This window comes from Pseudomonas sp. LAMO17WK12:I5 (assembly GCF_900215165.1).
GTDB lineage: Bacteria > Pseudomonadota > Gammaproteobacteria > Pseudomonadales > Pseudomonadaceae > Aquipseudomonas > Aquipseudomonas putida_A.
The window spans coordinates 225,703-339,853 of the sequence record NZ_OBDS01000001.1 but is presented as its reverse complement, the minus strand read 5'-3'; the positions used below and the strand labels follow the sequence as shown (position 1 = coordinate 339,853).

99 protein-coding genes (2 of these 99 running past the window's edge) are annotated in these 114,151 nt (G+C 60.6%); 42 read left to right on the top strand and 57 right to left on the bottom strand.

Annotation, left to right across the window (positions count from 1 at the left end; genetic code table 11):
- Window positions 1-626, top strand: the 3' portion of a protein-coding gene (locus tag CRO59_RS01530) for a carbon-nitrogen hydrolase family protein (protein WP_097086085.1). Its footprint begins 196 nt before the window's first position; only the last 626 of its 822 coding nucleotides appear in the window; its start codon lies beyond the left edge, outside the window; the stop codon is at window positions 624-626.
- 207 nt (window positions 627-833) lie between these two features.
- Entirely contained in the window at window positions 834-2,159 is a 1,326-nt protein-coding gene (locus CRO59_RS01525) for an APC family permease (protein ID WP_097086084.1), read from the top strand.
- 6 nt (window positions 2,160-2,165) lie between these two features.
- Here the strand turns inward: CRO59_RS01525 and CRO59_RS01520 are convergent, their stop codons facing one another.
- From CRO59_RS01520 to CRO59_RS01500, 5 genes are read right to left on the bottom strand one after another with little or no spacing between them, the layout of a single operon-like run.
- On the bottom strand, window positions 2,166-3,569 hold the full coding sequence (locus CRO59_RS01520; RefSeq protein ID WP_097086081.1) for an ATP-binding protein: 1,404 nt from the start codon (window positions 3,567-3,569) through the stop codon (window positions 2,166-2,168).
- Window positions 3,566-5,380 carry a DAHL domain-containing protein gene (locus tag CRO59_RS01515; RefSeq protein ID WP_096795588.1) on the bottom strand — a complete coding sequence of 605 codons (1,815 nt, stop codon included), beginning with the start codon at window positions 5,378-5,380 and terminating at the stop codon, window positions 3,566-3,568. The genes CRO59_RS01520 and CRO59_RS01515 overlap by 4 nt, the downstream gene beginning before the upstream one ends.
- Entirely contained in the window at window positions 5,377-6,330 is a 954-nt protein-coding gene (locus CRO59_RS01510) for a cytochrome-c peroxidase (protein WP_097086079.1), read from the bottom strand. Before CRO59_RS01510 ends, CRO59_RS01515 begins: the two co-directional genes overlap by 4 nt.
- 40 nt (window positions 6,331-6,370) lie before the next feature.
- The gene (locus CRO59_RS01505; RefSeq protein ID WP_097086077.1) at window positions 6,371-8,245 is read right to left on the bottom strand and encodes a bifunctional diguanylate cyclase/phosphodiesterase; all 1,875 of its coding nucleotides are present in this window, start codon (window positions 8,243-8,245) and stop codon (window positions 6,371-6,373) included.
- On the bottom strand, window positions 8,242-10,506 hold the full coding sequence (locus CRO59_RS01500; protein WP_097086075.1) for an EAL domain-containing protein: 2,265 nt from the start codon (window positions 10,504-10,506) through the stop codon (window positions 8,242-8,244). Before CRO59_RS01500 ends, CRO59_RS01505 begins: the two co-directional genes overlap by 4 nt.
- Before the next feature lie 241 nt (window positions 10,507-10,747).
- On the opposite strand from CRO59_RS01500, the gene CRO59_RS01495 reads away from it, so the two are divergent.
- The 4 genes from CRO59_RS01495 (at window position 10,748) to CRO59_RS01480 (ending at window position 13,773) form a co-directional block, all read left to right on the top strand.
- Entirely contained in the window at window positions 10,748-12,109 is a 1,362-nt protein-coding gene (locus CRO59_RS01495; RefSeq protein WP_096795592.1) for an HD domain-containing phosphohydrolase, read from the top strand.
- Window positions 12,110-12,176: 67 nt separating this feature from the next.
- Complete coding sequence (locus CRO59_RS01490; RefSeq protein WP_097086072.1) at window positions 12,177-12,611, top strand: NUDIX domain-containing protein; 435 nt, start codon at window positions 12,177-12,179, stop codon at window positions 12,609-12,611.
- A gap of 23 nt (window positions 12,612-12,634) precedes the next feature.
- On the top strand, window positions 12,635-13,273 hold the full coding sequence (locus tag CRO59_RS01485) for a LysE family translocator (protein ID WP_096795594.1): 639 nt from the start codon (window positions 12,635-12,637) through the stop codon (window positions 13,271-13,273).
- Between the two features lie 2 nt (window positions 13,274-13,275).
- Complete coding sequence (locus CRO59_RS01480; protein ID WP_097086070.1) at window positions 13,276-13,773, top strand: GNAT family N-acetyltransferase; 498 nt, start codon at window positions 13,276-13,278, stop codon at window positions 13,771-13,773.
- A gap of 217 nt (window positions 13,774-13,990) precedes the next feature.
- Here CRO59_RS01480 and metR read toward each other — a convergent pair whose 3' ends face one another.
- Together metR and CRO59_RS01470 are read right to left on the bottom strand one after the other, a co-directional pair.
- On the bottom strand, window positions 13,991-14,908 hold the full coding sequence (gene metR, locus CRO59_RS01475) for a transcriptional regulator MetR (protein WP_007968856.1): 918 nt from the start codon (window positions 14,906-14,908) through the stop codon (window positions 13,991-13,993).
- 118 nt (window positions 14,909-15,026) lie between these two features.
- A complete protein-coding gene (locus CRO59_RS01470; RefSeq protein WP_097086068.1) occupies window positions 15,027-20,189 on the bottom strand; it encodes a dermonecrotic toxin domain-containing protein in 5,163 nt (1,720 codons plus the stop codon).
- Between the two features lie 257 nt (window positions 20,190-20,446).
- Here CRO59_RS01470 and CRO59_RS01465 point away from each other — a divergent pair, with 257 nt between their 5' ends.
- A complete protein-coding gene (locus CRO59_RS01465; RefSeq protein WP_097086066.1) occupies window positions 20,447-21,481 on the top strand; it encodes an alpha/beta fold hydrolase in 1,035 nt (344 codons plus the stop codon).
- Between the two features lie 177 nt (window positions 21,482-21,658).
- On the opposite strand, the gene CRO59_RS01460 is transcribed toward CRO59_RS01465, so the two are convergent.
- From CRO59_RS01460 to CRO59_RS01410, 11 genes are all read right to left on the bottom strand, one after another.
- A complete protein-coding gene (locus CRO59_RS01460) occupies window positions 21,659-21,988 on the bottom strand; it encodes a GlpM family protein (RefSeq protein ID WP_177408932.1) in 330 nt (109 codons plus the stop codon).
- A gap of 8 nt (window positions 21,989-21,996) precedes the next feature.
- On the bottom strand, window positions 21,997-23,325 hold the full coding sequence (locus CRO59_RS01455) for a sigma-54 dependent transcriptional regulator (RefSeq protein ID WP_097086062.1): 1,329 nt from the start codon (window positions 23,323-23,325) through the stop codon (window positions 21,997-21,999).
- A complete protein-coding gene (locus CRO59_RS01450) occupies window positions 23,322-25,223 on the bottom strand; it encodes a sensor histidine kinase (RefSeq protein WP_097086060.1) in 1,902 nt (633 codons plus the stop codon). Before CRO59_RS01450 ends, CRO59_RS01455 begins: the two co-directional genes overlap by 4 nt.
- A gap of 167 nt (window positions 25,224-25,390) precedes the next feature.
- Window positions 25,391-26,125: an amino acid ABC transporter ATP-binding protein gene (locus CRO59_RS01445; protein ID WP_007963947.1), complete on the bottom strand. Its 735-nt coding sequence runs from the start codon at window positions 26,123-26,125 to the stop codon at window positions 25,391-25,393.
- Entirely contained in the window at window positions 26,122-26,793 is a 672-nt protein-coding gene (locus CRO59_RS01440; protein ID WP_007963949.1) for an amino acid ABC transporter permease, read from the bottom strand. Before CRO59_RS01440 ends, CRO59_RS01445 begins: the two co-directional genes overlap by 4 nt.
- On the bottom strand, window positions 26,793-27,539 hold the full coding sequence (locus CRO59_RS01435; protein WP_027612077.1) for an amino acid ABC transporter permease: 747 nt from the start codon (window positions 27,537-27,539) through the stop codon (window positions 26,793-26,795). The genes CRO59_RS01440 and CRO59_RS01435 overlap by 1 nt, the downstream gene beginning before the upstream one ends.
- Window positions 27,540-27,729: 190 nt before the next feature.
- Complete coding sequence (locus CRO59_RS01430) at window positions 27,730-28,656, bottom strand: glutamate/aspartate ABC transporter substrate-binding protein (RefSeq protein WP_027612076.1); 927 nt, start codon at window positions 28,654-28,656, stop codon at window positions 27,730-27,732.
- Between the two features lie 493 nt (window positions 28,657-29,149).
- On the bottom strand, window positions 29,150-30,685 hold the full coding sequence (gene glpD / locus CRO59_RS01425; protein WP_097086058.1) for a glycerol-3-phosphate dehydrogenase: 1,536 nt from the start codon (window positions 30,683-30,685) through the stop codon (window positions 29,150-29,152).
- A gap of 323 nt (window positions 30,686-31,008) precedes the next feature.
- Complete coding sequence (locus tag CRO59_RS01420; RefSeq protein WP_007916700.1) at window positions 31,009-31,764, bottom strand: DeoR/GlpR family transcriptional regulator; 756 nt, start codon at window positions 31,762-31,764, stop codon at window positions 31,009-31,011.
- A gap of 95 nt (window positions 31,765-31,859) precedes the next feature.
- Complete coding sequence (gene glpK, locus CRO59_RS01415; protein WP_097086056.1) at window positions 31,860-33,362, bottom strand: glycerol kinase GlpK; 1,503 nt, start codon at window positions 33,360-33,362, stop codon at window positions 31,860-31,862.
- A gap of 78 nt (window positions 33,363-33,440) precedes the next feature.
- Window positions 33,441-34,292 carry an MIP/aquaporin family protein gene (locus CRO59_RS01410; RefSeq protein ID WP_027612073.1) on the bottom strand — a complete coding sequence of 284 codons (852 nt, stop codon included), beginning with the start codon at window positions 34,290-34,292 and terminating at the stop codon, window positions 33,441-33,443.
- Window positions 34,293-34,654: 362 nt separating this feature from the next.
- Between CRO59_RS01410 and ybaK the strand changes: the two genes are divergently transcribed.
- Together ybaK and CRO59_RS01400 are read left to right on the top strand one after the other, a co-directional pair.
- Entirely contained in the window at window positions 34,655-35,125 is a 471-nt protein-coding gene (gene ybaK / locus CRO59_RS01405; RefSeq protein WP_097086054.1) for a Cys-tRNA(Pro) deacylase, read from the top strand.
- Window positions 35,126-35,220: 95 nt separating this feature from the next.
- Entirely contained in the window at window positions 35,221-36,003 is a 783-nt protein-coding gene (locus CRO59_RS01400; RefSeq protein ID WP_027612072.1) for a PhzF family phenazine biosynthesis protein, read from the top strand.
- 121 nt (window positions 36,004-36,124) lie between these two features.
- Here the strand turns inward: CRO59_RS01400 and CRO59_RS01395 are convergent, their stop codons facing one another.
- Window positions 36,125-37,234, bottom strand: a complete 1,110-nt coding sequence (locus tag CRO59_RS01395; protein ID WP_027612071.1) for an ABC transporter ATP-binding protein — start codon at window positions 37,232-37,234, stop codon at window positions 36,125-36,127.
- Window positions 37,231-38,151, bottom strand: a complete 921-nt coding sequence (gene argF / locus CRO59_RS01390) for an ornithine carbamoyltransferase (protein WP_095136949.1) — start codon at window positions 38,149-38,151, stop codon at window positions 37,231-37,233. Before argF ends, CRO59_RS01395 begins: the two co-directional genes overlap by 4 nt.
- Before the next feature lie 403 nt (window positions 38,152-38,554).
- On the opposite strand from argF, the gene CRO59_RS01385 reads away from it, so the two are divergent.
- The 3 genes from CRO59_RS01385 (at window position 38,555) to grxD (ending at window position 41,524) form a co-directional block, all read left to right on the top strand.
- Window positions 38,555-38,845, top strand: a complete 291-nt coding sequence (locus tag CRO59_RS01385) for a hypothetical protein (RefSeq protein ID WP_027612069.1) — start codon at window positions 38,555-38,557, stop codon at window positions 38,843-38,845.
- Window positions 38,846-38,979: 134 nt separating this feature from the next.
- Window positions 38,980-41,085, top strand: a complete 2,106-nt coding sequence (locus CRO59_RS01380; protein WP_097086052.1) for a molybdopterin oxidoreductase family protein — start codon at window positions 38,980-38,982, stop codon at window positions 41,083-41,085.
- A gap of 97 nt (window positions 41,086-41,182) precedes the next feature.
- Window positions 41,183-41,524, top strand: a complete 342-nt coding sequence (gene grxD / locus CRO59_RS01375; protein WP_003227729.1) for a Grx4 family monothiol glutaredoxin — start codon at window positions 41,183-41,185, stop codon at window positions 41,522-41,524.
- A gap of 132 nt (window positions 41,525-41,656) precedes the next feature.
- Here the strand turns inward: grxD and bfr are convergent, their stop codons facing one another.
- Window positions 41,657-42,130, bottom strand: a complete 474-nt coding sequence (gene bfr / locus CRO59_RS01370; protein WP_007963971.1) for a bacterioferritin — start codon at window positions 42,128-42,130, stop codon at window positions 41,657-41,659.
- Window positions 42,131-42,331: 201 nt separating this feature from the next.
- Window positions 42,332-42,550 (bottom strand): bacterioferritin-associated ferredoxin, encoded by a 219-nt coding sequence (locus CRO59_RS01365; RefSeq protein ID WP_003227725.1) that lies wholly within the window; start codon window positions 42,548-42,550, stop codon window positions 42,332-42,334.
- A gap of 313 nt (window positions 42,551-42,863) precedes the next feature.
- Here CRO59_RS01365 and CRO59_RS01360 point away from each other — a divergent pair, with 313 nt between their 5' ends.
- Entirely contained in the window at window positions 42,864-43,466 is a 603-nt protein-coding gene (locus CRO59_RS01360) for a peroxiredoxin (protein ID WP_007963972.1), read from the top strand.
- A 75-nt stretch (window positions 43,467-43,541) separates the two neighbouring features.
- On the opposite strand, the gene rnt is transcribed toward CRO59_RS01360, so the two are convergent.
- Both rnt and pyrC read right to left on the bottom strand, forming a co-directional pair.
- Window positions 43,542-44,219 (bottom strand): ribonuclease T, encoded by a 678-nt coding sequence (gene rnt, locus CRO59_RS01355; protein ID WP_097086050.1) that lies wholly within the window; start codon window positions 44,217-44,219, stop codon window positions 43,542-43,544.
- Window positions 44,216-45,262 (bottom strand): dihydroorotase, encoded by a 1,047-nt coding sequence (gene pyrC, locus CRO59_RS01350; protein WP_097086048.1) that lies wholly within the window; start codon window positions 45,260-45,262, stop codon window positions 44,216-44,218. The genes rnt and pyrC overlap by 4 nt, the downstream gene beginning before the upstream one ends.
- A 160-nt stretch (window positions 45,263-45,422) precedes the next feature.
- Here pyrC and CRO59_RS01345 point away from each other — a divergent pair, with 160 nt between their 5' ends.
- Window positions 45,423-46,331: an OmpA family protein gene (locus CRO59_RS01345; RefSeq protein ID WP_096795143.1), complete on the top strand. Its 909-nt coding sequence runs from the start codon at window positions 45,423-45,425 to the stop codon at window positions 46,329-46,331.
- A gap of 129 nt (window positions 46,332-46,460) precedes the next feature.
- On the top strand, window positions 46,461-47,678 hold the full coding sequence (locus CRO59_RS01340) for an argininosuccinate synthase (RefSeq protein ID WP_027612065.1): 1,218 nt from the start codon (window positions 46,461-46,463) through the stop codon (window positions 47,676-47,678).
- A gap of 150 nt (window positions 47,679-47,828) precedes the next feature.
- On the opposite strand, the gene CRO59_RS01335 is transcribed toward CRO59_RS01340, so the two are convergent.
- The gene (locus tag CRO59_RS01335; RefSeq protein WP_097086046.1) at window positions 47,829-48,533 is read right to left on the bottom strand and encodes a hypothetical protein; all 705 of its coding nucleotides are present in this window, start codon (window positions 48,531-48,533) and stop codon (window positions 47,829-47,831) included.
- Between the two features lie 505 nt (window positions 48,534-49,038).
- Here CRO59_RS01335 and CRO59_RS01330 point away from each other — a divergent pair.
- Window positions 49,039-49,665, top strand: coding sequence for a response regulator transcription factor (locus CRO59_RS01330; RefSeq protein ID WP_003227711.1), 627 nt, complete (start codon window positions 49,039-49,041; stop codon window positions 49,663-49,665).
- 87 nt (window positions 49,666-49,752) lie between these two features.
- On the opposite strand, the gene CRO59_RS01325 is transcribed toward CRO59_RS01330, so the two are convergent.
- From CRO59_RS01325 to metG, 8 genes are all read right to left on the bottom strand, one after another.
- Complete coding sequence (locus CRO59_RS01325) at window positions 49,753-49,932, bottom strand: PA3496 family putative envelope integrity protein (RefSeq protein WP_027612063.1); 180 nt, start codon at window positions 49,930-49,932, stop codon at window positions 49,753-49,755.
- Window positions 49,933-50,039: 107 nt separating this feature from the next.
- Window positions 50,040-50,678 (bottom strand): endonuclease III, encoded by a 639-nt coding sequence (gene nth, locus CRO59_RS01320; protein ID WP_003227707.1) that lies wholly within the window; start codon window positions 50,676-50,678, stop codon window positions 50,040-50,042.
- Window positions 50,675-51,256 carry an Rnf-Nqr domain containing protein gene (locus tag CRO59_RS01315; protein ID WP_097086044.1) on the bottom strand — a complete coding sequence of 194 codons (582 nt, stop codon included), beginning with the start codon at window positions 51,254-51,256 and terminating at the stop codon, window positions 50,675-50,677. The genes nth and CRO59_RS01315 overlap by 4 nt, the downstream gene beginning before the upstream one ends.
- On the bottom strand, window positions 51,253-51,858 hold the full coding sequence (locus CRO59_RS01310; RefSeq protein ID WP_097086042.1) for an RnfABCDGE type electron transport complex subunit G: 606 nt from the start codon (window positions 51,856-51,858) through the stop codon (window positions 51,253-51,255). The genes CRO59_RS01315 and CRO59_RS01310 overlap by 4 nt, the downstream gene beginning before the upstream one ends.
- Entirely contained in the window at window positions 51,855-52,838 is a 984-nt protein-coding gene (locus CRO59_RS01305; RefSeq protein WP_097086040.1) for an RnfABCDGE type electron transport complex subunit D, read from the bottom strand. The genes CRO59_RS01310 and CRO59_RS01305 overlap by 4 nt, the downstream gene beginning before the upstream one ends.
- Window positions 52,825-54,039 (bottom strand): electron transport complex subunit RsxB, encoded by a 1,215-nt coding sequence (gene rsxB, locus CRO59_RS01300; RefSeq protein ID WP_097086038.1) that lies wholly within the window; start codon window positions 54,037-54,039, stop codon window positions 52,825-52,827. The genes CRO59_RS01305 and rsxB overlap by 14 nt, the downstream gene beginning before the upstream one ends.
- Window positions 54,036-54,605, bottom strand: a complete 570-nt coding sequence (locus CRO59_RS01295; protein ID WP_097086036.1) for an Rnf-Nqr domain containing protein — start codon at window positions 54,603-54,605, stop codon at window positions 54,036-54,038. Before CRO59_RS01295 ends, rsxB begins: the two co-directional genes overlap by 4 nt.
- 132 nt (window positions 54,606-54,737) lie before the next feature.
- Window positions 54,738-56,789, bottom strand: coding sequence for a methionine--tRNA ligase (gene metG, locus CRO59_RS01290; protein WP_097086035.1), 2,052 nt, complete (start codon window positions 56,787-56,789; stop codon window positions 54,738-54,740).
- 321 nt (window positions 56,790-57,110) lie between these two features.
- On the opposite strand from metG, the gene apbC reads away from it, so the two are divergent.
- Window positions 57,111-58,205 carry an iron-sulfur cluster carrier protein ApbC gene (gene apbC / locus CRO59_RS01285; RefSeq protein WP_027612056.1) on the top strand — a complete coding sequence of 365 codons (1,095 nt, stop codon included), beginning with the start codon at window positions 57,111-57,113 and terminating at the stop codon, window positions 58,203-58,205.
- Window positions 58,206-58,333: 128 nt separating this feature from the next.
- Here apbC and CRO59_RS01280 read toward each other — a convergent pair whose 3' ends face one another.
- A complete protein-coding gene (locus tag CRO59_RS01280; protein WP_016773416.1) occupies window positions 58,334-59,092 on the bottom strand; it encodes an SDR family oxidoreductase in 759 nt (252 codons plus the stop codon).
- Between the two features lie 164 nt (window positions 59,093-59,256).
- Between CRO59_RS01280 and CRO59_RS01275 the strand changes: the two genes are divergently transcribed.
- The 4 genes from CRO59_RS01275 (at window position 59,257) to groL (ending at window position 62,780) form a co-directional block, all read left to right on the top strand.
- Entirely contained in the window at window positions 59,257-59,988 is a 732-nt protein-coding gene (locus CRO59_RS01275) for a HugZ family protein (protein ID WP_097086033.1), read from the top strand.
- A 65-nt stretch (window positions 59,989-60,053) separates the two neighbouring features.
- A complete protein-coding gene (locus CRO59_RS01270; protein ID WP_096795133.1) occupies window positions 60,054-60,530 on the top strand; it encodes an FxsA family protein in 477 nt (158 codons plus the stop codon).
- A 258-nt stretch (window positions 60,531-60,788) separates the two neighbouring features.
- Complete coding sequence (locus tag CRO59_RS01265; RefSeq protein WP_007916610.1) at window positions 60,789-61,082, top strand: co-chaperone GroES; 294 nt, start codon at window positions 60,789-60,791, stop codon at window positions 61,080-61,082.
- Between the two features lie 51 nt (window positions 61,083-61,133).
- Entirely contained in the window at window positions 61,134-62,780 is a 1,647-nt protein-coding gene (gene groL / locus CRO59_RS01260; protein ID WP_007964008.1) for a chaperonin GroEL, read from the top strand.
- Between the two features lie 258 nt (window positions 62,781-63,038).
- Here the strand turns inward: groL and CRO59_RS01255 are convergent, their stop codons facing one another.
- Window positions 63,039-64,988, bottom strand: coding sequence for an LTA synthase family protein (locus tag CRO59_RS01255; RefSeq protein WP_097086032.1), 1,950 nt, complete (start codon window positions 64,986-64,988; stop codon window positions 63,039-63,041).
- Between the two features lie 203 nt (window positions 64,989-65,191).
- Between CRO59_RS01255 and colR the strand changes: the two genes are divergently transcribed.
- From colR to CRO59_RS01230, 5 genes are all read left to right on the top strand, one after another.
- Window positions 65,192-65,875: a two-component system response regulator ColR gene (gene colR, locus CRO59_RS01250; RefSeq protein WP_041068401.1), complete on the top strand. Its 684-nt coding sequence runs from the start codon at window positions 65,192-65,194 to the stop codon at window positions 65,873-65,875.
- The gene (locus CRO59_RS01245) at window positions 65,865-67,139 is read left to right on the top strand and encodes a HAMP domain-containing sensor histidine kinase (RefSeq protein WP_097086030.1); all 1,275 of its coding nucleotides are present in this window, start codon (window positions 65,865-65,867) and stop codon (window positions 67,137-67,139) included. Before colR ends, CRO59_RS01245 begins: the two co-directional genes overlap by 11 nt.
- A gap of 304 nt (window positions 67,140-67,443) precedes the next feature.
- Window positions 67,444-68,112, top strand: a complete 669-nt coding sequence (locus tag CRO59_RS01240) for a class I SAM-dependent methyltransferase (protein WP_027612050.1) — start codon at window positions 67,444-67,446, stop codon at window positions 68,110-68,112.
- A 4-nt stretch (window positions 68,113-68,116) separates the two neighbouring features.
- On the top strand, window positions 68,117-68,830 hold the full coding sequence (locus tag CRO59_RS01235) for a lipopolysaccharide kinase InaA family protein (RefSeq protein ID WP_027612049.1): 714 nt from the start codon (window positions 68,117-68,119) through the stop codon (window positions 68,828-68,830).
- Between the two features lie 2 nt (window positions 68,831-68,832).
- Window positions 68,833-69,060 (top strand): hypothetical protein, encoded by a 228-nt coding sequence (locus CRO59_RS01230; protein ID WP_025111684.1) that lies wholly within the window; start codon window positions 68,833-68,835, stop codon window positions 69,058-69,060.
- Window positions 69,061-69,291: 231 nt separating this feature from the next.
- On the opposite strand, the gene CRO59_RS01225 is transcribed toward CRO59_RS01230, so the two are convergent.
- The 10 genes from CRO59_RS01225 to CRO59_RS01180 all read right to left on the bottom strand — a co-directional run bounded on the left by CRO59_RS01225 (window position 69,292) and on the right by CRO59_RS01180 (window position 83,352).
- Window positions 69,292-72,318, bottom strand: a complete 3,027-nt coding sequence (locus CRO59_RS01225) for a multidrug efflux RND transporter permease subunit (RefSeq protein WP_097086029.1) — start codon at window positions 72,316-72,318, stop codon at window positions 69,292-69,294.
- 13 nt (window positions 72,319-72,331) lie between these two features.
- Window positions 72,332-73,480, bottom strand: coding sequence for an efflux RND transporter periplasmic adaptor subunit (locus CRO59_RS01220; protein WP_097086027.1), 1,149 nt, complete (start codon window positions 73,478-73,480; stop codon window positions 72,332-72,334).
- Between the two features lie 283 nt (window positions 73,481-73,763).
- Window positions 73,764-74,864, bottom strand: a complete 1,101-nt coding sequence (locus tag CRO59_RS01215) for a DUF1513 domain-containing protein (RefSeq protein ID WP_097086025.1) — start codon at window positions 74,862-74,864, stop codon at window positions 73,764-73,766.
- A gap of 14 nt (window positions 74,865-74,878) precedes the next feature.
- A complete protein-coding gene (locus CRO59_RS01210) occupies window positions 74,879-75,943 on the bottom strand; it encodes an imelysin family protein (RefSeq protein ID WP_027612470.1) in 1,065 nt (354 codons plus the stop codon).
- A gap of 26 nt (window positions 75,944-75,969) precedes the next feature.
- Complete coding sequence (locus tag CRO59_RS01205; RefSeq protein WP_097086023.1) at window positions 75,970-77,397, bottom strand: di-heme oxidoredictase family protein; 1,428 nt, start codon at window positions 77,395-77,397, stop codon at window positions 75,970-75,972.
- Window positions 77,398-77,714: 317 nt separating this feature from the next.
- Window positions 77,715-79,058, bottom strand: coding sequence for an imelysin family protein (locus CRO59_RS01200; RefSeq protein WP_027612472.1), 1,344 nt, complete (start codon window positions 79,056-79,058; stop codon window positions 77,715-77,717).
- Between the two features lie 139 nt (window positions 79,059-79,197).
- Window positions 79,198-81,249: a bifunctional diguanylate cyclase/phosphodiesterase gene (locus tag CRO59_RS01195; RefSeq protein WP_096795124.1), complete on the bottom strand. Its 2,052-nt coding sequence runs from the start codon at window positions 81,247-81,249 to the stop codon at window positions 79,198-79,200.
- 320 nt (window positions 81,250-81,569) lie between these two features.
- Complete coding sequence (locus CRO59_RS01190; RefSeq protein WP_003227660.1) at window positions 81,570-82,166, bottom strand: superoxide dismutase; 597 nt, start codon at window positions 82,164-82,166, stop codon at window positions 81,570-81,572.
- A 176-nt stretch (window positions 82,167-82,342) separates the two neighbouring features.
- On the bottom strand, window positions 82,343-82,945 hold the full coding sequence (locus CRO59_RS01185; RefSeq protein ID WP_027612476.1) for a LysE/ArgO family amino acid transporter: 603 nt from the start codon (window positions 82,943-82,945) through the stop codon (window positions 82,343-82,345).
- A 5-nt stretch (window positions 82,946-82,950) separates the two neighbouring features.
- Complete coding sequence (locus CRO59_RS01180; protein WP_097086020.1) at window positions 82,951-83,352, bottom strand: ACT domain-containing protein; 402 nt, start codon at window positions 83,350-83,352, stop codon at window positions 82,951-82,953.
- A gap of 96 nt (window positions 83,353-83,448) precedes the next feature.
- On the opposite strand from CRO59_RS01180, the gene CRO59_RS01175 reads away from it, so the two are divergent.
- From CRO59_RS01175 to CRO59_RS01160, 4 genes are all read left to right on the top strand, one after another.
- On the top strand, window positions 83,449-84,342 hold the full coding sequence (locus tag CRO59_RS01175) for a LysR family transcriptional regulator ArgP (RefSeq protein WP_095136979.1): 894 nt from the start codon (window positions 83,449-83,451) through the stop codon (window positions 84,340-84,342).
- A gap of 53 nt (window positions 84,343-84,395) precedes the next feature.
- Window positions 84,396-85,388, top strand: coding sequence for an NAD(P)-dependent oxidoreductase (locus CRO59_RS01170; RefSeq protein WP_027612479.1), 993 nt, complete (start codon window positions 84,396-84,398; stop codon window positions 85,386-85,388).
- A 116-nt stretch (window positions 85,389-85,504) separates the two neighbouring features.
- Window positions 85,505-86,359, top strand: coding sequence for an ATPase (locus CRO59_RS01165; protein WP_097086018.1), 855 nt, complete (start codon window positions 85,505-85,507; stop codon window positions 86,357-86,359).
- Between the two features lie 230 nt (window positions 86,360-86,589).
- Complete coding sequence (locus CRO59_RS01160) at window positions 86,590-87,438, top strand: cache domain-containing protein (protein WP_097086016.1); 849 nt, start codon at window positions 86,590-86,592, stop codon at window positions 87,436-87,438.
- Window positions 87,439-87,563: 125 nt separating this feature from the next.
- Here CRO59_RS01160 and CRO59_RS01155 read toward each other — a convergent pair whose 3' ends face one another.
- Both CRO59_RS01155 and pobA read right to left on the bottom strand, forming a co-directional pair.
- Window positions 87,564-89,081 carry an MDR family MFS transporter gene (locus CRO59_RS01155; protein WP_097086014.1) on the bottom strand — a complete coding sequence of 506 codons (1,518 nt, stop codon included), beginning with the start codon at window positions 89,079-89,081 and terminating at the stop codon, window positions 87,564-87,566.
- Between the two features lie 79 nt (window positions 89,082-89,160).
- Window positions 89,161-90,354: a 4-hydroxybenzoate 3-monooxygenase gene (gene pobA, locus CRO59_RS01150; protein WP_097086012.1), complete on the bottom strand. Its 1,194-nt coding sequence runs from the start codon at window positions 90,352-90,354 to the stop codon at window positions 89,161-89,163.
- Window positions 90,355-90,531: 177 nt separating this feature from the next.
- Here pobA and CRO59_RS01145 point away from each other — a divergent pair, with 177 nt between their 5' ends.
- Window positions 90,532-91,416, top strand: a complete 885-nt coding sequence (locus CRO59_RS01145) for a helix-turn-helix domain-containing protein (RefSeq protein WP_097086010.1) — start codon at window positions 90,532-90,534, stop codon at window positions 91,414-91,416.
- 136 nt (window positions 91,417-91,552) lie between these two features.
- On the opposite strand, the gene CRO59_RS28715 is transcribed toward CRO59_RS01145, so the two are convergent.
- Complete coding sequence (locus CRO59_RS28715) at window positions 91,553-91,729, bottom strand: hypothetical protein (protein WP_007964044.1); 177 nt, start codon at window positions 91,727-91,729, stop codon at window positions 91,553-91,555.
- Window positions 91,730-91,929: 200 nt separating this feature from the next.
- Window positions 91,930-92,835 (bottom strand): LysR family transcriptional regulator, encoded by a 906-nt coding sequence (locus CRO59_RS01140; RefSeq protein ID WP_218274154.1) that lies wholly within the window; start codon window positions 92,833-92,835, stop codon window positions 91,930-91,932.
- Window positions 92,836-92,949: 114 nt separating this feature from the next.
- On the opposite strand from CRO59_RS01140, the gene CRO59_RS01135 reads away from it, so the two are divergent.
- The gene (locus CRO59_RS01135) at window positions 92,950-93,828 is read left to right on the top strand and encodes an MBL fold metallo-hydrolase (protein ID WP_097086008.1); all 879 of its coding nucleotides are present in this window, start codon (window positions 92,950-92,952) and stop codon (window positions 93,826-93,828) included.
- 45 nt (window positions 93,829-93,873) lie between these two features.
- Window positions 93,874-94,488 carry an NAD(P)-dependent oxidoreductase gene (locus CRO59_RS01130; RefSeq protein ID WP_097086006.1) on the top strand — a complete coding sequence of 205 codons (615 nt, stop codon included), beginning with the start codon at window positions 93,874-93,876 and terminating at the stop codon, window positions 94,486-94,488.
- A gap of 123 nt (window positions 94,489-94,611) precedes the next feature.
- Here CRO59_RS01130 and CRO59_RS01125 read toward each other — a convergent pair whose 3' ends face one another.
- A complete protein-coding gene (locus CRO59_RS01125) occupies window positions 94,612-95,493 on the bottom strand; it encodes a LysR substrate-binding domain-containing protein (protein ID WP_097086004.1) in 882 nt (293 codons plus the stop codon).
- 226 nt (window positions 95,494-95,719) lie between these two features.
- On the opposite strand from CRO59_RS01125, the gene CRO59_RS01120 reads away from it, so the two are divergent.
- The 6 genes from CRO59_RS01120 to CRO59_RS01095 all read left to right on the top strand — a co-directional run bounded on the left by CRO59_RS01120 (window position 95,720) and on the right by CRO59_RS01095 (window position 103,192).
- A complete protein-coding gene (locus CRO59_RS01120) occupies window positions 95,720-97,357 on the top strand; it encodes a 5-guanidino-2-oxopentanoate decarboxylase (RefSeq protein ID WP_097086003.1) in 1,638 nt (545 codons plus the stop codon).
- Entirely contained in the window at window positions 97,354-98,805 is a 1,452-nt protein-coding gene (locus CRO59_RS01115) for an aldehyde dehydrogenase family protein (protein ID WP_097086001.1), read from the top strand. Before CRO59_RS01120 ends, CRO59_RS01115 begins: the two co-directional genes overlap by 4 nt.
- A 217-nt stretch (window positions 98,806-99,022) precedes the next feature.
- Complete coding sequence (locus tag CRO59_RS01110; RefSeq protein ID WP_027612490.1) at window positions 99,023-100,126, top strand: ABC transporter substrate-binding protein; 1,104 nt, start codon at window positions 99,023-99,025, stop codon at window positions 100,124-100,126.
- Between the two features lie 243 nt (window positions 100,127-100,369).
- Window positions 100,370-101,278, top strand: a complete 909-nt coding sequence (locus tag CRO59_RS01105) for an ABC transporter permease (protein WP_025111659.1) — start codon at window positions 100,370-100,372, stop codon at window positions 101,276-101,278.
- Entirely contained in the window at window positions 101,275-102,123 is an 849-nt protein-coding gene (locus CRO59_RS01100) for an ABC transporter permease (RefSeq protein WP_097085999.1), read from the top strand. The genes CRO59_RS01105 and CRO59_RS01100 overlap by 4 nt, the downstream gene beginning before the upstream one ends.
- Before the next feature lie 13 nt (window positions 102,124-102,136).
- Window positions 102,137-103,192 (top strand): ABC transporter ATP-binding protein, encoded by a 1,056-nt coding sequence (locus CRO59_RS01095; protein WP_097085997.1) that lies wholly within the window; start codon window positions 102,137-102,139, stop codon window positions 103,190-103,192.
- A gap of 126 nt (window positions 103,193-103,318) precedes the next feature.
- Here CRO59_RS01095 and CRO59_RS01090 read toward each other — a convergent pair whose 3' ends face one another.
- Window positions 103,319-104,248 (bottom strand): AraC family transcriptional regulator, encoded by a 930-nt coding sequence (locus tag CRO59_RS01090; RefSeq protein WP_027612494.1) that lies wholly within the window; start codon window positions 104,246-104,248, stop codon window positions 103,319-103,321.
- A 430-nt stretch (window positions 104,249-104,678) separates the two neighbouring features.
- On the opposite strand from CRO59_RS01090, the gene CRO59_RS01085 reads away from it, so the two are divergent.
- Together CRO59_RS01085 and CRO59_RS01080 are read left to right on the top strand one after the other, a co-directional pair.
- Window positions 104,679-105,032 carry an antibiotic biosynthesis monooxygenase family protein gene (locus CRO59_RS01085; RefSeq protein ID WP_027612495.1) on the top strand — a complete coding sequence of 118 codons (354 nt, stop codon included), beginning with the start codon at window positions 104,679-104,681 and terminating at the stop codon, window positions 105,030-105,032.
- A gap of 43 nt (window positions 105,033-105,075) precedes the next feature.
- Window positions 105,076-105,318, top strand: coding sequence for a hypothetical protein (locus tag CRO59_RS01080; protein WP_007965872.1), 243 nt, complete (start codon window positions 105,076-105,078; stop codon window positions 105,316-105,318).
- Between the two features lie 6 nt (window positions 105,319-105,324).
- On the opposite strand, the gene CRO59_RS01075 is transcribed toward CRO59_RS01080, so the two are convergent.
- Complete coding sequence (locus tag CRO59_RS01075) at window positions 105,325-105,954, bottom strand: flavin reductase family protein (protein ID WP_027612497.1); 630 nt, start codon at window positions 105,952-105,954, stop codon at window positions 105,325-105,327.
- A 259-nt stretch (window positions 105,955-106,213) separates the two neighbouring features.
- Entirely contained in the window at window positions 106,214-106,546 is a 333-nt protein-coding gene (locus CRO59_RS01070) for a hypothetical protein (RefSeq protein ID WP_097093071.1), read from the bottom strand.
- Between the two features lie 343 nt (window positions 106,547-106,889).
- Here CRO59_RS01070 and CRO59_RS01065 point away from each other — a divergent pair, with 343 nt between their 5' ends.
- Window positions 106,890-107,645 carry a membrane protein gene (locus CRO59_RS01065; RefSeq protein WP_027612499.1) on the top strand — a complete coding sequence of 252 codons (756 nt, stop codon included), beginning with the start codon at window positions 106,890-106,892 and terminating at the stop codon, window positions 107,643-107,645.
- A gap of 131 nt (window positions 107,646-107,776) precedes the next feature.
- On the opposite strand, the gene CRO59_RS01060 is transcribed toward CRO59_RS01065, so the two are convergent.
- The 4 genes from CRO59_RS01060 to CRO59_RS01045 form a co-directional block, all read right to left on the bottom strand.
- Window positions 107,777-109,096, bottom strand: a complete 1,320-nt coding sequence (locus tag CRO59_RS01060; RefSeq protein ID WP_007965880.1) for an MFS transporter — start codon at window positions 109,094-109,096, stop codon at window positions 107,777-107,779.
- 322 nt (window positions 109,097-109,418) lie between these two features.
- Window positions 109,419-110,750 carry a sigma-54 dependent transcriptional regulator gene (locus CRO59_RS01055; protein ID WP_095136996.1) on the bottom strand — a complete coding sequence of 444 codons (1,332 nt, stop codon included), beginning with the start codon at window positions 110,748-110,750 and terminating at the stop codon, window positions 109,419-109,421.
- On the bottom strand, window positions 110,750-112,510 hold the full coding sequence (locus CRO59_RS01050; protein WP_097085993.1) for an ATP-binding protein: 1,761 nt from the start codon (window positions 112,508-112,510) through the stop codon (window positions 110,750-110,752). Before CRO59_RS01050 ends, CRO59_RS01055 begins: the two co-directional genes overlap by 1 nt.
- A gap of 83 nt (window positions 112,511-112,593) precedes the next feature.
- A protein-coding gene (locus CRO59_RS01045; protein WP_097085991.1) for an RHS repeat-associated core domain-containing protein crosses the window boundary here: on the bottom strand, window positions 112,594-114,151 show its 3' portion. Its footprint extends 1,124 nt past the window's final position; the window shows 1,558 of its 2,682 coding nt (coding positions 1,125-2,682); its start codon lies off the right edge, out of view; it ends in the stop codon at window positions 112,594-112,596.

The window sequence follows — 114,151 nt, the reverse complement described above, 5'->3', positions numbered from 1 at the left end:
CGGTGCTGGCCGCCGCCCGCGAGCGCAACGTCGCCGTGGTGATCGGCATGGCCGAAAGCGACAACGGGCGCTTCTACAACACCACGCTGCTGATCACCCCGGAAGGCATCGCGCTCAAATATCGCAAGACCCACCTCTGGGCTTCGGATCGCGGCGTGTTCGAGCCCGGCGACCGCTATGCCACCTGCGAGTGGAACGGCGTGCGCGTCGGCCTGCTGATCTGCTACGACATCGAGTTTCCCGAATCCGCCCGCGCACTGGCGCAACTGGGTGCCGAATTGCTGATCGTGACCAACGGCAACATGGACCCGTACGCCCCGACTCACCGTACCGCGATCATGGCCCGCGCCCAGGAAAACCAGGCGTTTGCGCTGATGGTCAACCGCGTCGAGGCCGGGGATGACGGTTTGATGTTTGCCGGCGGCAGTGCGCTGGTGGATCCGTTGGGGGAATTGCTGTTCGAAGCGGGGCGGGAAGAGGGGCAGTTCAGCGTCGAGCTGGATTTCGACCGGTTGGTGATTGCGCGCAAGGATTACCGCTACCTGGATGATCAGCGTTTGAAACTGCCGGGGGAGGTGGTGGAGCACGCTTCTGGATTGCGTGAGTTGCTGATTCCTGCGCGCTGATCCGGGTTCTGTGTCGGTCGGGCTGACGCCTTCGCGAGCAAGCCCGCTCCCACAGGGGAATGCGGTCACTGTGGGAGCGGGCTTGCTCGCGAAGAGGCCAGTCCAGACAACACACCTGCTTGATCCAAAAAACAACAAAGCCACACCCGAAATATTCGCCGAACTCGGCTCTGCCATAAATCCAATAACATTCGGAGTAAGTCGCCCATGGCTCGTTTGCAACGCACCCTTTCATTAGGGTCGGTGGTGCTGTTCGGCATCGCCTACATGACGCCGATCATTGTCCTCGGCACTTTCGGCATCCTCGCGCAATCCACCGCCGGCATGGTCCCGGCCGCGTATCTGGCGGCACTGGTGGCGATGTTCTTCACCGCCATGAGCTACGGGCGCATGGCCGCCGCGTTCCCGGTCGCCGGTTCCGCTTACAGCTACGTGCGCAAGGCGATCAGCCCCAAGCTCGGCTTCATCGCCGGTTGGGCGGTGCTGCTCGATTACCTGTTTTTGCCGATGGCGATCTGGCTGATCGGCGCGGCGTACCTCGCTTCGGCCTTCCCGTCGATCCCGCAGTGGATCTGGGTACTGGCGTTCATCGGCATCACCAGCGCGATCAACATCATCGGTCTGAAACTGGCCAACGGCATCAACGCCTTGCTGATGCTGGTGCAATTTCTGGTGCTGATCGCTTTCGTCGCGTTGTGCGTGCACTACGTCGGCGGCGATGCGCGCACGCCGTTGTGGTCGATCAAACCGTTCTTCAATGGCGACATGCAGATGCCGCTGATCATGAGTGGCGCGGCTATCGCCTGTTATTCGTTCCTCGGTTTCGACGCGGTCAGCACGCTGACCGAAGAGACCCGCGACCCACGCCGCACCATTCCACGGGCGATCATGTTGATCACGCTGATCGGCGGGCTGATCTTCGTCGGGGTGTCGTACTTTGTGCAGATCGCCCACCCGTCATTCCAGTTCGACAGCGTCGATTCGGCGGCCTATGAAATTGCGCGCAACATCGGCGGCGATCTGTTCGTCTCGATCTTCCTCATTGGCTTGATCGTCGGCCAGTTCGCCTCGGGGTTGTCGGCCCAGGCCAGCGGTTCGCGTCTGCTGTTTGCGATGGGCCGCGACGGCGTGTTGCCCAAGTCGTTTTTCGGCACCTTGCATGCGCGCTTCGGCACACCGGTCAACAGCATCCTGCTGTGTGCAGTGGTGGCGTTGCTGGCGCTGAAACTCGACGTGACCACGTCCACTTCGTTCATCAACTTCGGCGCGTTCCTGGCGTTCAGTCTGGTCAACCTGTCGGTGATCTTTCATTACTGGATCGGCGGCGAGAAAAAGGGCCCGCGTGAGCTGGTGCTGTTTCTGCTCTTCCCGTTCATCGGGTTGGTGGCGGACTTGTGGCTGATGGTCAGCCTGGATCACCTGGCGGTGTATCTGGGCCTGAGCTGGCTGGCGATTGGCGTGGTGTATCTGGCGGTGCTCACGGGCGGCTTTCGTCGTCAGCCGCCGGAGATGGATTTTCAGGAAGCGACCTGAGACACCTCAGGCTGCGGGTCGGCTCTGGCGCATCGGTAACTCGACGCGAAAGGTTGTGCCCACGCCTGGTTCGCTGCGGACCGAAATGTCGCCACCGTGTTTTTTCACGATGCCGTAGGACAGGGACAGGCCCAGCCCGGTGCCCTGACCGACCGGTTTGGTGGTGAAAAACGGATCGAAGATTTTCTGCAGGATGTCCGGCGCGATTCCCGCGCCGGTATCCGCGACTTCCACCCAGGCCGTGTCCTGCTGCTGCCCGGTACGCAAAGTAATGGTGCCGCGCTCGGGCCCCATGGCCTGCGCCGCGTTGACCACCAGGTTCATGATCACCTGATTGATTTGCGAGGGCAGGCACTCGATGTCCGGCAACGGTTGATATTCCTTGATCACATCGGCCTTGTACTTGAGTTCGCTGGCGACGATGTTCAGCGTCGAGTCGATGCCTTGTTGCAGATTGGCCCACTGCCATTGCTGATGGGTATCGACCCGGGAGAAATCCTTCAGATCCTTGACGATCTGTCCGACCCGGCCAATGCCTTCCTTGGATTCGCGGATCAACACCGGAATGTCTTCGAGCAGAAAATCCAGATCGGCGTCTTTGCGCAGTTGTTCAAGTCGGGCCACGGATTCGCTGTCCGGCGTGGGGCCCAGCGTCTGCCAGGCATCGAGTACGCTCAACAATTGGTTGAAGTAGCCGTCGAGGGTGCCGAGGTTGGAGGAGATGAAGCCGATCGGGTTATTGATTTCATGGGCCACGCCGGCCGCCATTTGCCCCAATGAAGCAAGCTTTTCCGACTGCACCAACTGACTTTCCAGTTGCTTGCGTTCATCTATTTCGCGCTGCAGTTCTTCGCTGGCCTGCTTGAACTGCGCGGTACGCTGGTCGACCAGATGTTCCAGATGATGCATCTGCAACGAGGCGCGTTCGGTCATCTGCCATTTGGTCAGCAGGGTGTTGGCCATCTGCTGCACTTCGATGTTGTCGAACGGCTTTTTCAGGATCAGCAATCGGTCATGCGCTTGCAGACGTTCGAGCAGTTCATCCCAGGAATAATCCGAGTAGGCGGTACACACCACCACCTGCAACTGCGGATCCTGCTGCCACAGGTGTTCGATGGTTTTCGCGCCGTCCCAGCCGTCGGGCATGCGCATGTCGACGAAGGCCAGCGCGTAAGGGCGTTGTTCCTGCAAGGCCTGCATCAGTTTGCCCAGACCTTCCTCGCCGCCGTAGGCCGAGTCCAGCTCGAACGGCGGACGTTCGGCGCGAATCTGAGCGCCAAACAGTGCTGCTTCCATCTCATCCAGCTCCACTGACTGTGCTGCCGGTGGCGCGAGGATCTTGCGGAAGTCTTCATGAATCGACGGCATGTCATCGATCAGCAGAATGCGGCGGTTCGACAGCTCGCTCATGCGTTCTCCGTGACGCTGATCAGGGGGATCTGCAAGGTGAACAGCGCGCCTTTGCCCGGTCCGTCGCTGTGCGCGGTGAGGTGCCCGTTCATCTCGATGGCCGCCAGCGCGCAGCTGTGCAGACCGAAGCCGTGACCTTCCTTGCGGGTGGTGAAACCGTGGGCAAAGATCCGCGTCATGTTTTCCGGCGCGATGCCTTCGCCGTCGTCCCTGACGCTGATTTCGAGGAAGTTGTCATCGACGATTCTTACCGCCAGGGTCATGGTGCGGGGGCGGTTGCTGAGGTCAGACATGGCGTATTTGGCATTGCTGATGAGGTTGATCAGGATCAGCAGCAAACGGTGTTTGTCGCCCATCACCTGCGGCACCTCGGCGTACTCCTTGACCACCGTGACGTGATGCCGGGTCAGGGCCCCGGCGTTCATGCGCAACGCATCTTCGAGCAGCTCGTTGATAAACAGCGGCTCGGTCATGCTGTTGGCGCCGGCGTAGGATTGCTGGGTGGCGACGATGTCCTTGATGTGATCGACGCTTTTGTTCATCTGGTTCAATTCGTCGATCATTTCCTGCTGTTCCTGGGCGATGGCTCCGACCAACTGGTTGAGATAACCGGGGAGCAATTTGCCCTTGGCGTCTTCGCTGAGAAAGGCGCCGAGGTCGTGCGGGTGCTCGTTGATCAGCTGCATCGCCTTGCCCAGGCCCTGGGTCTTGCTGCTGCGCAGCTTGCGCGCGATCAGATCGCTGGAAATGTTCACGCTGTTGAGCACGTTGCCGACGTTGTGCAGCACGTTGGTGGCGATTTCCGCCATGCCGGCCTGACGTGCAGCGTCGAGCAGCTCGCTCTGGGCGTTCTTGAGTTCCCGGGTGCGCTCCTCGACGCGTTGCTCCAGTGCATCGTTGGCGGTTTGCAGGGCCGTATTGACCCGATTGATCTCGGCGAAACTGCCGATCAGGCGGATGGCCAGCCACACCAGCGACAACATCAGCAGCACCGAGAACAGCAGCAGATAGAAGTGGTATTGGCGGTCGACCTGATCGACGCGCTGTTGATCGCGATCGAGCATGGTGGTGAGGGTGTCCAGGCGCTCGGCCACGGGAATGTTTTCGATGCTTTCGAGCAACTGATTGACCAGTGGCTGCTCGCGAGCGATCAGGCTGATGTGATTGCTCATGATCTTGATCGGGGCTTCAAACGCCGGCGGAAGGCGTTGGGCGTTGACCTTCAGTTTGTTCAGGCCGACCTCGATGTCGGCGGCCCTGTCGTCGGAGGTGACCTGGGCGAATTCCAAGGCGCTGAGCAGCAGGTCATAGGTGTCGGTGGTGATGTTCTGCAGCTGTAATTTATCCAGGTCCGCCAGGTTGGCGAGCTGCTCTTGGATGTCGTCTTCGGCGGTGGGCAAAAACGCCAGGGAATTGCGCAGCAGCGCGTTGTGCGATTTGAACTGTTCGACCAGACGGGTTTTCTCCTGCATCGCCTGCAGAAAACCCTCGTGAGCTTCGTTCCATTGCGCCGAGTCGCTGCGACCATGCCCGGATTCGATTGCGTCGAAGCGCGCCCACAGCCGGTTCATCTCGTTCATCGGTGACACCAACGGATCGTAGTTGTGGGTCAGTGCCACCCTGGCCTTGAGGATCTCGTTTTCCCACAGTGAGTTCTGCTGTTTGATCTGCCGGATCAGATCCCGCGACTCGGTGTACGTCATGGTCTGGTCGGAGCTGGACTTGAAGTACAGAAACAGCAGGATCGAGGCCAGTGCCAGGGCGACCAGGGTCAGCAACAGCAGGCTGCGTCGCCGCGAGATGTTGATCATGGTTTGTCTTCCCGTTGGCCGGTCAGGGTTGTCAGAAACAGCATGATCAGCCGTTTGTCCTCTTCGCTGGGCATGCGCCCCAACTGATACTGGAACATCACATCCACGGCCCGTTCGAGGGTGGGCGCCGAGCCGTCGTGGAAATACGGTGCGGTGATCGCGACATTGCGCAGGCTCGGCACCTTGAACACCGCCCGGTCGACTTCGTCGCCGGTCACGTTGAAACGACCCTGATCGGCCACGGTCGGGTTGCCGCGATCGGCAATGTAATCACCGAACACGCCGAATTTCTGGAACATGTTGCCGCCGATGTTCACCCCCTGATGGCAGGCGATACAGCCGTACTCCTTGAAGCGCTGATAACCGTATTTTTCGTCCAGCGTGAGGATGTCGGTATTGCCCAGCAGGTACTGATCGAAGCGTGAGTTGGGGGGCAGCAAGGTACGTTCGAAACTGGCCAGCGCCTGCTGGATGTTGGTCTTGGTCACGCCGTCCGGGTAGGTGGCGGCGAAATCGCGGCGGTAATCGGCGTCGTTGGCGATCCGCTCGACGACCGTGCTCCAGTCGCTGCCCATTTCATGGGGGCTGGTGATGACGACATTGCTCTGTTCTTCCAGCGTCTCGACGCGGCCGTCCCAGAACTGGCGGAAATTGAGGCTGGCGTTGAACACGGTCGGTGTGTTGACCGCCACCGGTTTGCCGTCGAACCCCAGCGAGAGCGCCCGGCTGTCGGCACCGTTCTTGTTCAGTTGGTGGCAACTGGCACAGGACAGTGTGTTGTTGATCGACAAGCGTGGCTCGTGGAATAACCGACGTCCCAGTTCCACGCGCCGGGCGTCCTGCTGTGGCACGGCGGGCAACGGTTTGAGCGGCTCGTCCAGCGGGTCGGCACCGGCCCCGGCGCAGAGTCCGCACAGCAGCAGCGTCATGGCGGGACGGAACAGGTTCATCGGCAATCGTCTCCTTGACTCAAGGCCGGTATCGAGGCGTTCATCGCGCCGTCCACGGTGGCGGGGCTGCGCTGGCCAGCCAGTGCGCAAAGTCGTCAGCCGGTAATGCCTTGCTGAAAAAGTAGCCCTGACCTTCTTCGCAGTCGTGGGCCTTGAGGAACGCCAGTTGCTCGGCGGTTTCGATGCCTTCGGCGATGACGTTGAGCCCCAAACTCTTGCCCAGGCTAATGATGGCGCTGACCAGTGCCGCATCATTGCTGTCATTGCACAGGCCGCGAATGAACGACTGGTCGATCTTCAGCACATCAATCGGAAACCGGCGCAGGTAACTCAGGCTGGAATAGCCGGTGCCGAAGTCATCGATGGCCAGGCGGGTGCCCAGCGCCTTCAAACGATTGAGCGCTGCCATCGTTGTTTCGACGTTCTGCATCAGCACACCTTCGGTGATCTCGATCTCCAGCCAGTCAGGGGCCAGGCCTGTCTGCTCAAGCACGCGTTCGACGCCCGTAACGAAGTCACGCTGGCGAAAATCGATGGGCGACATGTTCACCGACATGCGGATCGGCGGCAGACCGGCTGTTTGCCAGGCGCGGGTCTGGCGACAGGCTTCGCCCAGTACCCATTTGCTCAGGGGAACGATCAGCCCCGTGTCTTCGGCCACTGGAATGAACTGCGCCGGGTAGATCCAGCCGTGTCCCGGTTTCTGCCAGCGTATCAGCGCTTCGGCGCCGACCACGGTGCCGCTGCGCAGGTCGATTTTCGGCTGATAGTGCAGGACAAACTCGTGCTCGTGCAGAGCGCGGCGAATGCCCGACTCGATGCTGTGCTGCTCGCGGGCGTGCTGGTTCATGGCTTCGATGAAGAAGCCAACGCTGTCAGGGCCGTGTTCCTTGACGTTGCGCATCGCCGTCTCGGCTTTCTTGATCAGCTCGATGGCTTCGAGGCCGTCATCGGGGTACACGCTGATGCCGACGCTGGCGGTGACGCTGACGTCATGCCCGGCTATCGTCTGCGGCAGACGAATGGCAGCCAGCAGTTTTTCCGCGACGCCGTGGGTTTGCTGGGGATGGTTGATGTCGCCGAGGATCACCACGAACTCGTCCGAGCCATAGCGAAACACCGAGTCGGAATCACGCACGCATGACAGCAGTTGGCGGGCGGTGCGTTTGAGCATTTCATCGCCCGCCGGATGGCCCAGCGCATTGTTGATGCGCTTGAAGCGATCCAGGCCGAGAAACATCACCACCAGTTGCTTGTCATGGCGCCGGCAGACAGCCATGGCCTGGCTCAGGCGATCACCCAGCAGGGTGCTGTTGGGCAGCTCCGTGAGGCTGTCGTATTGCAACAGATGCGAGACCTTGAGCAATTCGTGAACCCGCGCCTCGATGGTCTGCTCAAGGCTGAGCATCTTCAGCGCCGCGTCCTGCGCCAGTTGCCATTTCCAGGTCAGGGCGTTGGCCATCTGACGGATTTCCAGACTGTCGAACGGCTTTTTCAGGATCAGCAACTGGTCGCCGAATTCCAGCCGTTCGGCCATCGCCTCCCAGCTGTAGTCGCTGTACGCGGTGCACAGGGCAACCTGCAGATTTGGATCGACACGCCATAGCTGTTCGATGGTTTCCAGGCCATCCCAGCCCGGTGGCATGCGCATGTCGATGAAGGCGAGGGCATACGGACTGCCATGGCTCAGCGCCTGTTTGACCAGGGCCAGGGCTTCCTGGCCCTGATAGGCGGAGTCGAGCTGGAAGGTCAGGTGCGGCGATTGGCGGGTACCGAACAGCGTCTGTTCCAACTGATGCAAGTCGACGTCGTCCTGCGCCTGCGGGGCCAGAATCTTGCGAAAGTCTTCATGAATCGCTGGCGTGTCATCGATGATCAGGATGCGCCGGTTGGTCTGGGGGAAGGCCGTTTTCATGCCTCATCCTCCTTGGGGGAGGGCGCCGCGCGGGGCACGTCCCGGAGCAACCGGCCCGCCTGTTCGGCGCTGACCGCTTCGCTGAAATACAACCCCTGTGCGCTGGGCAGCGGTGCTTCGGCACGGGGAACATCAGGTCGATTCAGGGGTGTCTGGCCTTCTGCGATGATGCCGATGTCCAGATCCCGGGCGAAATTGACGATCGCTCGCAGGGCGTTGGCTCCGGCCGCATCCTGGGACGCGCTGGCGATAAAGCCCTGGGCCAGTTTGAGGTGATTGACCCGGTAGGTTTTCAGGTAATCGAACGAGGAATATTCGGTGCCGAAATCATCGATGGCAATCGCCACGCCCAGCTCACGCAGGCGCGGCAATGCATCGTTGTGGGTCCACTTGGTCTGGGCCAGCGTGGCTTCGGTGACATCGAATCGCAGGTCCCAGGGGGCGAGTTCCCAGCGTGCGGTGGTGCGCAGAACGTCGTAGATCAGTTCGGGGCCACTTTTGAGCTGTGCCAGGGAAATCTTGATCGCCATCACTGGCGGGGCGACTCCGTCATTTCGCCACAGGTGCATCTGGTGGCAGGCGTGATTCAGTACCCAGCGTCCGAGCGGAATGATCGCGCCGGTTTTCTCCGCTATCGGTACGAAAGCGGAGGCCGGCAGCAGGCCGAGGCGCGGATGTTGCCAGAGGATTTGCGCCTCCATGCCCAGAATCCTGCCGCTGTGCAGGTCAATCTCCGGTGCGTAATGCAGCAACAGTTGATTGCCCTGAAGGGCGCTGGTCAATTCGTCGACCAGGGTCATGCGTTCGGCCACTTCCCGCGAGATGTCCTCGGAGTGGAAGTGATACTGGTTGCGCCCCATTTCCTTGGCGCGGTACAGCGCCATGTCGGCCTGCCCGAGCAGGCTGTCGGCGTCGAGGCTGAGCCCGCTGTAACTGCTGATGCCGATGCTCACCGAAATGTGCAGCGCATTGCCGGCCAGGTTGTAGGGCGCCAGCAGCGTGTCGCGGATATTGGCTGCCATGGCGGCTGATTGGGTCGGATCGCTGACGTCCAGTTGCAGGATCGCGAACTCATCGCCGCCCAGACGCGCCACCACGTCGCTTTCGCGCACGCCTGATTTGATGCGGCGGGCGACTTCCTGCAGCAGCAGATCGCCCACCGGGTGGCCCAAGGTGTCGTTGATCCGCTTGAAGTGGTCAAGATCCAGGTAAAACACCGCAAACGGCGCAGCGCCCCGACGCGCGGCGGCGAAGGCCTGATGCAGGCGTTCGATCAGCGTGGCGCGATTGGCCAGGCCTGTCAGGCCGTCGGAGCGGGCCAGCAACGCCAGTTTTTCCTCGGCCACGCGGCGCTCGGTGATGTCGAGGATGATGCCTTCGACTTCCAGCAGACGGCCGTCATCATCGCGCACCGGGATATAGCGGTTTTCCACCCAGCGCCAGGTGCCCTGGCCGGTGCGCATCCGGAACTCGATCGAAGCGCCTGACGCATGCCGGTCCAGCACCCGGGCCATGGCGGCATCGACGCTGGCCTGATCGTCCGGGTGAATCAGTTCCTGCGCCCAGTTGGGCGAGCGCAGCAGGTCAGCGGCGACATGGCCGTAGCGGGTGATGTTGTGGGAGATGTACATCAGGGCAAACGACGGATCGCCGCGCAGCCGGTACAGGATGGTCGGGCTGTTCTGCACAATCATGTTGGCGTCGGACAGCTCGCGGGTGCGCTCCTGAACCGCCTGTTCCAGCTGGTTCATTTTCAGCTCGGCGTCTTCGGTCATCTGCCATTTGACCGTGAGCGCGCTGGCCATCTGCCGGATCTCGATCGCGTCGAACGGCTTTTTCAGAATCAGCAAGCGGTCATTCAGTGCCAGACGTTGGTCGATGTCTTCCCAGGAATAGTCGGAATACGCCGTGCACAGCGCGACTTGCAGCTTGGGGTCGACTTGCCACAGCCGTTCGATGGTCTCCAGGCCATCCCAGCCTGGCGGCATGCGCATGTCGATGAACGCCATGGCGTAGGGGCGGTTTTCAGCCAGCGCGGCTTCGAGTTTTTCCAGCGCTTCGCGGCCCTGAAAGGCCGAGTCCAGCTCGAAATGCTGGGACGGTGTCGCGGACGGGGTGCCAAACAACAGATTCTCGGTTTCGCCCAGGCCGTCGTCAGCGGGGACGAGCGGGCAGAGAATCTTGGCGAAATCGCCATGAATCGACGGGCTGTCGTCGACGATGAGCACTCGGCGATTGATCTGCGCTGCTGGCTGGTTCATGCCGCGCCGCCCATGAGGCCGCTGGCGGGTGTCATCCGGGGCATCCTTTTCCCTCGCAACTTGTCGGTTCGACCGATGGAGTATTGCGCCGTGTTCAGCATAGTCGTCCCGGCGCGTCGCCGTGGCCTGTGAGCGAAGATTTGCGTGAATGCAGTCAAAAATCATCTAGCCTTGGACTCAGGCGCGGGCCAGTGAGGCGGTCGGTCGATGTGTCGTCAACCCTGTTTCTTGAGGCCAAGCCATGGAAGAGCAATCCGCCCCTTTGCCGGTACATCGACCCAAGGTGTTGCTGGTCGATGACGAGGAATCGATCCTCAACAGCCTGCGTCGTCTGCTGCGGGGGCAGCCCTATGACGTCCTGTTGGCGACCAGCGGTGCCCAGGCGCTGGAGATGCTGGAGCAACAGCCAGTGGACCTGGTGATGAGCGATGCGCGCATGCCGAACATGGATGGCGCCTCGTTACTGGCGCATGTCCGTCAACGCTATCCGGCGACCGTGCGCATCATGCTCACCGGTTATGCCGACCCGTCGGCAATCATCAAGGCGATCAACGACGGGCAGATTCACCGCTACATCAGCAAACCGTGGAATGACGAGGAGTTGCTGCTGATCCTGCGCCAAGCCCTCGAACATCAGCATTCCGAGCAGGAGCGCCTACGTCTGGAGCGCTTGACCCAGGTGCAGAACGACCAGCTCAAGCTGCTCAACAGCACCCTGGAAAAGCACGTCGCGGCGCGCACTGCCGAACTGCAGCAGACCGCCGACATGCTTGACCTGGCCTACGAAGAACTCAAACACAGCTATGTCACCGGCACCGAAGTGTTCTCGCTGCTGGCCAATTTGCGTCTGCCGCCTGCCAAGCAGACCAATCGGCAGATCATCGAACTGGTGCGCAGCTACTGCAAACAGCACGGTCTGGACGAGGCCACCAGCCGTGATCTGACCATGGCCGCCGCGCTGTACAACATTGGCAAACTGAGCTGGACCGACGGCATGATGACCACGCCTTCGGACTTGCTGCGCCATACCGATCGCGAGCGTTATCGCAGCTATCCGAAGCAGAGCGAATCGCTGTTGATGACGCTTGACCCGATGAAGGACGCGGCCCGTCTGATCCTGCATCACCAGGAGCGCTGGGACGGCAGCGGTTTTCCTGACCGGCTCAAGGGCGAGGCGATTCCGTTGGGGTCGCGGTTGCTGAAACTGGCAGTGGATTTCGTCGAGTTGCAACGCGGCCTGATCCTCGAACGGCATTTGAACAGCGACGAAGCCCTGCTCTACCTGCGGCAGTACGCCGGGCGTTTGTATGATCCCGAGCTGGTCGAAGATTTCATTCAGGTGTGCGCGGCATTTCTGGGCGACGTCACCCTCGCCGACCCGTCGGTCAAGGTGCTGACCACCCGGGACCTGGCGGCAGGGATGATTCTGGCGCGTAATCTCAATGCCGATAACGGCATGCTGCTGCTCAACGCCGGCAAGGTGCTCAGCGCACTGCTGGTGGAAAAGCTGATTGCCTTCGAAGCCATGGAGGGCGGCAAATACAAGATATTCGTCAAGCTGCCCGAGGAGGATGAAACCGCGCTCAAGGCTCAGGGGGAGTGACCTGTGAGGTGACTGAATCAGGCCGGGCATGGGATCCTTGCGGTTTTTCCAGGCCGGTGGCTGACCCATGACCTCTGCATCCGTTGTCGCTCCAAACCTCATCCGTATCGCCGCGGCGCTGTTGCTCAACGCCGAAGGCCAGACTCTGCTGGTGCGCAAGCGCGGCACCACGGCGTTCATGCAACCGGGCGGCAAGATCGAAGCCCATGAGTTGCCGGTGCACGCACTGGCCCGCGAGCTGGAAGAAGAGCTGGGCCTGCAGATCGACCCGGCGCAGGCCTGCTTCCTTGGCCAGTTCTCGGCACCGGCCGCCAATGAGCCGGGGTTTGTGGTGCAAGCGGAGATTTTTCAGTTGACCATCGTCGCCGATGTGACGCCCGCTGCCGAAATCGAGGAAGTGCTCTGGATTGATCCCGCCACTGATCCTGCTGTGGTTCTGGCGCCATTGACACGCGACCTGATCCTGCCGTTTTATCGCAGCTCACTGACGGCGCTCGCCTGATCATTCACGCAAAGGACATTGCCATGATCCCGCTTCAAGACCTGCTGATCTTCGCCGCCGCCGCGCTGTTGATGGTACTGACGCCGGGGCCGAACATGATCTACCTGATCTCGCGTTCGATCTGTCAGGGACGCAAGGCCGGAGTCACCTCGTTGCTCGGTGTGGTCGCGGGATTTTTCGTGCACATGTTTGCCGCGGCCGCTGGCTTGACCGCGGTGTTTCTGGCGGTGCCGCTGGCTTATGAAGTGCTGAAGTGGGCCGGTGCGCTGTATCTGCTGTGGCTGGCCTGGCAAGCGGTCAGACCCGGTGCGCGTTCGCCGTTCGAAGCGCAGCAACTGCCGGCGGATTCGTCGCGCAAACTGATCACCATGGGCTTTCTTACCAGCGCCCTGAACCCGAAAATCGCCGTGTTTTACCTCTCGGTGTTTCCGCAATTCATCAGCCCCGAACACGGTTCTGTGTTCACCCAGAGCATCATTCTTGGCCTGACCCAGATCAGCGTCAGTTTCAGCGTCAATCTGCTGATCGCGCTGTTCGCGGCGGGCATTGCGTCGTGGTTCGTGCGCAATCCGACATGGCTGGCGCTGCAGCGTTACTTCATGGGATTTGTACTCGCCGGTCTGGCGGTGCGTCTGATGCTTGAACAACGCAGGACGGCCTGAACATGTGGATCGAACGCCTCGACGCCAGTCATGCCCTGGCTTACCGCGAGCTGATGCTCGAAGCCTACGACCGCCATCCGCAGGCCTTCACCTCCAGCGTGCGCGAGCGCGCGGTGATGCCGCTGAGCTGGTGGGAAGCGCGGCTGACCAGCAAGCTCGACGTGGTGCTCGGTGCGTTCGAGGAAGGCACACTGGCCGGCATCGTCGGCCTGGCATTCGAGCCGCGAGAAAAGGCCCGCCATAAGTCGACCCTGTTCGGCATGTACGTCTCAGCCGATTTTCGTCAGCACGGTTTGGGCCATGCATTGGTGCAGGCCGCCATCGCCGAAGCACACACCCATCCGGCACTGAAACTCATCCAACTGACCGTCACCGCCGGCAACGACGCCGCGTTCAAGCTGTACCAGCGCTGCGGCTTCATCCAGTTCGGACTGGAGCCGCTGGCGGTACGGGTCGGCGAAGACTACTTCGACAAGATTCACATGTGGCGACAACTCTGATCGTCCCCCTAAGTGAGAGGTTTTTGTGGCGAGGGGATTTATCCCCGATGGGCGGCGAAGCAGCCCCAAATCCTACAAACGCGGGCTATCTGAAACACCGAGTGCACAGGTCTCAGGGCTGCTGCGCAGCCCATCGGGGATAAATCCCCTCACCACAATGAATCTTTTTGTCTCGCAAATGTTCTCGGTTTACCGTCAGTCATGAGGCACCTTGGTGTCAACGAACCGCGCTAACCCCATCCAGCGTCGAGAATGATGTGTCCTTGGCGGTCAGCAGGAAATCGCGCATGTACGGTGCATCCAGCATGTCCGCACGGATCGCGGCGTACAGTGTGGCGAACAGGCCTTTTTCGCCCAGGCGCTTGGCTTTTACATAGCCGCGCGAGCTGTATTCGTGCAGCGCCCAGTGCGGCATGCCGCAGACGCCACGGCCGCTGGCGACCAGTTGCATCATCATCACCGACAGCTCCGAAGTGCGCACTTGCGCCGGTTCGATGTCGGCCGGTTCGAGGAAGCGGGTGAAGATGTCCAGCCGGTCGCGTTCCACCGGGTAGGTGATCAGCGTTTCAGTCAGCAGGTCCTCGGGAACGATGTACGGTTTGCTCGCCAGTGGATGCTGGTTCGCCACTGCGAGCATCGCTTCGTAAGTGAACAGCGGCACGTAGGTGATGCCGGCGATGTCCAGCGGATCGGAAGTCACCACCAGATCCAAGTCACCGCGGGCCAGCGCCGGCAGCGGGGCGAAGGCGAAGCCCGAGGCGAGGTCGAGTTCGACTTCCGGCCAGGCGTCACGGAACTGATCGATGGTCGGCATCAGCCACTGGAAACAGCTGTGGCATTCGATCGCCATGTGCAGGCGCCCGGCGGTGCCACCGGCCAGGCGACTGATGTCGCGTTCGGCAGCGCGCAGCAGCGGCAGGGTCGCGTCGGCCAGTTGCAGCAGGCGCAAGCCGGCGCTGGTGAAACGCACCGGTTTGGTCTTGCGCACGAACAACGGCATGCCCAGGCGTTCCTCCAGTTCCTTGAACTGGTGCGACAGCGCCGATTGGGTCAGGTGCAGACGGTCGGCGGCATCGACCAGGCTGTCGGCCTCGCGCAGGGCATGCAGGGTTTTCAGATGACGGATTTCAAGCACTGCTGGCCCCATGAGGAAAATTTGTGATCAGGACGAAAGCGGTGAGTTTGTCTCATGTTGACGACCCTGTCGACCGCTCAAGCAGCGGGGCACAGCCAGTACCCCGCTGCTTTTTGCCTTAGAGATCTGCGAAATGCCGAATGCCCAGCGGTTTGCCGATATCGCCACGCCAGATCGCTTCGACCTGCGCACCGCCTGCGGCCTGGGCCTGCTGCCATTGCAGGCCAAGATTGCGTTGTTCCGGTAATTTCAGATGGGCTTTGACGAAGTCGGCGAACGGCACCTTGTCCGAGGTGTAGTGAAAGTGCGCATACCACAGCGTGCGTGGCGGCGTGCTGGTGAGGTCGCGCACTTGGTATTCCTGAAGGAAATCCTTGCGCCCGTCAGCGCGTTTGCCCAGTGCCCGCAATGAACCTTCGCGGCGGATATCCACCACTTGCTGTTGCAGCAAATAGTCCAGATAGCCTTCGGTGGGTGTCTTGCTGCGCAGTGATTGATCGATGCGCAGCGTGCGGCCGGTGCGCCGCAGTTCAGCGGCCGTGTCGCGCAGTTGCCGCACCACTGGTTCAACCGGTGACAATTGCTCGATGGTCTGTGCGCGGGTGCTCAGCTCGGTCGCTTCGCTGACGAGCATGTGTTCCAGATCCACCGGCAGCATGTCCTGGGGAGCGTAGGCCTGAACCCGGTTGCTGTAGGCCGTAACCGCCGCGAGACGTTTTCGCGCCTCGGCCAGCAACGGCTGAACATCGGTAGGCAGTGGTGCAGCGGCTTGCGCGGGTTGGGCTGGCAGATGGTATTTACCGCTGGAGCGCTGTAGCCAGGTTTCGCGGAAACCGTCGATGCCTTCGACGGTGAAGCGTTTTTCCCGGGTGCCGGGGTCAATGCTTTCGGTACCGATCAGCAACTGGTTGTCCTCGGTTTCGAACAGTTGCCTGCCGCCGGGCTCCTTCGGTTTGATCGGCGGGCGCTGTTTGATCGAGTGCCGCGCGTGTTCTTCAACCTTGCTCAGGCCATCGAGGAATGGCCCGACCTGTTCCAGATCCAGATGCTGCGCATAACCCAGTGTCCAGGCGTTGAGCTGACGACGGAAACCGGCATAGATCTGCAGGCAATCCTCGATCACCTGTTTGCGCTGAACCAGACTGGCGCTGACCTCTGGCAGGTGATGCTGGGTCAGGAGCGCGCGCCCGACTTTTCCCCTCGCTTCCTTCATTTGCGTGTGGAAGTACATCCAGTACAAATCATCGACCGCTTCGTATCGGGTAATGGTCTCCAACAGATGTGCGGTTCTCAGGTAATAGTGAGTGCGTTCGCCGTAATTGCGGTTGAGGGCTGTGATGTCGGCTTCTATCTTGGCTCTCTGGGTGGGGTTGATGTGAGTCTTCCACAGGTTGGCCTGTTCAATGGTCGCGTGCAGGTGATCGAACTCCTTGAGAAAAGCCTTGCGAATCAGCTTGCGTCGGCCCATCAGGTGCACATGCGCTGCCGTGTGGTGGTAAGGCGTGGCGTCCGATTCGGCGACCAGAGCATCGATCTGGTTCAGGTATTCGAGCAGTCGGTCGCGGGCGATGGTCGCGCGTTCTACCGTCCGGTCTACCACCAGTAATGCACTGCCGCTCTTTAGCTCCTTGAGCTGTTGGCGTTTGTTGCCGTGGCTCAGAGGCAGCAGTTCGTCCGAGTTCTGAAAAAGCTGGATGGCCCTGTCGATGTCGTTGACACAGGCCGTGTCGACCTCCGCCTGCAGCGGCTTGCGCTGGGCGAACTCAAGACTCTGATGCTTTTTCAGCAACTGGTTGGAGGTATCTATCTGGGCCTTCAGGCGTCTTCTATAGGCCTCGACGGTATTGGTCAGGGTCAATTGCCTGCGCAGTTGCCGATCGGTCCACCAGCGCGGCAACCACTGGCGAATTGGCGCGGGCCAGAGCGGGTCCATGCCGTCGGCCAGATGTCCGAGCACCGCGCCGCCGCCGGCACCGCCACCGTCCATAACGGTGCCGTACACCGCGTAATGGGTGTTCCACTGGCCGTTTTCGTCGAGGGCGATCGGTTGTTTGTAGCTGCGCATCCGTGAGCCATAAAGCCTCCAGCCACGCGGCGCATCGCTGAGCTGAACCCGATAGATACGGCCCTGACGAACGATGAAGTCGCCATCGGCGTGGCGGTAGACGTTGCGATAGACACCGTGGGTGGCCGGGTGCAGGCCGGCGAGGGAGATTTCGAATTCGTACTCGTAACCCTTGAAACGCTCGAGCGTCTGCCTGGTCCATTGCCAGGACGTCGACATCGCGGCGGATCTGCCCAGTGCCGCGCGTTGCCGCTGGCGGCTGGCCAGACGTGCGGCTGCGGGGGCCGAGACGGTTCCGGGAAGCACATCCATTGCCGCGTCGATCAGCGACAGCAGCACCGCTTCCACCTCCGACAGACCATGTCCGAGCTCGCCGCGCAAGAACGCCGCGACCGCCAGATTGGCACTGTTCCAGGCGTCATACAGGGCCACGGCCGCGCCCACGAACGGCAACATGCCGATAGCCATTTTCAGATAGTTGAACAACGCCCCGGACTTCAGTGCACAGCGTTCGAGATACAACGCATCGTTGGAACGTGAACTGCTGCGATGGGCCTCCAGCAACCGGCCCATGTGCACGTTCAATAAATGAATGGCCAACGATGTGGTCGCCGGCCAGGCCATCCCGACGCCGATCAGCGCATCGAAATTGCGCAGTTGGGCCTGGTTGATCCGGCTGACATGGCTGGCAAAATCGCCGCTCACGGCGCGTCCGGCCAGGTAGCTGACCATTTTGCTGTCCACACAACGCCTGAACAGATCGACCCGCGCCTGTTCCAGCGTTTCGTATTGACGCAGGAGGATCGCGTCGGGGCTGTCGGGCAGGTACAGCAGCGTCAGGCCACTGGTTTGCTCGACAATCAATGTGACACCCGCGAGCGTGCTCGGTCCTTGATGCGCGGTGTCCTCTCCTCCGACGGTCAGGTGCACCGGCAGCAGCGCGATGCGTTGTCCATTCACGGCATACGCCTGAGGTGTATTCGCCTCGATGGCGACTTTCAGCACGGCATGGCCTGCATTGTCGATGTGCCGTTGCAGCAGCGCGAACTCACCTTGCAACCTGAGCATCAGCCGCCACGGTTCGCTCAGGCATTCACGGCGCCAGGCCTGCTGAAACGCCGGTTCTCCCGGCGCGCCGAAAAATGCCTGACGAATCAGTTCTTCGTAACGTCCGGGCAGATCCAGCTCTGTTACCAGATTGCGCAAATAGGCCGGGGTGATCCCGGCTTCCAGGCGCTGTCGATCAGTGGGGTTCTCGGCGCGGATCCTGGCCCGCATGAAGGACAGGCGCCACTGCACCTCCTGATCGATGTTTTCCTGTGCCAGTTGTTCAAGGGTGAGGTCGCCGCGCTTGTCGCTCGCGGTCAGGATATTGCGTTGCGGTGTGCCAGGCGCGGCGCCTTCCATCACGGTTTTTTGCCAGAAGGTCGAGTCGGGCAGGTCGAGGCTCACGCTCACGCTTTGTTTGAGCGCGAAGTCTGCGCGCAAGCGGGCGTCGATGCGTTGTTCGGCGAAGGCCTGACGCGGCGGTAATTCCCGTTCGAGCAACGCATGAGCGCGTTGCATGGCGCCGAGGTACTGGCTGATCAGCGTTTTGATCCGTGCACGTGGCGCGTCATCCAGCTTTTCAAACCATGCAGGCAGGTTGCCGGCCAGCGCCGCGCTGCGATCTTGCGCCTGACGTTCGGTAAATGCCCGTTCGCGGGCCTGCGCGACCGCTACGGTCAAGCGTTGCAGGTGTTGTTCGCGCAGCTTTTCCATCTCGGCCCGGCGTTGGTCGGCACGGCCGGGCAGCGGGTTGTCGCGCAGGATCTGCGCGGCCTGCTGTTCGCATTGATAGAGCTGTTGATCGAGGGACCAGGCCAGAGGGTCCCCCGTGAGCGGCGTCAGGTGCAGGGTCAGCCCGCCGTCGTTCGGCGAATGTTTGAACAGATCCTGTGCCAGCGCTGTACGTGAAGTAAAACGTTGCAGCCCGCCGAACTCGCCCGGCCAGTAAAGCAGCAGGCTGTCGCTCGAGTCAGGCTCCAGTGCGGCGGTCGTCGCTATGATCAGTACGCCATGCAGCTCCTCGACGGCGGTCATGTTCTGATCTGCCGCCGCCAGCGATAGGCGGGCGATAACCCCGTCCGCTGTCGGCAGATGGCGCCCCGGTGCGTCCAGCATCGCGATGATTCGCCGATGCTCCTCGACGGTCAGCTGATCCAGCGCCCTTTGCAGTTCGACCTCGGCGCGCAGCCCTGCGATACGGGCCTGAAGCAGGGCGTGGTGATGAGCATTCGTGGCATGACGCAGCTCGAGCATTTTCAGCGGATCGCGACTCTCAAGCAGTGCTGAAGCGGCAGCGTGGCTGGCTTGCCGGGCTTCACTCAGTGCGTCGAAATGCTGCGCCAGTTGTTGGCGTTGCGGGTTGTTCAGCTCTGCTGCAGCGGCGTCGCCGAGCAAGCGCTCGAGGGCCCGCTGCTCAACATCAAGCGCCCGACTGCGCTGGTTGAAGGGAATGTCCGGACTCAGCAGACCGAACAGCGCGACGTCATCGGAGGCAGGCAACGCGTCGATCGCAAGTTCGGACGGTGCGCCGATCAGCTCGTGGAAGTCACTCGTCGACGCTGAACCCGTGAACAGCATTTGCAGGTTGAGGCGCAGCGGATCCTGACCGAGCACCGGCTCGACCAGTGTCACCGCCTCCAGCCGTGAGTATTGCCCGCTCTGCCGGCAATGACTGATCAGCCAGTCCTGCAGATCGGCGTGTTGCCGGAACAGCTGCAGTGCCGGGTCGTGCGAGGGCAGATACAGTAAATGTCGCGTCGGGTCGAGACGAATCAGCAGCGCACCGGGCAACGTGATCTGGCTGTCATCGCGGCGTGCGAGTCGTGGCTGGCGGATGGCAACGTCGCTGTGTGTGGTCTGCGGGTCAACGCTTGTCAGCAGCCTCTGCAGGGGCGCGGCCTGTAGCGTTCCTTGTGCATGGGCATTCAGGCAGCTCGCCTCGAAGTGCTGGCGATAGATAAGCAGCGCCTGATCCCGACGCGAAAACGGCGTACCGGTTGCGCGCTGATCCCAATCGTCGCGCGCGGCTTGCGCCATCAACGCCCGCCACTGCCGATGACAATCGCGCAAACACGCGCTGGACTGCTGGTGGAGGTTCTGATCGAGATTTTTCGGCAACGGATGGGGCAGGCCGAAATCGACCGTGGCGGGGGGGGGGAGGTCGAACATGATGAAAGGATTCCAATGGCTTGAAAGACCGGGCTGAGCCGGATTTCAAGCCATTAGAGGTCAGACGTCGGAGGCGGGTGTGGTACTGGGGTATCGCTTTGCGCTGGTCTGTTTGCAGAGTGTGTCCGCCTGCTCAACGGCCTGCACAAATGACCGCTCGGCAATCTTCATCAAACTGTCACGCAACTGTGGCAGCGCGCTTGAACAAACTTCATCAGACTCGCGCTCTACTGGGGTTCTGCGTTTCGGTGTTTTTCATGAGCAAGGGATTTTTTTCACTCGCGGCCGTTTTGGTCGCGTTTTTATTCGGTACGTCAGCGTTCGCGGCGGCGCGTTGCGATGTGAATGTGCCGACCGCACATGTCGATCTGCAACAAGTGAGCATTGCCTACCAGAGCATCGGCCGTGCCTCGGATCCGGCGCTGTTGCTGGTCATGGGCCTGGGTGGTCAGTTGATCCATTGGCCGGACGAAGTGGTGGTTGCGCTGTGTCAGCAGGGTTTTCGGGTGATCCGCTACGACAACCGCGATGTCGGCCTGTCGACCTGGCGGCAGGCCCCGGTCGAGGCCAACCTGACCTTTGAAGTGCTGCGCTACAAACTCGGCTTGCCGGTGTCGGCGCCCTATTCGCTGACGGACATGGCCGACGATGCGCTGGGCTTGATGGACGCGTTGCACATCGACCAGTTTCACGTACTGGGCGCGAGCATGGGCGGAATGATCGCCCAGCATCTGGCGGCGATGGCACCGCAGCGGGTAGAGAGTCTGACGCTGATCATGACCAGTTCCGGCGCCGAAGGTTTGCCGGCACCGAGTGCGGCGCTGGTGCAACTGCTGGCGCGGCGTGGTGCGCCGAATCGCGAGGTGGCGCTGGAGCAGCAGGCCGATCTGCTGGCGGCGCTCGGTAGCCCGGCGGTCACCGATGACCGGCAAGCGTTGCTGCATCAGGCGGCGGTAGCCTACGACCGGGCGTTCAACCCTGAAGGTGTGAAACGGCAGATCATGGCGATACTTGCCGAGCCGAGCCGGGTGGCCTTGCTCAATCAACTGCGGGTGCCGACCCTGGTGGTGCACGGCACGGCCGATCCGCTGTTGCCGGTGATGCACGGCGTGCATCTGGCGGCGCACATTCGTGGCAGTCAGTTGAAGCTGATTCCGGGGCTGGCTCATCGCTTTCAGGAGGCGTTCAAGGCGCCATTGCTGGCGGCGGTTTTGCCGTATTTGCAAGAGCACCGTGAAGACACCTCGCACTGGGCGCAGATCGAGCCGGTGGCAAGCGGCAACCTGCTGTAGCTGAGGTTTTGGCGGTGTTGATTCGGGCCTCTTCGCGAGCAAGCCCGCTCCCACAAGGGGAGCGCATTTCAAATGTGGGAGCGGGCTTGCTCGCGAAGGGGCCATCACTGTCACTCAATGAGTAGGCAGGTGTATCCGGGGCGAGCCGGCAGATCCTGAGTGAAGCCAAGGCTGTGATCAGCTGTGCAGGCGCACCCAGACCGTGACCAGCACGGTCGCCGCGATCAGCCACGCGACCACCGCCACCGCCAGTGAAGCCTCCAGGCGCATGCGGTCCACCAGCACGTACAGCGTCGTCAGATAGATAAAGTACGGAATGATCGACCACATGCCGAACACAATCGTCGCCTTCAGATCGTCGATCGAACGACCTTTGCCGACGATGTAGTGGGCGATCAGGGCGAAGGTCGGAAACAGCGGCACCAGTCCGGCGATGTAGTAGTTTTTGGTCTTCGACAGCGCGGCGAGGATCACCACCACCGCCGCGCCGAGTGCCGCTTTGAGTATCAGATCCATCAGTGGCTCAACCCGTACTTTTTCACTTTGTCGAACAGCGTGGTCTTGGCCATGCCCAGTTCTTGACTGGCCTGGGTCAGGTTGCCGCCACTGCGTTGCAAGGCGTCATTGAGCAGGTTGCGCTCGAAGGCTTCCACCGCTTCGGCGAACGCCAGCCCCTGACCGCCGCTGCTGGCGCCGGACTTCTTGAACGCCGGCAGGCCGAGGGCAAAGCGCTCGGCGACGTTACGCAGCTCACGCACATTGCCCGGCCAGTCGTGGCTCATCAGGTTCGACAGGGTATGGTTGTCCAGCTCGGGCAATATCCGGTCGAAACGCAGCGCCGACTGCTGGGTGAAGTGTTCGAACAGTTGCAGGATATCTTCACGGCGCTCGCGCAGCGGCGGCAGCTCCAGCGTCACCACGTTGAGGCGGTAGTACAAGTCGCTGCGAAACTCGCCGGCCTTGCTCGCTTCGTCGAGGTCGGATTTGGTTGCGGCAATCACCCGGCAATCCACCGCCACGCTCTGGTTCGAGCCGAGGCGTTCGAGGGTGCGTTCCTGCAACACCCGCAGCAGTTTGATCTGCAGGGGCAGGGGCATGCTTTCCACTTCGTCGAGGAACAGCGTGCCGCCGTCGGCGTGTTCGATCTTGCCGATGCGCCGTTTGCCGGCGCCGGTGAAGGCGTTGGCCTCGTGGCCGAAGATCTCGCTTTCGAAGAGGTTTTCCGGCAGGCCGCCGCAGTTCAGCGCGACGAACTGCTTGGCATGCCGACGACTGAAGTCGTGCAGGCAACGGGCGACCAGTTCCTTGCCGGTGCCGGTCTCGCCTTCGATCAATACGTTGGCCGAGGTGTCGGCGACGTTGGCGATCAGCTCGCGCAAGTTCTGCATGGCTGGCGAGCGCCCGATGATCCGGCCTTCGAGGGAATCGCGTTCGGCCAGTTGCCGACGCAGCGAAGACACTTCCCGAGCCAGGCTGCGTTGCTCCAGCGCGCGACGAGCGACGTCCACCAGGCGCTCCGGCGAGAACGGTTTCTCCATGAAATCGTAGGCGCCTTTCTGCATCGCGCCGACGGCCATGGAGATATCGCCATGACCGGTGATCAGCACCACCGGCAAACTGCGGTCGCGCGCCTTGAGGCGGGTCAGCAGTTCCAGGCCATCGATGCCGGGCAGGCGAATGTCGCTGATGACGATCCCGGCAAAGTTGTCGCCGACCCGCTCCAGCGCTTCTTCGGCACTGCCGACGCCGATGCAGGGAATGTCTTCCAGGGTCAGCGCCTGCTGGCAGCCGAGCAGCACATGGGGGTCGTCTTCGACGATCAGCACACTAAGGTCGTGGTTCATATTGGCTCGGCAGGAGTAGGGCTTACCAACGGTAAACTGAGGACGAAGGTGGTGCCACCGCTGACCGGGTGTTCGACACCCAGGTGTCCGCCGGTGGCGGCAGCGAGGCTGGCGGAGAGGGTCAGGCCGAGGCCCAGACCCTGTTCGCCGGGTTTGGTGGTGAAGAACGGCTCGAACAGATGCTTGCGTGCTTCGGCGTCGACACCGTGGCCGTTGTCGCGCACCCGCAGGCGATATTTGCCGTTGAACTCTTCGCCTTCCAGCCACAGCTGCGGTGAAGGTTGCGTCTGCATGGCGTCGAGGGCGTTGCCGATCAGGTTGACCAGAATCTGTTCGAGGCGGGTCTGGTCGATCTGCACCTGTACGTCGCTGAACTGCCGGTGCAGTTGCAGCGCCATGCCCTCGACCCGCGCGCCGAGCAGTTGCAGGGCCGCGTCCACCGCTTTGCCGAGACTGGCCTGGCCTTCATTGTCGCCGCGCCGGGCGAACGAGCGCAGGCTGGCGGTGATCCGGCCCATGCGGTCGATCAGGTCGTTGATGGTCTTGAGGTTGGTGCTGGCGACGTCGAGCTGGCCGCGCTCCAGAAAGCGAATGGTGTTGCCGGACAAGGTGCGCATCGCCGCCAGCGGCTGGTTCAGTTCGTGGGCGATGCTGGTCGACATCTGGCCGATGGCCGCGAGTTTGCCGGCCTGCACCAGTTCGTCCTGAGCGCGACGTAGGGTCTCTTCGGCCTGGCGCCGTTCGCGGATCTGGCTCTTGAGCCGTTCGTTGCTGGCGCGCAGGTCGCCGGTGCGTTCGGTAATCCGACGCTCCAGTTGATTGTTGGCTTCCTGCAAGGCTTCGCGGGCGGCGAGGCGGGTGGCGATGACCTTGCGCCGCTCGTTCCAGGCGATCAGCAGGAACGCCACCAGCGCGAAGGCCACGGCCACCAGGATGCCCTGATTGATCGCTTCACGACGCAAGTCCTGCAACGGCGTGAGCAGGGTGAAATTCCATGGCGTGTCGCTCAGCGGTCGGGTCTGCGCCAGATAGCTGATGCTGTCGTCATCGGCGCTCAGTTCGCTGTTGGCCGGGAAGGTCAGTTTCTCCACACCGTCGGCCAGGGTTTCGCGGGCCAGCGGTTGCAGTTCGTTGAGCGGGAACCAGTAGTACTGCAGGCTGCGGGCGAGCTTCTCTTTGGTTTCATCGCTCAGCGGGACCACCGATTTCAGGCGCCGCGCCGGATCGCTGGAAAGAATGATGATGCCGTTCTCGTCGCTGACGAAGGCTTCCAGGCGGGCGCGTTGCCAGCGCTCTTCCAGCGCTTCGAGGCGCACCTTGACCACGGCGACGCCGATGATCTTGCCGTGTTCTTCCAGACCGTGGGCGAGGTAATAACCGGGTTCGCCGCTGGTGCTGCCGATGCCGTAGAAACGTCCGGGCTCGCCGCGCACGGCGTTCTGGAAATAGGCGCGAAAGGACAGGTCTTCGCCGAGGTAACTGTCGACGTCGCGCCAGTTGCTGGTGGCCATGACGCGGCCGGTAGTGTCCATGACGTAGATGGCCCGACTGCGGCTGCGCCGGTTCAGGCCTTCAAGGTAAGCGTTGACCGTTTGCCGGTGTTCCGGAGTCGGGTCGGCCAGCAGTTGCGGGACACTGGTTTCCAGTTCCAGCAGGCTGGGCAGGTAGGTGTATTTGCTGATCTCGCTTTCGACGGTGCGCGCGTGCAGTTCAAGCTGACGCTGGCCGTTTTCGCTGAGGCTGCGGATGCCGAAATGTTCACTGGTCCAGAAGCCGATGTAACCCAGTCCGATCATCAGGATGATGATCAGCGGCGGCAGGAACAGATGGCGAATCAGACGGGGCTTCACGGCAAGTGATGGCGGCGCTGCGCGATAGAGATTGGGGTCGCATTTCATCACAGTTGCCTTGGGTCAACCACCACACAAATCTCTGGATCATCATCGATCCAATGTGGGAGCGGGCTTGCTCGCGAAAGCGGCAGGTCAGTCAACGATGCTGTTGAAAGTGCCGGCCTCTTCGCGAGCAAGCCCGCTCCCACAGTTGGGGAGCGGTGTGTGGTTTTTTAGTGCTGCAGGATTTTCTCGAGGAAGTGCTGCGCGCGTTCGGAGCGGGCGCTGATGTCGCCGAAGAACTCCTCTTTAGGGCAGTCTTCGATGATCTTGCCGGCGTCCATAAAGATCACCCGGTCAGCCACTTTGCGCGCGAAGCCCATTTCGTGGGTCACGCACATCATGGTCATGCCTTCGTGGGCCAGTTGCACCATCACGTCGAGCACTTCGTTGACCATTTCCGGGTCGAGCGCCGAGGTCGGTTCGTCGAACAGCATGACGATCGGGTCCATGGCCAGTGCACGGGCAATCGCCACACGCTGCTGCTGACCGCCGGACAGTTGCCCCGGGTGCTTGTGCGCATGCGCCGACAAGCCGACGCGTTCCAGCAGTTGCAGACCTTTCTTGGTCGCCTCTTCCTTGCTGCGGCCCAGCACCTTGATCTGCGCGATGGTCAGGTTTTCGGTGATGGTCAGGTGCGGGAACAGCTCGAAATGCTGGAACACCATGCCGACGCGCGAACGCAGTTTCGGCAGGTTGGTCTTGGAGTCGGCAATCGAGGTGCCGTCGACGACGATGTCGCCTTTCTGGAACGGCTCCAGCGCGTTGACGCACTTGATCAGGGTCGACTTGCCCGAACCCGACGGGCCGCAGACCACGATCACTTCGCCTTTCTTGACCTCGGTGCTGCAATCAGTCAGCACCTGGAAGTCGCCATACCACTTGTTGATGTTCTTGATGGAGATCATACGGCAAACCTTTTTTGCAGACGCTTGACCAGCAGCGAGGCGGAAAAGCTGATGATGAAGTAGACGACACCGGCAAAGATCAGGAACTCGTTGGAACGACCGATGATGTCGCCGCTGGAACGGGCGGAGTTGAGGAAGTCCACCAGGCCCACGGTGTAGACCAGCGAGGTGTCCTGGAACAGGATGATCGACTGTTGCAGCAGCAACGGGGTCATCTTGCGGAACGCCTGGGGCAGGATGATCAGCCGCATGGTCTGGCCATAGGTCATGCCCATCGCCTGGGCCGCGGCCATCTGGCCTTTGGGGATCGACTGCACGCCAGCCCGGACGATCTCACAGAAGTACGCGGCTTCGAACATCATGAAAGCCACGACGCAGGAGGTGAACGCGCCGATCGGGGTGTCTTCGCCGGTGATCCAGCGCAGCACGAACGGCACCGCCAGGTAGAACCAGGTGATCACCAGCAGCAGCGGGATCGAGCGGAAGTAGTTCACGTAGGCGCCGGCGACGCGCGACAGCAGTTTGCTCGACGACAGGCGCATCAGCGCGAGGATCGTCCCCAGCACGATACCGCCGATCACGCCCATGACCATCAGTTGCAAGGTCATGACCATGCCGTTCCACAGGCCCGGGATCGCAGGGATGATGCCGCTGAAATCGAAGTCCATTATTTACCCCCCACGGAGATCAGGCCGGGCACTGCGACTTTCTTCTCGACCATGCGCATCAGCAACATCAGGCTCATGTTCAGGGTGAAGTAGATCAGCGTGGCCAGGGTGAAGGCTTCAAACAGGTTGGCCGAGAACTCGGCGGTCTGCTTGGTTTGCGCCAGCAGTTCCATCAGGCCGATCAAGGACGCCACGGAGGAGTTCTTGAACACGTTGAGGAATTCCGAGGTCAGCGGCGGAATGATGATGCGGTAGGCCTGGGGCAGCAGCACGTTCCAATAGATCTGCGGCAGCTTGAAACCCATGGCGCGGGCGGCGGATTCCTGGCCGCGTGGCAGCGCCTGGATGCCGGTGCGCACTTGCTCGCAGACCCGGGCGGCGGTGAACAGACCCAGGCACACGACCACGCTCAGGTAGGCCGAGGTGGTCGGGTTCAGATCCTGCTTGTACCAGTCCTGCAGGTTTTGCGGCAGCAGATCGGGCACCAGGAAGTACCAGATGAACAGCTGCACCAGCAGCGGCACGTTGCGAAACAGTTCGACGTAGCAGGTCGCGATGCCCGATACGAGGCGGTTCGGCACCGTGCGCATGACCCCCAGAATGGAGCCCAGCAGCAAGGCGATGATCCATGCCACGATGGCGATGGCAATGGTCCAGCCCAGGCCGGCGATGTACCAGTCGAGATAAGTCTCGCTGCCCACGCCGGTGGACTTGAAGAACACGCCCCAGTCCCAGTTGTAATTCATTAGGGTCTCCCCTCGAAATCGATCGATGTACAAGCACCCGCTTGGGGAAGATCCTTTCCCGTCCGACGTTGAACGCCGGGCACACGCGATCGGCTCGAAAACCGCCAGGTCGAGTGTTCCACTGTAAAACCAGCAGGTAACAGACGCCTGAGGGAGGGTGGCTCCCTCAGGGGATAAGGTTAGTCAGGAATCAGATTTTTACGTCAGGCGCCGGCTTGTCGCTCGGGTTGGCGATCAGTTCCTTGACCTTGTCGCTCATCGGGAAGTTGAGGTTCAGGCCCTTTGGCGGAATCGCGGTTTCGAACCACTTCTTGTAGATCTCGTTGATCTTGCCGGATTTGTACAGGCCGACGATGGCGTCATCCACAGCCTTCTTGAAGGCCGGGTCGTCTTTGCGAACCATGCACGCGTAGGCTTCGAACGATTGCGGAGTACCGGTGATGACCCAGTCGTCCGGCTTCTTGGCCTTGGCTTCTTCGCCGGCCAGCAGGGCGTCGTCCATCATGAAGGCAACGGCGCGGCCGCTTTCCAGCATGTTGAAGGATTCACCGTGGTCCTTGGCGGAGATGATGTTCATGCCCATCTGCTTGTCGGCGTTCATCGCTTTGATGATGCGCTCGGACGTGGTGCCGGCGGTGGTCACGACGTTTTTGCCTTTGAGGTCGGCAAAGTCTTTGTAGGACGGGTTGCCATCCTTGTCTTTCTTGACCAGCAGGCGGGTGCCGATTTCGAAGATGTTGACGGTGAAGTCGACTTGCTGGGCGCGTTCGGCGTTATTGGTGGTGGAACCGCACTCGATATCCGCGGTGCCGTTCTGGATCAGCGGGATACGGGTTTGCGAGGTCACCAGGTTGTATTTGACCTGCAGGTCTGGCTTGTTCAGGTCTTTTTTCAGGGCTTCAACGATGGCCACTTGAATGTCGTGGGAGTAGCCCACTGGCTTGCCGGAAGCATCCGCAATGTAGGAAAACGGGATGGAGCTGTCGCGGTGAGCGAGGGTGATGGTGCCGGAATCGTTGATTTTCTTCAGGGTGCCGGTGAGTTCGGCGGCGAAAACTGGAGTGCTGATCAGAGCGGCCGCAATGGCTGCGCCCAGGATATGGGGAACGATGCGCATCAAATTTTCCTCGAATTGTTTTTTTTATGGAGCCAGTTCGTCGGCCCTTTTGTGCTTCGAATGCCTGACGGCTCCTGAAGTGTTGGCACGGCAGGCATTCGTCGAGAGAGTGTAGAGCATGAGTCGTGCCAGAGCAGTCGATAGTGGCTAATGGCTTGATTTATAAGGTGATTAAAGTTTTGTGTCGGTGTTTTTCGATGAAACTGATCCGGTTATCCGAATTGACCGGGAGGTCGTGTTCGGAAATCCGAACGCTCTTTTAATCGCTGCCCTCACATTGATGATCGTTCGAGCCCACATTCCCTTGTGGCGAGGGGATTTATCCCCGATAGGTCGCGAAGCGGCCTTCTTTCAGCGCAAAGGCGAGGACCGCTTCGCAGTCCATCGGGGATAAATCCCCTCGCCACAGGGTTAGTGGCAGGCAAAGTAAGTCACGCAGCAAAAAGCCCCTGAATCTCTCAATTCAGGGGCTTTCGTTTAAGCGATGTTCAAATCACGCCGCTTCAGTCTTGCGGTTCTGCTCGACCTTGCCCAGGTAGGCCGCCAGTTTCTCTTGCTCGGCCGGGGTAGTGAACAGGCCCAGTTTGCTGCGACGCCACAGGATGTCGTGCGCCGTGGTGGCCCATTCTTCGCTGCACAGGTAATCGACTTCACGGGTGTAGAGCCCGCCACCAATGTGTTCGCCCATGTCGGCGAGGGTTTCCACGCCTTCGAGCATGCGCCAGGTGCGGCTGCCGTAGGTGGTGGCCCAGCGGCGGGCGATCTCGGTCGGGACGAAGTCGAACTTGTCGCGGATCTGCGCGCTCAAGGCTTGCGGGGTGGTCATGTCTTCGCCGCCGGGCAGGGTCGCGGTGGCGGTCCAGCTCGGGCGCATCTGGGTGAAGTACGGCATCAACTGGGCCATCGCTGACTCGGCGAGTTTGCGGTAGGTGGTCAGTTTGCCGCCGAACACCGACAGCAGCGGTGCTTCTTCGCCACCGCCAGACAATGCCAGGGTGTAATCGCGGGTCACGGCGGACGGGTTGTCGGATTCGTCGTTGCACAGTGGACGCACGCCCGAGTAGCTGTGCTGAATGTCGTCGCGGCTGATCTGCTTCTTGAAGTGAGCGTTGACCACTTTCAGCAGGTAATCGGTTTCGCCGTCGGTGATTGCCACTTTCGCCGGATCGCCGGTGTATTCACGGTCGGTGGTGCCGATCAGGGTGAAGTGGTTCAGGTATGGAATGGTGAAGACGATGCGCTGATCTTCGTTTTGCAGGATGTGCGCGTGATCGCCTTCGTACAGTTTCGGCACGATGATGTGGCTGCCCTGAATCAGGCGGATGCCGTACGGCGATTCCATTTTCAGGTCGTCACGAATGAACTTGGCGACCCACGGGCCGGCGGCGTTCACCAAGGCTTTGGCAGTGATCGAAAACAGGCTGCCGTCAGCGCGTTCCAGGTTCAGGTGCCACAGGCCCTTGGCGCGGCGGGCGCTGACGCAACGGGTCTGGGTGTGTACGTGGGCACCTTTTTCCCGGGCGGCCATGGCGTTCAGAACGACGAGGCGGGCGTCATCGACCCAGCAATCGGAGTATTCGAAGCCCTTGGTGATTTCGCTTTTCAGTGCGCTGTCGGCACCGAACTTCAGGCTTTTCGAACCTGGCAGTTTTTCGCGCTTGCCGAGGTTGTCATAAAGGAACAGGCCGGCGCGGATCATCCAGGCCGGACGCAGGTGCGGACGGTGCGGCAGCACGAAACGCATCGGTTTGACGATGTGCGGCGCCTTGGCCAGCAGCACTTCGCGCTCGGCCAGCGCTTCACGCACCAGACGGAATTCGTAATGTTCGAGGTAGCGCAGGCCACCGTGGATCAGCTTGCTGCTGGCCGACGAGGTGTGGCTGGCCAGGTCATCCTTTTCGCAAAGGAACACAGAGAGACCGCGACCGGCGGCATCCGCTGCGATCCCCACGCCATTGATCCCGCCGCCAATTACGGCAACGTCGTAGATCTCGGAGATAGGGGGCGTACGCAAGGTAGATGTGGACATCGGCTGGCCTCGGGCTCTTTTGATTTTCTGTCTTGGAAATCGAACATAAATGTTCATTTGCGAAAATGGTAGCCCATAAAGACGCGCGCAGCCAGTCGCGTTCGATTGAAAAAACTCATCGAAGGGCGGCTAAAAGAAAATTTTCGAACATTATTGAGTCGAGGGATGCTTTTTGTGGCGAGGGGATTCATCCCCGATGGGTCGCGTAGCGGCCCCTCAATCAACTACCGTGGAGTCTCAGGCACACCGCATTGGGTGGTTTTAGGACTGCTTCGCAGCCCATCGGGGATAAATCCCCTCGCCACAGGGGATGTTGAACGGATTTAAACGACTTCCAGACGAATCTTGTGCTGGCTCAGCAGTTGCGCCAGTGCCGGCACCGGCTGCTGATCGGTCACCAGGCAGTCGATCAGGCTGATCGGACCCAATCGAATCATCGCATTGCGCCCGAACTTGCTCGAGTCCGCCGCCAGAATCACCTGCCGAGCATTGGCAATGATCGCCTGCGACACGCGCACTTCCTGATAATCGAAGTCGAGCAGGCTGCCGTCTTCGTCGATGCCGCTGATACCCACCAGTGCGAAATCGACCTTGAACTGGTTGATGAAGTCCACGCTCGCCTGACCCACCACACCGCCGTCACGGCGCACGTTGCCGCCGGTCAGCAGCACATCGAAATCATCCTTGGCACTGAGCATCGAGGCGACGTGCAGGTTGTTGGTGATGATCTTCAGATGGTTGTGATTGAGCAGGGCGCGGGCAATGGATTCGGTGGTGGTGCCGATGTTGATGAACAGCGAGGCGTGATCGGGGATCTGCGCGGCGATGGCTTCGCCAATGCGTTGTTTTTCGTCGCGCATCTGGTCGGCGCGCATCGCATAGGCGGTGTTTTCGACGCTGGAATCATAGGCCGCGCCGCCATGGTAGCGGCGCAACAGATTGGCTTCCGCGAGCTGATTGATGTCGCGGCGGATGGTTTGCGGGGTAACAACGAACAGCGTGGCCATTTCCTCGATGCTCACATAGCCGCGTTCGCGGACCAGTTCGAGGATTTGCTGCTGACGGGGAGGCAGATTCATGGGGCTTCCTTTGGGCTGCCGTGCAAAATTTGCCCATGATGCCGCAGGAATCCGCTCCCGACCAGTTAGTTGCCTATCAGTCTCTGAAGGTTGGCTTATTCAGCGTCTTCACGCGCCCAGTCACGGGTGCGGCTGACGGCTTTTTTCCAGCCTTTGTACAGTTTCTCTTTCTCGGCTTCGTCCAGGCTCGGTTCGAACTCACGCTCGATCACGGCCTTGCCGCGCAGTTCGTCGAGGCTGCCCCAGAAACCGCACGCCAGACCGGCCAGATACGCCGCCCCGAGTGCAGTGGTTTCGCGCATTTGCGGACGCTCGACCTGGGTGCCGAGGATGTCGGCCTGGAACTGCATGAGGAAGTTGTTCGCGACCGCGCCGCCGTCCACGCGCAGGGCCTTGAGGCGTTCGCCGGAGTCCTGTTGCATGGCGTCGAGTACGTCGCGGGTCTGGTAGGCGATCGATTCCAGCGCAGCGCGGATGATGTGATCCACGCGCACGCCGCGCGTCAGACCGAACAGTGCACCGCGGGCATACGGGTCCCAGTACGGAGCGCCCAGACCGGTGAAGGCCGGTACCAGGTACACGCCGTTGCTGTCCTTCACTTTATTGGCGAAGTATTCGGTGTCGTGAGCGTCGTTGACGATCTTCAGTTCATCGCGCAGCCACTGCACGGTCGAACCGCCGTTGAACACCGCGCCTTCCAAAGCGTAAGCCACTTCGCCACGCGGGCCGCAAGCGATGGTGGTGAGCATGCCGTGTTGCGATTTCACCGCTTTGTCGCCGGTGTTCATCAGCAGGAAGCAGCCGGTGCCGTAGGTGTTTTTCGCCTGGCCCGGCTCGACGCACATCTGGCCGAACAGTGCCGCTTGCTGGTCACCGGCGATACCGCCGATGGCGATGCCGCTCTTGGTGCGACCGTAGATTTCCGAAGAGGCTTTGACCTCCGGGAGCATCTCGCGCGGGATGTCGAGGATCTCAAGCATCTTCGAATCCCACTCCAGCGAATGGATGTTGAAGAGCATGGTGCGCGAGGCGTTGGTGTAGTCGGTGACGTGTACCTTGCCGCCGGTGAATTTCCAGATCAGCCAGCTATCGATGGTGCCGAACAGCAGTTCGCCGTTGCGCGCACGCTCGCGGCTGCCTTCGACGTTGTCGAGGATCCACTTCAGCTTGGTGCCGGAGAAGTACGGGTCGGTGACCAGACCGGTGTTGTCGCGGATGTACTCTTCGTGGCCATCGCGCTTGAGCTGCTGGCAGATCTCGGTGCTGCGGCGGCACTGCCAGACGATGGCGTTGTACACCGGACGACCGGTGGTTTTGTCCCAGACCACGGTGGTTTCACGCTGGTTGGTGATACCGATGGCGGCGACCTGATCGTGATGCAGACCGGCCTGGGCCAGTGCTTCGACCATCACCGCGCTCTGGGTGGCGAAGATTTCCATTGGATCGTGTTCGACCCAACCGGCTTGCGGGTAGTGCTGGGCGAATTCGCGCTGGGCGGTGCAGACCACGTTCGCATCGCGGTCGAAAATGATCGCGCGGGAGCTGGTCGTACCCTGATCGAGGGCAATGATGTAGTTCTTATTCTGAATGTCGGTCATGTCGATTGCCTTGGACTAAATAAGGGAGAGTGGGCCGGGGCGCGGGTTCGAAATGGGCAGGAGCCCGCGCCGACTGTTTCAAGAAGTTCTTGGTTTGCCGTCAATGGCCGGTTCTGCATCCTTTGTAGCAGGTGTGGCGCCGGTCAGGTGACGGGCGATGAGCCCGCGATACCCGGCAGCGCCGAGGCAGGCACCGACAATCGGTGCAAAAATCGGAATCAGGAAGTACGGAATATCGCGGCCGCCAGTGAAGGAAATTTCACCCCAGCCGGCGAAGAAAGTCATCAGTTTCGGACCGAAGTCACGCGCCGGGTTCATCGCAAAACCGGTCAGCGGGCCCATCGAGCTGCCGATTACGGCAATCAGCAAACCGATCAGCAGCGGAGCCATCGGGCCTTTCGGCAGACCGTTGTTGTCATCGGTCAGGGCCATGATCACGCCCATCAGGATCGCGGTGATGATCATCTCGACCAGGAATGCCTGAGCGGTGGACAGTACCGGATTGGGGAAGGTCGAGAACACCGAGGCCAACTCAAGGCTGGCGGCGGTGCCACGCACCATGTGGTGAGTTTGTTCGTAATCGAAGAATAAATTGCTGTACAGCGTGTACACCAACAGCGCACCGCAGAACGCGCCGGCGATCTGCGACAGGATATAGAACGGCAGTTTGCGCTTTTCAAAGTCGGCAAAAATGCTCAGGGCGATACTCACGGCGGGGTTCAGATGCGCGCCGGAAACCCCGGCGGTCAAGTAGATCGCCATGCTCACGCCGACGCCCCAGATGATGCTGATTTCCCACAGGCCGAAGCTGGCGCCCGCGACTTTGAGCGCGGCGACGCAGCCAGTGCCGAAAAAGATCAGAAGTGCAGTCCCCAGAAACTCGGCCAGGCATTGGCCGGAAAGCGATGGTTGCTGTAAAGCAGTTGTCATTGAAAACCTCGATTTTTGTTGTTGTCTGGCGCGTTTGCCGTCAGGGCAAGGCGCGATTTTCCCCGGGGCAGGATCCCCATCCTGTTCCCGGTTTACTGCTGGGTGCTGCGGTGATGATAATTCTTACATTATTCAGATTCGAAAAAATATAGACAAGAAACAAACCTGTCAAAGGTCGAAAGTGAACCGTCGGTCACAATTAAACTATCAGCCTGCTGAATGATCCTGCGGAGGAAGGAGGCGGTAGCCCGGCGATTTGCCTGCAAAGCCCGGAAAACGGGGCTTGCGCTAGAGCCTTTTGCGAGGTGATGGCCTAGAATCCGGCGCAGGATTTTTCTGTTGATGCCGAACCTGGAGCTGCCATGACCCCTGCGTTGGACTTGTTGAAAAAAGTTCGTGCCGAACATCGCGTGCACAGTTACGAACATGATCCCAAGGCCGCGTCCTATGGGCTGGAGGCCGCCGAGAAACTGGCGCTGGAGCCGGCGCGGGTGTTCAAGACGCTGCTCGCTGCCAGTGAAAAAGGTGAATTGCTGGTGGCGGTGGTGCCGGTCGTCGGAAGTCTTGATCTCAAAGGTCTGGCACACGCGGCGGGCGTCAAGAAAGTCGAAATGGCTGACCCGGCTGCGGCACAGCGTTCCACCGGTTACCTGTTAGGCGGCATCAGTCCGCTGGGGCAGAAGAAGCGTCTGCGCACCTTCATCGATAACTCGGCCCAAGGCTTTGCGACTATTTATGTCAGTGCTGGCCGACGTGGTCTGGAAGTCGAATTGGCGCCGGCGGTTCTGGCTGAACACACCCAGGCCAAATTTGCCGACATCGGTCGTGCATGAACTTGCGTTCTGTATGAAGAAAATTGCCCGGTTCTGTCACTGGCGCTGAGCGCAGCGTGGCTGCATGCTCTGCCGATTCACTCAGGGAGAAGGTTATGCAGCTCGAATTTCATCAGGTTGATGCGTTCAGTGATCGGCCGTTCAGTGGCAACCCGGCGATGGTGTATCGGCTCGATGCATGGCTCGCGGACGATTTGATGCAGAAGATCGCCGCCGAACACAATCTGGCAGAAACCGCGTTCGTGGTGCGCGAAGGCGCGGCGTGGCACATCCGCTGGTTCACCCCGACCACCGAGGTGCCGCTGTGCGGGCATGCCACACTGGCCAGCGCCTATGTGTTGTTCGAGGTCTACAAGGAAAATGCCGAGCGGCTGGACTTCATCTGCAAGTCCGGGCCGCTTAGCGTCAGCCGCGAGGGCGATCGCCTGTGGCTGGACTTCCCGTCGATTGTGCCGTCAGAAATTGGCGTGACGCTGGATGTCGAGCGCGCGCTGGGCGTCGAGGCGGTGGATGTGCTCGGTTCCAATGAATTGTTTGTGGTGCTGGAGTCGGAGCAGGCAGTGCTCGACTGCACGCCGGACATGATTGCACTGGCAAAACTGCCGTGGCTCGGCGCCATCGTGACCGCGCGCGGCAATCAGCACGATTTCGTCTCGCGCTACTTCGCCCCGGCGATCGGCATCAATGAAGATCCGGTCACTGGATCGACGCATTGCAGCCTGATTCCGTATTGGTCGAAACGTTTGGGCAAATCCAGTTTGACCGCGTGCCAGCGTTCGGCGCGGGGCGGGGAGTTGTTCTGTCGGCTGGAGGGGGAGCGGGTGAAGATCGGCGGGAATGCGACGCTGGTGGCCAGCGGCACTCTGATCCTGGGTTGAACCCAAAACCAAATGTGGGAGCGGGCTTGCTCGCGAATGCGGGGTGTCAGACGACCTCTTCGTTGACTGACACAGCGCATTCGCGAGCAAGCCCGCTCCCACAGTTTTGATCCGGGGCGGATCAGAGGGCGGCGCTGTAGCGGCGGACGCCGTTTTCCACCGCCGGGATTTGTGCCGCGGTACTGCCGCTGGCCTGGAACAGGACGAGGTGTTCGGCGGCGACCCGAATCCCCACATCCGCGCCGACCTGATGGTCGGCATGGCTCGGGAAGATCGATTCCAGCTGCGCACCGGTCGGCAGTTGCAGGCGATACAGGGTCGAGGCACCCAGGAACGTCTTGCCGACGATCCGCGCTTTCAACCCACTGTCCGGCGCATAAACAATGTCATCCGGACGCAGCAACACATCCACCGCACCGCCCACCGGCCAGGTGTAGGCGCGGTTGCCGCGCAGTTCGCCGAGTTCGGTCTGCACCGATTCCGGGCTGCCGAGCTGGCCGCGGATGAAATAACCCTGACCGATGAAGCTGGCGACAAACGGCGTCGCCGGCTCGTGGTAGAGGTTGTAGGGCGTGTCCCACTGCTCCAGACGACCTTCCTTGAACACGCCAACGTGATCGCTGACGGCGAAGGCTTCTTCCTGATCGTGAGTCACCAGAATCGCACTGGTGCCACGGGCCTTGAGGATGTCGCGCACTTCGTGGCTGAGTTTGCGCCGCAGTTCGCCATCGAGGTTGGAGAATGGCTCGTCGAGCAGCAGCAATTGCGGCTCCGGCGCCAGTGCCCGGGCTAGGGCGACACGCTGTTGCTGGCCACCCGATAACTCGTGGGGAAAGCGCTTGCCTAGATTCTTCAGATTGACCAGTTCCAGCAGCTCCTCGGTGACGCGCTCCTTGTTCGGGTGCTTGCGGATACCGAAGGCGATGTTGTCTGCAACACTCAGGTGCGGGAACAGCGCGTAATCCTGAAACACCATGCCGATCCGGCGTTTCTCCGGCGCCAGGGTGAAACCGGCGCTGGAAATGGTTTCGCCTCCCAGGGTGATTTCACCTTCGTGCACCGGTTCAAAACCGGCAATCGCGCGCAGGGTGGTGGTCTTGCCGCAGCCGGACGAGCCGAGCAGGCAGCCGATGTCACCGGCGTTGAGGTGCAGATTGAGGTTCTGCACCACGCGTTGATCTTGATAGCCGCAAGCGAGGTTGCGCAGGTTCAGCAGTAATTCATGGCTCATGCGTGGTGATATGCCGGTTCGACGAGGAACTCGAGCAGGGCCTTCTGTGCGTGGAGACGGTTTTCTGCCTGATCCCAGGCGACGGAACGCGGGTCATCAAGCAGGTCGAGGCTGATTTCTTCACCGCGGTGCGCCGGCAGGCAGTGCATGAACAGCACATCTTCGGCCGCCAGATCGAGCAGGGCGCGGTTCACCTGAAACGGAGCGAACAACTTCAGGCGCTTGGCAGTTTCCTCTTCCTGACCCATCGAAGTCCAGACATCGGTGCTCACCAGATGCGCACCGCGCACGGCGTCTTGCGGATCACGGACGATGGTCACGCGATCGCCGGCGCGGGCCACGAATTCAGGATTAGGCTCGTAGCCCTGCGGGCAGGCAACGCGCAACTGGAAGTCGAACTGGATCGCCGCTTCTATATAGCTGTTGCACATGTTGTTGCCGTCGCCGATCCAGGCCACGGTCTTGCCCTGGATCGAGCCACGGTGCTCAAGGAAGGTCTGCATGTCGGCCAGCAACTGGCACGGGTGCAGGTCATCGGACAGGCCGTTGATCACCGGCACGCGCGAGTTGGCGGCGAATTCGGTCAGGGTGCTGTGGGCAAAGGTACGGATCATCACCGCGTCGAGCATGCTCGACATGACGATGGCGCAGTCGCCGATCGGCTCGCCACGGCCCAGCTGAGTGTCGCGTGGCGAGAGGAAGATCGCCTGGCCACCGAGCTGGATCATGCCGGCCTCGAAGGAGATCCGGGTACGGGTCGAGGACTTCTCGAAGATCATCCCCAGGACGCGGTTTTTCAGCGGCTCGAACAGTACGCCGCGGTTACGCAGGTCCTTGAGCTCAACGCCTCGACGGATCACGCTGACCAGCTCTTCGGGCGTGCAATCCATCAGGGAGAGAAAGTGCCTTGCGCTCATCATTGACTACCTTTTTGCTACAGACCGCAGATGCTCAAAGCCTTGTTTAACGGAACAACGGGCGAGACCTGCGGCGTAAGCCGCACGGGGCGACGAAATAGGGGAAGGCGCGATATTGACACTAAATGTCGCGTTACGCCAATAGGCTACGGTTTTTGCGGAATTCGGAGGGCGTACGGGATGTTGCAGTACGCATTTGAAGCCGGGTTCAGGACAGCAGCGAGCCTCTTTGTACACCGGCCTCGCTGGGCTTGGCAATGCGGCGTGGCGGGGATCACGTCGACCAGGTCGGTTTACGACCGTGGCGCCATGCCATCACTTGGTCGGATGCTCAGACTGAAACATTTGCTAAAGCAAAGTGCTGGGTTATAAATAAGTTTCGAGCGACGCAGGAAGCCTCCGCATGGAATCGAAAGAAAAACTGTTAATGGAACTGCTGGGCCACACAGCTCGCTCACTGACCCATCTCACCGCGTCGGTCACTTCGATGTCTTTCGAGCTGCTGCGCAGCGAGGACGAAGTGGTCAAGACCGCCGGCCGCCACATGATCGATCGCATGGCGACCATCAGTGCCGGGCTCGACGAGCACTGGCGGTTGATCGGCGAACTCACCGGCGTGCACGTCGCCCACGAGCAGATCGAAACCATTCAGGAAATTCAGTTGGCCGCGCCGCCGCAGCTGCCGTCGAACTGAATATGGCGGTGTATCGGCTCGCCTGATAACCGTCGATTCACAAGACGAACGTCGCTGGCGCAGGATCTGCGCCGGGGCCATAGTTTTGTTCCCGCGGGCCTGATTGCCTGCCCAGAACAAGACAGAGACTGGCCATGACCAAGACTCTCCATCACCGTGCCTGCCACCTGTGCGAAGCCATCTGCGGCCTGACCATCGAGACCACCGAAACCGATGGCAACGTCGCGATCACCTCGATCAAGGGTGACGCGCTTGACACGTTCAGTCGTGGGCACATCTGCCCCAAGGCCGTAGCCCTGCAAGACATCCAGAACGATCCCGATCGCCTGCGCCAGCCGATGCGCCGGGTCGGCAGCGAATGGCTGCCGATCGAGTGGGACGAGGCGTTTGCGCTGGTGGCCGAGCGTCTGGCGGCGATTCAAGAGCGTCACGGGCAGAGTGCGGTGGCGGTCTACCAGGGCAACCCGAGCGTGCACAACTATGGGCTGATGACCCACAGCAACTACTTTCTCGGCCTGCTGAAGACGCGCAATCGCTTCTCGGCGACTTCGGTCGATCAGTTGCCGCATCACCTGAGCAGTTACCTGATGTACGGCCATGGCTTGCTGCTGCCGATCCCGGACATCGATCACACCGATTTCATGCTGATCCTCGGCGGCAACCCGCTGGCATCGAACGGCAGCATCATGACCGTGCCGGATGTCGAGAAACGCCTGAAGGCGATTCAGGCGCGCGGCGGCAAAGTGGTGGTGGTCGATCCCCGGCGCAGCGAAACGGCAGCTATCGCCGATCAGCACTTGTTTGTGCGGCCGGGTGGCGACGCGGCGCTGTTGTTTGGCTTACTCAATACGCTTTTCAGCGAAGGGCTGACCCGTGACTGTCACTTGCCGGTTGATGGCCTTGATGAAGTGCGCGCAGCCGTCGCAACCTTCACTGCCGAAGCCATGAGCCCGCTGTGCGCCGTTCCCGCTGAACAGATCCGCCAACTGGCCCGGGACTTCGCCGCTGCACCAAGCGCTGTTTGCTACGGCCGGATGGGCGTTTCCACTCAGGCCTTCGGCACGCTATGCCATTGGGTCGTGCAGTTGATCAATCTGGTGACTGGCAATCTCGATCGCGTCGGCGGTGCCTTGTGCACAGAGCCAGCGGTGGATCTGGTGGCATCGACCTCGGGCGGGCATTTCAACAAATGGCAAAGCCGGGTCTCCGGGCGACCCGAGTACGGCGGCGAGCTGCCGGTGTCGGCGCTGGCTGAAGAGATGCTCACCGAAGGCGAAGGGCAGATTCGCGCACTGATCACCGTGGCCGGCAATCCGGTATTGTCGACTCCGAACGGCCGGCAACTGGAGCAGGCGCTCGATGGTCTGGAGTTCATGCTCAGCATCGACCTGTACATTAACGAAACCACGCGCTACGCCGACTTGATCCTGCCGTCGACCTCGGCGCTGGAGAACGATCACTACGACACTACTTTCAATCTGTTCGCGGTGCGCAACGTCACTCGCTTCAACCGCGCGATTCTCGCCAAGCCCGAGGGCGCATTACACGACTGGGAGATCTTTGTCGGTCTGGCCAAGGCGTTTGCCGAGAAGACCGGCAAGGAGCTGAAACCGACGATGCCGCCGGCGAAGATGATCGACATGGGCCTGCGCATGGGCCTGTATGGCGATGCGTCCGAGCAAAAGCTGTCATTGGCGACATTGTTCGATCATCCGCACGGGATTGATCTTGGGGCGTTGAAGCCTAATCTGGCTGCACGCCTCAAGACGCCGAATCAACGGGTGCAGGCTGCGCCGCCGGAAATTCTCGCCGATCTCGCACGCTTTGCGGCCTTGCAGGCGCCGGCGGCCGATGAGCTGCTGATGATCGGCCGGCGCCATGTGCGCAGCAACAATTCGTGGATGCATAACTACCATCGTCTGGTGAAGGGCAAGCCACGACATCAATTGCTGATGCACCCGGATGACCTCGCCAGCCGGGGGCTCAACGATGGTCAGTTAGTTCGCGTCAGCTCGCGGGTAGGGCAGATCGAGGTCGAGGTGCTCGGCAGTCTGGACATGATGAAGGGCGTGGTCAGCCTGCCGCACGGTTGGGGACATGCTCGGCCGGGCGTGCAAATGGCAATCGCCAGTGGGCAGCCGGGATCGAGTGCCAACGACCTGACCGATGAATGCCAGCTCGACGAGTTGTCGGGTAACGCCGCGCTCAATGGCGTGCCGGTGACGGTGGCAGCGGCCTGAACGAGACCGTCGGGGAGACCGAGCATGGCGCTCGGGATTCCGTTACAATGCGTCACCGTGCCGACCCATGAGTCGGAAAGTTCAGCCGAGGTGCTCCATGGATATCATCGAAACGATTAAAGAGCAGATTGCCAACAACACCATTCTGCTTTACATGAAAGGCTCGCCGAATGCCCCGCAGTGTGGCTTCTCCGCGAAAGCTGCGCAGGCTGTAATGGGCTGTGGCGAGAAGTTCGCCTACGTCGACATCCTGCAGAACCCGGAAATCCGCGCCAACCTGCCAAAGTACGCCAACTGGCCGACTTTCCCTCAACTGTGGGTCGGCGGTGAGCTGGTCGGCGGTAGCGACATCATGGCTGAAATGTTCGCCAACGGTGAGCTGCAGACTCTGGTCAAGGAAGCATCGGCCAAGGCTGCTGCGGCCAAGTCCGAAGCCTGATCCGGTTTTTGTGGGAGCGAGCAAGCTCGCTCCCACAGGGATCTGCATCTGATCCGGGATTTGCCAATAAAAAGCCCCGCACCTCGAAAGAGGGCGGGGCTTTTTAGTGTCGCGAATTCAGCGGGCGCTTATTTACTCTTCGCCCATCTGCGATTGCAGATAGTTCTCAAGACCGACTTTATCGATCAGGCCCAGTTGGGTTTCCAGCCAGTCGATATGCTCTTCTTCGGATTCGAGAATGTCTTCGAGCAGTTCACGGCTGCCAAAGTCGCCAACCGATTCGCAATGGGCGATGGCGGCTTTCAGATCGGCGTGGCCGGTCTTCTCGATGCGCAGGTCGCATTCCAGCATTTCCCGGGTATGCTCGCCGATGTGCAGCTTGCCCAGATCCTGCACGTTCGGCAGGCCTTCGAGGAACAGAATGCGCTTGATCAGCTTGTCCGCGTGTTTCATCTCGTCGATGGATTCGTGGTACTCGTGCTTGCCCAGCTTGTTCAGGCCCCAATCTTCATACATGCGTGCATGCAGGAAGTACTGATTGATCGCGACCAGTTCATTGGCAAGGATCTTGTTGAGATGCTGGATGACTGTAATGTCGCCTTTCATGATGGGAGTCCTGCCCTGTATTAGCTGTATATAAGGCGGAGTTTGAGCTTGGTACTTATAAGTGTCAAACCTAAGTTATTGAATAATAAATGAAATTAAATCTGAATAAGAATGTTTGTGTTCCGCGTCTAGCGCCTAAGCGCTTGATTTGCGGGCATAAAAAAACCGGACATATGTCCGGTTTTTTGAAATAGGGGGTGATTATGCTGCGGTAAATTCTACGGGGTAGGGTATCGCAGCCTGAGCGGTTTGCAGCTTGGTCAGGGTTTCGCGAACCACTTCCTTGGCAAGGCAGGCACATTTGCCGCATTGGCTGGCGACGCCGGTGGCCTGGCGGACTTCTTTGTAACTGCAGCAACCTTCATAGATCGCTTCGCGGATTTGTCCGTCGGTGACGCCAGTGCAGAGACAAACATACATAAGTGAGAACCGTCGCTGGTTGTGACTCAATTGCGATGGATCTTAATGTTAACGAGAATGATTGTCAAAGTGCTTTCTGAATGGTTTTCGATCGAAAGGCCGGTCACTGACGAACGGTGATTAATGGCGAATTGCCTGGCCCCGAAAATGCTGGTCCGTTATCCGCCTTGGGCAAAAAACCGTTAAGGACAGGCGAAAAACGCAGTGTATGATGGTCGGCCCTTGCGAAGAGGGTTCGTGTCACAGGGCTGTCGCCTCAGGGTGGCAGGCTGGCCCGGACCCTGAACTTCAAGTTATTCACCAGGAGATATCCATGAGCGTACTCGTAGGCAAACAAGCCCCAGACTTCACCGTCCCGGCCGTACTCGGCAATGGCGAGATCGTTGACAGCTTCACCCTGTCCTCGGCCATCAAAGGCAAATACGGCCTGGTGTTCTTCTACCCACTGGACTTCACCTTCGTCTGCCCGTCCGAGCTGATCGCTCTGGACAACCGCATGGCCGACTTCAAGGCGCGCAACGTGGAAGTGGTTGCCGTGTCGATCGACTCGCACTTCACCCACAACGCCTGGCGCAACACTCCGGTCAACAATGGCGGCATCGGCCAGGTGAAATACACCATGGCTGCCGACATGAAGCACGAAATCGCCAAGGCCTACGACGTTGAGTCCGAAGGCGGCGTGGCTTTCCGTGGCGCGTTCCTGATCGACGACAAGGGCGTTGTCCGCTCGCAGATCATCAACGACCTGCCGCTGGGCCGTAACATGGAAGAGCTGATCCGTCTGGTCGACGCGCTGCAATTCCACGAAGAGCACGGCGAAGTCTGCCCTGCCAACTGGAAAAAAGGCGACAAAGGCATGAACGCTTCGCCAGAAGGCGTTGCGGCTTACCTGACCGAGAACGCTGCTGCCCTGTAAGGCGCAACGTCGCGGTACAAAAAAACCGGCCCATGTGGCCGGTTTTTTTATGCGCGGGATTCGCCCGAACGAGGATCAGTCGTCGAAGTCTTCCCAGCCGCCCATCTGTTTCCAGCGGTTGACGATGCCGCAGAACAGCTCGGCGGTCTTCTCGGTGTCGTAACGCGCCGAATGCGCTTCACGGCCGTCGAAGTCGATGTCCGCTGCCTGACAGGCCTTGGCCAGCACGGTTTGACCGTAAGCCAGACCGGCCAGCGTCGCGGTATCGAAGCTGGAGAACGGGTGGAACGGGTTGCGCTTCATGTCCAGACGCGCAACCGCAGCATTCAGGAAGCCGAGGTCGAAGCTGCTGTTGTGGCCGACCAGAATCGCGCGCTTGCAGCCGTTGGCCTTCAGCGCCTTGCGGATGCCACGGAAGATGTCGGTCAGCGCAGTTTCTTCGCTGACCGCCATGCGCAGCGGGTGATCGAGCTTGATCCCGGTGAATTCCAGCGCTGCCGCTTCGATGTTCGCGCCTTCGAACGGCTCGACACGGAAGAAGTAGGTGTGGTCCGGGTAAACGAAACCCTTTTCGTCCATGGCAATGGTGGTCGCGGCAATCTCCAGCAGAGCGTCGGTGGCCGAATTGAAGCCACCGGTCTCTACGTCGACGACAACCGGCAGGTAACCGCGAAAACGCGCTGCCATTGGGTGGCGGGAACCGCCGCCGCCACCTTGACCGTCCAGATCGTCGTCGAAATGGTCTTCACTCACGCGTGTTCCTCCAGCAGGCGCCAGCGCAGTTTTTCACCGGCGCGCAGCGGGATAACGTTCAGCTCGCCAAATGGCAGGCTGGTCGGGGCGGTCCATTCTTCGCGAACCAGGGTGATGCGATCGGTGTTGGTCGGCAGACCGTAGAAACGCGGGCCGTTGAGGCTGGCGAACGCTTCGAGCTTGTCCAGCGCGTTGCGCTGTTCGAACGCTTCGGCATACAGCTCGATGGCGGCGTACGCGGTGTAGCAGCCGGCGCAGCCGCAGGCGGCTTCCTTGGCGTGCTGGGCGTGCGGCGCCGAGTCGGTGCCGAGGAAGAACTTCGCGCTGCCGCTGGTGGCGGCGTCTAGCAGGGCTTCCTGATGGGTATTACGCTTGAGGATCGGCAGGCAATAGAAGTGCGGCCGGATCCCGCCCACCAGCATGTGGTTGCGGTTGTACAGCAGGTGATGCGCGGTGATGGTGGCGCCGACGTTGGCTGAAGCCTCGTTGACGAACTGCACCGCGTCGCCGGTGGTGATGTGTTCGAACACCACTTTGAGCGTCGGGAAACGCTCGACGACACGGCGCATGTGTTCATCGATGAAAATCTTTTCGCGGTCGAAGACGTCGACATCGCTACGGGTGACTTCGCCATGGATCAGCAGCGGCATGCCGACTTCGGCCATGGCTTCCAGCGCCGGGAAGATCTTGTCGATGCTGGTCACGCCGGAATCGGAGTTGGTGGTGGCGCCGGCCGGGTACAGTTTGGCGGCGTGCACGAAACCGCTGGCCTTGGCCTCACGAATTTCTTCGGGCTGGGTGCGGTCGGTGAGGTACAGCACCATCAGCGGTTCGAAGCGACTGCCGGCCGGGCGGGCAGCGAGAATCCGCTGGCGATAGCCGTCGGCTTCAGCGGCGTTGCGCACCGGTGGTACCAGGTTGGGCATGATGATGGCGCGGCCAAAGGTGCGCGCCACATCGGCAACGGTATTGGTCAACACGGCACCATCGCGAAGATGAATGTGCCAGTCGTCGGGACGCAGCAGGGTCAGGCGGTCGGACATGAGGGGATTCCAGGCGGGTCAAACTGAGGGGAATGCTACCGGAAAAGACTCTTGCAGGCACCCGCTATCAAGTTTTGCAGGAACCTTCCGATATCCCGTAGGTATGCCGTAAACATAGTGTGAATCGGTCTTTGTGTTACAGAAGCCAATGGAGCCTCCCGTGCGCCAGCGATATTTAGCCTTGCTCAGTGTGTTTGCCAGCCTCCCCGCGATGGCGCTGACCTACCAGACGCGTCTGGAGAACATTGAGTGGACGGTCGAGGGCGACAAGTTCGAGTGCCGCCTGACCCAGCCGATCACCGATTTCGGCTCGGGCCAGTTCGTGCGCAAAGCCGGCGAGCAGGCGATATTCCGCCTCAATGCCTACAACGCCATGCTCGGCGGCGGTTCGGCGACGTTGCTCGCGGCGGCAGCGCCATGGCAGCCGGGGCGCAACGACATTAATCTGGGCAGCGTCAGGATCGGCACCGGCAATGTGCTGTTCAACAGTTCGCAATCCCAAGCCGGGGGGCTGATCAGCGGTTTGCTGGACGGTCGCAGTCCGGTGGTGCGCCGTGCGTCCGGCGATGGCCGGGTTTCGGAAGTGCGTCTGCTGCCGGTGAAGTTCAGCAAAGCGTTCAATGATTACCAGACGTGTGTGGCGAAATTGCTGCCGCAGAATTTCGATCAGGTGAAGCAATCGCAGATCGGCTTCCCCGGCGAAGGCACCGATCTGGATGCCGCCGCCAAAGCCAAGCTGCAGGTGATGCTCGAGTTCATGAAGGCCGATCCGACGGTCAATCACATCGAACTCGATGGCTACTCCGACAATAGCGGTAATCGTCTGACCAATCGTGAGCTGTCACGCCGTCGAGCGCTGGCGGTAGTCGACTTTTTCAAGGCCAACGGCATCGCCGAATCGCAGATCACCGTGCGTTTCCACGGCGAGCAATACCCGCTGGTGCCGAACAACAATGCGGCCAACCGGGCGAAGAATCGTCGGGTCAGTGTGAAGCTCGCGCGAGTCGCGCCGACTACCGCGCCAGCACCGCAAGCCAGCACACCTGCCAACGCTGCGGCGACTTCCTGACCCGTCGGTCATCGTCGCGCTGTCGACAGATTCTGTCGCTTTGTCGTCTTAAGCTGTCGCGCCTCTGTAAATTATCGGATTTGAGCGGTAGACTCCTCGGCTTTCCGTAGAACCCCGTGGAGTGATGGCATGGCGGACGTAAACAAGGTCGTTCTGGCGTATTCCGGCGGCCTGGACACTTCGGTGATCCTCAAGTGGCTGCAGGATACTTATAACTGTGAAGTGGTGACCTTCACCGCTGACCTGGGTCAGGGCGAAGAGGTCGAGCCGGCTCGCGCCAAGGCTCAGGCCATGGGCGTAAAAGAAATCTACATCGACGACCTGCGCGAAGAATTCGTGCGTGACTTCGTGTTCCCGATGTTCCGCGCCAACACCGTTTACGAGGGCGAGTACCTGCTGGGTACTTCCATCGCACGTCCGCTGATCGCCAAACGCCTGATCGAAATCGCCAACGAAACCGGCGCCGACGCCATTTCCCATGGCGCCACCGGCAAGGGCAACGACCAGGTGCGTTTCGAACTGGGTGCCTACGCACTCAAGCCTGGCGTCAAAGTGATCGCGCCATGGCGTGAGTGGGACCTGCTGTCGCGCGAGAAGCTGATGGACTACGCCGAGAAGCACGCGATCCCGATCGAGCGTCACGGCAAGAAGAAGTCCCCGTACTCGATGGACGCCAACCTGCTGCACATCTCCTATGAAGGCGGCGTGCTGGAAGACACCTGGACCGAGCACGAAGAAGACATGTGGCGCTGGACCGTCTCCCCGGAGAAGGCTCCTGACACCCCGCAATACCTGGAACTGACCTACCGCAACGGCGATATCGTCGCGCTGGACGGCGTCGAAATGACTCCGGCCACCGTACTGGCAACGCTGAACAAGATCGGTGGCGCTCACGGTATCGGTCGTCTGGACATCGTTGAAAACCGTTACGTGGGCATGAAGTCCCGTGGCTGCTACGAAACCCCGGGCGGTACCATCATGCTGCGCGCGCACCGCGCCATTGAATCGATCACCCTGGACCGCGAAGTCGCTCACCTCAAAGACGAGCTGATGCCGAAATACGCCAGCCTGATCTATACCGGTTACTGGTGGAGCCCGGAGCGTCTGATGCTGCAACAGATGATCGATGCTTCGCAGGTCAACGTGAACGGTGTGGTTCGCCTGAAACTGTACAAGGGCAACGTGATCGTTACCGGCCGCAAGTCCGACGATTCGCTGTTCGACGCCAATATCGCGACCTTCGAAGAAGACGGCGGCGCCTACAATCAGGCCGACGCGGCGGGCTTCATCAAGCTCAACGCGCTGCGCATGCGCATTGCTGCCAACAAAGGCCGCAAGCTGTTCTAAGCCTTGCAGGGCTGTAAAAATGGCGGCTTGTCACAATGACAATGCCGCCATTTTCTTTTCTGTGTTTGTCTGACGTTAATCCAGAACTTTGGTCATTGCCGCCAACTCCAGCATTTTCTTGAATGTCCACTTCAGGCATCTACTCTGCGCTCATGTTCCTCTCAAAACCGTGGTGCTTTGTGTGCTTACGTTGTAAGCAACGAGAAGTTTGGCGCCTCCGCTTTTTTTCGACTGTTTGATAAGGGTCGGGATAATTTGCTTGAGCAAAACGTCGCACGCAGAGTCGGTCAAAAATACCACTGCTTTGGCTGAGTGTTTGCCAAGATGCGGAAAGTGTTCTGCCAGCGCATTGAACGCCTGTGCGCTACTCAACCGACGTACGTCTATGGCGCACAATGTGCCGATGGATTTAGGCAGCTGAATGTTGTGCTCAATCCACGGTCGCTCCGGGCAGGATTCGCCAGCGCTGCAAGGAGGGAGTTGCCTGAGGTCAACGCTATGTACAGACAACGTCCACTCCAATCCGTTGGCAGCTGATACTTCGCCTACCACAGACGCTCTTGCTGGAGGCGAACAGGAGTGGAGCTCGGGCTGTTTCAACTCCTCGAAACTTTTTAGAAAACTGTCGTCCTTATCGAAGTCCGAGGGCGCATAGAGCGAACGGTAGTTGAAGTTCAGCGTTAAAAAGAATAGCAATAGCAAGTAAAACGGAAAGCTGATCAGGAACCAGATGTAGACTTCTCTTTCGGCGTTATCAAGAAAGGGTAAGGAAATGGCAGCCGACGATTCGGAAATAAATGCAAATATCGCAATTACAGTCATGGGATTGGTAATTTTTCTTCTGATTTTTATCATGGAAGGTGCTCATTAATTGTGTGTTTCCAATACGTATGTTGAGTTGATTTGTATGGGGTGTTGCAACTTGCTGGTCGAGATAATTTTTATATTAAATGATAACGTTTGGATAGAAGTATCTTGTTTCAGATGTTGATCTATCAAAGGGTTTTTGATTGTTTTCACGTTGTTTATTTAAACTTATAAGCTGCCGGGGCTGGCGCTGCGTAGCGATGTGCAGTCAATGGATTATCGCGTTTTTTCAGCCGCTCGCTGAGCCGTCTGCCTCGAAAGAACAGTTCGCGTGGTGTTCAGGACGTCATGTTTTTCGCGTCGATGTGAAGGCCAGGAGATGCGTCGTCCCATTTGAAAATCGCCTGTATGGGTTTTTTTGTAGGAATAATCTTTATTTGCTGTAGGGAATGTCTTTTGCTGGGATTGCAATGAAACTCTCTTGTGCCATGTCAGAAGTGACTGGGCTATTGTGCGTGCTCTAAAAATTCGAACAGCGAAACTGGACTTGCCCATGAATAAAGTGCTGATCGTGGATGATCATCCCGTCATTCGTCTTGCTGTGCGTATGCTGATGGAGCGTCATGGCTACGAAGTCATTGCAGAAACGGATAATGGTGTGGATGCTTTGCAACTTGCGCGTGAACAGATGCCGGATATCGTTATTCTGGATATTGGAATACCGAAACTCGATGGTCTTGAAGTTATTGCGCGTCTGAACTCGACACCCATGCCGTTGAAAGTACTGGTGTTGACCTCCCAGGCACCGGGTCATTTTTCAATGCGCTGCATGCAGTCAGGTGCTGCGGGGTATGTATGTAAGCAACAGGATTTGACTGAGTTGCTCAGTGCGATCAAAGCGGTACTGTCCGGCTACAGCTATTTTCCAAACCAGGCCCTGCACACCGTGCGTACCAGTCTTGGTAATGCCAGTGAGGCCGATATGGTGGATCGCCTCTCCGGGCGGGAAATGATGGTGTTGCAGCAATTGGCGCGTGGCAAGACCAACAAGGAAATCGCCGACGGCATGTTTCTCAGCAACAAGACGGTCAGCACTTACAAGACCCGTCTGTTATTGAAGCTCAATGCCCGCTCGCTGGTGGATCTGATTGAATTGGCACAACGCAACGGACTGGTCTGATGATCAGGAATACCGACGGGGCATGGGCCGCTCAGTGTCGGATTCAGCAGAAAGTAAAAAGCCTCCGGTTCGGGAGGCTTTCAAGTGTCACAGATCAAAATCGTAATCGGCCAATTGCTTTTGCAGTCGGCGCTCCTCAAGCAGGTTATCGATGGTGCGACGTTTACTCAGATTGGTCTTGGCGACCTCGACCACCGGTTCGGCGTCGTCGGTATCCACAACGGTAAAATCTTCATCTACGTCCAGTTGTTCTTTGCTGTCAGTCATAAGGTGAACTCCAGGCTAAGACTGCCTTTGGCGCCCCTTATATCGATATTCCTGCTGCGGGTAAAAAAGATTTTTTCAATCGAAGAATCAATTATTCCAATAGCCAATCAATCGTCCGAGGTTTTGTGTTTGTACTCACACAAATCTTCGATGCGGCAGCTGCCACAGCGTGGCTTGCGCGCCAGGCACACATAGCGACCGTGCAGAATCAGCCAGTGGTGGGAGTCCAGCAGGTAGTCTTTTGGCACAAACTTCATCAGCTTCTTTTCCACTTCAACCACATTTTTACCCGGGGCAATGCCGGTGCGGTTGCTCACGCGAAAAATGTGCGTGTCGACCGCCATGGTCAACTGGCGAAAAGCGGTATTGAGGACCACGTTGGCCGTCTTGCGACCGACGCCGGGCAGCGCTTCCAGTTCTTCACGCGTCTGCGGGACTTCGCCATTGTGCAACTCGACCAGCATGCGACAGGTCTCGATCACGTTTTTCGCTTTGCTGTTATAGAGGCCGATGGTCTTGATGTATTCGGACAGCCCTTCGACGCCCAGCGCGTGGATCGCCGCCGGGGTATTGGCCACCGGGAACAGTTTGGCCGTAGCCTTGTTGACGCCGACGTCGGTTGACTGCGCCGAAAGAATGACCGCGATCAACAACTCGAACGGTGAGGAATAGGCCAGCTCGGTCTTCGGCTCGGGATTGTCTTCATGAAGTCTGCGGAAAATTTCCAGACGTTTGGCGGCATTCATGGGTGATGTGTTTCCTTGGAGAGAGCGGTCGAGCGGGTCCAGGCCTGGCGGGCGGCAAGCAGTAGTCCGAGCACGATGAAGGCGCCGGGAACCAGGGTGAGCAAGTGCAGCCCGTCGCTGAACAGAACCAGGCCTTGCCAGTGTTCCGACAGGCCACGGCCGATGTGGCCCTGACCGAACAGTTCACGCAGTACCGCCAGCGCCAGTAGCAGCCCGCTCGACAGGCCAAAAAACGTCAGGCGCAGGCCAAATGCCTGACGAAAGAATCCATTGTATTCCAGCACTACGCATTGCAAGGCGATCAGCCCGGCATAGATTCCGATTGACTGTTGCCACTGCAACGCCCAGCGCTGCGCGAGGATATTGGCGCAACTGGTCAGGGTGGCGGCCAGCAGCAGACTGGCCAGCATCAGGTTGTTGCCAGACAACCGCGAGCGCAGCGGGCCGATGCATGCGCCGTAAACCACCACCACAACGCCCGACATCAACAGCATGCCCAGCGCGCCAGCCAATGTCGCGCTGGTGCCAAGCAGCAGCATCAGCATCAACGTGTTTGTCAGATTCGTTGGCCGGATCATGATCCGCTCCCCAGCAAGGTTGCGCGGTGCTCATCAAAGTAACGCAGGGCGTCATGAATAGCATTGACGGTGGCCCGGGAAGTGACGGTTGCCCCGGCCAGTTGATCGAACTGTCCCTGATCTTTTTTCACCGCCCAGCCTGCGTCGTCAGGTGAGTTGCGCGACTTGCCGGTAAATGTCGCCAGCCAGTGGTTCGGCCAGTCGCCGATAAGTCCGCCGAGCGCCGGGGTTTCGTTGTGCCGCAGGGTTTTTACCCCCAGCAGTCTGCCGTTGGCATCGATGGCGATCAGCAGTTCGATAGCGCCGGCATAGCCCTCGGTCTGGGTGCGCAACAACACTGCCACCGGCTGACCGGATTTGCTTGCGCGATAACCTGCCAGCAGCGTGCTGTGGCTCAACGTTGTATCAGTCAGCGCCAGCGGCTGCTCCAGCGGCTGATTGTCGTAGGCATCGGGCGCGATCAGATCCAGCAATTTGCGGCTGTCGAGCAGGCGTTGCTCGCTGGCAATCTGCGGCGCACTGGCGCGCTGCACGACATAGGTCAGGCCGAGACCGGCACCGGCCAGCAGCACAAGCGCCACGAAAGCAGCTGCGCGGCTCATGATTGCACCTGCGTCTGGCGGGCAGCGGCAAAACGTTCCAGAGCCGGTACACACAGATTCATCAGCAACACGGCAAACGCGACACCGTCCGGGTAGCCGCCCCAGGTGCGGATCAGGTAGGTCAGCAAGCCGACACCCACGCCGAACAGCAGTCGGGCCAGCGAACTTTTGGCGCCGGATACTGGTTCGGTAATGATGAAAAACGCACCGAGCATGGTCGCGCCGCTCAGCAGATGAAACAGCGGCGAGCCGTGGGAATCCGAACCCGAACCGTTCCAGCAGAGCAGGCTGACGAAAAACAGGCTGGCCAGCATGCCAACTGGCGCTTGCCAGGCAATCACCCGGCGCTGCAATAAAAACAGTCCACCGGCGAGAAACGCCAGATTGATCCACTCCACGCCGCGTCCACCGAAACGGCCGAATGCCGGATTGGCCGCGAACAATTCATCCATGGTCAGACTTTTGTTGATGCGCAGGCTGTCCAGCGCGGTGGCCTGAACCCAGGCATCCGGAGCCTGGCCCAGATTCAGGACCTGTGCAAAAGCGGCCTGCAGACTCATGCCATGCGCCGGCCAGTGGGTCATTGGCTGCGGGAACAGCAGCATCGCCAGGGCGAAACCGAGCATGGCCGGATTGAACGGATTCTTGCCGATGCCACCGTATAAATGTTTGCCGAACAGCAGGCCCGAAGCCACCGCCGTAACTGTCAGCCACCATGGGCAATAAGGTGGCATGGCGGCGGCCAGCAGTGTCGCGCTGACCAGTGCGCTGCCATCGCTGAACGTTGGTTGCAGTGGTTGTCGGCGCAGGCGGGCGACGCCAGCCTCGATCAGCAGCGCGGTGCTCGCCGCCAGGATCAGGTTGATCAACACGCCCCAGCCGTAAAACCAGAACAACGCCAACAGCCCCGGCAGCGTGGCCAGCAGCACCCGCTTCATCGCCTGTTGCAGGCGATCATCCGGTGCTTCACGGGGCGACATGATCTTGCACCTGACGCTCGGCGGCCTGCAGGCGAGCGCGGGCCTTGTCGAGGACTTCGTTCGGCGTGTCGGCGCGGCGTTCGAGTTTGTTCAGGTCGGCGCGGGCGTAGGCCAGTTCGGTTTTCAACTGGCGGAGCTGATTGTCGATCGGGCGCTTTTCCACCCGCAACAGGTCAGGCGCAGGCTGCTCGCTCGCCGTCTCGGCGGCGTGAAGGGCTTGCTCGGCGTCACGCAGTGCCTGTTCCAGCGTGACAATTTGCTCGGCTGGCGCTTCGGCGGTCTGGGCCTTTTTCAATTCGGCGCGCCGCATGGCCAACTGGATTTTCGCCCGTTTCAGGTCGGCGTCTTTCGCCGGGGCCGGAGCGGGGATTATCGGAGCGCCGGGGGCAGAGCTTTCGAGTTTCGCCAGCGCCTGTTCGGCGGCTTCAAACTGCTGTTGCAACACGATCAGTTGCGATTGCTGTTCGAAGGTCGGCGGATGGCCGAAGGCTTTCAGCGATTTGTGCAATTGCGCGCGGCTCATGGCGACATCGATCTTGGCTTTTTTCAATGCCGCGTCGGCGGTTGCGGCTTTCTGCGCGCGCACCCGTTCCAGAGCGGCCTGCACCGGATCGAGAGTAACCACCGCCGGTTGCGCTGCACGCTGCGCCCGGGCTTCGCGCTCAGCCTGTTTCTGCTGTTCCTCGCGTTGCAGGCGGGTGTTGCGGCGTTCAAACCGCTGGCGCGCATGATCGCGTTTGGCTGCGCGCGCGCGCTGCTCTTCAAGGCTCAACGCCAGACTACCGACCACCGGCAAGGTGCCGAGCGGCAGCGGATGCATTTCGATGCAGTCCACCGGGCACGGCGCCACGCACAGGTCGCAACCGGTGCATTCGTCGATCAGTACGGTGTGCATCAGTTTCGCCGCGCCGACGATGGCGTCGATCGGGCAGGCCTGGATGCACTTGGTGCAGCCGATGCACTCGGCCTCGCGGATGTACGCCACTTGTGGCGGTGCCGAGCCACGGCTGACGTCCAGTTCCAGCACCGGCACGTTCAACAGTTCAGCCAAGGCGGCGACGGTTTCGTCACCGCCGGGCGGGCACTTGTTGATCGGTTCGCCATCGACGATGCCTTGCGCATACGGCTTGCACCCGGGGTGGCCGCATTTGCCGCATTGGGTCTGCGGCAGGAGGGCATCGATGAGTTGAATCAGACTCATGTTTTGATCAGTCCACTGAATCCGAGAAAAATCACTGCGATCAGTCCGGCGCCGATCAGGTCGATCGGCAAGCCGCGAAAGGGCAGGGGAATGTCGTTGTCCGCCGTGCGTTCACGCAAGTCGCTGAACAGGCTCAGCACCAGCCAGAAACCCAGCCCGGCGCCGATGCTCAGCGCTGCTGCTTGCAGCAGGCCGCGATCATTTTGCGCGTTGATCAAGGCCAGCCCCAGTACGCCGGCATTACCCAGCAATAGCGGCCACAGTCCGTCGAACGGCCAGTCTGGCAGCGCACGAGCCAACAGCTTCAGCAGCGGCGCGATCAGCAGCACGCTGAGCGGCAAGAACACAAACAGCTGCAGTGCCTGCAATTGCAGCGGCACCAGCAGCCAGTGCCAGAGCACGTACCCGATGAAGCCGACGCTCAGCATCAGGCACGCCGTCGCCAACCCCAGCGCATGCACCTGGCGCCGACTGCCGGCCAGCAGCGGATCGACACCCAGCGGCCAGTGCAACACGAAGTTGTTGAGCAGGGCGGCACTGATCAGCGTAAGCGCAAGTTCGGTCATGGTTCTGCCGGCAGCAACGGGCGGGTGTCACTTAAGGTTAGGCATTATCCGGCACCCGCGATGGGTGGGCCAGATATGAAAAATCCCACAGGCCTGCAGAACATGCCTGTGGGATCGTTTCAGCGCTGGGTCTTACTTGATGCGTTGACCCGGCTTGGCGCCGCTGTCCGGGCTCAGCAGGTAGATTTCTTCACCGCCAGGGCCGGCGGCCATCACCATGCCTTCGGAGATGCCGAACTTCATTTTCCGCGGCTTGAGGTTGGCGATCATCATGGTCAGGCGACCGTCGAGTTTCGACGGATCCGGATAGGCGCTCTTGATTCCCGAGAACACGTTGCGTTGCTCGTCACCGATGTCGAGGGTCAGACGCAGCAGCTTGTCCGCCCCTTCAACGTGTTCGGCCTTGACGATCAGTGCGACGCGCAGGTCGACGGCGGCGAAGGTGTCGAAGTCGATTTCCGGCGACAGCGGATCCTTGGCCAGTTCGCCATTGCCGGCAGGCGCGGCGGCGCCGGTGTCGGTCTGGCTGGCGGTCAGGTCTTCTTTCGAGGCGTCGGTCATGGCTTGCACTTTTACCGGGTCGATGCGGGTCATCAACGGTTTGAATTCGTTCAACTGGTGGTTGGCCAGCAGCGTGGTGTGGTCGTTCCAGGTCAGCGGGGCGACGTTGAGGAACGCCTCGGCATCGGCGGCCAGCACTGGCAGCACCGGTTTGAGGAAGATCACCAGCTGGCGGAACAGGTTGATGCCAGTGGCGCAGATCGCCTGGACTTCATCCTGCTTGCCTTCCTGTTTGTTCAACGACCATGGGGCCTTGTCGGCGATCCAGGCGTTGGCGCGGTCGGCCAGGGCCATGGTTTCACGCATGGCGCGGGCGAAGTCGCGGGCTTCATAGGCGTCGGCAATGCTTGGCGCCGCGGCGAGGAAGGCTTCGGTCAGCTCTGGCGCAGCATTATTGTCGACCAGCAGGCCGCCGTTGCCCTTGTGGATGAAACCGGCGCAACGGCTGGCGATGTTGACCACTTTGCCGACCAGGTCGGAGTTGACCTTCTGCACGAAGTCTTCGAGGTTCAGATCGAGGTCATCGACGCCACGGCCCAATTTGGCCGCGTAGTAGTAACGCAGGTATTCCGGCGACAGGTGATCCAGGTAGGTACGCGCTTTGATGAACGTGCCACGGGACTTGGACATCTTCTGGCCGTTGACGGTCAGGTAGCCGTGCACGTTGATCCCGGTCGGCTTGCGGAAACCGGCGCCTTCGAGCATGGCAGGCCAGAACAGGGCGTGGAAGTTGACGATGTCCTTGCCAATGAAGTGGTACAGCTCGGCGGTGGAGTCCTTGCCCCAGAACGCGTCGAAGTCCAGCTCCGGCGTGCGGTTGCAGAGGTTCTTGAAACTGGCCATGTAGCCGATCGGCGCATCCAGCCACACATAGAAATATTTGCCCGGCTCGTCCGGAATCTCGAAACCGAAGTACGGCGCATCGCGGGAAATGTCCCACTGCTGCAGGCCGGCGTCCAGCCACTCGGCGATCTTGTTGGCCACGGCGTCCTGCAGGGTGCCGCTGCGGGTCCAGGTCTGCAGCATCTGCTGGAAGTCTGGCAGTTTGAAGAAGAAATGCTGGGAATCCTTGAGCACCGGAGTGGCGCCGGAGATCGCCGACTTCGGATCCTTCAGATCGGTTGGCGCGTAGGTCGCACCGCATTTTTCGCAGTTGTCGCCGTACTGGTCTTCGGTGCCGCATTTCGGGCAGGTGCCCTTGATGAAGCGGTCGGCCAGGAACATTTTCTTTTCCGGATCGAAATACTGGGTGATCGAGCGCTGGGCAATGTGCCCGGCGTCACGCAGCTTCAGATAGATCTGGCTCGACAGCTCACGGTTTTCTTCGGCGTGAGTGGAGTGGAAGTTGTCGAAGTCGACCAGGAACTCGGCAAAGTCGGCGCTGTGTTCAGCCTGCACGTTGGCGATCAGTTGTTCCGGGGTGATGCCTTCCTTTTCCGCGCGCAGCATGATCGCCGAACCGTGGGCGTCGTCGGCACAGACATAGATGCATTGATTGCCGCGATGCTTCTGGAAGCGCACCCACATATCGGTCTGGATGTATTCCAGCATATGGCCAAGGTGAATCGAACCGTTGGCGTAGGGCAGGGCGCTGGTGACGAGGATCTTGCGTGGTTCGGACATGTGGGGCTTCGCTACTTGATGAAACGGAGGTCGGCCACTATAAAGCGCTGGCGCATATTTTTCACCCTGTGCCGCTGGGTACTTTGAGAGCATTTGTGGCGAGGGGATTTATCCCCGATGGGTGGCGAAGCCGCCCCCAAACCCGATATCAGGGCCTATCAGGTACACCGCGGGTGATGGTTCTGCGACTGCTGCGCAGCCGATCGGGGATAAATCCCCTCGCCACAGGTGCTGACTTGCTCAAGTAATCAGTTCGCCACAAATCTGCGTCCAGCGTACGATACCCGCCATCTTTTCCCAGTCTTGTTATCGGAGTTGCCCATGAGTGCCGTCACTCGCGCAGCGGTGGAAGCCGTCCTCAGCCAATACACCGACCCCTACCTGAACCAGGACCCGGTCAGCGCCGGTTGCGTGAAGCACATCGAGATCGTCGGTGATCGCGTCAACGTGCAGCTGGAAATCGGTTACGCCGCCGGTCTGTTCAAGAGCGGCTGGGCACAGTTGCTGCAGCTGGCCATCGAAAACCTCGATGGCGTGACGATCGCCAAGGTCGAGGTCAACAGCGTGATCGCCGCGCACAAGGCCCAGGCGCAGATCCCGGGGCTGGCCAACGTCAAGAATGTGGTCGCCGTGGCTTCGGGCAAGGGCGGTGTGGGCAAGTCGACCACGGCGGCCAACCTCGCGCTGGCGCTGGCCCGCGAAGGCGCCAAAGTGGGGATTCTCGACGCCGACATCTATGGCCCGAGCCAGGGCATCATGTTCGGCATCCCCGAGCGCACCCGCCCCGAGGTCAAGGATCAGAAGTGGTTCGTGCCGCTCAAGGCCCACGGTGTCGAAGTCATGTCGATGGCGTTCCTGACCGACGACAACACGCCGATGGTCTGGCGCGGGCCGATGGTCTCCGGCGCGCTGCTGCAACTGGTGACGCAAACCGCGTGGGGCGACCTGGATTATCTGGTCATCGACATGCCGCCAGGCACCGGCGACATCCAGCTGACCCTGGCGCAAAAAGTCCCGGTGGCCGGTGCGGTGATCGTCACCACGCCGCAGGATCTGGCGTTGCTGGACGCGCGCAAAGGCGTGGAAATGTTCCGCAAGGTCAACATTCCGGTGCTGGGCGTGGTGGAAAACATGGCGGTGCACATCTGCTCGAACTGCGGTCATGCCGAGCATCTGTTCGGTGAGGGCGGTGGCGAAAAACTGGCGACCCAATATGGCGTCGAACTGCTGGCTTCGCTGCCACTGTCGATGCTGATCCGCGAGCAGGCCGATGGCGGCAAGCCAACGGTGATCGCCGAACCGGACAGCCAGATTGCCATGGTCTATCAGGAACTGGCCCGCCACGTCGGCGCACGCATTGTGTTGCAGGAAGCGGCGACACCGGCGATGCCTAATATCAGCATCAGTGACGATTGATAAGCAGAAACACAATCTAATGTGGGAGCGAGCCTGCTCGCGAATGCGGCGTGTCATTCAACCGATGAATTGTCTGATCCACCGCTTTCGCGAGCAGGCTCGCTCCCACATTGGTTTCTGATTGGCAGTCAGATCCGCAAACCGCCATCCATCTCCAGAATCCGCCCGGTGTAATAGTCGTTCTCGAAGATGTACGCCGCCGAATGGGCGATCTCTTCCGGCTTGCCCATGCGCTTGAGCGGAATCCCCGAAGTCATCTTCTCCAACGCTTCCGGCTTCATGCCCAGGGTCATCTCGGTTTCGATGAAGCCCGGCGCAATGCCTGCCACGCGAATGCCGTAGCGCGCCAGCTCCTTGGCCCAGGTCACAGTGGCTGCGGCCACGCCAGCCTTGGCGGCAGAGTAGTTGGTCTGGCCGACGTTACCGGCTCGGGAGATCGAAGAAATATTGATGATCGCGCCGCTGTTCTTCAGCTCGACCATTTTCGCCGCCACTTCACGGGTGCACAGGAACACGCCGGTCAGGTTGACGTCGATTACCGCCTGCCACTGGGCCAGACTCATCTTGGTCATTTCGCCGTCCTTGACCTTGAGCAGCAGGCCGTCACGCAGGATCCCGGCGTTGTTGATCAGGCCATGGATCGCGCCGAAATCTTCGGCAACCTGCGCGACCATGTGCTCAACCTGTTCTTCATTGGCCACGTTGCACAGATAGCTGCGCGCCTCGACGCCCTTGGCCTTGCAGGCTGCCACCGCGTCATCGAGTTTTTCCTGATTGAGGTCGACCAACGCGAGCTTCGCGCCTTTGCCGGCGAAATACTCGGCCATGGAACGGCCCAAACCCTGGCAACCGCCGGTGATAATGATTACTTTGTCGTTGAGTTGCATTCGCATGCCCCGATAGCCGGTCTGAGTGGTTTTTGTTATTGGCGACGCTCGATCCGTACCGGTTATGGCCGGATTGCACATGAGCATTGCCCGATGGCGTGACCGGGACTTATCCCCAGGCGCCTGTCCGTTTTTTCGACGGATTCTAATTAAGGAGTCATAAATTGAGCGTTGAAGCGGCCAAGAATGCCCGAGAATTGCTTCTCAAGGAATACCGTGGCGTATTGTCCACCCACTCCAAATCAATGCCCGGTTTCCCGTTTGGCTCGGTGGTGCCGTATTGCCTGGATGAGCAGGGCCGCCCGCTGATCCTGATCAGCCGCATCGCCCAGCACACCCACAACCTGCAGAAAGATCCGAAATGTTCGCTGCTGGTAGGTGAGCGTGAGGCCGACGACGTGCAGGCCGTTGGTCGCCTGACCTACCTGGCTGAAGCGCAGAAGCTCGAAGACCCGGCTGCCATCGAAGCCGCCGCCGAGCGTTACTACCGGTATTTCCCCGACTCGCAGAACTATCACAAGGCCCACGACTTTGATTTCTGGGTGCTCAATCCGGTGCGGCACCGCTACATCGGCGGTTTCGGTGCGATTCACTGGGTCGATCAAGTAACCCTGGCCAACCCGTTTGCCGGCAAGGCGGAAATCAGCATGGTCGAGCACATGAACAGCGATCACGCCAAAACCATTGCCCACTACGTCGAACTCAGCGGGTTGCCGAAAACCGTACCGGCGCAACTGGCCGGAATCGACAGCGAAGGCATGCACTTGCGCATCGGTCAGGCACTGTATTGGCTGGCGTTTCCAGCGCCTTGTCATACGCCGATACAAGTGCGCGAGGCCTTGGTTTCTCTGGCTCACGCCGAGGTCTGGCCAAAAAATGCGGTGGCTGACGCTTGAATTCACGAAAGGGCGACGTCATCTAAGGCTTACTGCAAGGCATTTCTTGCGTTGAGGAATCTTTGATGCGCCCTTTTTTGTTGCTCTTTCTGCTGTTTCCGGTGCTGGAGCTGTTCGTATTCGTCAAAGTGGCAGGGGCGATCGGGTTTTTCCCGGCCCTGCTGCTGATCATTCTCGGCTCGATGTTCGGTGTGTTCGTACTGCGCGTCGCCGGTCTGGCCACGGCACTGCGTGCCCGTGAAAGCCTGAACCGCGGTGAATTGCCCGCACAGACCATGCTTGAAGGCTTGATGCTCGCCTTGGCCGGTGGCCTGTTGATCCTGCCGGGCTTCATCAGCGACGTGGTCGGTCTGGTGATGCTGCTGCCGTTTACCCGTCGCCTGCTGGCGAACAAGATGCGCCAGCGCGCCGAAGAACAGGCAATTCGTCAGCGTGCCTTCGCCGACGACCTGCAACCGCGTGGCGGTCCTGCACCGCGCCAGCCTCTGGGCCGCGAGGGTGATGTGATCGAAGGCGAGTTCGAACATCGCGACAGCAAGTAACCCCTGCTTCGACACGGCACCTTCGGGTGCCGTTTCTTTATGCGCGGCATTCAAGGGGCAACCGATGAAAAATTTTCTGCCCCCGCCCTTGTAATAAGCTTATGCGCCCTTATGTATCGGTCACCGAAAGGTTTCCGGCATTCAAGCCGGACAGACTTCCGCGGTTTGCTCGACGAACCGCAACCGGCGCAGGCCGGATTTGTTAAACCCGCCGGGACTACACCGGCCGATGAAAACCACAATTAGGAGAGATCGACAATGAAGCTTCGTCCTCTGCATGACCGCGTCGTCATCCGTCGCAGCGAAGAAGAAAAGAAAACCGCTGGCGGTATCGTCCTGCCAGGTTCGGCTGCTGAAAAAGCCAACCACGGTGTGATTCTCGCTGTAGGCCCGGGCAAGGCTCTGGAAAACGGTGAAGTGCGTGCACTGTCCGTGAAGGAAGGCGACAAGGTTGTGTTCGGTCCTTACTCCGGCAGCAACACTGTGAAAGTCGACGGCGAAGACCTGCTGGTAATGAGCGAGAACGAAATCCTCGCTGTTATCGAAGGCTGATACCCCCCGTTCATTTTCCCGTTACTACAAAGTATTTAAGGAATATCGATCATGGCTGCTAAAGAAGTTAAGTTCGGCGATGCCGCTCGCTCCAAGATGCTCAAAGGCGTCAACGTTCTGGCTGACGCGGTAAAAGCGACCCTGGGCCCGAAAGGCCGTAACGTGATTCTCGAGAAGAGCTTCGGCGCTCCGACCATCACCAAGGACGGCGTTTCCGTCGCCAAGGAAATCGAACTCGAAGATCGCTTCGAAAACATGGGCGCGCAGCTGGTCAAAGACGTTGCCTCCCGTGCCAACGATGACGCTGGTGACGGTACTACCACCGCGACCGTTCTGGCTCAATCGATCGTCAACGAAGGCCTGAAAGCCGTCGCTGCCGGCATGAACCCGATGGACCTGAAGCGCGGTATCGACAAAGCGACCATCGCGATCGTCAAAGAGCTGAAAGCCCTGTCCAAGCCATGCGCTGACACCAAGGCTATCGCTCAGGTCGGCACCATCTCCGCCAACTCCGACAACTCCATCGGCGACATCATTGCCGAAGCCATGGAAAAAGTCGGTAAAGAAGGCGTGATCACCGTTGAAGAAGGCTCGGGCCTGGAAAACGAACTGTCGGTTGTAGAAGGCATGCAGTTCGACCGTGGCTACCTGTCCCCGTACTTCGTCAACAAGCCGGACACCATGGTTGCCGAGCTCGACGGCCCGCTGATCCTGCTGGTCGACAAAAAGATCTCGAACATCCGCGAAATGCTGCCAGTGCTGGAAGCCGTTGCCAAAGCCGGCCGTCCACTGCTGATCGTTGCCGAAGACGTTGAAGGCGAAGCCCTGGCGACTCTGGTCGTGAACAACATGCGTGGCATCGTCAAGGTTGCAGCCGTCAAGGCTCCAGGCTTCGGCGACCGTCGCAAGGCCATGCTGCAGGACATCGCCGTTCTGACCGGCGGTACCGTGATCTCCGAAGAGATCGGCCTGAGCCTGGAAAGCACCACCCTGGAGCACCTGGGTAACGCCAAGCGCGTGACCCTGTCCAAGGAAAACACCATCATCGTTGACGGTGCTGGCGTACAAGGCGACATCGAAGCCCGTATCGCTCAGATCCGTGCCCAGGTTGCCGAAACTTCCTCGGACTACGACCGTGAAAAACTGCAAGAGCGTCTGGCCAAGCTGTCCGGCGGCGTTGCAGTGATCAAGGTTGGCGCTGGTTCCGAAGTTGAAATGAAAGAGAAGAAGGCCCGCGTTGAAGACGCCCTGCACGCAACCCGTGCAGCCGTTGAAGAAGGCGTGGTACCTGGCGGTGGCGTTGCGCTGATCCGTGCTCTGGAAGCCCTGACCGAACTGACCGGCGACAACGCTGACCAGAACGTCGGTATCGCTGTACTGCGTCGCGCTGTTGAAGCGCCGCTGCGCCAGATCGCGGCCAACTCCGGTGACGAGCCAAGCGTAGTCGTCAACGAAGTGAAGAACGGCAAAGGTAACTTCGGTTACAACGCTGCTTCGGGCGAATACGGCGACATGATCGAAATGGGCATCCTGGACCCAACCAAGGTAACCCGTTCCGCTCTGCAAGCTGCAGCCTCGATCGGCGGTCTGATCCTGACCACCGAAGCGGCTGTTGCTGATGCACCGAAGAAAGAAGGCTCGGCTGGCGGCGGTATGCCAGACATGGGCGGCATGGGTGGCATGGGCGGCATGATGTAAGCCAGCCTTACCCCTGTAACGAAAAACCCCGCCTGCGCTGAGCAGGCGGGGTTTTTTATTGCCCGGACTCCAGGCTTCACACCATCCCCTGTGGGAGCGAGCCTGCTCGCGAAAGCAATCACCCCGTCACTACAGCTGTGACGCATGCACAGCATTCGCGAGCAGGCTCGCTCCCACATTGGGATCTGGATTTCCTGTGATAACCGGTTGCGCAAAAAAAAGCCCCGGTGCATCAGCCCGGGGCGTTTCTATTGACGGTTACTGTTCGCTGACCTGGACAGTGCTGTCCTTCGCCGGCTTCCAGCTCAACAACTGCTGTTTGAAGCCATAACTGGCCGCCTGGTAATACGCAATGGCCCGGCTGACCAGCGGATCGTCGCTGCTGACCCGCGACTCGCGGCTTTCGGTCAACGCATCGTCATGCCGGCGCAAGCCCTGGCGCGGGCTGAGGATCGCCAGATCCTTGCCATCAAACAGACCCAGGTGCTGGTAGTTGCCGACCACCACGCGCGGTGGCAACGGGTTGTCCTGCAACAGGTTGCGACCAAAGAACGTCGAGGTGTAATCCAGGTTGAGCAAGCCCAGCAGCGTTGGGGCCAGATCGATCTGGCTGGCCAGTTGCGCGCTCTCGCGAGCTTCGATCATTTTCGGCGCGTAGATGAACAGCGGAATCTGATAGTTGCTGATCGGCAAGTCTTCCTTGCCGGCGCTGCCCGCGGTGTGGTCGGCGACGAAGATGAAGATCGTATTGTCGAACCACGGCTTCTGCCGCGCCTGCTCCAGGAACTGACCAATCGCATAGTCGGTGTACTTCACCGCACCATCACGGCCGTTGCCGGATTTGATGTCGATCCGGTTGTCGGGGTAGGTGTAAGGGCGATGGTTGGAGGTGGTCATCAGTTGCAGCAGGAACGGTTGCTGTTTGGCGTAGTCGGCATCCGCCAGTTTCAGAGTCTGGCGGTACAGATCTTCGTCGGCCATGCCCCAGGCGTTCTTGAAGTGGATCTCGGCTTCATCGACGCTGCTCTGGTCGACGACACGATAGCCGTTGCCGCTGAAGAACGCGTTCATGTTGTCGAAGTAGCCGCGGCCGCCGTAGACGAACACGCTGTCGTAACCCACCGCGCTCAGTTGCTGGCCAAGGCTGGCGAAACCGCTTTCACGGCCGATGCGTTTGACGATCGAGCGGCCCGGCGTCGGCGGGATGGCCAGGGTGATCGCTTCCAGACCACGGTCGGTGCGGGTGCCGGTGGCGTAGAAGTTGTTGAAGTACAGGCTCTGCTTGCGCAACGCGTCGAGGTTGGGCGTCAGGTTGCGACCGTCGCCATTGCTGCCCAGGTACTTGGCGCTGAGGCTTTCGATGGTCACCAGCACAATGTTTGGCTTGCGCGGGGTGCCCGGGTTGTCGATCACCCGGCGAATGTCCTGTGGATCCTTGCCAATGAAGCGCGCGTCGCTTTCGCTCAGCTCGGCGCGGATCTGGCTGGCGACTTTTTCCGCCGGCAGGCTCTTGTAGAACTGGGTGTAGTCGAGTTCATTGTTACGGAACGCGGCGAAGAACTGATACGGACCGTTGCTGGCCAGTTCGTTCTGGTAGGCGTTGCCGCCCTGGGCACGCGGGGCGTCCTGGCTGAGCAGTTGCAGGCTGAGGCCCGCGACGATCAACAGGCCCAAGGCACTGAGCAGACGTCCGCGCAGCGCTGGCAGCGGGGCATTCATGGCGGCATTGAACGGCTTGCCCAAGGCAAAGCTGATCACCACGGCCAGTACCGCGAGGAGGCTCAGCAGTTTGCCGATCGGGTACGACTCAAGGACGTTGTTCAGCACTTCGTCCGAGTACACCAGGTAATCGACGGCGATGAAGTTGAAGCGCACGCCGAACTCGTCCCAGAACAGCCATTCAGCCACTGCCACGAACAGCATGGCGAACAGGCTGACTGTCAGCAGGGCGCGCAGAAACCCGCGATGTCCACGACGCCGCCACAGGCCCGGCGGGCAGAGCAGCAGGTACAAGCCCATCGGCAATGCCGCATAGGCAAGGAAACCCAGGTCGTACAGCGCGCCGATGCCGAACACCGACAGGGCGAAGCCGCCGGCCTCATCCAGGTGAGTCAGCAGCAGTACCGCTCGAGTCAGAAGAAAGATGACCAGCCAGGCGCCGGTGATGAGCAGCAGAAAGCGCACGGGCGCGGTCTTGAGAAGGTCCATTGTCTAGTTTTCCTTATATCAATGGCGCGCGAGTTTCGCGGCGTCACTGTAGTCAGGTTGTGAATCGATAGTGAAAACTTTGTTAAACATTTAATTTGCCTGGGCAAATTGATTTGCACACCTGTCGGCCCTAGCCCTGAACCGGCGTTGGCCTTAAGCTGCGCGGGCCATGACGGCCGTCACTGTGTACGGAGGAGATGCCAATGCGAATTCTATTGGTCGAAGACAACCGCGATATCCTGGCCAACCTGGCCGATTACCTGGGACTCAAAGGCTATACCGTCGATTGTGCCCAGGACGGCTTGTCGGGCCTGCATCTGGCTGCCACCGAGCATTACGACCTGATCGTGCTCGATATCATGCTGCCGGGGATCGACGGCTACACCCTGTGCAAGCGCCTGCGTGAAGATGCCCGGCGCGATACGCCGGTGATCATGCTCACCGCCCGCGATCAACTGGACGACCGGCTGCAGGGCTTCAAGTCCGGGGCCGACGATTATCTGGTCAAACCGTTTGCCCTGTCCGAGCTGGCGGCGCGTGTCGAGGCGGTGATGCGCCGGACTCAGGGTGGCGGACGCCGTGCGCTGCAGGTCGGCGACTTGTCCTACGACCTCGACACGCTGGAAGTGACCCGCGAAGGCAAGTTGCTCAAACTCAACCCGGTCGGCCTCAAGCTGCTGGCGGTCTTGATGCAGAAGAGCCCGCATGTCCTGCGTCGGGAAATTCTCGAGGAAGCGCTGTGGGGCGATGACTGCCCGGACAGCGACAGCCTGCGCAGCCACGTCCACCAATTGCGTCAGGTGATCGACAAGCCATTCGCCAAGCCGTTGCTGCAAACCGTGCACGGCGTGGGTTACCGCCTGGCCGAGGGGCGTGATGGAGTTTAAGCAAAGCCTTTCCCAGCGGATCATCATCGCCTTTGCGCTGATGAGTGCGCTGGTGGCCGGGGCCTTCGCCATGGGCATCGTGGCGACCGTGCACCTGGTGGAGGAGAAACTGATTTCGGCGGGGCTGGGCGGCGACCTGCAGCGTCTGCTGCTGATGGACAACGTATCGGACTGGAGCCATCGCCCGGAACCGGACCAGTTGTTCTATTTCAGCGGCGGACCGGGTGATTTCGAGCTGCCCAAGGATCTGCGTCACCTCGATGCGGGGTTCCACGAAGTGTTCCGCGAGCAGCTGTCGTATCACGCGATGGTCGAGATCGTCGACGGTCGGCGCTACGTGCTGCTGCAGGATCAAAGCGATTTCGAAGAGCGCGAGCGCGTGCTGTTTGCCGTGGTGCTGGTGGGCTTTGTGCTCAGTCTGGCGCTGGCGGTATTCCTCGGCTGGGTGCTGGCGCGCAAGGTCATGGCGCCGGTGGTGCGCCTGGCACGGCAAGTACGGCATCGCGATCAGTTGCTCGGTCTGGCGCCGCCACTGGCGCCGGACTATGCGGCTGACGAAGTCGGCGAACTGGCGGTGGCGTTCGATGCCACGCTGGGGCGCCTGCGTCAGGCACTGACTCGGGAGCGGCTGTTCACCAGTGACGTCAGCCACGAGCTGCGCACACCGTTAATGGTGCTGGCGAGTTCCTGTGAACTGCTGCTGGAAAATCCGGGGCTGGATCAACGCGGTCGTGCCCAGGTCGAGCGCATCGCCCGCGCCAGCGAAGAAATGCGTGAACTGGTGCAGACCTTCCTGATGCTCGCCCGCGCCCAGCGTGAAGACGCCGGTTCGGCACCGCAGCAGAACATCAGTCAGGTGGCCGATGGCTTGTTGAGTATCTGGCGTGAACCGATCGAATCGAAAGGGCTGCAGCTGATGTTCGAGCCGGGCAATCCGCCGGACACTCGCTTCAACGCGACTCTGCTCAGCGCGGTCATGGGCAATTTGTTGCGCAACGCCTGCCACTACACCGAGCAGGGCTTCATCCGCCTGACGCTCAACGACAACGGCTTCGTCGTCGAAGACTCGGGCGTCGGCATTCCCGAGGAAAAACGTGAGGCCATGTTCCAGCCCTTCGTGCGCGGCAATGAGAAGCGCGGCGAAGGCTTGGGCCTGGGCTTGTCGCTGGTGCAGCGGATCTGCGAGAACCAAGGCTGGGAGGTGACGTTGAGCACCATGCAGCCCAATGGTTGCCGCTTTGAGGTGACGCTGGGGCAGCGTTGATCCCCAAACCCAAGCGGCCGCGCCCTGAGTGCTGGTATTTGATGACGCCTTCGCGAGCAGGCTCGCTCCCACAGATATCTGCGGTACAAAGGTGGGAGCGAGCCTGCTCGCGAAGGGGATTGAACGGCAGTATTGAATCATCAGTGGCCGCCGGATTCAGCTGGTGGCCCCGCGCTATTGCTTTCTCCCTGTAAAACCCTGTAATAGTTTGCCGGTTTACCTGACGTAATTTTCACAAAGGGACGACCTGACGCTGACATGCCACTACCTATGGTAGGGGCATCAGTTATTCAGGAGTCCTGAAATGAGCAGTCCGATCAAGCTCGATTTTTCCGAAAAGTATGATGACCAGCATGCACAAAAATATTTGCGCAAGCACCAGGACGGTTTAGGTCGTCGGTTGTCACATTGGCGGGACGAGCAGCTGGCCCGCAAGGCACTGACGCTGGCGGGCGAGCCGGGGCTGGTTCTGGATCTGCCGTGTGGTGCAGGGCGTTTCTGGCCGTTGCTGGCGGAAAAACCCAATCGGGTGATCATTGGCGCGGACAATTCCGAGTCTATGATCAAGACCGCGATGCAGGCGCAACCGGCTGATGTGGTGAAACGGGTACAACCTTTGCACACGTCTGCGTTCGACATTGCCTTACCTGATAACGCCGTCGACAGCATTTTCTGTATGCGTTTGCTGCATCACATCGGTGAAGCCGAACATCGGCGGACGATTTTGCGCGAATTCGAGCGTGTCACCCGTGACAGCGTAATCATTTCGTTGTGGGTGGACGGTAATTTCAAGGCCTGGAAACGCAAACGCGCTGAACAGCGCCGTGGGCAGGAAGGTTACCAAAACCGGTTTGTGTTACCGGCTGTGACAGTAGAAAAAGAGTTCGAAGACGCAGGTTTTCGCATTCAGGAACAACTGGACTTCATTCCGCTGTATGCCATGTGGCGGGTTTACGTATTACGCAAGAGGTAACAGGATGGCGGTGCAAATAGCAGCAGAAACGGAAGTCGCTCCCCAGGATCGCTTCGACTACTACTGGAACCAGCGCGGTGAATGGGTGGAAGAACCCAACGTGCGCCGTGGCGGGGAAAGTGGTGTGCAACGAGTCGTGGGCCGTGACGGCCAGTTACTGTATGCCAAGCGCCAGACCGGACATATCTATCGCAGTTGGCTGCATCCTTTCGGCCGGCCGACAGTCTTGCGAGAGCTGGATGCCCTGACCGGTGTCAGCCGCCTCGGTGTACGCGTCCCGCAAATCGTCTTCTGCGGTGCGCAGCCGGATCCGCAATACAAGTGGCGTGCGTTGCTGGTGACCAAGTCGCTGGACGGTTTCGACGAACTGGAGAAGTGGGAAGCCGCCGGCGGCCGTGCCCAATATGGCGAAGCCGTTTACGAGCGCGTCCTCAAAGACCTGGCCGAAAACCTCGCGCGCATGCACAAGGGCCGTTGGCAGCACAGCTGCATCTACATCAAACACGTTTTTGTACGGGTGACCGGCGAAGGTGATTCGGCTCAGGTCGAAGTGGCATTGATCGATCTGGAGAAATGCCGTCAGCGTCTGACCGCTTATCGCGCGGCCTCCCATGACATGAAGCAATTGCGTCGCCATTCGTCGTTCAGCGACACGGACTGGAAAAAACTCGTCTACTTTTATGAGACGGCGTTTGGCAGCGCTATCAAAGGTTTATAGCGATGAAACTCGAAATTGCACGAGGTTTGTTTTTGGTTGGAGCCTTGGCAGTTGCTTCATTGGCGGTGGCGGCCTGGGAGCAGCCCCGCATGCAGGTGATCGGTGCTACCACAGGCGATGCTCACTGCGCAGTACCACGGGTGGCGAAAGCCTCCGTGGCGACTAAACCTGACCATGATCTGTTGTTGTTCATGTTCGGACTTTCTCAAGGGATGAGGCCACAGAGTTGAACCGATTGAAGCCAAAATGAAAGGCCTCGCAGATGCGAGGCCTTTTTTATTGCGCGTGTTCCAGGGATCACACCATTCCCCTGTGGGATCGGCGAAAGATGGAGATTTGTGGCTGGTTGCGATCAAGGATGGGAGTGGGCTTGCTCACGAAGGGGCCGGCACATTCAGCATTGCTGTTGACTGACCTGGCGCTTTCGCGAGCAAGCCCGCTGCCACAAAGGTAAATCGCTGTTATTTCGGATCGGGTTTCGCCAATAGGGTGTAGATGCACGGCAGCACAAACAGCGTAAACAGGGTGCCGATCGACATCCCCGTTGCAATCACGGTGCCGATATCGAACCGGCTCACGGCGCCCGCACCGGTCGCCAGAATCAACGGCACCATGCCGAACACCATCGCCGCCGTGGTCATCAACACCGGGCGCAAGCGGATTGCCGCCGCTTCCTCGACCGCTTCGCGCGCGGTCAGGCCCTTGTCCTTGCGCAGTTGGTTGGCGAACTCGACGATCAGGATCCCGTGCTTGCTGATCAGCCCGATCAGGGTCACCAGTCCGACCTGGGTGTAGATGTTCATGCTCGACCAGCCAAGGAACAGCGGAATCAACGCACCACAGATTGACAGCGGCACCGTCACCAGAATCACCAGCGGATCACGGAAGCTCTCGAACTGCGCCGCAAGCACCAGGAAAATGATCGCCAGCGCCAGGGCGAAGGTTACCCACAGAGCGCTGCCTTCCTGCACGTACTGGCGCGAGGCGCCGCCATAGTCGAAGGCAAACCCGGCTGGCGCTTCCTCCCGGGCGATCTGCAGCACGGTGTCGATGGCCTCGCCCATGCTGACCAGCGGGAATCCGGAAATCTTCGCCGCGTTGAGTTGCTGGAACTGGTTGAGCTGGCGCGGTCGCGCCCGGTCGCTGACCTTGATCAGGGTAGAAAGCGGCAGCAGCTCGCCCTGGGTGTTCTTCACGTAGTAGTTGTTCAGCCAGCCGGGGTTTTCGCGGTACGGTCGCTCGACCTGGGCAATCACCTTGTAGCTGCGGCCTTCGATGGTGAAACGGTTGATTTCCGCCTCGCCCAGCAGCGTCGCCAGGGTGCCGCCCAGATCCTGCATCGACACGCCCATCTGCGCGGCTTTGGCACGGTCGATATCGACCACCACTTCCGGCTTGTCGAACGCCAGGTCGAGGTCGACGAAGGCGAACTTGCCCGACTCCATCGCACGTTTCTTGATCCGGTCGGCCACTTGCAGCAGCAATTCGTAGTCGTTGGCGGTATTGACCACGAATTCGAACGGCAAACCTTCACCGGTGCCGGGCAAGGAGGGCAGGTTGAAGCCGAAAATCTGCAGGCCGGGGATACTCGCCAGTTTGCCTTGCACCTCGGGCAGGATCTGCATCTGCGTGCGGCTGCGCTCGTTCCACGGCTTGAGCAGGAAGCCACCGATGCCCGCCTGCACACCGTTGTAGCCGTTGATCTGAAACGAGGAGTAGTACTCCGGAAACTCCTTGAAGATCTTGATGAATTCGTCGGTGTAAGTGCTCAGGTAATCGAGGTTGGTTGGCTGAGGGGCCGTGGCCATCATGAAGATGATGCCCTGATCCTCGTCAGGCGCCAGTTCCGACTTGGTGAACTTGAGAAACACCGGGATCAGGCACAACACGATCACCGCGAACACCAGCACCACCGGCCGCGTGTTCAATGTGCCGTGGAGCATGCTCTGGTAGCGGCGCTTGAGACCGTCGAAAATGCGGTCGAGGCGGTGCGCCAGGCCACTGGGGTTTTCTTCGTGGCGCAATAGCAGGGCGCACATCATCGGCGACAGGGTCAGGGCGACGATCCCGGAGATCACCACGGCGCCGGCCAGGGTCAGGGCGAACTCCTTGAACAAGGCCCCGGTCAGCCCGGTGAGGAAGCCGATCGGCGCATACACCGCCGCCAGGGTGATGGTCATCGACACCACCGGCATGGCGATTTCCCGCGCACCTTCCAGTGCGGCCTCCAGCGGCGTCTTGCCTTCCTCGATGTGTCGGTGAATGTTCTCCACCACCACAATCGCGTCATCTACCACCAGACCGATGGCCAGCACCATCGCCAGCAGGGTCAGGAGGTTGATCGAGTAGCCCATCATCTGCATGAAGAACATCACGCCGATCATCGACAGCGGGATGGTCACCACCGGGATCACCACCGAGCGCAACGCGCCGAGGAACAGGAACACCACCACGATCACGATCAGCACCGCTTCGAACAGGGTTTTCACCACTTCGTCGATCGAGGCCTGAATGAACTGGGTGGCGTCGTAGGCAATCTCGCTCTTGAGGTTGGGCGGCAATTGCGCTTCCAGCTCCGGCATCAGCTTGCGTACTTCCTTGATCACGTCCAGCGGGTTGGCCCCGGGTGTGGCCTTGATGCCGATGTACACCGACGGCGTGCCGCCGAACGAGCTGATCGAGTCGTAGTTTTCCGCGCCCATCTCGACCCGCGCGACATCGCTGAGCAGCACGCGGCTGTCGCCATTGACCTTGAGCGGAATCGCCGCGAAGGCTTCGGCTGATTTCAGTTCGGTGTTGGCGTTGATGCTGGTGACCACGTACTCGCCCTTCACCTCGCCGGCGGCGGAGAGGAAGTTGTACTGGCGCACCGCGTTGGTCACGTCGCTGGCGCTGAGGCCGAAACCGGCGAGCTTCACCGGGTCGAGCCACAGGCGCATGGCGAATACCTGATTACCGAGAATCTCCGCCTCGGCCATGCCCGGCAGGGTCGCCAGTTTCGGCTGGATCACCCGCGACAGGTAGTCGGTGATCTGCGGGTTGCTCAAGTCCTTGCTGAAGAAACTGATGTACATCAGCGCCGAGGCGTCGGCCGATTCCTTGCTCAGTACCGGGTCTTCGGCGTCCTGCGGCAGTTTGTTCTTGACCTCGTTGGCTTTGGCCAGCAGTTCGGTGAACAAACGGTCGGTGTTGGAACCGATGCGCGCGTAGATCGAGATCACCGAGAAGTTCTGCCGGCTGACCGAGGTCATGTAGTCGATGCCTTCGGCGCTGGCCAGGCTCTGTTGCATTGGCTGGGTGATGTAGCCCTGAATGGTCTCGGCGTTGGCCCCGGGGTAGGCGGTGGTCACCGTGATCAGGGCGTTTTCCATTTGCGGGTACTGGCGCAGCGGCAGCTTGCTCCAGGCCTGGAAACCCAGCAGCACAATCAGCAGGCTGACCACGGTGGCGAGCACCGGGCGGCGGATGAACGGATCGGTAAAAGCCATGGGGATTCCTTGATCAGTCGGCGCGAGGCGGACTGTTCTGCTCGCCGAGGGTCTTGTCGTCGCTGATGGCAATGTGTGCGCCGTTGTCCAGTTTGATCTGGCCGGCAGTCACCACTTGTTCGCCGCTCTGTACGCCCTTGTTGATCATCACCAGGCCATCGCGGCGCTCACCGGTCTCGATGAAGCGACGTTCGGCGATCAGTACCGGTTGGCCCTTGTCGTCTTTTTCGACGCTGCCGTCCTCGGCCTTTTTCTGCCCGACCACGTACAGCGAGTTGCCGTAGAGGGTGTAGGTGATCGCGCTTTCCGGGACCACGATGTGTTTCTGCGGATCGGGCAGCAACACGTTGAGGCTGGCGAACATGCCCGGCAGCAATTTGCCGTCGGGGTTGGCCAGGGTCGCGCGCACCAGAATATTGCGCGTGGTGCTCTCGACAATCGGGTTGATCGCGCTGATGGCGCCGGGGAAGTTCTGCCCGGGATAGGCTGCGACACCGATCTGCACCGGTTGCCCGATGGCCAGTTTCGGCACCGATTGCTCCGGCACATAGAAGTCGGCGTAGAGGCTGCTCAGATCCTGCAGGGTGGCGATTTTAGTGCCGCTGGCGAGGTAGTCGCCGACATCCACCTGACGGATGCCGATAGTGCCGCTGAACGGCGCAAGGATGCGTTTTTTCGCCAGCGAAGCGTTGAGCTGATTGACCGTGGCCTTGTTCTTTTGCAATACGGCGGAGAGACGGTCGTACTCGCCTTTGGAGATCGCGCGGCTATCGACCAGTTGACTGCCACGACCGAAATCCAGTTGCGCCAGTCCCAGGTCAGCCTTGGCGGTTTCCAGCAGGGCGGTCTCGACCGCGCTGTCGAGTTGCAGCAGTGGCTGCCCGGCCTTGACCTTCTGTCCGGATTCGAATTTGAGTTCGGTGACGGTGCCGGCGACTTCAAGACTCAGCTCGACGCCTTGCAAGGCCTTCAGCGAGCCGACGGTGGGCAAACGCATCTGCCACGGCTGTTCGCTGGCGCGGGCCACGGCGACACTGATCGGCGGTTTCGGTTTGGAGAAGCCCTGGATCATGGTGTAGATCGAAAAGGCTTTGTACCCGCCCAATACCAGGACGACCAGCAAGACAACACCCAACATGATCAGCATGCGGCGACGCAGCATATTTCCAGTTCCTTGGATAAATCAGGTGAGACAGGCGGGCACATTACTCCGAGTCAGGTGGGGATTCCAACTGGCAGTTATTACAGGGGAGGACGGAGTGAGGAAGTCTAAACACTGAACCTGTGGTGAGGGGATTCATCCCCGATGGGTGGCGAAGCCGCCCCAAAACCTGAAACCGCGGTCTGTCAATTGAACCGTGTGCGATGGTTTTGCGACTGCTGCGCAGCCGATCGGGGATAAATCCCCTCGCCACAGGTTATGAGTCGTACTCAGAACAGGTGGGTTATGCGATCAAATGCAGATGGTTATCCCAGAGCCCCGCTGGCAATTCCAGCGGCTTGGCCAGCAGCTCATCCTGGCGGCAATCGTAGTAGCGGCAGCGGCCCTGACCCGAGGTCACGACGAAGCCGTCCTGCACCGCACCAACGCCGGCGCAATCGGGCAGCGGCGCGTCGAGGCGCACTTCGCCGCTGTCCAGGTCCCAGATGAAGAACCGGTTGCCACGCGGCGCGGTCAGCGCCACCAACCGCAGTTCGCTGTGCACTGCGACGCTGGCGGTGTAATGCCCCATCGACTGCAACTGATGCTCCGGCACCGGGAATGCCACGAAGGGCTGGCCCGGACGCTTGATCGCCAACAGCTCGGAGCGCTCATGCGAGGCGCCCATGAATTGCTGGCCGGCAACGATGGTGCCGTCGCTGGCGATGCCCAGGTGACGCACGCTGTTCATCTGCTGGGAAAGGGTTTCCTTGCTCAGCAGGGTGCCGTCGCGCTGCATCAGCACCAGGCTCGGTTCCATGGCGTTGAGGTTCATGTCGACGCGGCTTTCGGCCTCGGTGCGGATCCCGCCGTTGGCCACCACCAGGGTTTCGCCATCGGGCATCCACGAGACCTGATGCGGGCCGAGGCCATGGGTGGAAATCTCACCGCTGTGCACCAGCCGCTCGCCTTCGAACTTGTACACCCCGAGCAGGCCACGCCCCGGATCCGTGGTGTCGTTCTCGGTGGCGTACAGGTATTCGCCGTCCTTGTGCACCACGGCGTGGCCGTAGAAATGCCGGTTCGGCTGCGAAGTCACGGTTTGCAGCAACGTCCCGTCGCGCAGATCGATCAGGTAGCTCTCTGTGCCCGGGCGGCGGGCGACGAACAGCGCGATCGGCAGCGTCGGGTGGTTGATGATGTCGTGACAGCGCTGGCCGACCTCGGTGGCGAACACCTGCGTACCGTCCAGCCGATAACCGACGGCGTAATGCTTGCCGTCGGTGTCGTCGCGCGCCGAGAGCAACAACGGGCTCTGATCCTTGCGCTTGAACAGCGTCCAGCCGCCCAGTGTCACTGCTCCCAGCAGCAAACTACCTAAAGTCAGAGCCTGGCGTCGCAGCATGGCACTTGCCCTCATCAGTCACCGTCGTTGGCGTTGAAGCCCAGTTGGATACCCAGCGCCTTGGCCAGTTCGCCTTCGTGCAGGCGATGGACGACGTTGAGGCTGTCGTAGAGATCGTTGAGTTGTTGACGACCGGCGTCGTCCTGGAGCATTTCGGTCAGCGAGCGCTGGCTGCTGTCGAACAGTTTCAGCGACGCGGCGTAGGCAGCGTCGATCTTGTCCGCCAACGGTTTCTGCTCGGCCGGCAGCAGACCGCGCAGGCCTTTGTTGTCGACGCCTTCCCAGACGGTTTTGGCTGCAGCGAGGCTGGCTTCCAGCGCGGTCAGCGACGACTGGCTGCGCCACGCATCGGCCTGGAACGGCTGCGGCACGCCTTTGCTCTGACGGCCCATCGGTGTGCCGAGTTTTTTCTTCAGGGTGTCGAGGGCGGTGACCTGCACACGCAGCAGATCGGCGATCGCTTCGTGGGAGTCGGCGTAGCGCTGGTTGGGGAACTTGCTCATTTGCGCGAGCATGCCGTCGGTGTTGTTCCAGCTCTGCAGAATCTCTTCGGCCAGTTGCTTCTGGCGCTCGCCGATGGCGATCAACAGTGGGCAGTATTTGGCTTTCTGCTCGGCGTTGGCGACGTCCGGTTTTTCATCGAACAGGATGTATTCGTAAGCCGACAGGCCCTGCACCACCACGCTGGATTTAGCCAGTGCGGCGGCGTCGATCTGCGGCTGGGCGATCACCAGTTGCTCGACCTGACGGCCGACGAGGTTTTTCTTGTCCGGCCAGAACTGCACCTGCCACGAACGGTTGCCCTCGGCCAATGGGCCGATCAGCAGCGGTTGCAGCTCGGCCCAGGCTTTCTGCGCGTGCAGGAAGTCGGCGCGGGCGGTTTCCAGGGTTTCCTTGCCCTGGCAGTAGGCGAGGGCGCTGACCGCCAGTTGCTTGTCGGCTTCGACCCAACGGGTGTAGGTCGGCAGGATCACCGATTTGGCGATGGCCGCCGACGTGACCGCTTGCGGATCCTGCGGCGAGCAGGCGCCGAGGGCGAGTGCGGCAAGGCTGGTGAACAACAACTTGGGACGGAACATGTCGGGCTCCCGATTCTTTTAAGTGTTTAAAGTGAGTTCAAGAACGCCAGCAGCGCAGCACGCTGCTCGGCGTTGAAAGACAAAACCTGTTGCTGCGCCTGCTGCGCTTCGCCGCCATGCCAGAGCACGGCTTCGAGCAGATTGCGGGCGCGACCGTCATGCAAGAACTGGGTGTGACCACTGACTGCCTGCGTCAGACCGATCCCCCACAACGGCGGGGTGCGCCAGTCGCGGCCGGAGGCCTGGAATTCGGTGCGGTTGTCGGCCAGACCATCGCCCATGTCATGCAGCAGCAGATCGCTGTACGGGCGAATCACTTGATTGGCCAGTTCAGGTTCGGCGGCGTTGGCGGCGGTGGTGTATTTGGGCGTGTGACAGGACTGGCAGCCAGCCTGGAAGAACAGATTCTTGCCGGCCAGTACTTGTTCGTCGTTGACGCCGCGACGTGCCGGCACTGCGAGGTTGCGCGTATAGAACAGCACCAGACGCAGGATGTTGTCGCTGACTTCCGGCTCGCCGTCCGGGCCATTGCCGTTCGGCGCCTGTTTGCACGCAGTTTGTGCGTCGGTGCAGTCATCGAAGGGTCTGAGGCTGGTGGTCAGGCCCATGTCTCCGGAAAACGCGTGGACATTCTGCTGATTGAGATTCGGTTGCCCGGCTTTCCAGCCAAAACGGCCGGCCACGGTTTTCTGTAACTCATCGTCCCAGACCCGATTTACGCGACCCTTAATGCCGTTGTTCTCTTTGGCCTGCGCGGCGGCGTTGGCGAGGATCGCTTCTTCGGGAATGGCTTCGAGCAGGCCGAGGCCGATCATCGGCGGTGCGACGCGGGCCGAGAAACGCGTGTCCGGGTGCATCGGGCCGTAGCCCAACTGAGTGAATTGCAGAACCGGTTTGCGCAGCTCGACTTCGGTGCCGTCCTTGAAACGGATCGGCACCGGGGTGTACTCGACGCGCACCTTGCCTTCGGGCGTGACCCCGGGCACGGCCATGTCCTGGAACTGGCCGCCGTAGACCGGTTCCGGCACCACGCCGAGTTGCTCAATGACTTTGGCATAGGCCGGCGAATCGGGAATCGACAGACGCACCAGCATCGACACCGCGTTCGCCGCATCCGGCGCTGGCGGGTGTCCGCGACCGTCCTTGATGTGGCAGTTCTGGCAGGCGTTGGTGTTGAACAGCGGGCCGAGGCCATCGCGGGCGGTGGTGGTTGAAGGGGCGATCACCCACGGACTGCGGAAGAAGCTGTTGCCGACGCTGAAGTCGACCCGGCGCGACGGCGGCAGATTGGCCGAAGGTAGCGAGAACGCATTCTGATCGGTCTTGCGCACAGTCGCCGCCCCGCCCGAACGCGCTTCACCCGGCTCAGCCTTGGTAAAACGCGGGGCGTCATCGCAGGCACTCAGGCCCAGGGCCAGAAACAGTGCGGACAAGCGAAGCGGCAGCGAGGGCATCAGACATCCTGCGGACGGGCGAAAACAAAGGCGCAAAGTCTAACAGGGCGAGTGAGTTTGAATAAGAGGAATTATCGTTTGCTTGATATGGCGCAAGCCTTGAAACTCATGCAAACCCTGTGGGAGCGAGCCTGCTCGCGAAAGCGGTGTCCGCCGCGCTGACGATGTTGCGCCAGATGACGCCTTCGCGAGCAGGCTCGCTCCCACAGGATTTGGTGGTGTACCTGATATCGAACACACCATGGAGCAGGGTTTTGTGTACGGCAGGCATGAAAAAGGCGACCCGCAGGTCGCCTTTTTCAGTCGAACGCGCGTGATCAGAACTCGTGATCAGCGTTGTCCGGGTTCAGGTCGCTGATGCCCAGCTTGCCGGCAGCGGCTTCGATCGAGCCGGTCTGCTTGACCAGTGCGGCGATGGCGTCACGCACGATCTGGTTGCCGGCGGTGTTGCCCGCAGCGATCAACTGGTCGTAGTGCTCACCCTTGTTGGCGTGATCGACCATGACCTGGATTTTCGCTTCGGTAGCGGCCAGATCGGCTTTCAGCGCGGTGTCGGCAGCCGGGTCGGCCTTGGCCACCAGCGACGACAGGCTGGCGCCGGTCATCTTGGTGCCATCAACCCGGGTGTACTCGCCCAGGTACACGTTACGAATGCCTTTGGCATCGTAGAAGTGCGAGTTGTGGGTGTTGTCGCTGAAGCAATCCTGTTCGTCTTCCGGGGAGTTGGCTTCCAGGGAAACCTTCATGCGCTCGCCCGCCAGTTCGCCCAGGGACAAACTGCCCATGCCGAAGAGCATTTTGCGCAGGCCGCTTTCAGCCGGCTCGGCTTCCAGGGTAGCGCGGTAGTTGTCGGCCACGTTCGGCTTCCAGTTGCCGACCATTTCTTCCAGGTCGCTGACCAGCAGTTGGGTCACGGCTTTGAGGTAGGCACGGCGACGATCATTGTGACCGCCGGTGGCGCCAGCGCCTTCCAGGTAGTCCGACGCCGGACGGTTGCCGGCGCCCGGACCGGTGCCGTTCAGGTCCTGGCCCCAGAGCAGGAATTCGATCGCGTGGTAGCCGGTGGCAACGTTGGCTTCGGAACCGCCCAGCTCGTTGAGGCTGGCGAGTTTTTCCGGGGTGATGTCTTTCACGTCGACCTTGTCTTCGCCGACCTGCACTTCAGTGTTGGCGATGATGTTGGCGGTGGCACCCGGGTTGCCCAGCGCGTGCTCGTAGGATTTGTCGACGTAGTCGATCAGGCCTTCGTCCAGCGGCCAGGCGTTCACCTGACCTTCCCAGTCGTCGATGATGGTGTTGCCGAAGCGGAACACTTCGCTCTGCAGGTAAGGCACGCGCGCAGCGACCCAGGCAGCCTTGGCGGCTTTCAGGGTGTCGGCGTTCGGTTTGGCGAGGAACGCGTCGACCGCCGTTTGCAGGGTTTTCGCAGTGGATTCGGCATCGCTGTAGACGGCGAAGACCATGTCGGCGTAGTGCGCGACCACAGCCTTGGCGGCGGCTTCATCGACTTTACCGGCAGCGGCAGGTGCTGGAGCGGCGGCGGTGCTGGCGGCCGGCGTCGGCGCGGCCGGGGCGGCAGCCTTGTCTTTGCCTTCGCCGCAACCGGCGAGGGAAATAGCGATGGCCAGCAGACTGGCGGTAGCCAGAGGCATACGAATCATGGCGAACATCCTGCTTCGGTAATGGAATGGACAGGGCGCGGGGGTGCGCAAAGCTGCGACATAATGCAAATCTTTCGCATTATGTGTAAAGGGCTGTGGCTGGAAATATTTCTTGTTTAGCCGGTTGTTATGCGCGGCATCAAAGGATCGCCGCGTTGCTGCGCTGCGCCTGTTTGAGGTAGGCCGTCAGCTCCCGGGCCGGCAGCGGCTTGCTGTAGTGGTAACCCTGACCTTCGTGGCAGCCTTCGGAGATGATGTAGGACTCTTGCTCGGCGGTTTCCACACCTTCGGCGATCACCTGCATGCCCAGGCTCTTGCCCAGCTGGATGATCGCGCGAACGATGGTCGCATCATCGTCGTCATCCAGCAGATCCTGGACGAAGCTCTTGTCGATCTTGATCTTGTCCAGCGGCAGGCTTTTCAGGTAACTCAGCGATGAGTAGCCGGTGCCGAAGTCGTCGATGGCGATCAGCGCCCCGGAGCGGCGCAGGCTCAGCAGGTGTTGGGCGGCGGTGCTGATGTCTTCCATCAGGCCGGTTTCGGTGACTTCCAGCTCCAGGCTGCGCGGCGGCAGGCGGTAGATCTGCAGCAGGTTGTTGACCACCCGCGGCAACTCGGCGTGGTGCAGTTGCACGGTGGACAGGTTGACCGCCATGCGCAGATCGACAAAGCCCTGATCGTGCCATTCGCGCAATTGCTTGCAGGCCTGATCCAGCACCCATTCGCCGATGGCGATGATCGTGCCGTTCTGTTCGGCCAAAGGGATGAACAGGTCCGGCGGCACCAGACCGTGTTCCGGATGCTGCCAGCGAATCAGCGCTTCGACCCCGACCACGCGGTGATCGCGGTAGCTGATCTGCGGCTGATAGACGAGGTAGAACTGGTCGCGAATCAGTGCGTCGCGCAGGTCTTTTTCCAGTTCGCGACGGCGACGCATCTCGCTGTCGACACTGGCAATGTAGAACTGATAGCGGTTGCGCGAGCGGGTCTTGGCCAGCGTCATGGTCTGCTCGGCCTTCTGCAACAGCTTCTCGGTGCTGTCGCCGTCCTCGGGGAACAGGGTGATGCCGATGGTCGCGCGCAGGCGGATTTCCTGATGGTCGAGGGCGAACGCCGCTTCCAGATCATCGAGGATGCTTTGCGCCAGCTCCGCCGCTTCGTAAGGTTGCTCAATATCGGCCTGCACCAGCGCGAACTGGTCGCCACCCAGACGGGCGAGGGCGCCGAGGCGACCGCTGTGGGCGCGCAGGCGGTCGGCCAGCGCCAGCAGCAACTGGTCGCCGGTCTGGTAGCTGAACTGCTCGTTGATTCCTTTGAAATCATCCAGCCCTACGCACAACACCGCGACCCGGCGTTGCAGCTTGCCGGCGTCGACCAGAATCTTGTCCAGTTGCTGCTGCAATTGCTGGCGGTTCGGCAGGCCGGTGAGGAAGTCGTACTGGGCCATGCGCAGCAGGCTGTTTTCCGCTTCGTGGCGCAGGTGGGTGTTGCGTTCTATCGATTCGAGCAGCTGGTTGGCGGTGTTGATCCAGATGCCGAGTTCATTCTTTTCGTGACCCTTGAGCTGTGGAATCTTGTGCTCGCTGGGGCGATCGGGATTGATTTCGGTCAGGTGCTCGATGATCCGCGACAGCGGCTTGGTCAGCAGCCAGTGATAAACCAGATACAACACCAGGCCCATGGCCAAGGCGCGCAAGACGCCGGAAATGAAAATGATCACCGAACTGACGATGAAACTCTCGCCATAGGTGGCGGTGTCGAGGGTGATGCTCAGGTCGCCGTAATACTCGCTGTACGGGCCGCGACCGACCAATTGAGTGGTGAAGGTGCGTTCCTGACCGAGAATCAAGTCAGTCAGCCAGCGGCTGTTGGAGTGCTGCAACTCACGGGACTTCTGCGCGAGCATCGCCTCGTTGGGATGGCCGATGGAAGCTTGGCGCACCGCGTCGTCCTGGAACAGGCCTTCGATCACCTGCATGCCCATTTCCCGGTCCAGGCTGTAGACCGCCTGAGTCGAGGGATCACGGAACATGTCGAGGATACGCTGAGCGTCGCCGGCCACCGCCTGGCGGGTTTTATAGGCATCGAAAACAATCTGGGCACAGCTCAAGACCACGCCGACGATCAATGCCGAAAGGAGCACGACCCGGAGCAACTTCACCGACAAGCTGTTCTTGAGTTCCAGCTTCAAAGGGTTATTCCTTGTTCCGTGCGGGTAGCGTCAAGTTGCCATGAGTATTGGCAATCCCGTGTTGGCAGTCAAAGGGACAATCAATCCTCGGAACATTTGCCCGTGGCCTTGACCGAAATACTGCTGTCTGGAGTCTCAGCTCTATTTGTACTGTGTCGGTAGTTTCGGCCCTCAACTTGAGCAGTCAGGAACAAATTTTCGCTGATTTGATGGTAGCCCGCTGTGCTGCACCGGCAAGTGGCCGGAGACAGCGTTCGTCGTGAGAAACACGCAGGCAAAAAAAACCCGGCAATAGCCGGGTTTTTTGACTGGCGCGCAGCTTAAGCGGTGAAGGTTTTGCCTTCGAACTGCTCAGCGACGAACTTCCAGTTGACCAGGTTCCAGAACGCTTCAACGTACTTCGGACGCAGGTTGCGGTAGTCGATGTAGTAAGCGTGTTCCCAGACGTCGCAAGTCAGCAGCGGGGTGTCGCCGCTGGTCAGCGGGTTGCCGGCGCCGATGGTGCTGGCCAGGGCCAGAGAACCGTCAGCCTTTTTCACCAGCCAGCCCCAGCCGGAACCGAAGGTGCCGATCGAGGTTTTGCTGAACTCTTCCTTGAACTTGTCGAACGAACCGAAGGCTGCGTTGATGGCTTCAGCCAGCGCGCCGGTTGGTTGACCGCCGGCGTTTGGCGCCAGGCAGTTCCAGTAGAAAGTGTGGTTCCAGACCTGAGCGGCGTTGTTGAAGATGCCGCCCGAGGAAGTCTTGACGATCTCTTCCAGGGTCTTGCCTTCGAACTCGGTGCCTGGCACCAGGTTGTTCAGGTTCACGACGTATGTGTTGTGGTGCTTGTCGTGGTGAAATTCCAGGGTTTCCTTGGAAATGTGCGGCTGCAGGGCATCGTGTGCGTAAGGCAGCGGCGGCAATTCGAAAGCCATGATGATTCTCCTAATCAGGTCTGTTGCGGTGAGCGCAAGGCCGATCACGGGCGGCCAGAAATGCACCGACGAGTTTTTACTCTTTGCGGCGCAGGGTTCGGATCATAGCACCGGGGTCAAGGCTTAACCACGCAACAACTGTGTGGGATAGAGGTTCCAGAGCCTTTTGGAATAAATCAGTTGGCGATAATCAATTGGCCCGCCACGGTGAACATCATCACTGCCACCAGAAGATCAAGAATCCGCCAGGTACTCGGCCGAGCCAGCCACGGTGCAAGCCACGCCGCACCTAGCGCCAAGGTGAAAAACCACAGCAGCGACGCACTCGCGGCGCCCACGACATAAGCGCCCGGCACCGACTGTTGCGCACCGAGCGAGCCGATCAGCAACACCGTGTCCAGATAAACATGCGGGTTGAGCAGTGTCACTGCCAGCGCGCTGAGCATCACCGCGCGCAACGAGCGTACGGTGTGGTTTTCACCCTGATCCAGACTCTGTTTCGAGAACGCCCGGCGCAGCGCCTGGCTGCCATACCAGATCAGAAAGACCGCGCCGCCCCAGCGGGCCACCGCGAGCAATGTCGGATTTTGCGCCAGCACGGTCGCCAGACCAAACACCCCAGCCGCCACCAGCAGCGCATCGCACGCCACACACAGCGCCGCCACCGGCAGGTGATGTTCGCGGCGCAGACTCTGCGCCAGCACAAAAGCGTTCTGCGTACCGATCGCCATGATCAGCCCCAAGGCCACCAGCAGGCCGTTCACATAGCTTTGCCACATAAGATTTACTCCGCGTTGGCTGCCAGATCGCGCAGCACGTGCATGGCACGCTCGGCGTCGGCCTGACCGACAAACAAATGGTCGTGGTAATAACCGGCGATCACGTTGCAACTGATTCCGGCCTTGCCCAGCGCGCTGGCGAACGCGGCCGTGAGGCCAACGGCTTCGAGCGCCGAATGCACATTGAGGGTGATCCACGCCGCCACATAATCAAAAGCGAACCCGGCACGTTCAGCCTGGGAGCGCTCCAGAATCACGGTCAGGCCTTCCTGCTCGCGGAAGCTGCCGACAATCTCCACACCGCTCGGCAACTGAGCGTCACGCAGTGTGCAGAACACATATTCGCCGGCATTGAGCTGCGGGCTCATGCTGCGCAGCAGTGTCGTGAGAGAGGTTTCGCCAGCCATTGCCGTGTTCCTTGATAAAGAGTGCTTGCTGGCTATTCTCCGGTCGAAAGCGGTATAAGAAAAACCAATAGTGCTGATCGCTCATTAGGAAAACTGATGTTCGACTACAAATTGCTTTCCGCTCTGGCCGCCGTGGTCGAGCAGGCTGGATTCGAGCGCGCTGCGCAGGTGCTGGGCTTGTCGCAATCGGCGATTTCCCAGCGGATCAAATTGCTGGAAGCGCGGGTCGGCCAACCGGTGCTGGTACGCGGCACGCCGCCATCGCCGACCGAGATTGGCCGGCGGCTGCTCAACCATGTGCAGCAGGTGCGCCTGCTTGAGCGTGACTTGCAGACCCTGGTGCCGGCGCTCGACGAAGAAGGCCTGCCGGAGCGTTTGCGCATCGCCATCAACGCCGACAGCCTCGCCACCTGGTGGGCCGAGGCCGTGGGCGATTTCTGCGCCGAGCAGCATTTATTGCTGGATCTGGTGGTGGAAGATCAGACCGTCGGCCTCAAGCGCATGCGTGCCGGGGAAGTGGCGGCGTGTGTCTGTGCCAGCGAGCGCCCGGTGGCCGGTGCGCGTAGCGTGTTGCTCGGGGCGATGCGCTATCGGGCGCTGGCCAGTCCGGCGTTTATCGAGCGGCATTTCCCCGACGGGGTGCGCGCCGAGCAGCTGCCGCGCACCCCGGCGCTGGTGTTCGGCCCGGACGATTTTCTCCAGCATCGCTACCTCGCATCGCTCGGTGTCGATGGTGGTTTCGAGCATCATTTGTGCCCGTCCTCTGAAGGATTTGTGCGCCTGACCGAAGCCGGGTTCGGCTGGGGCCTGGTGCCGGAACTGCAAGTGCGCGATCAACTGCAACGCGGCGTATTGCGCGAACTGTTGCCAGATAAACCGATCGATGTGCCGTTGTACTGGCATCATTGGCGCAATGGCGGTCAGCTGCTGGCCTTGCTGACCGAGCAATTGCTACGTTCTTCACCGCGCTGGCTGGTGCCCTTGGGCTGACGGTCAGCGTCAAGACAGACGTATCAGGTAAACGAAAGACATCGGAGCGTTACATGAAAATTCTGGTCACCGGCGCAAGCGGCTTCATTGGCGGACGCTTTGCGCGTTTCGCTTTGGAGCAGGGCCTGGACGTGCGGGTCAACGGTCGCCGGGCCGAAAGCGTCGAGCATCTGGTGCGCCGTGGCGCCGAGTTCGTCCCGGGCGATCTCACCGATGCGGATCTGGTGCGCGAGCTCTGTGCCGACGTCGAAGCCGTGGTGCACTGCGCTGGCGCCGTCGGCTTGTGGGGGCGCTATCAGGACTTTCATCAGGGCAACGTGCAGGTCACCGAAAACGTCGTCGAAGCCTGCCTCAAGCAGCGCGTGCGGCGGCTGGTGCATCTGTCGTCGCCATCGATCTATTTCGATGGCCGCGATCACCTCGGCCTGACCGAAGAGCAAGTGCCCAAGCGCTTCAAACATCACTACGCGGCGACCAAATACCTGGCCGAGCAAAAGGTCTTTGGCGCACAGGAATTCGGTCTGGAAACCATCGCCCTGCGCCCGCGTTTCGTCACTGGCGCCGGCGACATGAGCATCTTCCCGCGCCTGCTGAACATGCAGCGCAAGGGGCGTCTGGCGATCATCGGTGACGGCCTGAACAAGGTCGACTTCACCAGCGTGCAAAACCTCAACGAAGCGCTGCTCAGCAGTCTGCTGGCGGCCGGTTCCGCGTTGGGCAAGGCCTACAACATCAGCAATGGCGCACCGGTGCCGCTGTGGGATGTGGTCAATTATGTGATGCGCAAGATGGAAGTGCCGCAGGTCAGCAAATACCGTTCGTACGGCCTGGCCTACAGCGTCGCGGCGCTCAACGAAGGCGTGTGCAAACTCTGGCCGGGCCGCCCGGAGCCGACCCTCTCGCGGTTGGGCATGCAAGTCATGAAGAAAAATTTCACCCTCGACATCAGCCGCGCCCGGCATTATCTGGACTACGATCCGAAAGTCAGCCTGTGGTCGGCCCTCGACGAGTTCTGTGGCTGGTGGAAAGCTCAGGACATCCGTTGATACAAGTCGCCCGGCCGGCAATGAACCGCACTGCCGCTTGAGGGTCAATCCCTGCGGCTGCGGCGGTTATACTTCGCAGCATTTAGCCATCACCGCGTTCCACAAAGGTTGCCTCAATGTCCATGCGTAACGATGCCAACGACGATTTCGACGATGTACCGAGCCTGCGGGCCGACACCTTTGACGACGATGACATTCCGCCCTCCGCCCGCACCTCGGTGCACTCGCGCACGCCGCCGGTGGTCAAGGTCAAGGCCGCGAGTACCGGGCCGTTGTGGGCACTGGTCGGCGCGTTGTTCTTCGCCTTCATCGGTCTGGCCTGGTGGAGCTTCCAGCAGATTTCGCTGATGGAGCAGCAATTGGTCGCGACCCAGGAAAGCTTTGCGCGCATCAGCGAGGAAGCGGCGGGGCGCCTGCAGGACATTTCCGGCAAGGTCGTCGCCAGCCAGAGCAACGTCAATAGCGACAGCGAAGCCTTGAAGCTGCAGATCAAACAGCTGGAAACCCAGTTGCTGGATCAGAGCAAACAGCAGCAAGGCGTGGTCGGTCAGGCCAGCGATCTGGACAAGCGTCTGGCGCAGATGACCGCGCAGACCACCGAGCAACAGAACGCCAATAGCCAGTTGCAGGCTCAGGTCAAAGCCTTGAGCGCCGAACTGGCGACCTTGAAAAGCGCCCCGGCCGACACCGGTAAGGTCGACGCTCAGCTCAAGAGTTATGACGCACAGCTGAAAAGCCTCGGTGCTGATATCACCGCGCTGAAAAAGCAAGGCAATCCGAGCGCGGCGATCGAGCGTCTGGAGCAGGAAATCGTCGTTCTCAAGAGTGAGCAGGACAACCGCCCGGCCGCTGCGCAGGGTGGCGGCAATACCGCCGAGTTCGATGCGTTCCGCGGGCAGATGACCCGCAACCTCAACACCCTGCAGGCGCAGATTCAGAACCTGCAGCAGCAGATCAATGCCCGGCCATAGGGCCTGATGAACTGTAGCCAGGGACCTTTGTGGTGAGGGGATTCATCCCCGATGGGGCTGCGCAGCAGCTCCCAAACCATCAGCTCGGTGTGTCAGAAAATATGTGTTCTCTCCATCAGGGCTGCTGCGCAGCCCATCGGGGATAAATCCCCTCGCTACAGGATTCGGCGCTCCGTCCGACCCCAAGCCGTCTACGCTCTTGAAACACCAACAAGAACGAGGGAAGCGTTATGGGGTTTTTGCATAAAGTGGCGTGGCTCGGGGTGATGCTTTTTGTGGGGGCAGGGCAGGTCAACGCCGCCACCGCGCAGAAGGACGACAGCAAGGCCGCCATTGCGCTGCTGGAAAAGGCTCTGGCCTATTACCACGACAATGGCGACAAGGCCTTCGCCGCGTTCAGCCGTCAGGGTGAGTTCGTCGACAAGGATCGCTACGTGTTCGTGGTCGACACCAAAGGCGTGATGCTCGCCAGCGGCGGGCCGTCCTCAGCCTTGATCGGCCGTGACGTCAGCGAAGTGCTTGCGCCGGATTTGCAGAAAGCCTTCAAGGACGCCTTGCTGGTGCCGGAAGGCAACGGCATTCAACAGGCCGAATACCGCTGGCAGAACTGGGCCGACGGCAAGGTCGAGCGCAAACATGTGTATTACCAGCGCATCGGTCAGCGCATTCTGGCAGTCGGTTATTACCTGCCGCGCGCTTCAGCCGAGCAGGCCAAGGCACTTCTCGACAAGGCTGCAACCGATCTGGGGAAAAACGAGAAGGGTACGCTGACGGCCATCAACTTGCTCAAGGGCGGGTATCTGCAGGATGACCTGTACGTGTTCGTGGTCGATCTGGAGACCCAACGCTACGTTGCCCACGGCACCAACCTGCGCTTGATCAACACCGATTTCAGCAAGATCAAGGACCCGGAAGGCAAACCGGTGGGCGAGCCGATTCTGGCGCTGATCGCCAAACAGGACGACGGCGAATACGAATACCGCTGGAAAAACCCGGTGACCGGCAAGGTCGAGGACAAGCATGCCTACCTGAAGAAGGTCGGGCATTTTCTGGTGGCGGTGGGTTACTACAGCCCCTGATTGAAACATTCGCTACTGTGGGAGGGGGCTTGCTCCCGAAAGCGGTGGATCAGCCAACATCTTTGTTGAATGACATACCGCTTTCGGGAGCAAGCCCCCTCCCACAGGGTTTTAAGGTGTTGCTGTTATTTGGCGCCATGCTCGCGTCCGCGCAGCAGGTTGTTCGGCATCGCAATCGCCGCTACCAGCCCCAGCAGCGACACCGCCGTACTCACCCACAGCAGATGCCGGAACGTCACCGAAAGCTCGGCGCGCAAGGCGTTCTGGGCATCACCCGGTGCGGCGTTCAAACCGTCGAGCAGCACGTTACCCGAATGCCCTTCGCTGAGCAGCGAGTTGCTCGCCAGATGGGCGAAACTCGAATCCTGCAACAACGCCAGCAACAGCGCCGACATCAACGCCACACCCACTGCGCCGCCCAGCGAGCGGAACAGGTTGGTGGTGCTGGTGGCGACGCCGATGTCGCGTTGCTCCACCGAGTTCTGCGTACCCACCAGTGAAGTCGGGAACTGCATGCCGCCGGCAATCCCGCTGAGCAGCATGAACAGGCTGCTGACCAGCGTCGCATCCGGTGGGCTGAACGCCATGCCGAGAATCGAGATCGGCATCAGCAGCGCGCCGGTCAGAATCTGTGGTTTGTAGCGTCCGGTCACCGAAGTACGACGTCCGGCGAAATAAGCGCCGATCGGCAGGCCCATCGCCAGCGGCAGCAAGTGCAACGCCGCCGCATCGGCCCCGGCACCGGTGACGCTCTGGAAGCGCAGCGGCATCAACACGATCAGCGAAATCGCCTGAAAACTGGTGAAGAAAATCGTGCACCAGCACAGCAACGCGTTGCGGTTGGTGAACAAGTGCATCGGCAGCAGCGGCTCGCGCGCCCGGCGTTCATGCCAGACGAACACCGCCAGCACCAGCACCGCGCAGGCGAACAAGCCGAGCACTTCGCTGCTGCGCCACGAATGGCCCTGACCGACCTGAGTGATGGCGAGCAGCAGGGCGGTCAAACCGATGATCATCAACAGCGTGCCGAGGTAGTCGATGATCGGTTTGCGCTGCGGAATCGGCAGCCCGCGCAGATTGCGATTGGCTACCCACCAGGCGCCCAGCCCCAGTGGCAGATTGATCAGGAACACCCAGCGCCACGACAGGTATTCGGTCATATAGCCGCCGAGCACTGGCCCGGCGACGCTGGCCACCGCGTACATGCTGCTGAAGTAGCCCTGATAACGCCCGCGTTCGCGCGGCGGAACGATGTCGCCGATGATTGCCTGACTGACCGAGATCATTCCGCCGGCGCCGATGCCCTGGAGAATCCGCGCCAGCACCAGTTGTTCCATGCTTTGCGCCATGCCGCAGAACAGCGAGGCGAGGGTGAACAGACCCATGCCGAACAGCATCAGTTTGCGTCGTCCGTACAGATCGCCGAGCTTGCCGTAGATCGGCACCGCCACGGTCATTGCCACCATGTACCCGGAAATCACCCAGGCCAGCAGGCTGACGTCCTTGAACTGTGCGGAGATGGCGGGCATCGAGACGGCGACGATGGTCTGGTCCAGCGCGCCGAGAAAAATCGCCATCATCAACGCGACCAGCACGCTGCGAATGGCCGGTTTGGGCGTTTCAGGGTGATTGAGATTGGTCACGGGCGAGCCTGCGGGCAGTGATGGACCCGCACGGCCATTGCGCGCGGGTGGATGCTCGCCAGTGTAAGTCGGTAGCAGGCTATTCGATAGCCTCGTACGGAAGTCCGACGTAATTTTCTGCAATGGTTTTTCGACCCGCTTCGGAACTGACAAAGTAGTCCAGTTCCGAGGCACTGATGCGCTGGCTGAAATCATCATGCTCGTCGAAGCGGTGCAGCATCGAAGTCATCCACCAGGAGAAACGTTCGGCTTTCCATACCCGGCGCAGGCAGATCTCCGAGTATTTCTCCAGCAGATCGGTGCGCCCTTCGCGATAAACCTTCAGCAGAATGTTAAACAGCGTACTGACATCGCTGGCGGCCAGGTTCAGGCCTTTGGCGCCGGTGGGCGGCACAATGTGCGCGGCATCGCCGAGCAGAAACATCCGCCCGTACTGCATCGGCTCGACGACAAAACTGCGCAGCGGCGCGATGCTTTTTTCAATCGACGGGCCGGTGACCAGTTTTTCGGCAAGCGCGGCGGGCAGACGGGTTTTCAGTTCAGCCCAAAAGCGCTCGTCGGACCAGTCGGCGACGTTTTCTTCCGCCGGCACTTGCAAGTAGTAACGGGTGCGGGTGGCCGAACGCATGCTGCACAGGGCGAAGCCGCGTTCGTGCCGGGCGTAGACCAGCTCTTCGTGCACTGGCGGGGTGTCAGCGAGAATCCCCAGCCAGCCGAACGGATAGACCCGCTCGAAGATCTTCAGGCAGGCCCCGGGAATCGACTGCCGGGCCACGCCGTGAAAACCATCGCAACCGGCGATGTAATCGCAATCGACGCGCCAGGTTTCGCCATCCTTTTCGAAGGTGACAAACGCCTCGTCGCTTTTCATGCCGTGAGGAGCGACATGGCTCACTTCATAAAACGACAGTGCGCCAGCCTCCCGACGAGCGGCCATCAGGTCGCGCGTGACTTCGGTCTGACCGTAAACCATGACGGTTTTGCCGCCGGTCAAACCCTGCAGATCGATGTGTGCCAGACGCCCATCCAGTGCCAGATCGAAGCCGGCGTGCACCAGCCCTTCGGCATCCATGCGCGCGCCTACGCCGGCCTGGCGCAACAGCTCTACCATGCCTTGTTCAAGCACGCCGGCGCGAATTCGTCCGAGGACATAGTCGGGTGTCTGGCGTTCGAGAATCAGGGTGTCGATGCCGGCGTTGTGCAGCAACTGACCGAGGAGCAATCCGGACGGACCGGCGCCAATGATGGCGACTTGGGTTTTCAGCGTTTTCATTGTTTTTATGACTCGCAAGCTTCACGCGACAGGCGCCGGTGAATGATTTTTATGGATCGAGTGCTTGCATTTTTCCCTTGCGGGTCTGTCAATTGAAGGTGAAAACTGAGCCGATACCTGTACATTCTGCCAATCGGTGCGATTATCGCCCGCAACCTCGAGGCCTGGATTGAAGTGATGAACAAGCCTGACCTGCCTTCGATTCCGGTGTTCAAGCTCTACGGTGAAAGCCTGGACTGGCCGACCCCTGACTTGCTGCACTGTGAAACCATTTCCAAACGCAGCCGCGAACATCAATGGGAAATCAAACCCCACCGCCACGCCGATTTGTGCCAGTTGCTCTTCGTCTTCAAAGGTCAGGCAGAGCTTGAAATCGAAGGTCAACGCACGCAGCTCAACCAACCCGCCATTCAAGTCCTGCCACCGTTGTCGGTGCATGGCTTTCGCTTTTCCGAGGACGTCGAAGGATTTGTCGTCACCCTCGCCAATCCGCTGATCAATCACCTGCAGGCGCAACTGGGCAATTCGGTGCACGCACTGGCCCAGGCCGAGCACTACCCGGCGGGCAAGGACGCGGAGTACCTGAACAGTCTGTTTTCAGCGTTGCAGGCCGAGTACAACGGCCATCAACCCGCGCGGGAAATGCTCATGCATTCGCTGGTCAGCGTGATCATGGTCTGGGTCAGCCGTCAGGCGCTCGTGCGCCATAACGCCAGCCAGCGGCCGCAACGCCAGCGCGAATACCTCAACGGGTTCATTCAATTGGTGGAGGAGACGTACCGCCAGCATGTGAAGGTCGAAGACCTCGCCCATCGTCTGGGGATTTCGGTATCACACCTCAACGGCACCTGCCGCGAACTGGCAGGGCAGCCAGCGCTGCAGATCATGCACGAACGCCAGTTACTGGAAGCCAAACGTTTGCTGACCTACACCAGCATGACCATTTACGAGATGTCGGAGTTGTTGGGGTTTTCCGATCCGACCAACTTCACGCGCCTGTTCCGGCGCAGGGTGGGCATTTCGCCAAAGGCGTTTCGTGACCGGCTGAAGGCCGAGCAGTGATCCTGTAAACCTGGCGATATCCTGTGGGAGGGGGCTTGCTCCCGAAAGCGGTGTATCAGTGTGCATCAATGCTGAATGGCACACCGCATTCGGGAGCAAGCCCCCTCCCACAGGATCGCATTCCAGCTCAGGTCAATCAGCGCAATGCATTCAGCGTCGCATTGTGCGGAATACAGCGCTCGAAATTGCAGCTGGCGTATTCGCGCGGCAGTTGTCGCAGTTGCTCGACCCGCCAGGCCGCGGTGCCGTACAGCGCCAGCGTGGCGGCGCAGGTGATGAAAATCGCGAAGTACCTTCTTGTTCTGATGTTCATGGCGTAGACCTCTGAACGCATACCCTGCGGTATTACTTTCAGCATAGGTCAGCGGCATAGAGTTGCCAGCCACGGATTTCGCCTATGTGACCCCCCCCTGTGGGAGCGGGCTTGCTCGCGAAGGCGTGGTGTCAGTCGATGACAATCCAGACTGATACACCGCCTTCGCGAGCAAGCCCGCTCCCACAGGGGCATCGGATTTACAGGCCCATATCCCATTCGGGATTTTCCGGGAATCGTTCGACGAGAAAATCCAGCATGCTGCGCAACGCCGCCGGCATGTGCTTGCGTGAGGCGTACACCGCGTAGATGTTCATCTGCCGTGGCTCGGCATCCGGCAGCAGGCGCACCAGTTCACCGGCATGCACATGCACCCCGGCCTGATAGGTCGGCAGCATCGCCACCCCCGCGCCGGCCAGGGTGGCGCGCAACAGGGTGCTGGCCTCATTGGCGCTGATGTTGCCCTGCACCGGCACCGACACCGGTTCGCCGTCCTCCTCGAAATGCCACAGGCTCTTGCCGAAGTAGGAGTGGGTGAGGCAGTTGTGCCGGCTCAGGTCCTCGACCCGCTGCGGTGGCGGGTTGTCGCGCAAATAAGCCGGTGCGGCGCAGACCACCGAGCGGCACACGGTCAGGCGCCGGGCGATCAGGTTCGGATCGAGGTCATTGCTGGTGCGGATCGCCAGATCGATGCGCTCATCCACCAGATTCACCGTGCGGTCGAGCATCTGCAGGTCGATGCTGACCCCGGGATAGCGTTTGACGTACGCCGCCATCGCATCGGCCAGTTGCGCCTGACCGAACGAGGTACTGACGCTGATGCGCAGCAGCCCGCGCGGTGCCTCGTCGGGTTCGCTGACGGCGGCCTGCATGTCGGTCGAGAGTTCGAGCATCTGCCGGCAGCGCGGCAGGATTTCACTGCCGGCGGCGGTCAGGCTCAATTTGCGCGTGGTGCGGTGCATCAGGCGCGCGCCGACCCAGTCTTCCAGCTCCGCCAGATAACGCGACACCACTGGCCGTGACAGGTCCAGATGATCGGCCGCCGCCGACTGGCTGCCCAGATCCACCACTGTGACAAACACGCGCATTGCTTGAAGACGATCCATGATTTGCCCGCTTTCAGAAACAAACTATGTCCAAGCATCGCATTTTTTGTACCGAGTCAGGCAACTAAGCTCTGTCCCATCGCCAAACACGGCATTCGGATCACGGAGCAACAGATGATCGGCTTCACTACCCTCAAGCGCGTTTTGCTGGCCACCGCCACCCTCGGTTTCGCGGCCCACGCCGCTGCCGCCAACCTGACTCTGGACGTTTACAACCCGGGCACCCACGCGATTTTCCCGGTGACTTCGGTGCTGGTCAGCGGCGAGAAAGACGCGATTCTGGTCGATGCACAATTCGGCAAGGCCCAGGCCGAGCAGGTGGTGGAAAAGATCCGCGCCAGCGGCAAGCACCTGACCACCATTTACATCAGCCACGGTGACCCGGATTACTACTTCGGCCTCGACACCCTGACCCAGGCCTTCCCCGACGCCGAAGTGCTGGCCTCGCAGCCGACCGTGGATCACATCAACAAAACCGTCGCCGGCAAACTCGCCTTCTGGGGCCCGAAAATGGGCGCCGACGTACCGGCCAAAACCATCGTGCCGGGCGTGCTCAAGGGCGACAGCCTGATGCTCGAAGGGCAGAAGTTGCAGGTGGTCGGTCTTGAAGGCAAACAACCGGATCGCAGCTTCGTGTGGATTCCGTCGCTCAAGGCCGTGGTCGGTGGCGTTGTGGTCGCCGAGAACATTCATGTGTGGATGGCCGATACCCAGACCGCGCAATCCCACGCCGACTGGCTGCAAACCCTGCACTCGATCGAAACCCTGAAGCCGAAAACCGTGGTGCCGGGTCACTACCTGGGCGAGAGCAGCCGCTCGCTGGCCAGCGTGAAATTCACCGCCGACTACATTAAGGCTTTCGACGAAGAAACCGCCAAGGCCAAGGATTCCGCCGCGCTGATCAAGGCCATGCACAAGCGCTACCCGAAACTCGGCGAAGAAAGTTCGCTGGAACTGAGTGCCAAAGTCGCCAAGGGCGAGATGAAGTGGTAACCCGATTCTGAAAACGCAGCACTCTCAAGCCAACTGGAGAATGTCATGAGCAAGATCGCAATCATTGGTGCCACCGGCCGTGCCGGTAGCCAACTGCTGGAAGAAGCCCTGCGTCGCGGGCATAGCGTCACTGCCATCGCCCGCGACACCTCGAAGATCGGCTCGCGTGCCGGTGTGGTCAGCAAGAATGTCGATGTGCTGGATTCGACGGCGCTGCAAGCGGCAGTGGCCGGTCACGACGTGGTGATCAGCGCCGCGCACTTCGCCACGGTACCGGCCAGTGCCTTGGTCGGCCCGGTGAAGCAGGCGGGTGTGAAGCGTCTGCTGGTGGTTGGCGGTGCCGGTTCGCTGTTGCTGCCGGACGACAGCCGAGTGATCGACAGCGCGGGTTTCCCGGCCGAGTACAAAACCGAGGCCAGCGCTGGCGCGGCGTTTCTTGATGCCTTGCGTTCGGAGCAGGAACTGGACTGGACCTTCCTCTCGCCATCGGCAGAGTTCGTCGAAGGTGAGCGCACCGGTACCTTCCGTGTTGGCAAGGATCACTTGCTGGTGAGTGCCGAAGGTCGCAGCTGGATCACCTTCGCCGATTACGCGATTGCGCTGATTGACGAAGTGGAAACGCCGAAGCATTCGCGTCAGCGGTTTACGGTCGGGTATTAAGCTACGACGCAGACCCAATGTGGGAGCGGGCTTGCTCGCGAATGCAGTGTGTCAGTCACTTAAAATGTCGCTGACACTCCGCTTTCGCGAGCAAGCCCGCTCCCACAGGGGGATCTGTGTACTTCAGCGGGTATGCGCCTGTTCCACCAGCCAGATCATCAACTCTTCCAGCTGCGGCGACGCCTCGCCGCCCTGCGGCATCACCACGTAGTAGCCCAGCCCCGTTTTCACCTTCAGATCAAACGGCATCACCAGCCGCCCCGCGCGCAGGTCATCGCCGATCAGTGACCAGTCGCCAATCGCCACGCCCGTCCCATGCGACGCCATCGACATCGCCTGATCCAGCGTCTCGAAATGCTGCCCCATGTTGACGTTGTTCAACTGCAATTCGGCGGCGGTCAGCCACACCGACCAGTCTTGTGTATCGCGGGTCGGATGCAGCAGCAGATGCTGTTGCAGGTCGGCCGGTTCGCTCAGCGCCGGTGGGCCTTTCAATAATGCTGGCGAGCAGACCGGTGTCAGTTGTTCATCAAACAGGTGCAGGGCAGTCGAGGAGTTGTCCGGCGGGGTGCCGTAGATCACCGCCGCATCGAATTGCTCGCGCTGGAAGTCGACGCCATGGGCCAGTGTAGTGGTCAGTTTGACCGGCACGTCCGGGCGTTCCTTTTGCCATTGCAGCAGGCGCGGCACCAGCCAGCGCATCACGCAGCTGGGCGCCTTGAGTTGCAGGGTTTGCCGCTTGCGACCGATCTGCTCGGTGGCCTCGCTGATCAGGCCGAAGATCTTTTCCACCCGTGGCAGCCATTCGCGTCCTTCGGCGGTCAGTTCCAGGCCTCGGGCCAGACGGATGAACAACTCATACCCCAGATGAGCTTCCAGCCCGGCAATCTGCCGGCTCACCGCGCCCTGAGTGATGTGCAACTGCTCGGCCGCCCGGGTGAAGTTGCAGCACTGCGCAGTAATCAGAAACGTGTGCAGGGCGGGCAGGGGAGGCAGTCGTTTCATGTGGATCCAAGGTATGACGTGAGGACATGGCTAGTATGACTTTTAATCGATTGTTGCCGCTACCTGCCGCCCGTTCAATGAGCCCATTCAAGGGCTCTTTGTAGGAGTGAGCCTGCTCGCGATTGCGATGTGTCAGTCACTGCGATGTTGAATGCACCGAAGTCATCGCGAGCAGGCTCACTCCTACACGGGATCTGTGTTTTCAGCTGACAAAAGGGCAATCGACATGGCGACGTGTGGCGAAGTACTGGTCAAGTTACTCGAGGATTACGGGGTCGAGCAGGTGTTCGGCATTCCCGGGGTGCACACCGTGGAACTGTATCGCGGGCTGGCCCGTTCGAGCATCAACCACGTCACTCCACGGCACGAGCAGGGCGCCGGATTCATGGCTGACGGCTATGCGCGCACCAGCGGCAAACCGGGTGTGTGCTTCATCATCACCGGCCCGGGCATGACCAACATCACCACCGCGATGGGCCAGGCCTACGCCGACTCGATCCCGATGCTGGTGATCTCCAGCGTGCAGACCCGCAGCCAGTTGGGTGGCGGTCGCGGCAAACTCCATGAGTTGCCGAACCAGAGTGCGCTGGTCGGCGGCGTCGCGGCGTTCTCCCACACGCTGATGTCGGCGGCGGAATTGCCCGGCGTGCTGGCCCGTGCTTTCGCACTGTTTCAGGCCGGGCGTCCGCGTCCGGTGCACATCGAGATTCCGCTGGATGTTTTGGTAGAAGAGGCTGATGAGCTGCTCGCCAGCGTTCCGGTGCACATCGACCGCGCCGGGGCTGCACCGGCTGCAGTACGGCGCATGACTGAGTTGCTGGCCGGCGCTCAACGTCCGCTGATTCTCGCCGGTGGCGGCGCCATCGATGCCGCCGCCGAACTCACCGAACTGGCCGAGTTGCTCGACGCCCCGGTGGCGCTGACCATCAACGCCAAAGGCATGTTGCCGTCCAGCCATCCGCTGCTGATCGGCTCAACGCAAAGCCTGGTCGCGACCCGCGCACTGGTGGCCGATGCCGACGTGGTGCTGGCGATCGGCACCGAACTGGCCGAAACCGATTATGACGTGACCTTCGCCGGCGGCTTTGAAATCCCCGGCAAGTTGCTACGCATCGACATCGACGCCGATCAGACCGTGCGCAACTATCCGCCGCACGTGGCCTTGGTCGCCGACTCGCGCAACGCTGCGCATGCACTGCTCGGCGCACTGTCGCAGCAGGCGCTGGCCGAGCGGCGTAACGATTGGGGCCAGGTGCGGGCAGCGCGTCTGCGCGATGAACTGGCCGCGACCTGGGATGCGCCAACCCTGGCCCAGACCCGTTTTCTGGAAACCGTGCTGCACGAATTGCCGGACGCAGTGTTCGTTGGCGATTCCACACAACCGGTGTACACCGGCAACCTCACCTTCAACCCGGAGCGACCACGGCGCTGGTTCAACTCGTCCACTGGTTACGGCACCCTCGGTTATGCCCTGCCGGCGGCTATTGGCGCGTGGCTCGGTGGCGGCATTGAGGGTGGCGCTCGTCCGCCAGTGGTGTGCCTGATCGGCGACGGCGGCTTGCAGTTCACCTTGCCGGAACTGGCCAGCGCGGTTGAAGCGCACACGCCGGTAATCGTCCTGCTGTGGAATAACCAGGGCTACGAAGAGATCAAGAAGTACATGGTCAACCGCGCCATCGAACCGGTCGGCGTCGATATCTACACCCCGGATTTCATCGGCGTCGCCAAGGCCCTGGGCTGCGCCGCCGAAGCGATCAGTTCGGTTGAACAACTGCGCGGCGCGCTGCGCGCCGCCACCGATCGTCAGGGCCCGACCCTGATCGAAATCGACCAGACCCAGTGGATGCAGGCGGTGGCCCAATGATCAATTTCCCAACCACACTCGATGGTCTGTACATCAACGGTCAATGGTCGGCCGGGCGTGAACACCTGCGGGTGATCAATCCGGCCACCGAAGCACTGCTGACCACTGTCAATGGCGGCGATGAACGCGCGGTTGATCTGGCCGTCAGCGCCGCCACTGAAGCGTTCAAGCGCTGGTCGAAAACCACTGGCGCCGAGCGTGGCGCGATCCTGCGCAACATCGCCAATGGCGTGCGCAACGGCCGCGATCATCTGATGAAGCTGCAGTCGAGCAACAACGGCAAACCGCAATTCGAAGCGGCGATCGACGTCGATGATGTGATCGCCACTTTCGAGTATTACGCCGAATTGGCCGAAGGCCTCGACGCACAACTCGACAGCAACGTGGCGCTGCCCAGCGATGACTTCAGCGCGCGTCTGCGTCGTGAACCGTGCGGTGTGGTCGGGCTGATCGTGCCGTGGAATTTCCCGATGGTCACCACCGCGTGGAAGCTCGCCCCGGCCTTGGCCGCCGGTTGCTGCGTGGTGCTCAAGCCGTCGGAAGTCACGCCGCTGCCGGAGCTGGAACTGGCGGCGATCATTGCCGAGTCCGGCTTGCCCGACGGTGTGTTCAACCTGGTTTGCGGCACCGGTCTGGCGGTCGGTGCACCGCTGTCGGCGGACCCGCGCATCGCCAAGATTTCCTTCACCGGCAGCAATGCCGTCGGCGTGCAGGTGATGCAGCGCGCCGCCGAAACGGTGAAGGGCGTGAGCCTGGAACTGGGCGGCAAATCTTCGCTGCTGGTGCTTGAAGATGCCGATTTGGAACTGGCGGTGGAACTGGCCTGCGGCGGCGGTTTCTTCAACGCCGGGCAGATGTGCTCGGCCACCAGTCGGGTGCTGGTTGCCGATGAGCTGGCCGATGAGTTTTTAGAGCGTCTGCAAAAGCGTGCGCAAGCGATTCGCGTGGCCGATCCGTTCGACCCGGACGTGGAGATGGGCGCGCTGGTCAATCAGGCGCAATACCAGCGCGTGCTCGGTCACATCGACCGTGGCTTGAGCGCTGGCGCCAAGCTGGTGTGCGGCGGCAATCGTCCGGCGCATCTGCCACGCGGCTATTTTTTGCAGCCGACAGTGTTCACCGACGTGCCCCTCGACAGTGCGTTGTGGTGTGAAGAGATTTTCGGCCCGGTGCTCTGCGTGCGCAGTTTCAGCAGCGAAGCCGAGGCGATTGCCCTGGCCAACGACAGCCAGTTCGGGCTGGTCGCCAGTGTGGTGACGCGTAACGCCGAGACTGCCGACCGCGTCGCCAACGCCCTGCAGGCGGGGCTTGTATGGCTCAACGCGCCGCAAGTGATCTTCCCGCAGACGGCGTGGGGCGGCTACAAGCAGAGCAGCATCGGCCGTGAATTGGGGCCGTGGGGCCTGGCCGCGTTTCAGGAAATCAAACACGTGATCCGGGCGCTCTGAACGCCCGAAAACGGTGAGTGCATGCCTCGCAACGAGGCATGCGTCGGTGTCATGGCTTCGATGAGTTTTTATCGATAGTCAGGTGTATTGCACGACCTCAGGATGAACCCGTCGGCAGCGCTGCAGGCCTTTTAATACAAGGCCTGCAGCGGATCCGGCCGCGCGGATGCAACGGTTGCGACCAACCTCATACTTAAAAGAACAAAGGGAGTCCTTCATGGGCGAGCATGATCTGAACAGGCGTCAATTCATTAAAACCGTCGGCGTCGCCTCGGTAGCGGCGGCGGCCCTGAGCATGCCCTTCATCCGGGCCAGCGCCAGCGACACGCGTTTTGCTGGCAAGACTCTGCGTTTGCTGACCTGGTCGGATGACACCGGCCTCGCCGCACTGCGCAACATCGCCGCCACCTTCGAGGCCAAGACCGGCGCCAAGGTCATCGCCGACCGCACCGGCAGCACCTCGGAAATGGTCGCCAAACTCAAGGCCGGCGGTGACCGTCCGCAGTACGACATCATCACCCTGGCCGGGGTCGGCGCCGAAGGTCTGGCCGCCGCCGGGCTGCTGGAAAAACCCGACCTCAACCGGATTCCAAACCTGATCGACGTACCGGAAAAATACCGCACCGGCGCCAACGGGCACGGCATCGGTTACCTGCTGTGGTGCAACAGTCTGGTCTACAGCACCCGCACCCTCAAACAGGCACCGGACAGTTATGCCGCGCTGTGGGATGCCGATCTGGCGCCGAACATTTTCCTGCCGCCGCCGAACTGGACCGAGGCCATGGACCTGATCATCATCGCCGCGAAACTCGCAGGCGGTGACGAACACAACATCGAGCCGGGCTTCAAGAAACTCGCCGAGCTGAAGGATCGCGTGGTCACCCTCGGCGAGAACCCGAACCAGATCGCCGAACTGTTCCGCACCGGTTCCCTGGACATGGGCGGCTTGTATGCTCCGGCATTCTTCCCCAAGCAGATCCGCGATCCGAACTACGGCCTCGGTGCCACGTTCGGCATGAAGGAAGGTTTTTACACCGACCTGATGCTCTCGGTGATGCCGAAGAACCGTCCGGGCGACACCGACCTGGCCTACGCCTTCATCGACCACTCTCTCGACCCGCTGGTGCAGGGCAAGATGGCCGAAGACATCTTCAACGGCCCGGTCAACGCCAAGGCGATCATCTCCGCCGAAGCGCGCAAGAGCCCGTACATCCTCACGCCGGAGCAGATTGCCGAGAAGGCGATCATGCACGACAACGCCTTCCTGGCGACCGTGCATGACCAATGGATTCGTCGCTATACGGAAATTTTTTCTTCCTGACGCCGGCCTCCCGAACACCACGGGCCCCCTGTGGGAGCGAGTCCTGTGGTGAGGGGATTTATCCCCGATGGGCAGCGTAGCTGCCCCAAGATCAGCAAATACGGTGCATCAAATGTACCGCGCACGATGGTTTTGCGACTGCTTCGCAGCCGGTCGGGGATAAATCCCCTCACCACAAAAAATGACTCCCATAGGAGACAGAGGTGTTTGGCAGATTAGTTTTCCATTGACGAGATCATTGCTATGGAACATCAATCCCTGACCCAACCGGTTGGCGCCGCTGACGTGCGCCCGGCGCGCGGTATTTCGCCGACGGCGCGGGCGTGGTTTTTCCTCACGCCGTCGATGCTGTTTCTCGGTGTGCTGATCGCCGCCAGCCTGCTGGTGCTGCGCATGAGCGTCGGCACTAAAGGCGCGGAATGGAGCGGGTTCAGCCTCGCCAGCTACGCGCAATTGCTCGAACCCTATTACCTCAAATCCCTGCTGCTGACCCTGCGTCTGGCGCTGATCAGCGCAGTGATCGCGGTGCTGCTGGCGATCCCGGTGGCGTACACCATGTCACGGCTGACCTCGCCGTTCGTGCGGCGGATCTTCCTTGCCGCAGTGTTGCTGCCGCTGCTGGTCAACCTGCTGCTGCAAAGCTACGGTTGGCTGGTGATTCTCGGCCCGGGCGGGATGCTCAACCAGACGCTGATGGGCCTGGGCCTGATCAAGCGCCCGATCATGCTGCTGTACAACCAGAACGGCGTGCTGATGGGCCTGGTGCAGACCGCGTTTCCTTTGGCCGTGCTGCCGATTGCCAGCGCCATGCGCGGTGTTGCGCGTACCTACGAAGAGGCGGCGGCGACACTGGGCGCCAGTCGTTTTCAAGTGTTCCGTCAGGTGGTGTTGCCGATGAGTCTGCCGGGGATCATCACCGGGGCGACGCTGGTGTTCGCCTACAACGCCAGCAGTTTTGTCGTGCCGTTGCTGCTCGGTGGCCGCCGTGTGCCGATGCTCGCGGTGATGGTGCATGACCAGATCGCGCCGCTGATGAACTGGCCCGCGGCATCCGCTGCCGGGGTGGTGCTGATCGTCACCACGCTGGCGATCATGACCCTGTCTGAATACATCACCGGCCGTCGTCGGCGGCTGCTGGAGGCTTCGCAATGAGTACCCTGACCAACAAGCGCATGGCGCTGCTGCCCGGCGACACCGGCAAGTTCGCCGGGATCCTCTCCGGGTTCATTCTGCTGCTGGCGGTGTTGCCGATCCTGACCATGATCGTCATGTCGTTCAGCGGTGCGTCGAACCTCGACTTCCCGCCGAGCAGCTACAGCCTGCAGTGGTACAAGGCGGCCTGGCACACCTTCGTCTCGCCAGACGCCAGCGACGTGCTGAGTCTCGGCCAGGCCATGGCTACCAGCCTCCTAGTGTCGTGCCTAACTATGGTTTTCGCCACGCTGATCGCGGTGCCTGCCGCCTATGCGCTGACCCGTTGCGATTTCCGTGGCAAAGCCGTGGCGCTGCAACTGATGTCGCTGCCGCTGGTGTTTCCGATGGTGGTGTTGGGACTGGCGTTGCTGCTGGTGTTCGACAGCCTGCCGTTCCACCTGACCACCTCGCGGCTGGTGATTGCTCACGTGATTCTGGCGCTGCCGTTCGTGGTGAAAAACTGCACCGCCGCGATGCTCTCCATCGGCAGCGAAGTCGAAGAGGCGGCGCGGATGCTCGGCGCTTCACCGCTGCGGGCGATTGTCGACGTGGTGGTGCCGTTGATGAAATCGGGGATTCTGGCGGGGATGCTGCTGGCGTTCATCGTCTCGTTCAACGAATTCACCGTGACCTATTTCCTCTACACCATCGACGTCATGACCGTGCCGATCTGGATGTACAGCCGCACCGTGTCATCGCTCGACCCTACCGTGTTCTCGTTTGCCGTGCTGATCGTGCTGATCGACTTCGTCCTGATCTGGGCGCTGGAGAAGCTGGTGGGCGAGGGCGGCGTTTCCTTTTGATTTGAGGTGCAACATGACTGGTCTGATTCTGGAAAACGTCGAGAAATTCTACGGCTCGGCTTGCGCGGTACAGGACGTCAACCTGCATTTGCCGGAAGGCAAGCTGGTGTGTTTTCTCGGCCCGTCGGGCTGCGGCAAAACCACCTTGCTGCGGATGATCGCCGGGCTGGAAACCCTGACCGGCGGCGAGATTCGCCTGGACGGCGAGAACATCGGTCACACCCCGGCGCACCTGCGCAACTTCGGCATGGTGTTCCAGTCGCTGGCGCTGTTCCCGCACATGACCGTCGGCGAGAACATCGCCTACCCGCTGAAACTGCGCGGCGTGAGCAAGGCCGAGCAGCAGGCGCGGGTGGTGGAGTTGCTAGAGTTGATTCAGCTGCAAGCAATGATCGACCGGCCGGTGGCGAAACTCTCCGGCGGGCAACGGCAGCGGGTGGCGATTGCCCGGGCCATCGCCTCGCGGCCGAAAATCCTCCTGCTCGACGAACCGTTGTCGGCGCTGGACGCCAAGCTGCGCGAGTCGATGCAGGTGGAAATACGTCAGCTGCAACAGCGCTTGAACATCACCACGATCATGGTCACCCACGATCAGCGCGAAGCCATGACCATGGCCGACATCGTCGTGGTGCTGGGCGAGCACAAGGTGCAGCAGGTGGGCACACCGATCGAAATCTACCGGCACCCGGCCAACGAGTTCGTCGCCGACTTCATCGGTTCGGGCAACATTTTTCCGGCCACGGCGCTGGGTGACGGCAAGGTCAGTTTGCCGGGCGGTGATGCGCTGCAAGTGCCGATCTGCAGCAGCATCGAAGCGGGGCAGAAGGTGAAGATGCTGATTCGTCCGGAGGATCTGCAACTGTCCGCGCCACAAGCCACGGCGGGCAATCGCTTGCTCGGCAAGGTGACGTTCGTGCGCGATATCGGCGCGACCATCGAGACCACGGTGGAGTGTTCCGGGGTGACGTTCACCGCGTTGAGTACGCCGTGTCAGGGGATCGGTTTGGGGATCGGGCATCCGGTGTCGGTGACGTTGCCGAGCGAGGCGTGTCGGGTGTTGGGGGCTTGATCCGGATTTGATGTTGGCCTCGCTGGCAACTTCGCGAGCAGGCTCGCTCCCACATTTGGAAATGCGTTCCTCTGTGGGAGCGAGCCTGCTCGCGAAAGCGCCAGATGCAGCAACGCCAAGTCCGGATCAGACCGACTGCCGCAACCGCGCCAGATCCCTTAACGGCGGTGCACCAAACAAGCGGCTGTACTCGCGGCTGAACTGCGACGGGCTTTCATAGCCCACGCGATAGCCCGCCGCCGATGCTTCCAGCCCTTCGGCCAGCATCAGGCGCCGCGCTTCCTGCAGGCGCAATTGCTTCTGGTACTGCAACGGACTCATCGCGGTCATCGCCTTGAAGCGGTGATGCAGGGTTGAAACGCTGAGGTTGACTTCTTTCGCCAGATCATCAATGCGCAGCGGCTGTTCGAAGTTGCCGTTGAGCCATTTGATCGCCTGGCTGATGCGGTGGCTCTGGCTGTTGGCAATCGCGATTTCATACAGGCGATGGCCCTGCGGACTGCGCAGCAGGCGATAAAGAATCTCCCGGCGAATCAGTGGCGCGAGCATGGCGATGTCTTTCGGCGCATCCAGCAGTCGCGCCAGACGCAACACCGCGTCGAGCATCGCGCTGTCGATCTTTTCCACATACAGGCCGCGCCCGGTCGGCCGGGTCGGCACGCCCATCGGCCCCGCGTCGGCGATCAGTGCGGTGATTTCCGCCGGGTCGATGTCCAGGCGCACGGCGAGAATCGGATCCTCCGGCGAGACATTCACTACCCGCCCGCTGAGCGGCATCGAGACCGAGACCACCAGATAATTCAGCGGGTCGTAATTGAAGAACTCATCGGCCAGGCGCACCTCTTTGCGGCCCTGAGCCATGATGCACAGCGCCGGTTGCGCAAGTACCGGGGCGAAGTCATGGGACTGGGTATGGCGCGACATGAACAGCGAGCCGATGGCGGTCTGGTAACTGCCGTCGTCCGTGGTGTTGCGGCGGATGATCGCCGCGAGTTCTGCACGCTGTTTTTCCATGTCGGCATCGGGCGGAGACTGGAAACGATCGAATGACGTCATGCACGGCATCCTCGGCAAGGAATCTGGAATGGGGCAGAGCATATGTTTGTGCAAGCGCCAGCGGTAGACACATCCTGTCAAATGCTTGCCTGATTCTGCATGGGCTGCTTTTGCGTGCCGGCCATCAGCCCGCGACCGCCACCTTACCCCTTGGGTCGAAGACCCCTGTAGGAGCTGCCGAAGGCTGCGATCTTTTGATTTTAAAAACAAAAGTCAAAAGATCGCAGCCTTCGGCAGCTCCTACACAAAAGCGTTGTGACAGCGGTGTGACAGGTTTCTACCCATCGATGCGGGGCGTTTGTGCAGTCTCGCAGGATTGTGCAACGCAGCGGCAGGAATCGACTAACGGCACCTTGCGCCCGGCCCTTAACCTTTGATCCTGTCGCAGCCCGTCCCCCGGCTGCCACGCGACTCCCTGGGAGGGTTGAACATGTCCAAGCAGATTCCCGTCAGTCATATGGCCTTCGTTCGAGCGCGCGCCGGACGCTCCGCCGAACTGGGTGTACGCCTCAGTGCCTTGATCGAACCGTCACGCAACGCCCCCGGTTGCCTGAACTTCGCCCTGCAGCATTCGCAATGCGATCCGGAGCTGTGGCTGGTCTCCGGTTTCTGGAGCCATCAACAGGCAATGACCGCGTATTTCAACAGCCCGTCGATGCAGATCTTTGCCGAACTGGTCCAGGACCTGGTGGTCAACAGCCTGGATTTCCACACCTTCAAAGAGGTGTCGGCAGCGCAGGCGCTCGGACAATGTCCGGCACCGATACACAAACTCGCCGGTTGAGGGTTTAATGTCCGGCTTATTCATCTGAGCCAGGATGTGTGCCATGGCACGTAAAGAGTTTGAACACTTCGAAGCAGTCTCCGCAGTCGTCCCTGTCGAGTTGGGCGGCAACAAGGGTTACCACGCGGCAATCGCGGTCAAGGCCCTGGTCGATGGCGGTGCGCCACGCTTCCACAAACTGCTGGGTGATCAGGTTTTCCCCGGCGCCATCGCTGCCGATGAGGCTGCCATCAATGAGCTGGACCGCCTCAAGGGCGTCACTGATGACGCCGAGCTGATCTGGTAACTGCGCTTACTTGTCCGCCCCCGGGCGCCACATCTTGAACAGGGCTTCAGGCCCCAACTGGAAATAATCCGCCGGCCCGCCGCCGCGCAGAATCGGTTCTGCCGCGGCGGTGTCGTAGATCCCGTCCTTCAACAGCCATTTGGCGATATGCACGGCGACCACTTCGCCGAGAATCAGCCAGCTCGGCACGGTTTCGCCATCGGCGCGCTGCAACTGGATGATCTGCGTGACCTTGCACTCGAAGGACACCGGGCTTTCGGCTACCCGTGGTACCGCAATCACCTTCGACGCCACTGACGTCAGCCCGGCCAATTCAAACTCGTTGACCTCAGGCGCGACCATCGCGCAGCTCTGGTTCATCTGCTCGGCCAACGGGCGAGTGGCGAGGTTCCAGGCGAACTCGCCGGTCTGCTCGATGTTGTTCAGGCTGTCTTTGCGCCCGATGCTGGAAAAACCAATGATCGGCGGAATGTAGTTGAACGCGTTGAAGAAACTGTAAGGCGCAAGATTCAGCTGGCCGTCGGCATCCTGCGAAGAAATCCAGCCGATGGGACGCGGGCCGACGATGGCGTTGAACGGATCGTGGGGCAGACCGTGGCCGTTGGCGGGTTCGTAGAAGTGGATGTCATCGGACATGGCTGGAGGTTCCTGGAGGGCGTTTGTAGAAGGCAATAGTGCAAGTCTGAAACAGCATTTTCCAGTCACACAAAGATATTCCAGTTGATGCAATCCCCTTTGTGGCAGCGGGTTGCTCGCGAATGCAATCTTTCAGTTGCCACAGTGGTTGACTGACCCGGCGCTTTCGCGAGCAAGCCCGCTCCCACAGGGGATATTTGCCGTGCCCCAGAAATGACTAAGCCCGGCCGAAGCCGGGCTGTGCGCTTTACAACTGCAATCAGCTGATCGAAGCGGATTGGGTGCGATCGTAGCCGTCAGCGGCGAAGGCAGCTGAACCGGTGCGGTCGTAACCGTCTTCAGCAAAGGTCGCCGAACCGGTGCGGTCGTAGCCGTCTTCAGCAAAGGTCGCCGAACCGGTGCGGTCGTAGCCGTCTTCAGCAAAGGTCGCCGAACCGGTGCGGTCGTAGCCATCCTCGGCGACAGTTGCCGAGCCAGTGCGGTCATAACCATCGGCAGCGACGGCCGAGCCAGTGCGATCAAAACCGTCGGCAGCAAAGGTGTTGGCGGCCATTACGGACAAGGCGAAAGCGAGGATCAGTTTGGTTTTCATGTGAGTGACTCCAGATTCGTTGGCGGGTGTGTCTTGCATGGGTTTAATGCTACGCCAACTAAATTGATAAAAAAGCGCAAATAAATGCTAAAAACAATCGATTAACTTGATATTAAGGGCGGCGCATTGAATGGGCTTCCACTGTCGGGAGCGAACGCCGCGCGGGTCATCGATCAGGTAGTGGCAGGATGCCGGGGCAGCATTAATGGGGGATTAATCGCTGTTTTTCGCGATATGACGGATTTTTCATCTGTTGCCGACCGGTTTTTCACCGGTGCGACGCCAGTCTGCCCACGGCCAGAAAACCAAGAACCGGCCGTCCCACACTGGAGCTTTGCTTGCGATGAACAAACTGCCTCAAATCACCCTGGCGTTCTGGGTCATGAAAATCTGCGCGACGACCCTGGGGGAAACCGCGGGGGACTTGCTGTCGATGACGCTCAACGTCGGGTACGCCCTCAGCTCGCTGATCCTGATCAGCGTGTTCGTGCTGACCCTGATCAGCCAACTGATGGCCAAGACCTACAAGCCGCTGCTGTACTGGATCGTGATTCTGTCGACCAGCACCGCCGGCACCACCATGTCCGACTTCATGGACCGCACCCTTGAACTGGGCTACGCCACCGGGTCGATGATCCTGATTGCGATTCTATTGGCGATCTTCACGGCCTGGCGTCTGAGCGGCGATTCTCTGAACGTCAGCAAGGTGCAGACTTTCCGCGGCGAGATGTTCTACTGGATGGCGATTCTGTTTTCCAACACCCTGGGCACTGCGCTCGGCGATTACCTGGCCGATGATTCGGGCCTGGGTTTTGCCGGTGGCGCGCTGCTGATCGGCTCGACCATTGCCGTGGTCGTGGCGCTCAAATACTTCACGAAGATTTCGTCGGTGCTGTTGTTCTGGGTGGCGTTCGTGCTGACCCGGCCGTTCGGTGCGACCTTGGGCGACCTGATGACCAAGTCCCATGAAAAGGGCGGCCTGGACTTCGGCACCATCGGCTCGTCGGCGGTGTTGGCGGGGATTCTGCTGGTGATGATTGTCGGCGCGTCGTATGCGCAGAAGCGTTATGGCAAGCCGCCGGTTGCCGAGTTGACTTGATACCGAGTCGCCTCATTCGCGAGCAGGCTCGCTCCCACAGGGGACTTGTGTCGATCACGATCCAATGTGGGAGCGAGCCTGCTCGCGAAGGGGCCATCACAGCCACCGTTGCAGTGGCTGTGAAAACCCGATCAGTCAGTCACGATCCGCGAGTGTTTCTGCGTGTCTTTCATGGTGATGTACACCAGCAGCGACACCGCGATGCACGCGGTCACGTACCAGTAGTAACCGGTTTCCATGCCGATGCTCTTGAACCACAGCGCGATGTATTCGGCGGTGCCGCCGAAGATCGACACGGTCAAGGCGTACGGCAGGCCGACGCCCAGCGCGCGGATTTCGGTCGGGAACAGTTCGGCTTTCACCACGGCGTTGATCGAGGTGTAGCCGCTGACGATGATCAGTGCCGCCATGATCAGGAAGAACGCGCCCCACCAGGTCTGGATGGTGTGCAGGGTCATCAGGATCGGCACGGTGAAGATCGTCCCGAGTACGCCGAAAGCGATCAGGATCGGGCGCCGACCGATCTTGTCCGACAGGCCACCGATGATCGGCTGCAGGCACATGAACAGGAACAGCGTGGCGGCGGAAATGGTGGTCGAGTCGGAGATGCTCATGCCGACGGTATTCACCAGGTATTTCTGCATGTAGGTGGTGTAGGTGTAGAACGCCAGCGTGCCGCCCATGGTCAGGCCGACCACGGTCAGCAGTTCTTTCGGGTGGCGCATCAAGGTGCGCATCGCGCTTTCCTTGGACTTCTCTTTCTTGGTGAACGACTCGGTTTCTTCCATGCCGCGACGCAGGTACAGCGCAACGATCGCGCACAGTGCGCCGATGGCGAACGGAATACGCCAGCCCCACGCGTACAGCTGTTCAGTGGTCAGCATGTTCTGCAGCACGATCAGCACGCCCAGCGCGATGAGCTGGCCGGAGATCAGGGTCACGTACTGGAAGCTGGAGAAGAAACCGCGACGCTCCCTAGTCGCCATCTCCGACAGGTAGGTGGCCGAGGTGCCGTACTCGCCGCCGACCGACAGACCCTGCAGCAAGCGGGCGAAGACCAGCAGGATCGGCGCGCCGATGCCGATGGTTTCGTAGTTCGGGCTGAGGGCGATCAGCAAGGAGCCGAAGCACATCAGGTAGACCGAGGCCATCAAGGCTTTCTTGCGACCGACCTTGTCGGCGTACAGGCCCATCAGCCAGCCACCGATCGGACGCATCAGGAAGCCCACGGCGAAGATCGCGGCGGTGTTCATCAGTTGCGCGGTGGTGGAACCGGCGGGGAAGAAGGTCTTGGCGAAGTACAGCGAGAAAGCGGCGTAGACGTACCAGTCGTACCACTCGACCATGTTGCCGACCGAGCCGCTGAAGATCGATTTGATCCTGCTGGCGGTGGTTCTTTCTTTGGCGGGCGCGGCAGCCGACCCAAGGGGCAGGGCGTTGGAGTTATCCATTGAAGGATCCTTCGTTTAATTGTTTTTGTGGAGCGCGTTGGAACGCAGCCTGCTGGGGCTATAGCAGGAGCTGTGCCAACGGGGGGAGGGCCGGTTTAGAGGGGGCGGAAAGATTGAATGAGCGGAAATCCGCTTATGGCTGGATTGTGGTGAGCGGAAAATTGCTCATTCAGGCTGATGGATAAATGTTGCCTTTGCGGGCCTCTTCGCGGGCAAGCCCGCTCCCACAGTGGTCGGTGGTGTTCACACATTCTGTGTTCAGCACAAAACCCTGTGGGAGCGTGGCTTGCCCGCGAAGAGGCCCGATCAGACACTGCAAAACTCAGCTGCCCGGAACAAACATCTCCCGGCTCAACCCATGCCGCTGCAGCTTTTCATTGAAGGTCCGGCGCGGCAGTTGCAACTCTTCCAGCACCGCTTTCACATCGCCCTTGTGCCGGGTCAGCGCCGCGCGCAGGCATTGCGCTTCAAAGGCTTCCTGCTGCGCGGCGAGAGACTGGCCCGGATCGATGCCCTGCACCGGCTCATCCAGCCCCAGCACCTGGCGCTCGGCGACATTCGCCAGTTCCCGCACGTTGCCCGGCCAGTCGTGGCTGAGCAGGTGACTCAATTGCGCCCCGCTCAACGGCGGGAAAGTGCGGCCCAGACGCTGGGCGGCGCTGAAGGCGAACGATTCGAACAGCAGCGGAATGTCTTCGCGACGATCGCGCAACGGCGGCAGGCGCAGCTCGGCGACGTTCAGGCGATACGCCAGGTCTTCGCGAAAACGTCCGGCCCGGGCCTCATCCAGCAGATCAGGTTTGGTCGCGGCGACGATCCGCAGATCCACGCGAATGCTCTGGTTCGAGCCGAGGCGCTCCAGCTTCTGCTCCTGCAACACCCGTAGCAATTTCACTTGCTGAGCCAGCGGCATGCTTTCGATTTCATCGAGGAACAACGTGCCGCCATCGGCATATTCCAGTTTGCCGATGCGCTTGCCGGAAGCGCCGGTGAACGCGCCACTTTCATGACCGAACAGCTCGGCTTCGAACAACTGCTCGGGGATCGCCGCGCAGTTCAGCGCCACGAAGGGCTTGTCGGCGCGCGGGCCGAAATCATGCAGGCAGCGGGCGATCAGTTCCTTGCCGCTGCCGGTTTCGCCACGGATCAACACGTTGACCGGCAGCGCCGCCAGATCCAGCACTTGCCGGCGCAAAGTCTGCATGCCACGGGACACGCCGAGCAGCGTCGCATCGAGTCTGGCGCGGTGGTCGGCCTGCTCGTGCAGGGCGCGGTTTTCCAATACCAGTCGCCGCTTGTCGAGTGCCCGGCGCAGGCTGCCGAGCAGGGTTTCCGGGCTGAACGGCTTTTCCAGAAAGTCGTAGGCGCCGTCACGCATGGCTTCGACCGCCATCGGCACATCGCCGTGACCGGTCAGCAGTATCACCGGCAAATCGCTGTCACGGCGCTGCACTTCGGCCAGCAACTGCAGCCCACTGAGCCCGGGCATGCGCACATCGCTGAGGATCACCCCGGGAAAGTGCGCCGGCAGCGCGGCGAGGCAATCTTCGGCGCGGCTGAACAGCTGCACCTCGAACCCCGACAGGCTCAGCCATTGCTCGACAGCGCTGCGAATGCTGCTTTCGTCATCGACCACCATCACCGAGTTGAGCATCAGATGTGTGCCTCCAGATCGATCGGCAGGGTCAGGCTGAACACCGCGCCGGCCTCGCCATTTTCAACGCTCAGACGCCCGCCGGATTCATGCACGATGGCAAAGGATACCGCCAGCCCGAGGCCGAGACCGTCGCCCACCGGTTTGGTGGTGAAGAACGGGTCGAATACCTGGTTCAAGTGCTGTTCGGCAATCCCGCCGCCATTGTCGATCACGCTCAGGCGCCACAGTTGTTCGTCCACCTCCAGGCGAATTTCCAGGCGCTTGCACGGTTTGCCCTGCATTGCATCGAGGGCATTGCGCAGCAGATTGATCAGCACCTGTTCGAGGCGTATTGCATCACCACGCACCCAGGCCGGACGCGTCAGGTGCAGCACCAGACTGACCTGTTCGTCGCGTAGGCGCGCGTCGAGCAGTTGCAGCGACTGATCGACCACGGTCGCCAGATCCAGCCGTTCGCGCAGGCCGCTGGGGCTTTTGCGGGCGAAGGTTTTCAGGTGACCGGTGAGCGAGGCCATGCGCGTGAGCATGTCGTCCACCGGTTTGAGCGCCTTGTACGCATCATCGACGCGGCCATGTTCGAGCAGCAGGCGCAGCGTCGCCAACTGCATGCGTTGCGCGGTCAGCGGTTGATTGATCTCGTGGGCCAGTGCGGCGGACATTTGCCCCAGCGCCGCGAGCTTGGCCGATTGCACCAGACCGTCCTGCGCGGTACGCAGATCGCGGGTGCGTTCTTCGACCAGTTGTTCGAGTTCTTCGCGGTTGCGCTGACGGACTTTCGACAGGCGCCAGCGCTGATTGAGGAACAGCAGCAAAAACACCAGCGCCAGCCATACACCTGCGGCGGCCAGCCCGGCGTTGCGTAAGTCTTCGAAAGCCACTTGCGGGCGGCGCAACAGGTGCAGGGTCCAGCCTTCGGTGGCCAGCGGCAGCGATTCCCACAAGTAGTCCGCCGTTCCGTCCGGGCCTTCGACCCGGCGCAGGTCGCTGTTGTCGTCGAAGTGACGCAGCGACAAATGCGTCAGCGGGATCAGCGATTGTTTGTCGTACTGGCGCGTGCGCTTGATCTCGTCCATGTCGCGGCTGTCCAGCGGCCGCAACGAGCGATAGCGCCAGCCGGGCTGGTTGGCGATGAAGATGATCCCGCGTGCATCGCTGACCAGCAGCGTGTCGCTGCCCTGGCTCCATTCGCGCTCAAGCTCGGGGAACTCCAGTTTGACTACCATCGCGCCAAGGAACTCGGCGTTGTCGCCGAGCACCGCACTGGACAGAAAATAGCCGGGGATGCCGCTGGTCACCCCCACCGCATAAAAGCGCCCGCTGCCCTGAGTGCGGGTCTGGCTGAAGTACGGACGAAAACCGTAGTTGTGGCCGACGTAACTGCTCGGCAGGCGCCAGTTGCTGGCGGCCACCGCGAGGCCGCTGTGATCAAGCAGCTCGAGGGTCGAGGACTGCGCCGCGCCGTTGATCTGCTCCAGCTTCAGATTCAGCACATTCTGTTGTTCCGCGCCCACCGGCCCGGCCAGCGCGCTGCGCAATTGCGGGTCCAGCGCCAGCACGGCGGGCAGGGCGCGATAGCGGTCGATCAGGGTGTGCAACGAGTTGGCATACAGCGCCAATTGCTGGCTGGCGCGGGTGGCGTCTTCCTCCATCGCCTGGCGTTCGGCGTGGCGGATGGCAAGGGTGGCCGTAAGCACGGCACCGGCGATGATCAGCAGGGTATACAACGACAGGCGCAAAGTACGGGAAGTCGGCAGCATGCTGGGCTAATGGATAGAGGGACGGGCGGGCACGATAGCATGCGCCGAAGTGGCTCGGCGCACTGTTCGAACGGCCTTCGACGTCACACGTACGTTTCGCCGGCAGAGACCCGCTGAATGTATTTCGTCCGCGGCTTGGGGATGGGTTTAAGCCTTGAATTCTCAGTGACTTTGCTCTGCAGTTGTTGCAGGCGATTGTTCACGTCTGCGCCGATGTCGGGGGCGTCATCCATGACCGCTTGGGCCGTCTCCAGTACCTTGTCGATGGCGTCGAACGGGTCGAGTCCGCTTCTCAGGAGTTTGATGACCTCGCGTTGTTTGTCACCGGCAAGGGTCTCCAACTGGTCGTGGAACAGCGCCTGAGTCCGCTCGTGATATGCGTTGAGGGTATTGGTCATGTTTTTGATGCTTTCCAGCACCTCCGTGCCGCCATTGAGCAGATCAGTGGCGCCATCAACCACGCGGGTGACGGTATCACTGACGGTTTGCAGGCCATTCCTGAGTTCCTGGGTGCGCAGCGTTTGCGCGAGTTTCAAGCCTTTCTTGAAAAAGTAATAGCGCAGCAACGGGAAAACGACCATGCCCGCCAGCGTCCCCACACCACTGCCGATGGCATTGCCAATTCCTGGTAGCGCCGTGCCTATAAGTCCACCGATGGCGAGCCCTTTCCCCGCACCGTAAAGAGCCGATTTGATGCCCTGGCGGGACTTGAGAAATTTGCCGAACGTCATGGTTTTGCGCAGGTCTTCGATGTCTGCGCCTTCGGGGATCAAGTCGTCGAACTCGCGACTCAGGTTGTGTAATTGATCGGCCGCTGTTTCGGCTTTGTCGAGCAGGCCGACCGCTCGTTTGGCCAGATCGAAAATAACCTTGTAGTTGCCCCTCCGGTCGACATGAATCGCCGGGTTGTTGCCGACAAAAGCGTAAAGGTTCAGTCCGTCCACATCCCGGGCCGGATCGGCGCTGATCCAGCGTTGCAGCCATGGCGCGTAGTACCGCGCGCCGTAGTAGTACAAACCGCTGGCATCCATTTCCTTGCCCGAGTAACGGATCGTTTTGTAATCCGCTTCCACGGCTGAACGGGCTGCCCACCAGGCCGTGCCGCCGAAGGCGTAATAATGCTCCAGGCTGATCACGCCAGCGTGGCGGTCCAGTTCCAGCGAGCAGGATCCGAGGTGATCGTCGAGGCTGAAGCGCAGTTGATCGGCCTCGATATCCGCCGGTTGACCGCTGAGCCAATGCAGGCAACGCGCGCCCGGCAGCACGATGACATGCAGTTGCTGGCCGTCGCTGCGGCTGTGGATTTCCAGACCTGGCAGGTAACGTACCTCGCGGCGATCGGTGATCGACGGCGTATGCCTCAGCGTGCATTTGTAAACGCGCTGACCCTGGCTGTAGCGATAGATTTCATCGTCGTCGGGCAGGCCGTTGCTGTGTTGCAGCAGGGTGACGCGGGCCAGTTGATCGTAACTGTCCCACGCCAGAGGCAGGCCGCCGTGCTGCAGTTTCAGTTGGTTGCCGTGGCGGTCAAAGTAGTCGCCGAACACCGGTTCGGGGTCAGCGGGTTGGCAGCGCAGCCCCCGATTGCTGTCAGGGGCGATTTTCATCTGTTGCGTGAAGTTGTGGCCCTTGCGCACATGC

What these genes read in the sequence shown, in the direction of transcription:
- CRO59_RS01210 (WP_027612470.1), bottom strand. Translation starts at nt 75,943, where the DNA reads ATGTTCCGTCCCAAGTTGTTGTTCACCAGCCTTGCCGCACTCGCCCTC.
- glpK (WP_097086056.1), bottom strand. Translation starts at nt 33,362, where the DNA reads ATGACCGACATTCAGAATAAGAACTACATCATTGCCCTCGATCAGGGT.
- CRO59_RS01520 (WP_097086081.1), bottom strand. Translation starts at nt 3,569, where the DNA reads ATGAGCGAGCTGTCGAACCGCCGCATTCTGCTGATCGATGACATGCCG.
- CRO59_RS01180 (WP_097086020.1), bottom strand. Translation starts at nt 83,352, where the DNA reads ATGGCTGGCGAAACCTCTCTCACGACACTGCTGCGCAGCATGAGCCCG.
- colR (WP_041068401.1), top strand. Translation starts at nt 65,192, where the DNA reads ATGCGAATTCTATTGGTCGAAGACAACCGCGATATCCTGGCCAACCTG.
- CRO59_RS01315 (WP_097086044.1), bottom strand. Translation starts at nt 51,256, where the DNA reads ATGATCCGGCCAACGAATCTGACAAACACGTTGATGCTGATGCTGCTG.
- CRO59_RS01165 (WP_097086018.1), top strand. Translation starts at nt 85,505, where the DNA reads ATGTCCATGCGTAACGATGCCAACGACGATTTCGACGATGTACCGAGC.
- CRO59_RS01295 (WP_097086036.1), bottom strand. Translation starts at nt 54,605, where the DNA reads ATGACCGAACTTGCGCTTACGCTGATCAGTGCCGCCCTGCTCAACAAC.
- CRO59_RS01365 (WP_003227725.1), bottom strand. Translation starts at nt 42,550, where the DNA reads ATGTATGTTTGTCTCTGCACTGGCGTCACCGACGGACAAATCCGCGAA.
- pobA (WP_097086012.1), bottom strand. Translation starts at nt 90,354, where the DNA reads ATGAAAACGCTGAAAACCCAAGTCGCCATCATTGGCGCCGGTCCGTCC.
- CRO59_RS01200 (WP_027612472.1), bottom strand. Translation starts at nt 79,058, where the DNA reads ATGATTCGTATGCCTCTGGCTACCGCCAGTCTGCTGGCCATCGCTATT.
- CRO59_RS01525 (WP_097086084.1), top strand. Translation starts at nt 834, where the DNA reads ATGGCTCGTTTGCAACGCACCCTTTCATTAGGGTCGGTGGTGCTGTTC.
- CRO59_RS01175 (WP_095136979.1), top strand. Translation starts at nt 83,449, where the DNA reads ATGTTCGACTACAAATTGCTTTCCGCTCTGGCCGCCGTGGTCGAGCAG.
- CRO59_RS01085 (WP_027612495.1), top strand. Translation starts at nt 104,679, where the DNA reads ATGTCCAAGCAGATTCCCGTCAGTCATATGGCCTTCGTTCGAGCGCGC.
- CRO59_RS01220 (WP_097086027.1), bottom strand. Translation starts at nt 73,480, where the DNA reads ATGCTGCGTCGCCGCATGCTGATCATGTTGGGTGTTGTCTTGCTGGTC.
- glpD (WP_097086058.1), bottom strand. Translation starts at nt 30,685, where the DNA reads ATGTCCACATCTACCTTGCGTACGCCCCCTATCTCCGAGATCTACGAC.
- bfr (WP_007963971.1), bottom strand. Translation starts at nt 42,130, where the DNA reads ATGAAAGGCGACATTACAGTCATCCAGCATCTCAACAAGATCCTTGCC.
- CRO59_RS01380 (WP_097086052.1), top strand. Translation starts at nt 38,980, where the DNA reads ATGACCAAGACTCTCCATCACCGTGCCTGCCACCTGTGCGAAGCCATC.
- CRO59_RS01065 (WP_027612499.1), top strand. Translation starts at nt 106,890, where the DNA reads ATGAACAAACTGCCTCAAATCACCCTGGCGTTCTGGGTCATGAAAATC.
- CRO59_RS01090 (WP_027612494.1), bottom strand. Translation starts at nt 104,248, where the DNA reads ATGACGTCATTCGATCGTTTCCAGTCTCCGCCCGATGCCGACATGGAA.
- CRO59_RS01270 (WP_096795133.1), top strand. Translation starts at nt 60,054, where the DNA reads ATGCGCCCTTTTTTGTTGCTCTTTCTGCTGTTTCCGGTGCTGGAGCTG.
- CRO59_RS01325 (WP_027612063.1), bottom strand. Translation starts at nt 49,932, where the DNA reads ATGACTGACAGCAAAGAACAACTGGACGTAGATGAAGATTTTACCGTT.
- rsxB (WP_097086038.1), bottom strand. Translation starts at nt 54,039, where the DNA reads ATGAGTCTGATTCAACTCATCGATGCCCTCCTGCCGCAGACCCAATGC.
- CRO59_RS01095 (WP_097085997.1), top strand. Translation starts at nt 102,137, where the DNA reads ATGACTGGTCTGATTCTGGAAAACGTCGAGAAATTCTACGGCTCGGCT.
- CRO59_RS01480 (WP_097086070.1), top strand. Translation starts at nt 13,276, where the DNA reads ATGTGGATCGAACGCCTCGACGCCAGTCATGCCCTGGCTTACCGCGAG.
- CRO59_RS01485 (WP_096795594.1), top strand. Translation starts at nt 12,635, where the DNA reads ATGATCCCGCTTCAAGACCTGCTGATCTTCGCCGCCGCCGCGCTGTTG.
- CRO59_RS01215 (WP_097086025.1), bottom strand. Translation starts at nt 74,864, where the DNA reads ATGCTGCGACGCCAGGCTCTGACTTTAGGTAGTTTGCTGCTGGGAGCA.
- CRO59_RS01435 (WP_027612077.1), bottom strand. Translation starts at nt 27,539, where the DNA reads ATGAATTACAACTGGGACTGGGGCGTGTTCTTCAAGTCCACCGGCGTG.
- CRO59_RS01160 (WP_097086016.1), top strand. Translation starts at nt 86,590, where the DNA reads ATGGGGTTTTTGCATAAAGTGGCGTGGCTCGGGGTGATGCTTTTTGTG.
- CRO59_RS01070 (WP_097093071.1), bottom strand. Translation starts at nt 106,546, where the DNA reads ATGAAAACCAAACTGATCCTCGCTTTCGCCTTGTCCGTAATGGCCGCC.
- CRO59_RS01110 (WP_027612490.1), top strand. Translation starts at nt 99,023, where the DNA reads ATGGGCGAGCATGATCTGAACAGGCGTCAATTCATTAAAACCGTCGGC.
- CRO59_RS01495 (WP_096795592.1), top strand. Translation starts at nt 10,748, where the DNA reads ATGGAAGAGCAATCCGCCCCTTTGCCGGTACATCGACCCAAGGTGTTG.
- grxD (WP_003227729.1), top strand. Translation starts at nt 41,183, where the DNA reads ATGGATATCATCGAAACGATTAAAGAGCAGATTGCCAACAACACCATT.
- CRO59_RS01500 (WP_097086075.1), bottom strand. Translation starts at nt 10,506, where the DNA reads ATGAACCAGCCAGCAGCGCAGATCAATCGCCGAGTGCTCATCGTCGAC.
- CRO59_RS01185 (WP_027612476.1), bottom strand. Translation starts at nt 82,945, where the DNA reads ATGTGGCAAAGCTATGTGAACGGCCTGCTGGTGGCCTTGGGGCTGATC.
- CRO59_RS01360 (WP_007963972.1), top strand. Translation starts at nt 42,864, where the DNA reads ATGAGCGTACTCGTAGGCAAACAAGCCCCAGACTTCACCGTCCCGGCC.
- CRO59_RS01205 (WP_097086023.1), bottom strand. Translation starts at nt 77,397, where the DNA reads ATGCCCTCGCTGCCGCTTCGCTTGTCCGCACTGTTTCTGGCCCTGGGC.
- CRO59_RS01145 (WP_097086010.1), top strand. Translation starts at nt 90,532, where the DNA reads ATGAACAAGCCTGACCTGCCTTCGATTCCGGTGTTCAAGCTCTACGGT.
- argF (WP_095136949.1), bottom strand. Translation starts at nt 38,151, where the DNA reads ATGAGCGCAAGGCACTTTCTCTCCCTGATGGATTGCACGCCCGAAGAG.
- CRO59_RS28715 (WP_007964044.1), bottom strand. Translation starts at nt 91,729, where the DNA reads ATGAACATCAGAACAAGAAGGTACTTCGCGATTTTCATCACCTGCGCC.
- CRO59_RS01120 (WP_097086003.1), top strand. Translation starts at nt 95,720, where the DNA reads ATGGCGACGTGTGGCGAAGTACTGGTCAAGTTACTCGAGGATTACGGG.
- CRO59_RS01060 (WP_007965880.1), bottom strand. Translation starts at nt 109,096, where the DNA reads ATGGATAACTCCAACGCCCTGCCCCTTGGGTCGGCTGCCGCGCCCGCC.
- CRO59_RS01490 (WP_097086072.1), top strand. Translation starts at nt 12,177, where the DNA reads ATGACCTCTGCATCCGTTGTCGCTCCAAACCTCATCCGTATCGCCGCG.
- CRO59_RS01135 (WP_097086008.1), top strand. Translation starts at nt 92,950, where the DNA reads ATGATCGGCTTCACTACCCTCAAGCGCGTTTTGCTGGCCACCGCCACC.
- CRO59_RS01515 (WP_096795588.1), bottom strand. Translation starts at nt 5,380, where the DNA reads ATGATCAACATCTCGCGGCGACGCAGCCTGCTGTTGCTGACCCTGGTC.
- CRO59_RS01310 (WP_097086042.1), bottom strand. Translation starts at nt 51,858, where the DNA reads ATGAGCCGCGCAGCTGCTTTCGTGGCGCTTGTGCTGCTGGCCGGTGCC.
- CRO59_RS01400 (WP_027612072.1), top strand. Translation starts at nt 35,221, where the DNA reads ATGCAGCTCGAATTTCATCAGGTTGATGCGTTCAGTGATCGGCCGTTC.
- CRO59_RS01385 (WP_027612069.1), top strand. Translation starts at nt 38,555, where the DNA reads ATGGAATCGAAAGAAAAACTGTTAATGGAACTGCTGGGCCACACAGCT.
- CRO59_RS01505 (WP_097086077.1), bottom strand. Translation starts at nt 8,245, where the DNA reads ATGAAAACGGCCTTCCCCCAGACCAACCGGCGCATCCTGATCATCGAT.
- CRO59_RS01330 (WP_003227711.1), top strand. Translation starts at nt 49,039, where the DNA reads ATGAATAAAGTGCTGATCGTGGATGATCATCCCGTCATTCGTCTTGCT.
- CRO59_RS01510 (WP_097086079.1), bottom strand. Translation starts at nt 6,330, where the DNA reads ATGAACCTGTTCCGTCCCGCCATGACGCTGCTGCTGTGCGGACTCTGC.
- CRO59_RS01265 (WP_007916610.1), top strand. Translation starts at nt 60,789, where the DNA reads ATGAAGCTTCGTCCTCTGCATGACCGCGTCGTCATCCGTCGCAGCGAA.
- CRO59_RS01445 (WP_007963947.1), bottom strand. Translation starts at nt 26,125, where the DNA reads ATGATCTCCATCAAGAACATCAACAAGTGGTATGGCGACTTCCAGGTG.
- CRO59_RS01055 (WP_095136996.1), bottom strand. Translation starts at nt 110,750, where the DNA reads ATGCTCAACTCGGTGATGGTGGTCGATGACGAAAGCAGCATTCGCAGC.
- CRO59_RS01335 (WP_097086046.1), bottom strand. Translation starts at nt 48,533, where the DNA reads ATGATAAAAATCAGAAGAAAAATTACCAATCCCATGACTGTAATTGCG.
- CRO59_RS01450 (WP_097086060.1), bottom strand. Translation starts at nt 25,223, where the DNA reads ATGAAATGCGACCCCAATCTCTATCGCGCAGCGCCGCCATCACTTGCC.
- CRO59_RS01100 (WP_097085999.1), top strand. Translation starts at nt 101,275, where the DNA reads ATGAGTACCCTGACCAACAAGCGCATGGCGCTGCTGCCCGGCGACACC.
- CRO59_RS01170 (WP_027612479.1), top strand. Translation starts at nt 84,396, where the DNA reads ATGAAAATTCTGGTCACCGGCGCAAGCGGCTTCATTGGCGGACGCTTT.
- CRO59_RS01190 (WP_003227660.1), bottom strand. Translation starts at nt 82,166, where the DNA reads ATGGCTTTCGAATTGCCGCCGCTGCCTTACGCACACGATGCCCTGCAG.
- CRO59_RS01470 (WP_097086068.1), bottom strand. Translation starts at nt 20,189, where the DNA reads ATGTTCGACCTCCCCCCCCCCGCCACGGTCGATTTCGGCCTGCCCCAT.
- CRO59_RS01245 (WP_097086030.1), top strand. Translation starts at nt 65,865, where the DNA reads ATGGAGTTTAAGCAAAGCCTTTCCCAGCGGATCATCATCGCCTTTGCG.
- CRO59_RS01230 (WP_025111684.1), top strand. Translation starts at nt 68,833, where the DNA reads ATGAAACTCGAAATTGCACGAGGTTTGTTTTTGGTTGGAGCCTTGGCA.
- CRO59_RS01280 (WP_016773416.1), bottom strand. Translation starts at nt 59,092, where the DNA reads ATGCAACTCAACGACAAAGTAATCATTATCACCGGCGGTTGCCAGGGT.
- CRO59_RS01235 (WP_027612049.1), top strand. Translation starts at nt 68,117, where the DNA reads ATGGCGGTGCAAATAGCAGCAGAAACGGAAGTCGCTCCCCAGGATCGC.
- apbC (WP_027612056.1), top strand. Translation starts at nt 57,111, where the DNA reads ATGAGTGCCGTCACTCGCGCAGCGGTGGAAGCCGTCCTCAGCCAATAC.
- pyrC (WP_097086048.1), bottom strand. Translation starts at nt 45,262, where the DNA reads ATGTCCGACCGCCTGACCCTGCTGCGTCCCGACGACTGGCACATTCAT.
- CRO59_RS01420 (WP_007916700.1), bottom strand. Translation starts at nt 31,764, where the DNA reads ATGAATCTGCCTCCCCGTCAGCAGCAAATCCTCGAACTGGTCCGCGAA.
- CRO59_RS01465 (WP_097086066.1), top strand. Translation starts at nt 20,447, where the DNA reads ATGAGCAAGGGATTTTTTTCACTCGCGGCCGTTTTGGTCGCGTTTTTA.
- nth (WP_003227707.1), bottom strand. Translation starts at nt 50,678, where the DNA reads ATGAATGCCGCCAAACGTCTGGAAATTTTCCGCAGACTTCATGAAGAC.
- CRO59_RS01080 (WP_007965872.1), top strand. Translation starts at nt 105,076, where the DNA reads ATGGCACGTAAAGAGTTTGAACACTTCGAAGCAGTCTCCGCAGTCGTC.
- CRO59_RS01430 (WP_027612076.1), bottom strand. Translation starts at nt 28,656, where the DNA reads ATGCGCATCGTTCCCCATATCCTGGGCGCAGCCATTGCGGCCGCTCTG.
- CRO59_RS01125 (WP_097086004.1), bottom strand. Translation starts at nt 95,493, where the DNA reads ATGAAACGACTGCCTCCCCTGCCCGCCCTGCACACGTTTCTGATTACT.
- CRO59_RS01225 (WP_097086029.1), bottom strand. Translation starts at nt 72,318, where the DNA reads ATGGCTTTTACCGATCCGTTCATCCGCCGCCCGGTGCTCGCCACCGTG.
- CRO59_RS01105 (WP_025111659.1), top strand. Translation starts at nt 100,370, where the DNA reads ATGGAACATCAATCCCTGACCCAACCGGTTGGCGCCGCTGACGTGCGC.
- CRO59_RS01115 (WP_097086001.1), top strand. Translation starts at nt 97,354, where the DNA reads ATGATCAATTTCCCAACCACACTCGATGGTCTGTACATCAACGGTCAA.
- ybaK (WP_097086054.1), top strand. Translation starts at nt 34,655, where the DNA reads ATGACCCCTGCGTTGGACTTGTTGAAAAAAGTTCGTGCCGAACATCGC.
- CRO59_RS01305 (WP_097086040.1), bottom strand. Translation starts at nt 52,838, where the DNA reads ATGTCGCCCCGTGAAGCACCGGATGATCGCCTGCAACAGGCGATGAAG.
- CRO59_RS01240 (WP_027612050.1), top strand. Translation starts at nt 67,444, where the DNA reads ATGAGCAGTCCGATCAAGCTCGATTTTTCCGAAAAGTATGATGACCAG.
- CRO59_RS01130 (WP_097086006.1), top strand. Translation starts at nt 93,874, where the DNA reads ATGAGCAAGATCGCAATCATTGGTGCCACCGGCCGTGCCGGTAGCCAA.
- CRO59_RS01075 (WP_027612497.1), bottom strand. Translation starts at nt 105,954, where the DNA reads ATGTCCGATGACATCCACTTCTACGAACCCGCCAACGGCCACGGTCTG.
- CRO59_RS01410 (WP_027612073.1), bottom strand. Translation starts at nt 34,292, where the DNA reads ATGACAACTGCTTTACAGCAACCATCGCTTTCCGGCCAATGCCTGGCC.
- CRO59_RS01395 (WP_027612071.1), bottom strand. Translation starts at nt 37,234, where the DNA reads ATGAGCCATGAATTACTGCTGAACCTGCGCAACCTCGCTTGCGGCTAT.
- CRO59_RS01440 (WP_007963949.1), bottom strand. Translation starts at nt 26,793, where the DNA reads ATGGACTTCGATTTCAGCGGCATCATCCCTGCGATCCCGGGCCTGTGG.
- CRO59_RS01340 (WP_027612065.1), top strand. Translation starts at nt 46,461, where the DNA reads ATGGCGGACGTAAACAAGGTCGTTCTGGCGTATTCCGGCGGCCTGGAC.
- CRO59_RS01255 (WP_097086032.1), bottom strand. Translation starts at nt 64,988, where the DNA reads ATGGACCTTCTCAAGACCGCGCCCGTGCGCTTTCTGCTGCTCATCACC.
- CRO59_RS01140 (WP_218274154.1), bottom strand. Translation starts at nt 92,835, where the DNA reads ATGGATCGTCTTCAAGCAATGCGCGTGTTTGTCACAGTGGTGGATCTG.
- metG (WP_097086035.1), bottom strand. Translation starts at nt 56,789, where the DNA reads ATGTCCGAACCACGCAAGATCCTCGTCACCAGCGCCCTGCCCTACGCC.
- CRO59_RS01455 (WP_097086062.1), bottom strand. Translation starts at nt 23,325, where the DNA reads ATGAACCACGACCTTAGTGTGCTGATCGTCGAAGACGACCCCCATGTG.
- CRO59_RS01050 (WP_097085993.1), bottom strand. Translation starts at nt 112,510, where the DNA reads ATGCTGCCGACTTCCCGTACTTTGCGCCTGTCGTTGTATACCCTGCTG.
- groL (WP_007964008.1), top strand. Translation starts at nt 61,134, where the DNA reads ATGGCTGCTAAAGAAGTTAAGTTCGGCGATGCCGCTCGCTCCAAGATG.